The organism is Bacillus sp. 7_6_55CFAA_CT2 (genome assembly GCF_000238655.1).
GTDB lineage: Bacteria > Bacillota > Bacilli > Bacillales > Bacillaceae_G > Bacillus_A > Bacillus_A cereus.
Window position 1 is genome coordinate 172,155 of record NZ_JH414708.1, and the last position, 115,343, is coordinate 287,497.

A 115,343-nucleotide genomic window follows, 5' to 3' on the forward strand; every position below is an offset into this window, starting at 1 on the left:
AAGTAATTGCGGAAGCAGAAGAGTCAGAAGAAGTGGAAGTAATTGCAGAAGCGGAAGAGTCAGAAGAAGCTGAAGTAATTGCGGAAGCAGAAGAGTCAGAAGAAGCTGAAGTAATTGCGGAAGCAGAAGAGTCAGAAGAAGCTGAAGTAATTGCGGAAACAGAAGAGTCAGAAGAAGCTGAAGTAATTGCGGAAGCAGAAGAGTCAGAAGAAGTGGAAGTAATTGCAGAAACGGAAGAGTCAGAAGAAGTGGAAGTAATTGCAGAAACGGAAGAGTCAGAAGAAGTGGAAGTAATTGCAGAAACGGAAGAGTCAGAAGAAGTGGAAGTAATTGCAGAAACGGAAGAGTCAGAAGAAGTGGGAGTAATTGCGGAAGCAGAAGAGTCAGAAGAAGTAGAAGTGATTGCAGAAATAAACGCGCCTGTAGTAGAGACATTTGTAGCACTTGAGGACATTCAGCAAGAAGCTGAAGCAATTGAACAAAAGAGTGAATTCATACATGTTGCTGAGGCTGATGAACAAACGAAGAAAGATGTTCAAAGCTTTGCGGATGTTTTAATTGCAGAAAAACAACGAGTTGTAGAAGAAGCGCCAGTCGCAGAAGAGCAACGAGTTGTAGAAGAAGCGCCAGTCGCAGAAGAGCAACGAGTTGTAGAAGAAGCACCGGTCGTAGAAGAGCAATCAGTTGTAGAAGAAGCGCCAGTCGTAGAAGAACAACCAGTTGCCGAGGAAACACCAGTCGCAGAAGAGCAACGAGTTGTAGAAGAAGCACCGGTCGTAGAAGAGCAACGAGTTGTAGAAGAAGCGCCAGTCGCAGAAGAGCAACGAGTCGTAGAAGAGCAATCAGTTGTAGAAGAACAACCAGTTGCCGAGGAAACACCAGTCGCAGAAGAACAAACGCTTGTACAAAAAGAAGAACCAAAACGTGAGAAAAAGCGTCATGTACCATTTAATGTTGTTATGTTGAAACAAGATAGAACACGATTAATGGAAAGACATGCAGCTAGAGCAAATGCAATGCAGCCTTCTGCTAATGTACGAGTAGAGAATAAGCCAGTGCAACAAGAGGTAGCAGAACCACAAGTGGAAGAGCACCCAGTGCAGCAAGTAGTAGCAGAACCACAAGTGGAAGAGCACCCAGTGCAGCAAGAGGTAGCAGAACCACAAGTGGAAGAGCACCCAGTGCAGCAAGTAGTAGCAGAACCACAAGTGGAAGAGCACCTAGTGCAGCAAGTAGTAGCAGAACCACAAGTGGAAGAACGCCCAGTGCAGCAAGTAGTAGCAGAACCACAAGTGGAAGAGCACCCAGTGCAGCAAGTAGTAGCAGAGCCACAAGTGGAAGAACAACCAATACAGCAAGTAGTGGTAGAGCAAGTACAAAAGCCAATTTCAAGTACGGAAGTACAAGAGAAAGCATATGTTGTAAATCAAAGAGAGAACGATATGCGAAATGTATTGCACACACCACCGACATACACTGTTCCGCCATTAGCGCTGTTGTCGATTCCACAGCAATCAGCGTTAGATAATACAGAATGGTTAGAGGAGCAGAAAGAATTATTAGATACAACGTTTAATAATTTTCACGTTGGAGCACATGTTATTAATGTATCGCAAGGTCCGGCAGTCACTCGTTTTGAGGTGCAGCCAGACCCAGGTGTGAAAGTAAATAAAATTACAAATTTAAGTGATGATATTAAGTTAAGCTTAGCTGCGAAAGATATTCGTATTGAAGCACCGATTCCAGGGAAGAGTGCGATTGGAATCGAAGTTCCAAATAAAGAAAGTAAGCCAGTATTTCTTCGTGAAATTTTAAGAAGTCCTGTATTCACAAAGAGTGAATCACCGCTTACTGTTGCGCTGGGGCTTGATATTTCAGGGGATCCAATTGTAACGGATATTCGAAAAATGCCGCACGGACTTATTGCGGGTGCAACGGGTTCAGGTAAAAGTGTGTGTATTAACGCGATTTTAACGAGTATTTTATATAAAGCGAAACCACATGAAGTGAAGTTAATGTTAATCGATCCGAAGATGGTTGAGCTTGCACCATACAATTCTGTTCCACATCTTGTAGCACCTGTTATTACGGATGTAAAAGCAGCAACAGCTGCATTAAAATGGGCAGTTGAGGAAATGGAACGCCGTTATGAATTGTTTGCGCACGCAGGTGCTCGTGATTTAACTCGTTATAATACGATTGTAAGTGAGCGAGAAATTCCGGGAGAAACATTACCTTATATCGTTATTGTCATTGACGAGTTAGCCGACTTAATGATGGTAGCACCTGGTGATGTTGAGGAAGCGATTTGTCGTATTGCGCAAAAAGCACGTGCTTGTGGTATTCATTTATTAGTAGCGACGCAGCGTCCATCTGTAGATGTTATTACAGGTTTAATTAAGTCAAACATTCCAACGCGTATTGCGTTTACTGTATCATCTCAAGTTGATTCGCGTACGATTATCGATATTGGTGGCGCGGAGAAATTACTTGGCCGTGGTGATATGTTATTCTTAGGGAACGGTACATCTAAGCCTGTTCGTGTACAAGGTGTATATGTATCGGATGATGAGATTGAAAAGACAGTTGATCATGTGAAAAAGCAAATGAAGCCGAATTACTTATTTAAGCAAGAGGATTTATTAGCGAAAACAGAACAAGCTGAGTCGGAAGACGAATTGTTCTTCGAAGCATGTCAATTTGTTGTAGAACAAGGGGGAGCGTCCACATCTTCTGTACAGCGAAAATTCCGCATCGGTTATAATCGCGCAGCACGTCTCATTGAAGAGATGCAATCGCAAGGAATTATTTCTGAAGCAAGAGGAACGAAGCCAAGAGATGTCCTTATTTCTGAGGATGAATTCGCTGCTATGCAGGAAACAAATGTATAGTAAACGGTTATGCTGTATACTAAGAGAAAATGTTGGATAGTAAAGTAGGGAGTAAAGCGACATGAAAGAAATTGAATTAAAATTAAAAGGTGAAATAAATAGACTAACAAATAAAACATTTAAATTTGACGAACGCGTTGGAGAAGGTTGGTTCTCTGCCGTTTACTTTTTAAAGACTAGAGAAATCATCGAAGAATTTCGCCCGAAAAGTGTTGTAACGATGCAATTTTTCCAAAAGGAAAATGCAGTTCTTTGCGGAACAGATGAAGTGATTGCGTTGCTACAAACATTCGCTAAAAATCCTGAGGAACTTGAGATTAACTCTTTAAAAGATGGCGATAAAATTAGTCCATTTGAAACAGTGTTAACAATTCATGGTCCTTATGAAAATTTCGGATTTTTAGAAGGTGTCATTGATGGGATTTTAGCTCGTCGTACATCGGTTGCGACAAACGTATATAACGTTGTCCAAGCTGCGCGTAGCGTAGATAAAGAAAAACCAGTTATTTTCATGGGAGATCGTGACGATCATTATACACAACAAGCTGGTGACGGTTATGCAGCATACATCGGAGGTATGAGCGCACAAGCGACGCATGCGATGAATGAATGGTGGGGCAAAAGTGGTATGGGGACGATGCCTCACGCATTAATTCAAATGTTTAATGGTGATGTTGTAGAAGCGGCAAAAGCGTATCATAAGAAATTCCCAGAAGATGAATTAGTTGTATTAATTGATTACAACAATGATGTCATTACAGATGCACTTCGCGTAGCGCGTGAATTTGGATCAACATTAAAAGGTGTACGTGTAGATACGTCCCGCACGATGATTGATCAATACTTCATTCGCCACCCAGAAGTACTTGGAACATTCGATCCACGTGGTGTAAACCCATCGCTTGTATTCGCACTTCGTAAAGCACTTGATGAAGAAGGATTCCAGCATGTAGACATCGTTGTAACTGGTGGATTTGATGAGAAGCGTATTCGTGAATTTGAAGCTCAAAACGTACCTGTTGACATATACGGGGTAGGAAGTAGCTTATTAAAAATGAATATTGGCTTTACTGGTGATAATGTAGAATTAAATGGGAAACCAGAAGCAAAAGCTGGTCGTAAATATCGTCCAAACCCACGTTTAGAGCGTGTTCAATTAGAAAAAAGAGAAGAGATGTAAAAGAGAGAAAAACTGATAGGTGATTGACCCTATCAGTTTTTCTGTTATCATAGTATAGCGGCTTCTTTTTTGCTATAATGGACTTGTTATAGATATATAAAGAAGTACGTACGAGTTTATCCTGATAAGTGAAGGGAAGAATAACTTCACTACATCAAAAATGTATGATGATTACCAAAATAAGAAAAGATTCATATACTGTCTTATAGATAGGCCGTTGTATTAGTTCGAAATGTTGGAGGTTCTTTAAGATGACAGTTTACCATTTTGTAGGAATTAAAGGAACAGGAATGAGTTCATTAGCGCAAATTCTTCATGATATGAAGCATACTGTTCAAGGGTCTGATTATGAAAAGCGTTTCTTTACACAAACAGCGTTGGAAAAGCGTAGTATCTCGATCCTTCCTTTTGATAAGAATAATGTAGAAGAAGGACAAGTGATTATTGCAGGAAATGCATTTCCTGATACGCATGAAGAAATCGTAGCAGCAAAAGAATTAAACATCCCAGTCCATCGTTACCATCATTTCTTAGGTGACCTGATGAGCCAATACACAAGTGTTGCTGTAACTGGTGCACACGGAAAAACATCAACAACAGGTTTGTTAGCCCATGTAATGCAAGGTGCACATCCAACATCTTACCTTATTGGAGATGGAACAGGGCATGGGGTAGAAAATAGTAAGTATTTTGTATTTGAAGCTTGTGAGTATCGTCGTCATTTCTTGTCTTATAATCCAGACTATGCAATTATGACGAATATTGATTTTGATCATCCAGATTATTTTGCAGACATCAATGATGTATTCAGTGCATTCCAAGAGATGGCATTACAAGTGAAAAAAGGCATTATTGCATGTGGAGATGATGAAGAACTTCAAAAAATTCAAGCGAAAGTACCTGTTATTTTCTATGGATTTGGAGAAGATAATGATTTCCAAGCACGCAACATCCAAAAGAGAACAGATGGCACTATTTTTGATGTATTCGTTCGTAATACGTACTATGACACGTTCAAAATTACAGGATACGGCAATCACAGCGTATTAAATGCGTTAGCAGTAATCGCGCTTTGCCATTATGAAAATGTTGATGTAGAAGCAGTAAAACATCAATTAACAACTTTTGAAGGCGTAAAACGTCGCTTTAATGAAAAGCCGATGGGAGAGCAAGTAATCATCGATGACTATGCACACCATCCGACAGAAATTAATGCAACGATTGAAGCAGCTCGTCAAAAACATCCAGAGCGTGAAATTGTCGCTGTATTCCAGCCACATACATTCTCACGTACAGAAAAGTTCTTAGATGAGTTTGCTGAAAGCTTAAGCAAAGCTGACCAAGTATACTTATGTGATATTTTCGGATCAGCACGCGAAAACAAAGGTGAATTAACAATCGAAGATCTGCAAAAGCGTATTGACGGTGCAGAACTAATTACAGATACAACAACGGATGTATTAAAGAAACATAAAAACGGCGTTCTAATTTTCATGGGCGCAGGAGACATCCAAAAATTTGAAGCAGCTTACGTAAAAGAAGTTCAAGTTGCAGAGAAGTAATAGAAAAGACGCATAGCTTAGCTATGCGTCTTTTTTATGTTGTCGTGGTTATGCATTAATGTTGAAACGTCTATATATATGGAGTTGTGTTCGATATATTTCAAAAATCGTTGATATATTGGTACGCGTTTTGAAATATAAGTGTTAGAATAATAAGAAAACTAAAAAGGGGACTGAAAAATATGTTCACACTCCGAGTAGATGACGAAATCGAACTACAATTACTAGAAAAACATCATAAAGAGGAACTATATCAATTATTAGATCAAAACCGTAATCATTTACGAAAATGGCTCCCTTGGGTAGATGGGACCAAATCTGCTGATGCGTATGATGAGATTTGTCCGATGTGGTTAAAGAAGTTTGCAGAGGGAGACGGTTTTGAAAGTGGTATCCGTTACAAAGGAAAGCTCGTTGGGATGGTAGGCATTCATCCAGTGAGCTGGGGGAAGAAAGCGACGAGTCTTGGGTATTATCTTGCAGAAGATGCTGGCGGGAAAGGTATTATGACGCGTAGTGTGAAGGCTGTACTTCACTATGCATTTGAGAATTTAAAATTAAATAAAATGGAAATTAGATGTGGTGTTGAAAATGTGAAAAGCCGCGCTATTCCAGAACGTTTAGGATTTAAGTTAGATGGCATTTTAAGAGATGATGAATGGCTATATGATCATTTTCACGATATCGCTGTATATAGTTTACTAGCTTCAGAGTGGAAGGAGATTCGATGAACGAGAAGATACGCATTATTCCGTATGAAAGTACGTTTCAAGAGGAAGTAGTAGATCTTATCGTTCATATTCAGCAAAAAGAGTATAATGTTTCAATTACGAAAGAAGAGCAACCTGATTTACTTGAAATAGAAACATTCTATCAAAAGGATTACGGAAACTTTTGGATAGCAATTTATGATGGTAAAGTAGTTGGAACAGTAGCTTTATTAGATATTGAGAATCATCAAGTAGCGTTAAGAAAAATGTTCGTGAAGAAAGAGTTTCGCGGAAAAGAATGGGGCGCATCACATATGTTGCTTCAAACAGCAATTTCATGGGCTGAGGATAAAAAATTGAAAGATATTTACTTAGGAACAACAGTAAAATTTTTAGCGGCACATCGTTTTTATGAAAAGAATGGTTTTGAAAGTGTGAGTATAGACGAGTTGCCGAAAAACTTTCCGGTGCTACAGGTAGATAAGAAATTTTATAGGTACATTGTGTAAAAGGTCATTTAGAAATGGCCTTTTTCTATGAAGTAAAATGGAAATAGTGGTATAATTTGGGTCAGGGGGTGTAGGTATGAACTTTCCAATTCAAAGAAGTAAGTCAGTAGTCATTTTCGTTTGTCTTACGTTAGCGTTTATGTTTATATATCCAATTGTCATGCTTTTCACCAATAAAGCGCATTGGATGTCAGCGTTGATTGGGATGGGTTTATGCTTCATTGTAAATGTACCACTCGTTTGGGAAGTATTTATTAAAAAACATAAAGTAGAAAATGGCGTATTAAAGTACGGTATTTTAAATGATGATATTGTATTAAAAGATGTGAGAATTATACGTCAGGTCGGAAAGTCTCTTGAAATTACGACGAATGCATATAAAGTACATATGGTTGCGATGCCGCAAAATATGGATGAATTCTTGGGGCTTATAGAGAAAGAAAATCCACATGTGAAAATAGAAATGGTAGGAAAGAAATAAAAACGCTCGGCGAAAATTCCGAGCGTTTTTATTATTATTTTAAGTTCTCTGGGTTTAAAGCTTCTAGTTCAGGTACAACGAAGCGTCCGTCTTTACGGATTAGTACGTCGTCGAAGTAAATTTCGCCGCCGCCGTATTCAGGGCGTTGGATGCATACTAAATCCCAGTGGATGTTCGAGTTGTTGCCGTTCCATGCATCGTCGTAAGCTTGTCCAGGAGTGAAGTGGAAGCTGCCATCGATTTTTTCATCGAATAGGATGTCTCCCATTGGATGTAAGATGTATGGGTTTACGCCAATTGCGAACTCACCAACGTAGCGTGCGCCTTCGTCTGTATCGAAGATTTTGTTAATGCGCTCTGTATCGTTTGCAGTTGCTTCAACGATTTGACCGTTCTCAAACTTAAGTTGTACATTTTCAAATGTATAACCGTTGTAAGGAGATGGTGTGTTGTAAGAAACTGTACCGTTAACAGAATCACGAACTGGTGCAGAGTATACTTCACCGTCTGGAATGTTTAAATGGCCTGAGCATTTAATTGCTGGAATGTCTTTAATAGAGAATGTTAAGTCAGTTCCAGGACCAGTTAAACGAACTTTATCTGTTTTATTCATTAATGTAACAAGGCTATCCATCGCCTTATCCATTTTACCGTAGTCTAAGTTACATACTTCAAAGTAGAAGTCTTCGAAAGCTTCTGTACTCATTTTAGCAAGCTGTGCCATAGAAGCATTTGGGTAGCGAAGAACAACCCAGCGTGTTTTTGGAACGCGAATGTCTCTATGAACTTTTTTACCAACTGTTTGGCCATGAACTTTCATACGCTCACTTGGAACGTCAGCTTGTTCATTAATATTATCGCCAGAGCGAAGGCCGATATAAGCGTCCATGTCTTTCATTACGCTTGCTTCATATGCAGCGATTTGTTCGAAATGTTCTTCAGTAGCACCCATTAATAAAGAGCGATCTACTTGATGATCTTTTAAAGAGACGAATGGGAAACCACCAGCTGCATATGCTTCTTTTACAAGTGCAGTTACAAGTTCTTTTTGTAAGCCAAAGTTTTCAATTAATACATTTTCACCTTTTTGTAAGCGGATAGAGTAGTTAATTAAATTGTATGCTAACTTTTCAATACGTGGATCTTTCATATGTAAAGCCTCCCTACTAATTATGTATCCTCTCCTATTGTAACCTACTTAGTGGAATTTGTTGAATGATTTATGTTACAGTTAACGAATAAGTATGAAAATTCTAATGATGAGATAGGGATTAGAATGAAACGGAAAATGATTGTATAATAGGGGAAAGTATGAAAAAGATAAAGGAAGTGATGAAATGCAAGTTCTTTTATATGTAAGTGCGGCTATTATCGCGGTTGCTTTCGCAGTATTAGTAGTGTATGTATGCAGAACGTTGTTATCGGTTCAGAAGACGTTGGAAAACGTTGCAAGTACGTTAGAAGGTTTAGAAAAGCAAATGCAAGGAATTAGCGTAGAGACAGAGCAATTATTACATAAAACGAATGCGTTAGCTGATGATATTCAACAGAAGTCACAGTCATTAAATAAAGTGGTAGCGGGTGTAGATGGGATTGGAACGACAATCCAATCTTTAAATACGAAGCTTCGTAATGTATCGGACTCTGTAACGGACGAAATTGAAAATAACGCTGATAAAGTAGCGCAAGTTGTACAGTGGAGCAGTGCGGCGATTGAAGTATACAATCATTACCGTGCGTCGAGACAAGAGAAGAAGGTTGAAAAAGAAGAGCGTAAATTAGAAAGAATTGAGAAAAAAGCTGAAAAGAAAGAGAAACGCTCTAGATTTCGTATGAGAGGTGAATCGTGATGAATATGACAAAACTTGAAACAATTGAAGAGCTTGAAGTCTTAGTAGAAAAGAACGAGCCGTATGTTCTTTTTAAACATAGTACGACATGCCCAATTAGTCACGGTGCATACACAGAATTTCAAGCGTATTGCAGCGAAGAAAGAGAAGTGCCAGCGTATTACTTATACGTACAAGATGCGAGAGATGTGTCAAATCGTGTTGCAGAACAATACAGTATTAGACATGAATCACCGCAAGTGTTATACATAAAAGATGGGATGGTAGTATGGAATACATCTCATTGGAATATTAAAAAAGATGCTTTAGAAGAGAATATAAAGTAAAAAGAAGCAAGCTAAAGGTGCTTGCTTCTTTTTTTTGTTTTTGTTGAAATATATTTAGTGGTACACTATTAATAGTTCAAACTAAATAACTAGATTGTTGAAAGTAGGTTTTAAGTAATGAAGAAAATGGCATTATCCTTCGCAGTCGTAAGTTTATTACTGGGAGCTTGTAGTAACAATAGTAATACGATTAGTAAGAAGGATGAAGTTATACAAAAAGATACAAAAGAAAAAAGTATGATTCCGAGAACTGCTGTTTCTAAAGATTATTATAGAACTGTTATTCCTTTAAAAGAACAAAAGGTTATTAATACAGCTAATATAAAAACAAATTCTAAATTAGATTTAGCAGAGTATGAAAATGGTTTAATAAATATTGCAACGCAGCAATTTGATACAGAGAGTCACGTACTGCAATTAAACCAGTATATTCCAGAGAAACTAATTGATGAACTAGTTGCGAAAGTAGAAGCGCCAGTTTTGACGAATATTATAGAACAAGACTATTTCGGAAAACAGAATTCAAATGAATTAAGTTTATCTGGTGTTATGATTGGCTTAGCTATGTCTTCAAGTGTATCGAATGAAGAGGCTATGTCTAAAGGGACTGAAGTTGCTAAACAACTTATTGAAGCTATTAACAAAAATGATAAGTATAACAAATCTCCAATTACGTTTGCTATCTTTAAGCAAGAAAGTACAAGTTCTTTAAAAAATGGTACGTATATTGCTAGTGCTACTGTTCAAAAGAATGATACGAACCTTGGAAATTGGAGTACAATTGATGAAAAGTCGTATTCATATCCTTCTGATGAATTTACACAAGCGCATGGAGAAGATAATACAAAAATAAATAACTTTGCTAAGGAAATAAAAGGTTTTTCTAATGGAGATTTTATTCCAGTCAACGCTAAAGTTTCTTATAAGAAAGATCAAATGGATACATTAAATATGAATATTGTTATTAAATATAACGGTAAAACAGAATTAATGGCTCTTACCCAATTGGCTGCGCAAGGCATGTTAGACAAATTGCCTAAAGATGCGAAAGTACAATTACAGATTAAGTCCGAGAGTAAAATTGAGGCCGTTATTATAAAAGAGAAAAACAGTGATAAACCGTTTGTTTCCTTCTTGTAAAAAAAGACAGTATGTAAACTGTCTTTTTTTATTTTAAATGAAAATATACAATGTTTTTTGATAGTAATTCATTGCTGTATATCGTGTGACAATCGTATATGTATCAGCTATAATAAGTTATCTTAAAAAAGTAACATATAGGAATTTGAAAGAGGTGGCTTTCTTATGGCATCACAACAATTAGTTCGTTTACGTTCTGAAATTGATCAACTTAATTTACAAATATTAGAGTTACTAAACGAAAGAGGTCGTCTCGTACAAGAAGTTGGTAATTTAAAAGAAGTACAAGGTGTGAAACGTTTTGATCCTGTACGTGAAAGAAATATGCTGGATTTAATTGCAGAGAATAATAATGGTCCATTTGAAACTTCGACTTTACAACATATTTTCAAACAAATTTTTCAAGCTGGTTTAGAATTACAAGAAGATGATCATCGTAAAGCATTACTTGTTTCTCGTAAGAAAAAAACAGAAGATACGATTGTTGAAATTAATGGTGAAAAAATTGGTGACGGAAATCAGCATTTTATTATGGGACCGTGTGCAGTGGAAAGTTATGAACAAGTACGTCAAGTTGCTGAAGCAATGAAAGAGCAAGGTCTGAAATTAATGCGTGGTGGTGCGTTCAAACCACGTACTTCACCGTATGATTTTCAAGGTCTTGGATTAGAGGGATTACAAATTTTGCGCCAGGTAGCAGATGAATATGATTTGGCTGTTATTAGTGAAATTTTAAATCCGAATGATATTGAGATGTCATTAGATTACGTTGATGTTATTCAAATTGGTGCTCGCAATATGCAAAACTTTGATTTGCTAAGGGCAGCTGGTGCTGTAAATAAACCAGTATTATTAAAATGTGGTCTATCAGCAACGATTGAAGAATTCATTAATGCGGCGGAATATATTATGGCAAAGGGAAATGGGAACATTATTTTATGTGAACGAGGTATTCGCACGTATGAAAGAGCGACGCGTAATACGCTTGATATTTCCGCTGTGCCGATTTTAAAGAAAGAAACACATTTACCTGTCGTTGTCGATGTAACGCATTCTACAGGGCGACGTGACCTTCTCTTACCAACTGCAAAAGCAGCGATGGCAATTGGTGCAGATGCAATTATGGCTGAAGTACATCCAGATCCAGCTGTAGCTTTATCAGATGCGGCGCAGCAAATGAATATACCGCAGTTCAATGATTTTATGAATGAATTAAAATCATTTGGAAGTAAATTATAAAAACTTTTAATGAGCTGTTCCAAAAAGGGATTTTGGAACAGCTTTCTCTTATTGTATAGCGACTGTCATTGTCGATTTTTGTTGGTAAGTTGATATATTTAAAAAATCGCTGATATAATTAGAGTTGCGGTCGATATATTTGGAAAATCGCTGATATATTTCGAGTTACAGTCGATATATTCGAAAAATCGCCGATATAAATTTCATTTACTATCGTACTGCTTAAAATAAGATTTCTACTTAGGAAACATCTATTTTTTTTACAAAAAATGCCCTTTTTTCATAAAAAATACGAAAATACGAGAAAAGAAGCGAATTTTTTCGAAACTTTTGCGGGAAAATATTGTATGAGCCTGCGTTTTTATCGTATCATTAGTAAAAGGAAGAACTCGGGACGATTGGTGGCATCTGCAAATAGAGTTGATGTCTTTTTTTCATTCAAGTAACCGATACATAAAAATAGATAACAAAAATAGAAGGAGTGTGCGATGAGATGAACGTAACAATCTATGATGTAGCGCGCGAAGCAAACGTTTCAATGGCTACCGTATCTCGTGTTGTGAACGGTAACCCAAATGTAAAGCCTACAACAAGAAAGAAAGTATTAGAAGCAATTGATCGTTTAGGATACCGCCCGAATGCGGTAGCACGTGGACTAGCAAGTAAGAAGACAACTACAGTAGGTGTTATTATTCCTGATATCTCAAATACGTTTTATGCAGAACTTGCACGTGGAATTGAAGATATCGCAACAATGTACAAATATAACATCATTTTAAGTAACTCTGATCAAAACAAAGAGAAAGAGTTCCATTTATTAAATACGATGCTTGGAAAACAAGTGGACGGAATTGTTTTCATGGGTGAAGATATTACAGACATTCACATTGAAGAATTTAAAAAATCTCCAGTACCAATTGTATTAGCAGCGTCATTTGATGAGCAAAATGAAACGCCATCAGTAAATATTGATTATACACAAGCAGCTTATGATGCAATGAAGCACTTTATCGAGCAAGGACATAAACGTATCGGTTTCGTCTCTGGTCCTTTCATTGATAAAGCGGGAAGTGCGAAGAAGTTACAAGGTTATAAAAAAGCTTTAGAAGAAGCTGGTATTTCATATGATGAAAATCTTGTAATCGATGGAGATTACACATATGACTCAGGTATCGAAGCATTCGAAAAGCTTTGGAGCAATGATGAAAAGCCAACAGCAATCTTCGTATCTTCTGATGAAATGGCACTAGGTGTAATCCATGCAGCACAAGACGCTGGATTAAACGTACCAACTGACGTAGAAGTACTTGGTTTCGATAATACACGTCTTGCATTAATGGTTCGTCCGCAGCTTTCAACAGTTGTTCAACCGATGTATGATATCGGCGCAGTAGCAATGCGTTTATTAACAAAGTATATGAACAAAGAAAAAGTGGAAGATCACACTGTTATCTTACCTCACCGTATCCAATTTAGAGATTCAACGAAGTAAGTATAAAAAAGCTCACAGCATTTGCTGTGAGCTTTTATTCGTATTCAGGATAGTATTTTTGTACGACTGCATTTACCATTTCGTCTTTCTTAACGTGTAAAAATCTTGCGTACAGTTCTTTTCCCGTTTCAAATGGTGTATCGTCTAATTCAAACACATGCAACACTTTTCGGAACTTCCACGTTATTTGCTCACCGTACATATTATCGTACGTATCTTCAGATTGCATAGCAATTTTTTTACCAAGTTCGTGAGCATCCTCTAAACTGTTTGCTTTAACAAGAATAATGCTTTCTTCAAAAAGTGTATTGTGATTCTCTTCATAATGCCCATCAATTTTCGTAGAATTAGGCTCACTACAATGAACAGACTCAAACAATAATTTTACAGCGTACATATTATGCTGCATGTTTCACTTTATAAATAATACTTGCGACAAGCGAAGCAGGTATTGTAAATACGTTACTTTGATAATGGTAATGTACTTGGGATTCTTCATAAGACATATTGTCATATAGTTCGTTTTGTGAGACATTCATTTTTTTCTGTTTTTCTTTGAGCATTTTAATGTAGTTGTACTGTATTGGGACGAGAATGATGAAATAAGCTAATACGATTAGTGAAATCCAAATCATTATGAACACTCCCTTATAAAGAATATTTCTATATAACAATTATATCAATAAAAAGAAAAAATAACCATTTTTTATTGGAGCTAATTTTCTTCTAAAAATGCGAACAGTTCCTTTTGGTTTTTTAAATTGTGATCAATACATGTTCGAGCAACATATTTCAATCCTTGTAATAATGCATCTACGTGCAAAGTATCATAATGAATTATATTTCCCTCTACCATCGTTTCGTCTTTTTGCAAGTTAATTGATATTTTTAGTACAGTTATATTACTTTGTAAATTTACAACTTCGATGTAAAAAAACTGTTTGTCTAAGTCAATCGTAACATAATCGAATCGTTCGGATAGCTCTAATTTACATGTAGTAGTATAGTCCAAATAAAAGCCTCCTTATTGTATAAGTGTATGTTATAATGCCTTCGCTATAGATGGGGCTATTCCTTGTTATATGTCACATAAGTGCAAATTTAACTATTATAGGGCAATGTCATGTATAATAGAAAGAAAAGGCTTGTGAGGGGGGAAAAGAGATGATCGTTCTTTGGATAATTACGCTTTGTATGACTGCTATTTTTGCATATATGACGTTAAAACAAAATGGTTTAAAGCGATTTGTTCCAGGAAGTATTCTTGCAGGAATTGCCCTTATCACGTATGTAATTTCTATTTTTATTGAAAGTGTATCAGTAGATATGAGCACAAGTTTAATGTTTATTGGTATTACACTATTTGCAGGTAGCATTATGGTACTTATGGTTGCTGGTATTATTTTATTTATTCATATGAATTCGGAAACGTTATAGCATATAGAAAAGGCATGTCCAGAGGGACATGCCTTTTTATCCGTTCAATTATGCTCTATCTTTAGAAGAGTTTTGCTGTTTTAGTAAGTCGCGAATTTCGCCAAGAAGAACTTCTTCTTTTGTTGGTTCTGGAATTTCTTCCTCTTTTTCTTCTTCTTCTTTTTTAGATGTTAGTTTGTTGAAAACTTTAACAAACATAAAGATAGAAGCTGCGATAATTAAGAAGTCAAAAATTGTTTGGATGAAGTTACCATACATAACAGCAGATTTACCGTATCCAAAGTGTAAATCTGTAAAGTCAACGCCACCTAATACCATACCAAGTAATGGTGTGATGATATCTTTTACTAAAGAACTAACGATTTTACCGAATGCAGCACCGATTACAACCCCGACAGCTAAATCAACGACATTCCCTTTGAAAGCGAATTTTTTAAACTCGTTCCACATGTGTTAATCCCATCCTTTCCACGATTCATTATGAAATTTATAATTCCTATCAACATATTCTATAGAAATTTATGAGAGAAATAAAGAGGGAATGGGAATGAAAGTAAATTCTGAAAAATGTATCCGTTTTAATTTTTGTTTACATCATCTAGTAAAGATTGTAGCATTTGCTGCGTTTTTAATCCTTCTAATCCATCTACAACGGGCTTTGTATCGCCTTGTACACACTCAATAAAATGATGAACAGCATCTTCAAAACCACGTTGTTTTAACGTCGTATCCCATGATGGGGAACCACTTTGTGAAACTGAGTTTTCCTGTTCAATTTCAAATGTATTCATATTTTTTACGCGAATGATTTTCCCTGGCGTTACAAGTTCAATTTGTTCTAAATTTGTACCGGCATGGCGATGCATTGCAGTAGAAAGTAATAGTCCACTTGGAGTTGTATATGTATGATGTCCGTAAAGAAGTTCATTCTTTTCATTGATTTGCATCATATTGTGAACGGCGTTAAGGTCATCATTAGCTAACCAGCGAGCGGTATCTACAATGTGTAAATAATCATCTAACATAGTGAAGTCGTACGTATATGGCCCGACTTTATTTGTACGATGCTTTTCAATTCGAATCCATGAAATATCATGAGCCTGTTCTTTGGCAGCGACATACATAGGAACGAATCTGCGATTAAATCCGACCATTAATTTTCGGTTATACTTCTCGCTCAACTCGACTAGTTGCTCAGCTTGTTCCACTGTAGCTGCTAGCGGTTTATCAACATAAACGTCGATCCCTTTTTTTAGAAGTTCAGAAACGATTTCATAATGCGATGCAGTTGAACTATGAACGAAGATTGCATCGCATTCCGAAGCTAACATTTCAATAGAATGAAAGTCTTGAATTCGGTATTGCTGGCAAACTTGTTTTCTTTTCTCTGCGTTAGGTGTAAACGCCCCTACAAAATTCCAATCAGTTTCTTTTGTAAGTGTTGGAAGATAGGCCTTTTGCGCAATACTTCCAAGTCCAATCATCCCAATTTTAGGTTTGTTCATTTTTATTCCCACCCTATTAATAGTAATGTAACGGCTTAAATGTAGCATAGGGTGGGGGAGGAAGGCAAAAATTAGCTTTTTACTTACGGCCTTCTAACAAAATCTTCTCTATCTCCTCAAAGTGATGAGCGCGAGCATGCTCTAGCGGAGTAACACCATCATTGTCTGGAATATTTACATCTGCACCGTGCTCAATAAGAAGGCGAATGACTTGTTGCTGTGTTTCGTTTCCGTTACTTAGTACGATGGCTTCCATTAAAGCTGTCCATCCCAAGTTATTTACATGATTTACATCAATATTTGTTTGAGTGAGTAGTTCTTTTATAACGTCAATATAGCCATGTTCTGAGGCTGGGATAAGAGCTGTTCCGCCGTAACGATTTGTAATCGTAGGATCTGCACCAGCATCAATTGTTAGTTTTAAAATGTCTAAGTAACCTTCCGCACCGGCGTATAGAAAGGGATTATTTTTCATGTCATCTTGGATATTTACGTCAGCACCAGCTTTGATAAGTGCCTTTGCGGTTTTTACATCATTTTTGTATGTAGCAATCATAAGCGGAGTACGTCCTTGACTATCCGTCGCATTTATATTTGCGCCTTGTTTTAGTAAAGATATAACAGTATTCGTTTCATTTTTTTCAGTAGCTGCTAGTAGTGCAGTCTCCATGTTTATCATCTCCTTTTTTACTTCTTGTTCTTGCGAGCATCCTTGTAAAAAAATTACGCAACATATCATACTGAATGTTTTTTTGAACATGGAATTTCAACCTCCTAATTTCAACTGTAAAATAGGAACATTAAATTTTTATAAACTGACGCTAAAATTACTATAAAATCGCTTGAGTAATTGAACATATATTTTTATGCTTATAAATAATAAGGTTTGATAAAGTGAGGATTTAAGATATGTCTATTAAAACAAGGTTTTTATTTTCTTATATTGCTGTTATCCTCGTTTCCATTACGCTTATATTAGTCACGGGATTTTTAATCGTTTTTTCGATAACAGGTGACTTGGAAGCAGTGAAAAATTTCTATAAAAGTTCTTACATTCAAAAGCCGCTTACACCAGAAGAAGAGAATGCCTATCTTGAGTTGAAGTCAGCAGCCAAACAGCATCAATCTCAATTGTTAGATGAGTCGTTTGTCTCAGCAATAGAAAAAGAGGGTGTGAAAATAGTAGTAAGAAAAGGAGAAACACTTTCATATGCTTCAAACGTATTTGAAAGTGTATCTTTAAAAGAAGCCCTTCCGAAATTTGAATCAGCAAATATTAATAGTCGTGGTACAACGGAACTAGGCGATACATTTTATCGATATGTAAAGTTTGATTTTTATTTTCCTCAGGAAGAAGAGGGAAGTATATTTGTATTAAAAAAGCAAAGTTCATTTGTAGATCTTACACAAAAATTATTTCCAATCTTATTCGTATCGCTTTTACTACTAGCCATTTTACTCATTGGATTATTAAGTTACCTCGTTTCAAGAAGTGTAATAAAACCAATTTTTGTATTGAAAGGCGCAACGGAGAAAATTAAAGAAGGAAATTTAGATTTTCAAATACCAGTTACATCACACGATGAAATAGGGCAATTAAATCAAGGATTTGAGGAAATGAGGAAGAGATTAAAAGAATCGATAGAGATGCAAACGCAGTATGAAGAAAATCGAAAAGAGCTTATTTCAAACATCTCTCATGATTTAAAAACACCGATTACATCAATTATCGGATATGTAGAAGGAATAAAGGACGGAGTAGCAAATACGCCAGAAAAAATGGATAAGTATTTAACAACTATCCATACGAAGGCAAAACATATGGACACACTCATTGATGAACTATTTTTATTTTCGAAGCTCGATTTGAATCGAGTTCCATTCCAGTTTGAAACAGTTGAATTGAATACGTTTATGCAAGAATTAATAGAAGAGATGCAGATGGATTTAAGTGAAGAAGGTATAGAAGTGCGCCTACAGTTACATGCATCACCACTATATGTAACGGCTGATTGCGAAAAGATCAATAGAGTTATATCAAATTTAATTCATAATAGTGTGAAATACATGGATAAAGAAGAGAAGAAAATTACTGTAACAGTATCGAGTGATAATAATAAAGTTATTGTGAAAGTGATGGACAACGGATCAGGTATAGAATCTGATACATTGCCGTATATCTTTGAACGTTTTTATCGTGCAGAACAATCGCGGAATTCTAGCACAGGTGGAAGTGGACTTGGTTTAGCAATAGCGAAGCAAATTGTTGAAGAACATGGCGGGGAAATTTGGGCGGAAAGCGAGCTTGGTAAAGGCACAAGCATTTTCTTCTCATTGGAAAAAGTAGAGGAATGTGGTGAGTAAATTGAAAAGAATTTTATTAATAGAAGATGAAGTAAGTATTGCAGAATTACAGCGAGATTATTTAGAAATTAATGATTTCCAAGTTGATGTAGAGCATTCAGGAGAAATAGGTTTACAAACAGCCTTGCAAGAAGACTATGATTTAATTATTTTAGATATTATGCTTCCGAAAATGAACGGATTCGAAATTTGTAAACAAATACGTGCTGTAAAAGATATTCCGATTCTACTTGTTTCAGCAAAAAAAGAAGATATAGATAAAATTCGCGGACTCGGATTAGGAGCGGATGATTATATAACGAAACCGTTTAGCCCGAGTGAATTAGTCGCAAGAGTAAAAGCACATATTGCCCGTTATGAAAGATTATTAGGAAATGTAAGTAAGCAACGTGATACGTTATATATTCACGGAATTTCTATCGATCAACGAGCGAGAAAAGTTTTTATAAACAATGAAGAAGTTGCGTTTACAACGAAGGAATTTGATTTATTAACATTCTTTGTCACACATCCAAACCAAGTATTAAATAAAGAACAGTTATTTGAACGCATTTGGGGATTAGATTCCGCTGGTGATTTAGCCACTGTTGTCGTCCACATTAGAAAGCTACGTGAAAAAATTGAAAGAGATCCTGCTCACCCGCAATATATTGAAACAGTATGGGGAGCTGGTTATCGTTTTAACGTGTAATATACCTGCCGAGTAATTGGCAGGTTTTTTTGTATGTTATTCAAATGGAAAGGAAGGAATAGGTAATTTATGTTAAAATGTAAAGAGAAACAAAACAGAGGAGAGCATGAGGGGCGTGCTATATTTTGGGTAATTAAAAGCATTTCTAGCTCTAAGGTAAGTTTAAAAGATAGAGATAAAAAGTCGGTATTACTTGATGTGGGTTTAGTTGTTATTTCTTTTATTTTTTTAGTTGTTTTTAGTGTGAAATATTTCGTTTGAAAAAAGCTCATAGTCGTATAGAGGCTATGAGCTTTTTGTCAGTGTTTAGGTTTTCTTAATAATAATGGTACTAACGATTTATAAAATGTTTGAGTAGTAGAAGTAAACTGATCAGCTTCTTCTAAAAAAGGATAATGGTTGCTCTCCTCAAATGTCACAAAAGTAGAATCGCATATACCCTCATGTATCTCGATGGAATATTGAATAGGACACTGCACATCATATCTTCCGCATATAATAAGTGTCTTTGTTTGGATGAAAGGTAAATACTCTCTTAAATCAAATGAAGGATATTCATTGGCGAAAGCATTCATCCGGCTAATGGACATTGTTTTGTTGATTGGTTTACAAAAATAAGAGTTGTAGTTTTCTGGTTTAAACAATGATAATTTTGTTCTCTCAGTAGATAGTTCTTTTCGTTCTTCACTTGTAAGGTGAGGGCTTTTTAAGTTTTCGATGAGTTTTTGCATATAATGAAACTGTGGATGTGCTGGGTGATAAATGCAAAATGGTGTTTCGGTATAGTTACTTGCTGCAGCGCCTGCTACGACTAATGATTGTAAGGAATTTGGATATGTAATCGCATATAAAAGTCCAAGCATACCACCTGTTGAATGACCGGCGAAATGCCATGTTGGAAGTTGTAATGCTTCTCGTATGGCTTCTAAGTCGTGGATTGTTTCAATCATGCTTAATTCGTTTTCTAACTGGGCGGTTACAGAGCGACCAGTATCTCGTAAATTAATGAGAAATACACGATGCGTAGCAGTAAAAACATCCGCAAAGTAATCCCCAGTTTCATTAAATTGTGAATAGTGATGTGTAATACAAAGCGATTCGCCATTTCCTTTTGTAAAGAGTTCAAATGTACCGCGTTTCGTGTTGATTATTTGTTGTGTCCACATAATATCACGACCTTTTCTCATAAAAGTTGGGCCAGACTGTTATAAAATGAAAATATATCAGCGATTATTAGAATATATCGGCGCCACTCGGAATATATCAGCGATTATCAAAATATATCGGCGTAACTCGGAATATATCAGCGATTATTAAAATATATCGACTTACCGACAGAAAACGACAATAATAGCAAGCTTTAAATAAAAGGAGGCTATTCAAAAACGAGCCTCCTTTTCGTTTAGTATAAAGATTTTGTCATATTATTCCGAATAATTTCAAGGGATTTCGCTACAGTTAATGCGTTTTTTTCTTCAATTTCTGGTTTACGGGGGATAGGTTTATACATGTTGTCTGGATCTTCCCATGTGAGGGGAAGTTCTGTTTCTGCTTGTCCTTTCCAAGCTTCAATCCATTCTGGAGGGAGATAACCTGAGATGTTTTGGATGTTGTTCATTTCGAGCCAAATGAGCGCCCAAGCTCTTGGAACGACGCGCCAGTGATCATAGCCACCGCCACCGACAGCGATCCAGCGACCTTCGCAATATTCATTAGCAATTTCACGAGCGAGCTTCGGTATTTCGCGGTAAATATTCATTGTCGCACAAAGATGTGTAAGTGGGTCATAATAATGTGCGTCAGCACCATTTTGCGTTAAAATAATATCCGGTTTAAAGTACGCTGCAACTTCTTTTACAACAGTTCGATATGATTCTAAGAACGATTCATCTTCTGTAAAAGCATCGAGTGGAACATTAAAAGAATAACTATAACCATTACCTTGGCCACGTTCGTTTACAGCGCCAGTTCCAGGGAATAAATAACGACCAGTTTCATGCAGTGAAATGGTGCATACGTTAGGGTCATCATAAAACGACCACTGTACGCCATCACCGTGATGAGCATCTGTATCAATATATAAGACGCGTAAACCGTATTTCTTTTGAATATATTTCATTGCGATAGAACTGTCGTTATAAATACAAAAGCCAGATGCTTTGCCGCGAAAGCCGTGATGTAAGCCGCCGCCCAAATTAAGTGCGTGTTTTACTTTTCCGGAAAGAACAGCATCGACAGCTGTTAACGTACCGCCAACGAGCAATGCGCTTGCTTCGTGCATATTTGGGAACATCGGTGTATCTTCTGTTCCGAGTCCATATGTCATTGCAATTGATTTTTCTAACTTTCCTTCTCCAGCACGTTTTACCGCATTTATGTACTCCTCTGTATGAACGTAGGCGATCTCTTCATCTGTAGCCATCCGTGGTGAGATGATTTGAGAGGGAGAGATGAAACCGCCCTTTTGTAATAAATCATACGTAAGTGTGACGCGCAGTTGGTTAAAAGGATGATCAGGGCTAAATGAATAGCCCCGAAAGTCATCCGAATAAATAAACGCGCTACTCATGCCTGCATCCCCATGATGTTTGGCCATAATACGCGGTAACCTTCTGCTTCAAGTGCATCAATCACTTTTAGAGGATTCATCGTTTGAATGCGGAAAACGAGTACTTTATCATTCTCATCTTTTGCTGGATAGACGAGAACACTCACGATATTTATTTGTAAATCACTAAAAATAGCAACGACTTTTCCAAGAATACCAGGTTCGTTTTTTACTTGAATTTCAATTTGCGAACTTGGTTGATGTGCTCCTGTTAATTTTACTAACGTGTGTAATACTGTAGATTCAGAAATGATTCCAACTAACTTCCCGGCCTTTGTAACAGGAAGACAGCCAATTTTATTTTCAAAAAATAAAGTAGCAATTTCCTCAACAAAATCGAGAGGATGGCAAGTCATAACAGGATGTTTCATAATAAGTTCGAGCGGTTGCTGTAGCATATCGAGTGAAACTTGTTCATCTAGAATAGACGGACTTGCATCTCTTACATCCCGATCAGAAATAATGCCTACGACGTGATTATTTTGATCGACAATTGGAATGTGCCGAATGCCTTTCGTGCGTATCGTTCGGATTGCTGTTTCGATTGTATCGTTTGGATGTAATGTAACTACATTTTGATTCATAATTTCTTCTACAATCATTCCAGTTGCCCCCTTTATTAATACATAAAACGATTGTGAAAACGTAGACGATCAAAAGCTTGAATAGAATCCGTATCAACGCGTTTACCGATGCGGACCATTAAACAGTTGGCAGGATGTGAACAAATTTCAGGATCGTCTGTAGCCATCCATTGTAACCCGCCAGCATTCATCATCTTCTCCATTACTTTTCGGTATTCCCACACATTCAATCCTGTTTGTTTCAAATCCCAGTGCCAATAATATTCAGTCGTCAATATAATGTAATCTTCCATATAATCGTCCATCATAGAAACCTCTAGTAAGTTCTTTCCGACAGAACTCCCGCGGAAGGCTGGGACTACTTCAATTGCCCCAAGCTCAATTAAGTTTTCCATTTTTCCTTCTGACCATCGTTCAAGTGGATCAGGATACAAGTATGTAACATATCCAACAATTGTTTGGTCATGTCTAGCAATAATGAGACGAGCTTCTGGTAATTTAGAAATTTCGACAATTGCTTTATATTGTTGCTCGGCAGGACGAAACGCAATTAAGTCTGGATGAAACTCATACATTTCTAAGTTATGTGTAGAGACAGGACCTTCAATAATTAAAGTGCCTTTCGCTGTTTTTAAGTTTCTAGCATTATATATTTTTTTATGAATCAATGTATTGCTCACCACCTTGAGGGTTTGTGAATCTATTAATATCGTACTTTATAATATATGCGATGTGAATCGAAATTTGTCATTAAAAATTTGTCTAAAAATCAACAAATATACTGAAAATTTTAAATAATGTCATTATAATAGATAATAGAATACATAGGAGGGGGATGTAAAGTATGAAAGTAGAAACGCTTCCTGTCATTAAAGGAGAAAATAATTTGCCGAATTATGATGAGGCATACGCGAATTTTAACTGGGAAGAGGTTAATAAAAACTTTACTTGGAATGAAACAGGCCGAGTAAATATGGCGTATGAGGCAATTGATAAGCATGCGAAATCCGATCGAAAGAATAAAGTAGCTCTTTATTATCAAGATGGATCGCGAAAAGAGAAATATACATTTAAGGAAATGAAGGATTTTTCTAATAAAGCAGGAAACGTCCTTAAGAATTATGGCGATGTAGAAAAAGGCGATCGCGTTTTTATTTTTATGCCACGTTCTCCAGAGTTATATTTCGCACTTTTAGGTGCAGTGAAATTAGGAGCAATTGTTGGACCGCTATTTGAAGCATTTATGGAAGGCGCAGTTCGCGATCGCTTAGAAGATAGCGAAGCAAAGGTGTTAATTACAACGCCTGAATTGTTAGAGCGCGTACCATTAAATGATTTACCGGCTTTAAAAACAGTTTTCCTTGTTGGAGATAATGTAGAAGAAGGCGGTAAAACGGTAGCGTTCAATCCGTTATTTGAACAAGCTTCAAAAGAATTACATATTGAATGGTTAGGCCGTGAAGACGGTTTGATTCTACATTACACGTCTGGCTCTACTGGTAAGCCAAAAGGTGTGCTTCATGCGCAAAACGCAATGGTTCAGCACTATCAAACGGCGAAGTGGGTATTAGATTTAAAAGAAGACGATGTATATTGGTGTACTGCTGACCCGGGCTGGGTAACTGGAACAGCTTACGGTATTTTCGCACCGTGGTTAGTTGGAGCGTCAAATGTTATTTTAGGTGGACGCTTTAGTCCAGAAGCTTGGTATGAAGCACTGCAAGATTACGGTGTGACGGTTTGGTACAGCGCACCAACAGCATTCCGTATGTTAATGGGAGCTGGACAAGACGCAATTAAAAAATATGACTTATCACAAGTTCGTCACGTATTAAGCGTTGGTGAGCCGTTAAATCCAGAAGTAATTCGCTGGGGTATGAATGCATTTGGACTTCGTATTCATGATACGTGGTGGATGACAGAAACAGGTGGACAAGTAATTTGTAACTACCCTTGTATGGAAATCCGTCCAGGTTCAATGGGTAAACCAATTCCAGGTGTGAAAGCAGCGATTGTTGATAATGAAGGAAATGAAGTGCCTCCTTACACAATGGGTAACTTAGCAATTGCGAAAGGTTGGCCATCTATGATGCGCGGGATCTGGAATAACCAGCAAAAATATGAATCTTATTTCATGCCGGGAGATTGGTACGTATCAGGTGACTCTGCCTATATGGATGAAGATGGATACTTCTGGTTCCAAGGACGTATTGACGATGTAATTATGACGTCAGGTGAGCGCGTTGGTCCGTTTGAAGTAGAAAGTAAATTAATCGAGCATGCTGCTGTTGCAGAAGCTGGTGTAATTGGTATTCCTGATCCGGTGCGTGGCGAAATTATTAAAGCATTTATCGCACTTCGAGCAGGATACGAACCATCTGATGAATTAAAAGAAGAAATTCGTCAATTTGTAAAGAAAGGCCTAGCAGCTCATGCAGCGCCACGACAAATTGAATTTAGAGATAAATTACCGAAAACGAGAAGTGGTAAAATTATGCGACGCGTATTAAAAGCGTGGGAGCTGAATTTACCAACAGGTGACTTATCAACGATGGAAGATTAAGAGAGAAAGGTCTGAACGAAAAATGTTCAGGCCTTTCTTTTTTATGATATCATTAACTTGTATATATAAGTTAAAGGGGATAGTATGATGAAAACAGAAAAGGAAAAGATGATACTAGGAGAAATGTACATACCGGCTGATCCAGTTTTAGTACAAGAAAGAGAGCAAGCACGTATATTAACGAGAAAATTAAATGATACGCCAGAAGAGCAATTAAAAGAGCGTAGCGAAATCGTAAAAGAATTATTCGGAACGACAGGAGATAATATTCATCTTGAATCTTCTTTTAGGTGTGATTACGGCTATAACATTCATGTCGGTGAAAATTTTTACGCGAACTTTGACTGTACCATTTTAGACGTATGCCCGGTAACAATCGGAGTGAACTGTATGTTAGCTCCAGGTGTTCACATTTATACAGCAACGCACCCACTTGATCCGGTAGAGCGTATAAGCGGATCAGAATACGGAAAACCAGTTACAATTGGCGATAACGTATGGATTGGCGGAAGAGCAATTATTAATCCCGGTGTATCAATTGGAGACAATGCGGTGATTGCATCTGGTGCTGTCGTAACGAAAGATGTGCCTAATAATGTAGTAGTTGGCGGGAATCCTGCAAAGATTATAAAAAAACTAAAATAATATTTGAACGAAGTGCCTTCCTCGTCTGTATACATTTATGAAAGAATAGATGAGGGAGGCTTTTATATGTCTAATAAATTACTTCTTGCTTTTGCTTTACTTGGAATTATAGTCGTATTTTCTTGTGGTCTTTTCTTACCGATACCAATTGGATATAGAGTATCAATGCTTACAGCTGGAGTTATAATGAGTGTTGTGTTTTCAATCATTATTCCATTTGATAGAAAACATATAGTACGGAAAAATGGATATAAAATTGATTTTACAAAAACAAAAGTGTATTTTCGCTGGAATGTATTTGACACTATTTCTGTCTGCCTTGCGTTGTATGCATGCATATGTGTGCAAGCGTTAAATACTTTAGTTGCAATGGGATTTACGATTCAAAACCCATATGTGCAATTTTTTACAAATCAATCACAATTGTGGATTTTTATTGCGATTGCATATTTAATTTCCCGTATTTCATTAACGTTAAAAGGAATAAAGGAGATCAAAAATCATGGCGCAGATTGGGATTGAGGAGGAGCTCATGCTTGCGTATCAAAGTGGAGATAAACAAGCGGGAGAAAGACTATATGTTTTAATCAAACCAGCGCTATACACATTTTTATATCGATTTAACCGAGATGAACAATTAAGTATCGATCTTGTGCAAGATACGTTTTTGACGCTAGAGCGTAAGAAACATATGTATGAACTTGAAAAAGGTAAAATAAAAACGTATTTATTTCAAATTGGTTATCGTCTTATGATTAATAAATTAAATAGGAGAAAAAAGTGGCGTACGCTTTTGCCATTTTTAGTGCCGATTCCGGAAAAAGAATTTTCTCACGAAGATCGGCTCACAGTAAGAGAAGCAATTTTGAAAGTTCCAGAAGGGCAAAGAGCGGTCCTAATCCTTTCTTATTATCATGACATGCAGCAAAAAGAAATTGCAGAGATATTAAACATTCCGATTGGAACGGTGAAATCGAGACTTCATAACGGGATAAAGAAATTGAAACAATTGCTGGAGGTGGACGAAATTGAGCGAAAATCCCTTTAAGAGTGAATATAAGTTAAAGCAACATTTAGATAGTGATCATGTAGAAATACCAGACTTTCCAAAAACGGTAAGTCGATTCGATCGATTAATCGGGTTTCTTGGTTCCCCAACGAAAGATCCTGTGGAGGCGACCATTGGGAATGATTTATCGATTGTGTTTCATGTATCGTTATTAGTTGGGGTTCCAATTCTTTCTCTTATTACGATACTCTTTATGGTGTTGTAAAGGATTGACAAGAAGGGAAACCTGACCTCTATTTGACATGCCTATATAAATGATGGTATAAAGAAAAGTATATGAATAATTGAGCGTGGAAAGGGAGAAGTAGTGATCATTTCCCTGTTTTAGAGAGCTGATGGCCGGTGAAAATCAGCACATAGATGATCGCGAATTACGCCCCTAGAGCATCTTTTTTCGATTGAATTGTATTCAAAAGGGAAAAGACGGTGCTAAGCCGTTATGTAAATAAGGTGGTAGGCTTTTTTTTGCCTGCAACTAGGGTGGTAACGCGATAATCAAAATCGTCCCTTATTTGAAGGGGCGATTTTTTTATGTTTTCAACCTTCACGCCAGTAATGAACTTAAAGGAGAGTATGTAGGATATGGGTATTTTACAAGATCTTGAATTTCGCGGTCTAATTAATCAGCAAACAGATGCTGAGGGCCTTGAGCAATTATTAGAAAAAGAAAGCGTTAAATTATACTGTGGTTTCGACCCGACAGCGGATAGCTTACACATTGGTCATATGTTACCAGTATTAATGTTACGTCGTTTCCAATTAGCTGGTCACCAACCAATCGCACTTGTTGGTGGTGGTACTGGTATGATCGGTGACCCGAGTGGTAAAAAAGCAGAACGTACATTAAATACGAAAGATACAGTTGCTTACTACACAGAAAGCATTAAAAACCAACTTTCAAACTTCTTAGAGTTTGAAAACGTGGACAACCCAGCAACGATGGCTAACAACTACGACTGGCTTGGTAGCTTAGATGTAATTTCATTCTTACGCGATATCGGTAAAAACTTCGGTTTAAACTATATGTTAGCAAAAGATACGGTAGCATCTCGTTTAGAAACTGGTATTTCATTCACTGAGTTCAGTTACATGATTTTACAATCATACGACTTCTTAAACTTATACCAACAACATAATTGCCGTCTGCAAATCGGTGGTAGTGACCAATGGGGTAACATTACAGCTGGTCTTGAATTAATCCGTAAATCAGAAGAAGATGCGAAAGCATTCGGTTTAACAATTCCACTTGTTACTAAATCTGACGGTACGAAGTTTGGTAAAACAGAAGGCGGCGCAATTTGGTTAGACCCAGAGAAAACAACTCCTTACGAGTTCTACCAATTCTGGATTAACACAGATGACCGCGACGTTGTTAAATACTTAAAATACTTCACATTCTTATCTCATGAAGAAATTCTTGAGCTTGAGAAGCAAGTAGCTGAAGCGCCAGAAAAACGTGCAGCACAAAAAGCATTAGGTGCAGAAATGACAAAACTTGTTCATGGTGAAGAAGCATTAGAGCAAGCGATTAAAATTTCAGCTGCATTATTCAGCGGTTCTGTAGCAGAACTAACTGCAAGCGAAATCGAACAAGGATTCAAAGACGTACCATCTGTAGAACGTACTGCAGAAGATACAGTATTAATCGACTTACTTGTAGAAAGCAAAATCTCTCCATCAAAACGTCAAGCACGTGAAGATGTAACGAACGGCGCAATCTACGTAAATGGTGAGCGTACACAAGCATTAGACTACGTTGTAACAGAAAACGACCGCATCGAAGGTAAATTCACAGTCATTCGCCGCGGTAAGAAGAAATATTTCTTAATTCGTTACTAATCAGAAACGAATATAAAACAAATAGTACCCCGAATTGTAGGCTGAAAATTCTATGATTCGGGGTTTTTTATGTATAAATTTAGATTGCCTCACGAGATCTTGTAAATAGAATATGAAGAATTAATACGAGCATATAAAGTAAGCTAATAAGCATAACAATAAATGCTGTTGGATAAAATTTTGCCGCATATATAAAGAAATCGATTTGATAAATATCTTCGTAATTTGAAACGGTGCCTTTAAAGTAATTCGTAAACTTGGCACTATATTTCCATTCATCAGGATCATCTATTAAATTACTTCCCTGATACCAATTAATAAGTGCGGAAGTAATAAACAACATACATGCACTACCCAACTGAACCATTTGATTTATTGTCAAAACGAATCAACCTCCTATTTAATGGTTATTATAGCGTGCATTCATATTCCTGTAACCTTTTTGTTGTAATCTCCTTTTCGAGTTCATACGGAAATCACATGTAAGCGGTATGATAAATGTATAACAAATAGAAAGGAGTGGTAAAACGAAATGTCACTAGAAGCGTTGATTATTTTTTCTTTGCTAAACGCGGGTCAACTTGCAGAGAATTCGAAAGTTGATATACATAAAGAGCAGAAAGATGCTTATGTATATGTTCAAAAAGAGGAAAATAAATAACTTTAATATATATAAATAAAAGCTACTCGAAGTAACTGTTTTGGTGTCTTCGGTAGCTTTTTACATTATGAATAGATAGGAATTAATTCTCGCTTGAAATCTTCGTACATTTCAAAGGCGATTTTCATGATTTCTTTGAGTTCATTGTAACTGTGGAAGCATACTGCTGGCAATCTTTCAGAACCATTGGATAATACTTTTACAAACATATCCCATGAATTCCCAACTCTAACTTCACCATTATACCTTGCAGACCAAATGAACTCAACAAGCCCATATTTTAAGCTGATATTGAATCTGAAAGTATAGAAATCCTTGTTCTTTACTTCACCAACAATAAAAAAGTTTTCCTTTTTCATAAAACGAGCTTTATAGCCAAGAGACTCAAATACTTCAATTGCTTTTTCATTTTCATAGTTTTCAAATGTGTTTTCTCTATCTGGAAATTGTTTTGATAATGCTTTATATCTCTGAATAAAATCAATTTTCTCAAGTACCTCTTTAATTTCGGGTTCTAAATCATACGCCATCAATTATTCCTCCCTAAATCTAATATCAATATCATATTTTTCTTTTGCTAGCTTGATATATCCATCTATTTTTTTGAATTTTTTATTAGATGTTGGAATCTCTAAAATATATCTTCCTTCTAGTAACTTTCCCTCCCCTTACAAGAAAATAATACCAATTTAAGGAAGAAGTTGTAAATTGAATATTCTAATAATTCTACAGTTAAAGAGATACTAGTTCATTAAGTTTTTTTAATCTTATTCAGATGCTCGGGTGATGAAGAGGTTTTTAAGGTTGAATGTAAATAGAAAAAGGGAAGGTATAGAGAATGTACACATAAATATGTTGTAAAAATCATGTTAACAAAAAGAAAGTATAGCAAAGAAAAATGAGTTATGGGGTAGAATGTAGTGTTTTTAAGTGTTAGAAGAAGGTACACTGGCTAAATTCAGAAATGATAATTCTAATGTTTTATTAGCATTGAAAAGAAATACTAACATTAGAACAAATAGGACAGTATAAAATGAATTAGATAATGAAGAAAGCCGCTCGTTTTTTCGGGGCGGCTTATTCTTTACATGTTTTAGTTTTCTTCTTCTTTGTAATTCAATGCAATCTCTACTATTTCTTCCGGTGTTAAATCCCTAAAATCCCAAAAGATTATATCACTTGGAGCGGGATGAGGTACACCGCTATTATTAAATTGGTTTACGTATTCATTAAGTTCTTCTTCAGGTAATTTAGGATTACAAATCTTTGTTACAAGTTCAATAAGTTCTTCTTTTGTCATTTTGAGTGTCATACTAACCATCCTTTCATAATCATTAACCTTTTTTACCGAAATGATATGAACGATCTAAAACATTTTGATGCATTTTAGGAGAAACAATTATTAAGTTATCGAGATTGTACACATCTCCACCCTGGTGAATTGGTTGTTTATGGTGCAAAATATATTGATTGTGCTGACCATACTTCTCAGATAATGGAGCGAATGGAGCTTTACCCTCTTTCATAAGGTTTATATTTCTTTGGTTAAATTCTGTCGCATAGTCTGAATCAGCAACTGTTTTCCAAAACTCTTTTCTAAAATCATCAAAGGAGTTGAAATTTTTTCCAATTAGCTTATTTCGAATTTCTTGTGGAATAACACCAATTGAACCTTTATTATACATTAGTTTCTTTTGAGTCCCTAAACTTCGTTCAAGATTAAAACTTGAAGTTACTGTTCCTGGAGAATTTCTTTTTTGTGCACTTGAAATTGTAGTCTTTGCAAAATTATAGTAGGCTTGATTCAATTCGCTTTGAGGTATCTTGGTTATGATAGTTCCACCAGAGAAAGCATAAGAAACATCTTTCTTAAAAGATTGTAAAATCTCAGATGCGTGCCTCATTTCTTTTATTAGTGTTACTCCTTTTGTTAATGTACTTGCTCCACTTGATGCTTTTACTCCTTTTATAACAAGTCCTGCTCTACCTAATCCCTTGTCGGTGATTAGACCAATACCTATTTGGGTTAATGCATAAGTAATCCATTGCGTACGGCTCTCTGCATCTCCATTTATCATATCTCGTTTCACGGTACTTGAAAATGTATGCCACATATTTTTCGCCGTTTCATCCAAATGTAAAATCGCATATGTAACATTAATAAAAGTTTCTATATCCATATTCCTTATATTCATATTACTTAAAGTTTCCATGGACTTGATTGTATCTTCAACAGCTTTCCCTGTTCCGATTACAGTACCATTCCATATCTTTTTTACTGTTTCGAACATTTTAACTACACTGTCTACCTTATCGCCCCACGCTTTTTTAATTGCAGATGTTTCTTCTAGCCTACCGGACATTTCTCCATCTTTAATTAAATAATCAGCTTTTCGTTTTTTTCTTCTGTAATTGCTTGAATAGGACCCGTCCATTCCATATTCAACCCTTGTGTACTAAATGTACCACTGGCGGGACTAAAACCTTTTCCGCTTTGTACTTCCGCCAAACCTGTCGCAATGCTAGCGGCTAGTTGGAGTGCAGTATCATAATTATTACTAGAAGTATAATTAAATTCATATAGATGTTCTAATTTTTCTTGCAGTTTTTGCCTCATGACAGTAAAAAGATTTACCATAGCGTCCATACCTGGGATCGACATAGTTTGGTTGAGCGCTTCTGTACTTGCTATCATTCGATCGATTTCTCGAATTTGTTCTATTATCTCCTGTTCGATAACATCTGTAGAAGCTACCTGTGATTGAAAGTCTCTTGGAAAGGCATTATTTTGAAGGATTAATTCTTCGCATAAGTAAATGATTCCTTGTGCTAACGGACGAAAGGTTTGTAAGAAATATGCTTTTGCACTGCTATATGTTTGCCCTTGTAGAACAGTATCCAATGCAAAAGCGTCAATAGAATGAATAATTTGTTCCATACCTTGAATAGTAGCGTTACATAAAGAGTTCATACTTTCTGTTTGAGCTTGTACTTCACCGAGATACATATTTAAAGACATGAACTTTCCCTCCCCTTACAAGAAAATAATACCAATTTAAGGAAGGGGTTGTAAATTGAATATTCTAATAATTTGACAGTTAAAGAGATACTTGTTCATTAAGTTTTTTTAATCTTATTCAGATGCTCGGGTGATGAAGAGGTTTTTAAGTTGAATGTGAATAGAAAAAGGGAAGGTATAGATTATGTACAAATAAATACGTTGTAAAAATAATGTTAACAAAAGGAGAGTACAGCAAAGAAAAATGAGTTATGGGGTAGGTTTTTATTAATGTGGATAAAAATGGATGAAATTTTAGAGAGAGGGCTAAGTTTTATTTTGTTACATTGTTCCGTTTTTATACATATACAGGCTATATTTAATAAAAAAAGCCCAGGCCCCTTGATAAACAAGGTTCCTAAGGCTTTTAATACTACTCTTTGCAGAGTACCGAGATTAACGAGAGTAGAACTCTACGATTAATGCTTCGTTGATTTCAGCTGGTAACTCAGAACGCTCAGCGTGACGAGTGTAAGTAGCTTCTAATTTGTCAGCATCGAAAGTTAAGTATTCTGGTACGAAGTTGTTAACTTCGATCGCTTCTTTAACAACAACAAGGCTGTTAGATTTTTCGCGAACGCTGATAGTTTGACCAGGTTTTACACGGTAAGATGGGATATCTACGCGAGCGCCATCAACCATGATGTGACCGTGGTTTACTAATTGGCGAGCTGCACGACGAGTGCGAGCTAAGCCCATACGGTAAACTAAGTTGTCAAGACGAGCTTCAAGAAGGATCATGAAGTTTTCGCCGTGCTTACCAGGCATTTTACCTGCTTGGTCAAATGTGCGACGGAATTGACGCTCAGTCATGCCGTACATGTGACGAAGTTTTTGTTTCTCTTGTAATTGTAAACCGTATTCTGAAAGTTTCTTACGTTGGTTAGGACCGTGAGGACCTGGTGCGTAAGGGCGTTTTTCTAATTCTTTTCCTGTGCCGCTTAGAGAGATTCCAAGACGACGAGACAGTTTCCAAGCTGGACCTGTATAACGAGCCATAGTTGACTCCTCCTTTAAAAATGTTTTTATTTACGTAAAATAAAAACAGACGTAATCGATATTTACGGGCATTTTGTTTTCATGTACCTTCGCTCCAGCAGCAGGGAGTTACGAGATACACCTCCGTAGAGGAACAAAATACAAACGATAAACTCACATTACAAGGCTGCCTTTTTATTTTACACAAACGCTATTATATCTTTTACCCAGAGTTTCGTCAAGCGAGTACGTTTTTGTTTTATGCATAAAAATTTTGGAAATTAATATAAGAAGGAATTTAAAACAATATAGAAGAAGAGATAGAAACACAAATAAAACGCTTACATAAAATGAAGGAAAACGTTCATCAAATTTTTATGGATGAATATGCGGCAATAAAAACATAAGGGGGATGTTTTTATGAAAAAGAAGCATATGGAGACAGCGTTAATTCACCACGGTTATATACCTGAGGAACATAAAGGAAGTTTAACACCACCTTTATTTCAAACTTCTACATTTACATTTGAGACTGCGCAGCAAGGAGAGGCGAGTTTTGCGGGAGTGGATCCATCTTATATTTACTCACGGCTTGGAAATCCAACTGTGAAATTATTTGAAGAACGTATGGCGGTGTTAGAAGGAGGAGAAGAGGCGCTTGCCTTCGGATCTGGTATGGCAGCTATTTCAGCAACGTTAATCGGTTTTCTAAAAGCTGGAGATCATATTATTTGTTCAAATGGATTATATGGATGCACGTACGGTTTTTTAGAAGTGTTAGAAGAAAAATTTATGATTACGCATTCGTTTTGTGATATGGAGACAGAGGTTGATATTGAAAATAAAATTCGTCCAAATACAAAGCTTATTTTCGTTGAAACACCGATTAATCCGACAATGAAATTAATTGATTTAAAACAAGTGATTCAGGTTGCGAAGCGAAAAGGTTTACTTGTTATTGTTGATAATACATTTTGTTCACCTTATTTACAAAGACCGCTTGAGCTTGGCTGTGACGCTGTTGTGCATAGTGCGACAAAATATATTGGTGGTCACGGTGACGTTGTAGCGGGTGTAACAATTTGTAAAACGAAAGCATTAGCTGAAAAGATTCGCCCGATGCGAAAAGATATCGGCGGTATTATGGCGCCGTTTGATGCGTGGTTATTATTACGCGGGTTAAAGACGTTAGCAGTAAGAATGGACCGTCATTGTGATAATGCAGAAAAAATTGTATCGTTCTTAAGAAAACATGATGCGGTAGAAGATGTTTGGTATCCAGAAGGAGAGTTAGCATCTCGTCAAATGAAACACGGGGGCGGTGTTATTTCTTTTTCAGTAAAAGGCGGAAAAGAAGAGACACAAGCGTTTATTAATGATCTTCACTTTATTACAATTGCGGTGAGTTTAGGAGATACAGAAACATTAATTCAGCATCCAGCAACGATGACGCACGCTGCGATTCCAGCGGAACTAAGAAAAGAAATGGGCATTTTTGATAATTTAATACGCTTATCGGTCGGTTTAGAATCGTGGGAGGATATCGTTTCTGATTTAGAGCAGGCATTAAAGAAAATATCTACTGTTAATCAATAAAAAAGAGTGAGCTATCGGTTTTGTACAGGACGTACTAAATCGATAACTCGCTCTTTTCTTTTTACATATGTTTTAGGAGTGTTTCCACAAACTTTTCTAAATAGCGCTGATCTACTTCATCGAAACGATTCTTTTCAGGACTATCAATGTCAAGTACACCAATGACAGCTCCTTCTTTCACAATCGGTACAACGATTTCTGAATTAGAAGCACTATCGCAAGCGATGTGACCTGGGAATTGGTGAACGTCTGCTACAAGCTGCGTTGTTTTCGTTTCAGCTGCAACGCCGCAAACGCCTCGTCCAAATGGAATGCGCACGCAAGCAGGCATTCCTTGGAATGGTCCAAGAACAAGCTGAGTTCCTTCTGTTACGTAAAAGCCAACCCAATTAACGCGATCTAAAAATTGGTTTAATAATGCGGACGCATTTGATAAGTTTGCGACTACGTTTGATTCGCCAGTTAATAACGCATCCAGTTGTTTAATTACTGTCTCATATTGCTGCACGCGAGATCCTGCATAACTTTCTTTAGTAAACATGGAAACAGCTCCTTTTTTATCGAGATGTGTAAAATATTAGCAAAATACGATGTATTTCACATGACTTTGTCGATAGAAAATTAAAGGAATTTGTCTTAAAAGTCAAGAAATTTAAACTATAGCTGTTCAGTGAAGGGAAGTGAGCGCATGAAGCAGACGAAACAAAAAGTAATTGATGCGGCAATATCGTTGTTTAATACGAAAGGTTATGATGGAACGTCAGTGCGAGACATTGCAAAGCGAGCGGATGTGAATGTAGCGAATATTTCATATTATTTTGCTGGGAAGCAAGGTTTATTAGAACAGCTTATTACTGATTTTTTAGAAGGATATATTCATGTGATTGAAATGTCGTTTGAACAGAGAGAGTATTTGTCGGCTAAAGATGTAATGGTGCAAATGGTGCGCGGGATTTTACGATATCAATTTGAAAATAGAGAACTAACACGTTTCTTCTACCGAGAGCTTTCGCTTGATACGACATTAATTCGTGAAGTGATGACCGTTTATTTTTCTAAAGAAAGATATTATATAGAACAAATGATTAGACAAGGACAAATGAAACAAGAATTTCAGAAAGTATCATTTACAATGTTTATGACGCAATTAAAAGGTATGATAAGTATGCCGTTTTTATATCCACAATATATATCAGAAGTACTCCATTCTTTCCCGTCTGAGACATTTTTCATAGAAATGTATACGAAAGAGATTGAGCAATGGATGGAACAAGCATTATGTAAAGCGAATATGTACCATGAATGGCCAAGAGCTGTTCATATGTGAAGAATCCCCACCTAACGAACTGAGGTGGGGATTTTTATGTTTACTTTTCTTTGCCATAAATTGTTACATAATAGCGCGATAATTGTTAATGCAGCTCCAGCGATTTCAATTTTATCCACTGTATAACCTCGAAAGATAGAACCGATTAGTGCAAGGATAGGAACTAAATTCATAAATAATATGCCGTTAATAGATGAAATATAGCGATTTCCCATATTCCAGCAAAATACAGCGATAACGCCTGCGATAATCGACATATAAAAGAGCTCAAAACGAACGCTCACAACTGTACGCAGTGACGGTATAGTAACTATATTTGTGTACGTTAAGAAAGTAACAATAACGATGAGTGAAATGGAGCCAAATAAACAAGTTAATGTCGTGTACCTAAGTGGTGACCAAGATTGAAAACGAGCACCCCCGTTTGTATAAATGACCCAGCAAGTAACGCCGCATAGCATCAATATATTTGTCGATAAGTGGCTTGCAGCTCCAAATAATAATTCAATATTTCCTTTTGAAATGACAAGCATAACACCAAGTAATGCAACGAACATACAAAGGAATGTATAGTTTTGTGGGCGGCGATTTTTCGTTATCCATTGCAGTGATAAGGCAATCAGTGGCATAAGGGATTGAATCATAGCTGCATGGATTGCTCCGGAAGGTCCGGCAAGTTGTTGTCCGTAGAAAACGAGAAAACCATACCCCGCGAAACCGACTGTCCCGTAAAAGAATAGAGAAAGTGTTCTTTTTTCTAAGCGGAGTGAAGTCTTTCCTTCAGTAATTAATAGCAAAATAAGAAAAATAATAGCTGCTGATCCATAGCGAAGCGTTGTGAAGAAGAATGGATCGATAAATTGCAGAGCATTTGCCATTACAGGAAACATAAATCCCCAGGCAGTGACGGCGAGTAAGCATAGAAAGGATCCGAGTAGCATTTGTTTTTTGTTCAAGAGTATCTTTCCCCTTTACATTTCGTTATAGTAAGTTGATGAAATAAGTATAAAGAGTAATTGTTTATAGGAGGAAATATCGATTTCTTATAACGGTTATAACTTTTTGTTAGAGGTGTGTACAATGGATTTGGAGGCAGTACGATCGTTTATTGAAGTGAAGCATACGCGAAGTTTATCAAAGGCAAGTAAGATTTTACATATATCTCAACCAGCGCTTAGTAAACAAATTCAAAAGTTAGAAGCGGATTTAGAAGTTACTTTACTTAAACGTTCTGCGCAAGGAGTAGAGTTAACGGAGGCAGGAGAGTTATTTATAAAAAGAATGTTACCAATTTTGGAGCAAATAAATGAAGTGAAAACAGAAATGAGGGGGTATCAAGAGAACCGGAAGTTTTCAATGGGTATACTACCGAGTTTAGCGGAGTATTACATATCAGAATGTAAAGATATATTAGGTGATGAGTTCGAAGTGGAATGGCAAATCGGACATACGGAAGTATTAAGAGAGTTATTTAAAGCGCGGGAGATTGACGCGATGTTCATCGATTCAGTAGTAGAAGGTGCTACGTATATAAAAGAAGTGCAACAAGAGAAAATTGTTTGTGCCGTTTCAAATAATCATCCGTACAAAGAGAAGATAGTCATTCAAATAGAAGAGCTGCACAATGAAAAATTAATTGTATATCCAGAAATATGTGATGTAAGGAAAATGATTATGAACATGTTTCATGAAATAGGTGTAAAACCAACTATAGCTGTGGAAACATCTTACGCAGAACCGATGCTTGCAATGGTAAAAGCTGGCCTTGGTATCACGTTACTTCCAGAAAGGGCAGTAGAGCAGTCTGTAAGGCAAGGAAATGTACATGTAATTTCTGTTGAACCACCACTCATGCGGAAAATTTATTTCGTATCCCATACGAAAGATTGTTTGTTATTACAATCATTTGAGGATAGGTAGTGACGTAGGCGGAATATTGAGAAAGATTACAATCACATTGAAAGGAACATGAAATTTTTAAAAAAACTAGGTCAAAAACAAACCATTACATGGTATGATTAGTACATTGTTAGTTGTTAAATATAGGGGAATTCCCTTTTTATACATAATGCCTTCCATTTCATAAACGGAACGGACAAAAAAAGAGATATAACTAGGAGGCTTTTTTGCATGGATTCTATCCTGACGATCGTTATCATTGTAGTAAGCTCTATTCTAGTGCTGCTCATGATAGAGCTTGTGATAAGAAATCGTTCATATAAAGATATTGAAGCACTGGAGCAGTGGAAACAAGAGATAAAAGATAAACCTGTGGCAGATGAACTAAAACGGGTAAAAGATTTAAACATGACGGGTCAAACAGAAGAACTGTTTGGTAAATGGCGTGAAGAATGGGATGAAATTGTATCAACAACCCTTCCGAAAGCTGACAAAGATTTAGCGCAAGCGCGAAAATTCGCCTCGCAATTCTCCTTCCGAAAAGCAAAGCATGCGATGAACGAATCCATAAGTGGTTTAGATGACGCTGATAATCGTATTACGGACATTTTAAATGAATTACAGCAATTGTTAGAAAGCCATGAGAAAAATAGCTCGGAAATTGAAGGGTTACGTGATACATATCGTAGTATGAAAAAGAGTGTTCTTGCTCATAGACATATGTATGGAGCAGCAGAGCAGAAAATCGAAGAGATGCTAGACGCTGAATCTGAGAAATTTAAAACCTTTGAAGAAGCGACAAACAATGGTGACTATTTAAAAGCGAGAGAAATTGTTATTAGTTTGGAAGAAGGTTTAGCAGATTTAGAAATCATTATTCACCAAATTCCAGATTTATTGGTAGAGTGTCAAGCGACGTTACCAGTTCAGCTGGAAGATTTATTACACGGACACAATGATATGGTAAGACAAGGTTATGTATTAGATTATTTGGAAGTCCCTAAAGAAGTTCGTGATATGACGAAACAACTACAAACATGTTTAATGGATATACAGGAGCTTCATATAACAGAAGCGGCTGAAAAAGTAGAAAACTTAAAAACACGTTTAGATGGCTTCTACGATCAACTGGAACAAGAAGTACATGCGAGACATTATGTGGAGCAAAAAACACTTTCTGTTTATGATGATTTAGAAGAAATGCGCATCGAAACGATTGAAACGAAAACAGAAACACAACTTGTGAAACAAAGCTATCAGTTACAAGATAAAGACATTGAGTCTCAAAAAGTAATTGAAAAGCAAATGCACATTTTAACGAAACGTTTTGAAATGCTACAATTACGCGTTGCAGAACAAGATATTGCCTTCTCTATTATTCGCGAGGAACTAGAAGAGGTTTATGAGCAATGTGAAACGTTAAAAGTACTTCATGCAGAATATAAAGAAATGCTGCAAACGATGCGCAAAGAAGAATTTGAAGCACGTGAGAAGTTACAAGAAATGCGAAATACTATTTTCGAAACGAAACGCTTTATGCAAAAGTCGAATTTGCCAGGTCTTCCAGAGAGTATTATGGAAGATTTAAAAAGAGGGCAAATGGCAATGCAAGCTGTATATGAACAATTAGAAGTGAAGCCGTTAAATATGAACGCTGTAAATAGCAGTTTAGAAGAAGCATATACAACTGTGAACGGTGTGGCTGAAATGACAGAAGAGTTAATTGGACAAGCGTATTTAGTGGAAAAATTAATTCAGTACGGTAACCGTTACCGTAGTCATGATGAAAATCTGGCAGAAAGTTTAAATTATGCTGAGAAATTATTCCGTGAATACCAATACGATGCAGCTTTAGAACAAGCGGCTTCAGTATTAGAGCAACTTGAACCTGGCGTTGTTCAAAAAATAGCTGAATATGTAGACAATGAACAAACCCTTTCATAAAAGGGTTTGTTTTTTTATGTAATTTTGCAGGCGATGTTGCTATAATGAATAGCGGAATACAGCAAGGTTATTCGTTTCAAAATAAAGTGAAACTGTAATCGGTGGGAAGATTCATCCCCACTGATTACTAGCCTTCACCAATCGGGCATTTACGGGCAGTTAATCTCCCATCTAACTTCTTTGCTCTAACTGGATTTTGAGGTGAGAGTCTTATTGCCCGTTAACGCGGGATAAAGTGAAACTGTAATAGGAGGGCATCCTCGCCAATTATTAGCCTTCACCAATCGAGATAAAACGGAACCTTTGCGTAGTCTTAGCGTAATGACACGTATTTATGATATGATTATACGATGTGATAGCGCTGAAAGGGGAAGAACGATGATCTATTTTGATAATAGTGCGACGACTAAGCCATATCCAGAAGCTCTTCAATCGTACGTGACGGTTGCTGGGAAATATTTTGGTAATCCTTCTTCTATTCATTCGCTTGGAGGAGAGGCAGAGCGTCTATTAACACAATCAAGAACGATTGCAGCGCAGCTTCTTCGTGTTAAACCTTCTGAAATTATTTTTACATCAGGTGGAACGGAAGGGAATAACCTTGCGATTAAAGGGATAGCGATGAGGAATCGTTCGCGTGGTAAACATATCATTACAACAAATATTGAACACGCGTCTGTGTTTGAAGCATATAAGCAATTAGAAGAACTCGGGTTTGATGTAACATACTTACCGGTTAAAGAGCATGGTGTTGTATCGGTAGAAGATGTGAAACGAGCGCTTCGTGAAGATACGATTCTTGTGTCAATTATTCATGTGAACAACGAAACTGGAGCAATTCAGCCCGTTGCTGAAATTGGAACGTTATTATCGAATCATCCGAAAATAAGATTCCATGTAGATCATGTACAAGGGATAGGAAAAGTACCGCTTGATTTATATGCTTCTCATATTGATCTTTGCTCAATATCTGGACATAAATTCCACAGTGTAAAAGGAACAGGTCTTCTTTATGTACGCGATGGCGTAAGATTAGATCCGATTTTATCAGGTGGTCAACAAGAGCTTAAGTATCGCTCTGGTACAGAGAATTTACCTGGCATTGTAGCGATGGTGAAAGCACTTCGCATGACAATGGAACAAGTGAAAGAAAAGGTAGCTCATTTGCAAAGTTTACAAGCAGAGCTTGTTCGTTTCTTTAAAGAGATGGAAGATGTAACGATTAACACGTCGCTTGCATATGCAGCACCGCACATTTTAAATGTATCATTTGTTGGTTTAAAACCAGAAGTAGTCGTTCATGCTTTAGAAGAACACGGTGTATATGTGTCAACGAAATCTGCTTGTTCTTCAAAAGCAAATGAAGTGAGCAGAGTGTTAGTGTCAATGGGAGTGCCGCATGCAGCAGCTGCAAGCGCTATTCGTATTAGTTTGGCACCAGAAAACACAATGGAAGAAGTAAAACAATTTGAAGGTATTGTAAAAGAGACGATGCCAAAATTATATGAAGTGATGAGGTAAAGAAATTATGTTGAAATATGAATATATTTTAGTGCGTTACGGAGAAATGACGACAAAAGGTAAGAACCGTTCTAAGTTTGTAAGCACATTAAAAGATAACGTGAAGTTCAAACTGAAAAAATTCCCAAATATTAAAATCGATGCAACACACGATCGTATGTACATCCAGTTAAATGGTGAAGATCATGAAGCGGTATCTGAAAGATTGAAAGATGTATTTGGTATTCATAAGTTTAACTTAGCGATGAAAGTACCATCAGAATTAGAAGACATTAAAAAAGGTGCATTAGCAGCTTTCTTACAAGTAAAAGGCGATGTGAAAACATTTAAAATTACTGTACACCGTTCTTATAAGCATTTCCCAATGAGAACGATGGAATTATTACCTGAGATTGGCGGACACATTCTAGAAAATACAGAAGATATTACTGTAGATGTTCATAATCCAGATGTAAATGTACGTGTAGAAATTCGCAGTGGTTATAGCTACATTATGTGTGATGAGCGTATGGGAGCTGGCGGTTTACCAGTTGGCGTTGGCGGAAAAGTAATGGTACTTCTTTCTGGTGGTATTGATAGCCCAGTAGCAGCGTACTTAACGATGAAACGCGGCGTATCTGTGGAAGCAGTTCACTTCCATAGTCCACCTTTCACAAGTGAGCGTGCAAAACAAAAAGTAATCGATTTAGCGCAAGAGTTAACGAAGTATTGTAAACGAGTAACGCTTCACCTTGTTCCGTTTACAGAAGTGCAAAAAACGATTAATAAAGAAATCCCATCTAGCTATTCAATGACGGTTATGCGCCGTATGATGATGCGTATTACAGAGCGTATTGCTGAGGAGCGTAACGCACTTGCAATTACGACTGGTGAAAGTCTTGGGCAAGTAGCAAGCCAAACGTTAGATAGTATGCATACGATTAACGAAGTAACAAACTACCCAGTTATTCGTCCGCTTATTACGATGGATAAATTAGAGATTATTAAAATCGCTGAAGAAATCGGCACGTATAATATTTCAATTCGTCCATATGAAGATTGCTGTACTGTATTTACACCAGCAAGCCCAGCGACGAAGCCGAAACGTGAAAAAGCAAATCGTTTTGAAGCGAAATACGATTTCACAACATTAATCGATGAAGCTGTAGCGAACAAAGAAACAATGGTATTACAAACGATAGAAGTAGTGGCGGAAGAAGAAAAATTTGAAGAACTTTTCTAAACCATAAATTACCATATCTAAAACGTGTATGAAGTCATGTTATTTATCACACTCTATACTCACAAGGAGGTGATATAACATGTCACGTAGCACAAATAAATTAGCGGTTCCTGGTGCTGAATCAGCATTAGACCAAATGAAATACGAAATCGCTCAAGAGTTTGGTGTTCAACTTGGAGCTGATGCAACAGCTCGCGCTAACGGTTCTGTTGGTGGTGAAATCACTAAACGTCTAGTTTCACTAGCTGAGCAACAATTAGGCGGTTACCAAAAATAATCCCATATGATGGCTTAGAAAGAGCGGGTTCTCCCGCTCTTTCTTTTTTGTGTTGCCATTTGTCGGTAAGTTGATGTAATTTCATTTAGTAATTCGACAGAACTGAAAAATTTGTCAAAAGAAGAGGGTTCAAAATTAACAGAAAATTCTTTATTATATAAAGGAGGCATAAAGAAAAGGGAGGATATTTTATGAAGCGAGAAGAATTGTTGGCGCCACCGTCTTATAATTTAGTTTCTGAAATAGAGAAATATACGGGTGATAAAGGGAAATTAGCTTTAATTTGGCAAGATGATAAAGGGAATCGAAGGGAAGTTACATACGCTGAATTAATGCAAGGTGCGAATAAAATTGGAAACGCTTTTATAAAAAGTGGTTTGCAAAAAGGGGACAAGCTTCTCATTATGATGCCGCGTTTAATTGAAGCGTACATGACGTATATTGCTGCTATTAAAGCAGGATTTGTCGTAATTCCAAGCTCGGAAATGTTACGTAAAAAAGATATAGAATATCGAATTGGACATGGAGAAGTAAAAGCGATAGTAAGCTATGAGCCGTATATTAGGCAGTTTGATGATATAGAAGCGATGGAATCTCTTCGAAAATTTGTCCTGAGCGAGCAGTCAGTAGATGGATGGATTAATTTAAAAACAGCGTTAGAAACAGAGAGTGACAGGTTAGAAATGGCGAAGACAGATAAAGAAGATATGGTCTTTTTATCTTACACGTCAGGAACGACAGGAAATCCAAAAGGTGTCGTTCATACACATGCGTGGGCATACGCTCATTTACGTACGAGCGCTCCAAATTGGCTCGGAATTGAAGAGAATGATATTGTATGGGCAACAGCTAGTCCAGGCTGGCAAAAGTGGATTTGGAGCCCGTTTTTAGCAACGCTAGGATCAGGGGCAACAGGGTTTGTATATCACGGTAAGTTTGAACCGAAAACGTACCTGAACTTATTAGACGATAATAAGGTAAATGTACTTTGTTGTACACCGACTGAGTATAGATTAATGGCAAAGGTAGAAGATTTAAGCCAGTACAATTTAGAGGCATTACATAGCGCTGTATCAGCAGGTGAGCCGTTAAATAGAGAAGTCATTGGAACGTTCCAAAAGCACTTTCATATTACAGTGAGAGACGGCTATGGGCAAACGGAAAATACATTACTTGTTGGTGTAATGAAAGGGATGGATATTAGACCAGGTTCAATGGGGAAACCAACGCCAGGTAACCACGTCGATATCGTAAATGAGGAAGGTACTCCAGTTAAAGTAGGCGAAGTTGGTGATATTGCAGTTCACATTGAAACGCCGGCCCTCTTTAAACAATATTACAAAGACGATGAACGTACAGCGATGCAATTCCGCGGTGATTATTATATTACAGGTGATAAAGCGAAGAAAGATGAAGACGGCTACTTCTGGTTTGAAGGGCGCGGTGATGATATCATTATTAGCTCTGGTTATACAATCGGGCCGTTTGAAGTAGAAGATGCACTTGTAAAACATCCTTACGTAAGAGAATGTGCAGTTGTCGCAAGTCCTGATGAAATTCGTGGAAGTGTCGTGAAGGCATTTATCGTATTAAGAGAGAATATAGAAAAGAACGAAGAAACATTAATTCCAACACTCCAACAACACGTCAAAGAACTCACTGCACCATATAAATACCCTCGCAAAATTGAATTTGTAGATGAACTACCAAAAACGATTTCTGGAAAAATTCGCCGTATTGAACTTAGAAAACAAGAGATGGAGATTCCGTCAAAATAATTTTGAAAACAGTGAAGTAAATAGTTGAATGAAATGCAAAACAATGATAATATAAAAACGAACACAAGTTCGATTTTATAAACTTAAAAAAGAGGTGTCCGTATGATTTTAGGGATTAATCCGTACTTAGTTTTAGATGGTAGTGGGCAAGAAGCTGTACAGTTTTATAAAGAGGCTTTAGATGCAAAAGTAGAAGTCATGCAAACTTTTGGTGACATGCCTGAAAATCCAGAATACCCGATTCCAGCTGAAGCGAAAGAGCGTGTTTTACACGCTACTTTAAAAGTTGGTAATACGGATCTTATGATTTCTGATACATTCCCAGGTCAAGGACATGCAATCGGATCTCAAGTAACAATCGCAATTCAAATTAGTAATGCAGAAAAAGCAAAAGAAGTATTCGATAAGTTACAAGAAGGTGGAGAAGTTATCATGCCACTTCAAGAAACATTCTGGAGCCCAGCATACGGACAAGTAAAAGATAAATTTAATATTGAATGGCAAGTTACAACGTCTACTACTGAACAAAAGTAATTTTTAGAAAAGCACCATGTTTTGAAATGGTGCTTTTTTTTATACAATAAAAAATAAAGGAGATGGGATATATGGGAGAAATTTGGTATGACGGCACCATTTACACAATGAGAGAAGAAAATGAAAAAGTGGACGCTGTTTACGTTGAAAACGGCATAATTGTTGATGCTGGTAATAAGGGAGAATTAGAAAGCAGATATTCAAACGTAAAGTTACATGACCTAAAAGGAAAAACAATGATCCCAGGTCTCGTTGATAGCCATATGCATCTTATTGGGCATGGAGAGGGATTACTCCGTCTAGATTTATCAAATTGTACATCTTATAGCGAAGTACTGGCTCTTGTTCAGAAGCGAGTGGAAGAAGCTCCAAAGGGCTCTTGGATTATTGGAGAAGGATGGAATGAAAATAACTTTACAGATACGAAAGATGTTCACGCGCGTGATTTAGATGAAATTTCGAAAGACCATCCTATTTTATTAAAGAGAGTTTGTCGTCACGTTACATGGGTGAATTCATACATACTGCAAGAAGTGAATATAACAGAAGCGACAGAAGATCCAAAAGGCGGGAAAATTGGCAGGGATTCATCAAATAAGTTAACAGGACTTTTATATGAACAAGGGCAAGAATTAATTAAACATGTTCAGCCAGAAATTGATGAAGCTTATTTACAAAGAGCTCTGCAAACAGCGATTAAAGATTGCTGGAAATACGGACTCGTTGGCGGGCATACGGAAGATTTAAATTATTATGGTGGTTTTAGAAAAACATATAATGCGTTTTCTCACGTTATAAAAGAAATGCCATTTAAAGCCCATTTGCTCGTTCACCATGAAGTAGCACATGAACGAAAAGAATATGAAAATGAACATTATATTGAATTTGGGGCAATGAAAATTTTCTCTGACGGTTCTTTTGGCGGAAGAACAGCATTATTAAGTGAACCGTATGAAGATGCGAAGGAAACGAATGGGGTTGCGATTTTCTCACGTGAAGAACTTGCAGAATTAGTGAAGAAAGCACGAGATTTACATATGCCAGTTGCGATTCATACTATCGGTGACTTATCGCTTGAATATGTCATTGATGCACTCGAATTATATCCACCAGCAAAAGGGTTACGTGATCGCATTATTCATTGTCAGCTTGCTCGTGAGGAGTTAATTGAAAGAATGAAAAACTTGCAAGCCATTATAGATATACAGCCAGTCTTCCTTTCATCAGATTTTCCGTCAGTCATTGAAAAACTAGGAGAGCGCCGTCTTCGTTATGCGTACGCTTGGAAGACGTTACTGGAAGCAGGATTACACTGCAACGGTGGTTCAGATGCTCCTATTGAACAAGTGAATCCGTTTTTAGGCATATATAGCGCTGTTACACGTAGAAGTTTTATTGACGGTGTATGCTATATGCCTGAGGAAAGATTAACGGTATATGAGGCTGTTTCTTTATTTACAACAGGAAGTGCCTATGCAATTGGAAAAGAAGCGAAGCGAGGGCAAATTACAAAAGGATATGAAGCAGACTTTACAATATTAGACCGCAATATGTTTGAAATTGAGGCAGAAGAAATAAAAGAAGTAGAAGTAGAAATGACCGTAATAGATGGCCAAGTTGTCTATAGAAAAGATGCGTAAAAATATATGAGCGATTATCGGAATATATCGACTTACCGACAAAAACTGACAAGAATAACGGCCGGATAGTAAGAGATTATTGTCCGCGCCAATCGGGGTAAATAAATAACCGCAGAATTATGGAATTCCATAATTCTGCGGTTATTTTAATCCTATAAAAACGTTCTCTGTACTTTTTCCCAGAAAGAGTTGTTTTTTAATTTAACTGTTTTAATTTGTTTATCGCTTAAGCGTACAACAGCTTTTTCCACTTGTTTAATACTAAGCGCTTCGTTATCCATGCCGATAACAGGATAATCGTTACCGTCTGGTCTTAGTTTTAAAGTTAATGTACGTTCGTGATTTAAAATGAAAGGTGAACCGAGCGTACGGTAAGTGTTGTTGTTTAAAGATGCTAGTTCGCTTACTTGGAAACATGGGATAAGCGGGTCAACAACTGCACCATGCAATGATTTATTGTAAGCAGTACTTCCTGTTGGGGTAGAAACTACTAAACCGTCCCCTCTAAAAGTTTCGAAATATAAATCATCAACGTGAACATCTACAACGAATGTTTTAATAATGCTAGAACGTAATGAGAACTCATTTAAACAATGGAAAGATGTACTGCCATCTACATCTACCTGAATTGTTGGATATTTACGCACTTCAATTTCATTTTTTGTAATTTCTTGAAGGGCTGTATCAACGTGATCAATATGGAAATCGCAGTAGAAAGAAATTTCATCTTTCGTAGAAATCCCTGCGTATAAACAATCTTCTCTAAAACCAGTTTTACGAACGGCTTGTAAGAAGGTTGCATCATCTCCAACACTGACGATAGCGTTTGCATTTTTTGGATGATCTAATATGGTAAATCCATTCTCTTCTAAAATACGATAGATTGGTTTCATTTTTTCAACGAGCGTTGCTTTGTCATCACCATAAAAGAAAAATAAATTGCGACGATCTGCCATTATGTATCCCTCCACTGCAGTTAAATTTTCTGTTTTTCGTGCTACATATCATTAGAGTCCGTTCCCTGATGATATGTTCAAATAATATATTTCGATATAAATTGTCAAAATACCTTTTTATTTTTAGAAAAATTTTTATATTCAATCTTATAGAACCCTGTTTAATGATGAATAAAGTTGTCGATAATGGGTACGGAGTGAAAGGATGATACGTATGAAGTGGTTCGTAATTGGAATAATAATTCTTCTTCTTTTTATTTTGTTTATACTATTGTCGAAAATAAAGCTTAAGGTGACATTTTTATATTCAGAAATGGAAAAGCAATGTTTGCTTCAAGTGAAAATATGGATGATTCGATATACATTTGATGTGTTGGAAAGAATTGAAAAACAGCAGAAAAAGACAGGACAGAAAATCGAAAAAGCTGAAGAGGACGGCGGACTCGATAATAAAATTATGGCGCAACTTGACAGCATTGGTGAACTGATAAAAAAGCTTCAAGAAGTTCATACTATTGTTAAAGATTTTCTCAAACGAGTGAAAATCAATGGTTGGAAATGGCATACACAAATTGGAGCAGGCGACGCAGCTAGTACTGGAATTGTCACTGGATATGCATGGGGGACAAAAGGTATGGCTGCTGGAGTTGTCGGACAATATATGCATATTGTCGATGTACCAGAATTTGAAATTACTCCTGTTTTTCAAGGGAAAGGATTTGCGTCAAGATGTGAGTTAACAGCATCTTTTCGGATATTCCGCACTATAAAAACAGCGGTGAAATTGCTCATATTTATGAGGAAGCAAAGATCTGGTATGACAGAAAAATCTGTTCAAGCATAGGGGGGATATAGAATGGACCATCCAATTCAAGGTTTAATGACAACCGCAATGCAGCATTTAAAACAAATGACTGATGTAAATACCATTGTTGGTGACCCAATTAAAGCGGCAGATGGAAGTGTAATTCTTACTGTTTCGAAAGTAAGTTTTGGATTTGCTGCTGGTGGAAGTGAATTTGGTAAAGTAGAACATTCAGGCCGCCATCCATTTGGCGGGGGAAGTGGTGGAGGAGTTTCTATTAATCCTGTTGCCTTTCTTGTTATAAATGGAGATGGTGTGAAAGTATTGCACTTAGATAAACAAACACACGTCATCGATAAAATAATTGAATTAGCTCCACAAGCTGTTGATAAAGTGAAAGAAATGATGGATAAACGAAAAGAAGATGATCCTGAATTTCAAATTTAACGAATAAAGAAGCTAATCAATAGGTTAGCTTCTTTAATTTTTTTGTAAATAAAGCGATTTTATTTGCATTATCGATAGGGACAAACTATCATTTACATTGTACATATTTTGTTTAAATAAGGGAGGATTTTCAAGTGGCAAACGTAACTTTTAAAGGTAATCCAATGACTTTAGTTGGAACAGAAGTTAAAGTTGGCGATCAAGCGCCAAACTTCCAAGTATTAGCAAACGACTTATCTCCAGTAAGTTTAGAAACATACAAAGGCGAAGTGAAATTAATTAGTGTTGTACCTTCAATCGACACAGGTGTTTGTGATGCACAAACACGTCGTTTTAACCAAGATGCAGCAGGTATTGAAAACGCGAAAGTATTAACAATTAGCGCTGATTTACCATTCGCTCAAAAACGCTGGTGTGCAGCAAACGGTTTAGAAAATGTTGTAACACTTTCTGACCACCGTGACCTTTCATTCGGTGAAGCTTACGGCTTAGTAATGAAAGAGCTTCGTTTACTTGCTCGTGCAGTATTCGTAGTAGATAGCAACGACAAAGTAGTTTACGCAGAGTACGTAAGCGAAGGTACAAGCCATCCAAACTATGAAGCAGCATTAGAAGCAGCTAAATCTGCGAAGTAATGTGAAGGAAATGACCTCTTATAAAGAGGTCGTTTTTTCTCATATATTGCTCTGTAACGGCATCGATATATGAGAAAAAACGTTATATCATATATAACTTAAAAGGGAGCTCTTTACAGGAGGTCGCTTTTTCTTTTTGGAAAAAAACACTTTGTGGTATGATATAAGTTATGTGTAAAAGAGAGAAGGAGGAATGTACGTGAGTCAGACAGTAGAAACATTATTTTCTATTTTTGATTCTTCTGCGGTAGTTTTACGTAAAGAATTAGATGTAACATATTTAGAGGCGCTTGTAGAGACAGGTGATAACTTGTTTGAGGGAGCGATTTTACAAGAAGAATTATCCGAATCAGCAATTGAAAGGCTGAATCGTGAATATAGTACGTTTAATGAAGAAACATATAAAGGTGAAGAAATTCGTAAAGCATTTCAGTTAGCCATCTTAAAAGGAATGAAAGAAGGCGTACAAGCGAATCATGAAATGACACCTGATGCAGTTGGTATGTTTATGAGTTATTTATTCCATAAATTTATGCAAGGGCAAAATGAAATTACAGTTTTAGATCCTGCAATTGGAACAGGTAACTTAATGACTACAGTGTTTAATAGCGCCAAAGAAGGACTAACAATGAGTGGATTTGGTGTAGAAGTGGATGAAGTGCTAATTAAACTTGCTTTAGTAAATGCAAATTTACAAAAGCATGCAATCGAATTCTTCCATCAAGATGGACTAGCACCACTTTATATCGATCCAGTTGATGCAGTGGTTTCAGACTTGCCAGTTGGTTATTATCCAAACGAAATCGGTGCAAGTGAATATAAATTAAAAGCAGATGAAGGAATGTCATATGCCCATCACTTATTTATTGAACAAAGTGTGAAACATACGAAAGAGGGCGGGTACTTATTCTTCTTAGTACCAAACTTCATTTTTGAAAGTGACCAGGCACCAAAATTACATGCATTTATTAAAGAAACATGCTTTATTCAAGGGTTATTACAGCTTCCTGTTTCCATGTTTAAAAACGAGAAAAATGCAAAAAGTATATTTGTTCTCCAAAAGAAAGGCGCTAATGTAACAATGCCAAAACAGGCGTTATTAGTGGAGTTGCCTAAATTCTCTAACATGAAGGCGATGGAAGACATTATGGATCAATTAAATACTTGGTTTGCAACACATAAATAAAGCTAGGTATATGTAACAGCATTAGTGATTCATGTAGTACAGTTTTATATAATATGTCATATTTTTAAATATATACAAGATTTAACTGAATTTTTTTGAAATCTGTAATATATATTTTTTCTTGGTGTTACAATTTTTTCACTTGAAATATATGTCGGACGATGTTTAAATTAAAATCGTGAGTATAAAATTTGCTAATGATGAAACGTTTTCATATTTAGTGAATTTGATCAGATAAAATCGAGCGGTTTGTGGAAACATCCACACAACTACCAAGAGAAAAAGGGGCGAAAGACTAGATGTCAAAAATCATCGCGATTAACGCAGGAAGCTCTTCCTTAAAATTCCAATTATTTGAAATGCCAAGTGAAACAGTATTAACAAAAGGTTTAGTAGAACGTATCGGTTTAGAAGATAGTATCTTCACTATTACTGTAGATGGCGAAAAACAAAAAGAAATTACAAACATTCCAGATCACGCAGTAGCAGTTAATATGCTTCTAAAAAAATTAACTGAAAACGGAATCGTTAAATCTCTAGATGAGATTGGCGGTATCGGTCACCGTGTTGTTCACGGCGGCGAAAAATTTGCTGACTCTGTTTTAATTACTGATGAAGTATTAGCTGATATCGAAGAATTAAGCGATTTAGCACCACTTCATAACCCAGCAAACGTTGTTGGTATTAAAGCATTCCAAGAAGTATTACCAAACGTACCAGCAGTAGCAGTATTCGATACAGCATTCCACCAAACAATGCCGGAATCTGCATTCCTATACAGCCTACCATATGAGTACTATGAAAAATTCGGCATCCGTAAATACGGTTTCCACGGAACTTCTCATAAATATGTAACTGAGCGTGCGGCTGAATTATTAGGTCGTCCAATTGAAAGCTTAAGCTTACTTTCTTGTCACTTAGGTAACGGTGCAAGTATCGCAGCAGTAGAAGGCGGTAAATCTATCGATACTTCTATGGGCTTCACTCCACTTGCTGGTGTAACAATGGGTACACGTTCTGGTAACCTTGACCCTGCGTTAATTCCATACATCATGGAAAAAACAGGCCAAACAGTAGAAGAAGTAGTTAACGTATTAAACAAGAAGAGTGGTATGTTAGGTCTTACTGGTTACTCTAGTGACCTACGTGACATCATTGCGAAAGAAGAAGAAGGCGACCACCGTGCGAAAGTAGCACTTGATGTATTCGTAAGCCGTATCCACAAATACATCGGTTCTTACACTGCTCGTATGAAAGGTGTAGACGCAATCATCTTCACAGCTGGTGTAGGTGAAAACAGTGCGATTATTCGTGAGCGCGTATTAGAAGGCCTTGAGTACATGGGCGTATACTTTGATGCAAAACGTAATAACGTATTCGGTGAAGAAGCATTCATCAGCTTCCCACATTCTCCAGTAAAAATTATCGTAATTCCAACTGACGAAGAAGTTATGATTGCTCGTGATGTACTACGTCTTGGAGATATTGGTTAATATATGAAAAGAAAGACGAGATCCTATAGGATTTCGTCTTTTTTCTTTTGGATGTATTTTAAAACTCCATCCGGATATAATATTTTTTCTTTCTGAATGAATGCCGTAATAGGAATCCATTTCGCATACGCTACTGTTTCCTCATCTTGTATATTTAATGTTTTCATTTCATATAGTGACGTGTCTAATAAACGCAAAGAATATAGTTGAATGATTTCATGACCAATGTCTCCATCTAGATGAAAGACATTTTCTAAACAACCTAAATAATTGGTGATTTCCACTTCTGTATGAAGCTCTTCCCTAAATTCACGAATAACGGTATGTGCTGATTGTTCACCAAGTTCAATTGAACCACCAAGAGGTCGGTAAAATGTTTCATCGGCTGAATGATATTCTTGTACGAGAAGACGCCCGTGATGTATAGCAATGCCAAAAGTACATATACAATCACTCCTTATTTTTTTGTATAAGGAAGATTATAATGTGTTTTGTAGTAAAGGTGTCATGTATTTAAGAATGTGGTCTAATCGTAATTCCATCAAATAAGTTTTTCCAAAATGCTTCATTGTATTGGTATACATCCATAATAGGACATTTCATAACGCAAACACGTTGTAATCCCCAATCTTCTTGGGTGATAGTTGGTATATCGGCAGGAATTAGTAACAGGACAGAGAATGTATGTGTAACGATTTGAGATAAAATTTGTTCTAGGGAACATGCTTCTTCATATGTTCCTCCAGTTCGAGTAAATAATATGGATTCTGCCGTTTCAATTGTAGCTAGAAAACGATTAATACGATGTTCATAGTTTAACTTAATTTCTGTATAAGAAGGCCAAGAAGTTGGTGTGTTTACATCTGTTTTAAAGTCATGACAGGAGTCAATTTCATAAAGGTTGTCCCTTAATCTTAATTTTGCATCATCATCCCAAAATGAGATGAAGGATAAATTTTCGAAATTTAAAAAGCGGTCAAATCGATTTTGTAATAATACATTCACTTTTTCTAATGAGGGGCTTAGCATAAAATCAATAACGCCAAAAAATGGTGATAATTCTAATTGATATAATGCCCAAGCAGGCCAGCAGTTTTGTCCTAAGCTGAATACCGCATTATATTCTTTTTTTATATCGGATAGATTCATGTGATTTATCTCATCCTTTTTGTTAATATTTTATGCCATTCAAAAATGGTATGTGAATAAAGATAGACAAGCATATTTGCAAAGAATAAGCAGAAATATGTTACAATAGAAAAAAATCGAACGAGGTGGTTGTTACGATGCGATCGAAGCGAGAACAAGCCATTTTAGACAATATAAAAGAATGGGAAGCGCAATTAGTTGAGCAAGAAGCGACCGATTTTCAAAAAGTGTTTGATAAATGGTTACATACTACAGTTGCGAAATTACCTGAGAAAAAGCGAAAAGAATTCTTCACGAAAGCAGATGGATGGCTCTTTCATTTGCATGCATTTATTCAAAGTTCACAAGCACAGTTAGATGCACGTAATCGGATTTTAGGAACATCAAGATTATTTGATGAATCGATTGAACAGCTTGAAGATTTGAAAGCATTATCTATTGATCAATTAACATACATAGCAGAGCAGCAAACAGCACGTCATCGTCTATATTCATTTGTACAAGGCGGGGCAACAGGTGCTGGAGGTTTATTATTATTAACGGCGGATTTTCCGGTTATGATCGCGTTAAATGTGAAGGCAGTCCAACTTATTGCAACATCATTTGGACATGATGTGAACAAGCCGTATGAAATGATGCTTGCGTTAAAGGTGTTTCATGCGTCATTACTACCAGGAAGACTTCAGCAATATGCATGGTACAATTTATTGCAAGAGCTGGAGCAGGAAGATTCGTTCTTTTACGAAGGAGACGAAGCAGTGCTACAAACAGCTTCTACTGAGGTTGTGTTAAAACAAATTTTGAAGACATTTTCGATTTATGCTCTTCGTCGTAAATTATTCCAAGGTATACCGGTAATTGGAATGGCAATTGGATCTACAGTGAATTATCGTTTAACAAGAAACGTTACTGAATTTGCAAATAGATTTTATCAAGTGCGCCATATAGTCGAGAAAGAAAAAAGAGCATAAAAAAAGCGAGAGGCCGAAGCCTTTCGCTTTTTTAATTTGTTGCATGTTTTTTGGACATTGGAACAGATACTGGCTGTTTTTCTGCTGTTTTTTCTGTTTTTGGATAATAAATTAAATCCAATGTTTTTGCCTGTACGGCAATCGAAAGAATAGTAAAAGCAATTTCTGTCCAATTTAAATAATATAATGAAAGCGCAAGAACAATCGCGTCAAAGACGAAGAAAATTTGCCCAATTGTAAAACGAGTTCGTTTACTTAATACAATTGTTAAAATATCGTCTCCACCGGTTGCACCGCCAAATCGCAATATAAAACCGAGTCCAATACCAGCTAACGCACCGCCAACTACTGCAGCTATAAATAAGTTATTTGATAAATCTACCGTAAATGGAGAATAATTTTCCATAAAGGAATAAAATACTCCGAATGAAATTGAACCTAGGAATGAATAACCAACCATTTTTCTACCTAAAAATGAAGCGCACAGTAAAATAATTGGGATATCCATTAATACAGTTGAAATAGATGGTGAAATATCATAAAAGTTTTGAATGAATAGTGCAATTCCTACAAAGCCACCTTCTGTTAAGTGGTTTTGGAAGTGAATGTGATATAGCGCTGCTGCTAAAATAAATGAACCGATTAAAACCATAAAAATTTCTTTAATAATTTGCCGACTTTGGATGTTCCTCATCGTTATTCCTTCTTTCCGTAGTTAGTAGTCCTTTTTGTGTTGTAAACTAACTACGAGCTCACATGTAGCTTTCAGTTAGTTTACGAAAAAACTAACTACGCTATATGTCGCTGAAGAAATAACGAATAATCCTCTCGTCCATCAATTCTCCCTACCTTCGTTTTAGTTTAAGTCTTAAAACGACTAAACAAAACGTGGAGTAGGATTCGTCATTTAGCAATCCTGCTCTTCTTTGTTTTGTTTAGTTAGTAACAATTAAGTCCTAAACAAAACGCTATGTGTAAGAAGAGTCTTTTTTTTGCCAAATTATCCTTCGGGCAATCATAATTTCCCCACTCTCGTATTTTTTTCGCTAGACTAAAGTATCTGAGCTGAAAAATACGCTACGTGTATGATTCGTCAATACGATGCCACATGCTCCTTCGAGCGATCATGATATCAAAATCCCTTCCTTCAAGATTTATACTATTATATCATACTTTTAAAAAATGTATGCGGATGGAAACCGACAATAAACGGAGGGAATCTACAAAAAATGTTATGTTTAAATATTTTTGTAGAAAAGCCTAAGTTATTTCGGAGGATTGGACAGTTTGTAACGGTTTGTCCAATAAGTAAGAAAAAAAGGGTTTTATTCCGTTGTATTCTTTTCATCACTTTTATCTTTAAAAAACGCATCCCAACTAATCACACTTAAAAAAGTTAAAGCGATAATAACGAAAGCACGCATAAGCTGTAGACCTCCTTTTGTACATAGTATATGAATCATTAGATTCGGAATGTGTCATTTTTTTACAAGTCTTAACTATTATGAGAGTATATTAATATAGATAGATGAAGGGGAGAGTGAAGGTATGCTAAAAGGAATGTTCAAAAGAAAAGAATTAATATGTATTTCATGTCAGAAAAAAATTCAATATGAAGAAGAGCTTGTTGCTTTTGTAAAGTTGCCGAAAGAAAGAAGTATATTAGTTGGCCCTTTTGATGTGTGTTTGGCAAAAACAGCACAAGAGATATATTGTAAATCATGTTATGACAAAAAAGCATGACCCAAAGTAATTGAGGGGCATGCTTTTTTCATTGGTGTGCTTTCCCCTCAGATACATTTTGAGTGAGTCGATACCAAAGCCAAAGGTCATTAATGATGGAAGCAAGATCGGCAATTTCTGAATTTAGTTTACAAGAAACTTCGAAGTCTTCTTCGTTATTTAAATAATGTTGTTTTGTATTAATATAGTGCTCAAGTTCTTTTATACGATCAGGAATTTTCCCGCGAACTTGTTCCCATTTTAGTAAAATAGCATGTTGCATTTTTTCGGGGATTTCTTCCCAGTCTTCTTGTAAATGCGGAATTTCAATTCCTAGATGTTCATCGTATAAGAAATACTTTTCCATAAGTTCACCCCCGTTTTCCTGCTTATATTGTACAGAAAAACAGAAAGAAGTTCGACGAAATTGTTTGAAAAAATTTGAAAATGACTCTTGATACATTTTGTGAAAGGTGGTAAAGTGTGAATTATTATAAAAGAAAATGAATATTTATTCTTTAGGGGGATGCAAAATGAAGAAGAAAAAAGTTGTATTAGCATATTCCGGAGGTCTTGATACTTCTGTTGCAATTAAATGGTTACAAGAGAAAAATTATGATATTATCGCGCTTTGTTTAGATTTAGGGGAAGGTAAAGACTTAGCATTTGTAAAAGAAAAGGCACTTTCAGTAGGTGCAATTAAATCATATATGATTGACGTTCAAGAAGAATTCGCGAATGAATATGCATTGATGGCGATGCAAGCACACACATTATACGAAGGAAAATACCCTCTTGTCTCTGCATTATCTCGTCCGCTTATTGCAAAGAAATTAGTAGAAATCGCAGAACAAGAAGGCGCAACTGCAGTTGCACACGGATGTACAGGAAAAGGAAATGACCAAGTTCGTTTTGAAGTTTCTATCCAAGCATTAAATCCTTACTTAGAAGTGATTGCGCCTGTACGTGAATGGAAATGGTCACGTGAAGAAGAAATTGCATATGCAAAAGAAAACGATGTACCAATTCCGATTAATTTAGATAGCCCGTTTTCAATCGATCAGAACTTATGGGGACGCAGCAACGAATGTGGAATTTTAGAAGATCCATGGGCAGCGCCGCCAGAAGATGCATATGAGATGACATTGGCGTTAGAAGATACACCGAATAAACCAGAGTTTGTAGAAATCGGATTTGAAGCAGGCGTACCGACTACTTTAAATGGCACTGCATATTCACTTGCAGAATTAATTAAAACGTTAAATGCGCTCGCTGGAAAACACGGCGTTGGACGTATTGATCACGTAGAAAATCGTCTTGTCGGTATTAAATCTCGTGAAGTATACGAATGCCCAGCAGCAATGACGTTAATCACTGCGCATAAAGAGTTGGAAGATTTAACACACGTAAAAGAAGTAGCACATTTTAAACCAGTGATTGAACAGAAAATAACAGAACTTATTTATAACGGTTTATGGTTCTCACCTTTAAAACAAGCGCTTCATGCATTTTTACAAGAAACGCAAAAGAATGTAACAGGTACAGTGCGTGTGAAATTATTTAAAGGTCATGCGATTGTAGAAGGACGTAAATCTGAGTACTCTTTATACGATGAAAAATTAGCAACATATACTGCCCAGGACGAATTTAATCATGATGCAGCAGTTGGATTCATTTCATTATTTGGTTTACCGACGAAAGTATACAGCCAAGTGAATCAAAAGAAGGTGGAAGCGTGAGCAAACTTTGGGGCGGACGTTTTACAGAAGAAGCGGAAGCATGGGTTGAAGAGTTTGGAGCATCCATCTCCTTCGATCAACAATTAGTAAATCAAGATATAAACGGGAGTATTGCACACGTCACGATGCTAGCAAAGCAGAGCATCGTGACGAAAGAAGAAGCAGAGAAAATAAAGGTAGGTCTTCAATATTTATTGAAAGAAGCAAAAGAGAATAAGCTACAATTTTCAGTAGAAGCAGAAGATATTCATTTAAATATCGAAAAGATGTTAATTGAACAAATTGGCGAAGTAGGAGGGAAACTTCATACAGGCCGAAGCCGTAACGATCAAGTAGCGACAGATATGCATTTGTATTTAAAAGAAAAGGTAGAACATATTATAAAAGCTACAAAGCAATTGCAAACTGTTCTTGTTCATCAAGCAGAAAATAATATTGAAACGATTATGCCTGGCTATACGCATTTGCAACGTGCCCAGCCGATTTCATTTGCTCATCATATTCTCGCTTACTTTTGGATGTTAGAGCGTGATGTAAATCGTTATGAAGATTCGTTAAAGCGTATTAATATCTCTCCATTAGGAGCAGGAGCGCTAGCTGGGACGACATTCCCGATTGACCGAGAATATAGTGCGGAGCTTCTTGGATTTAATGGAATATATGAAAATAGTTTAGATGCAGTAAGTGATCGTGATTTCATACTGGAGTTTTTAAGTAACTCATCTATGCTTATGATGCACTTATCGCGCTTTTGTGAAGAACTTATTTTATGGAGTAGCCAAGAGTTTCAATTTATTGAAATGAGCGATCAATACGCAACTGGAAGCAGCATTATGCCGCAAAAGAAAAACCCGGATATGGCGGAACTAATCCGTGGTAAAACAGGCAGAGTATACGGTAATTTATTCAGTTTACTTACAGTAATGAAAGGATTACCACTCGCTTACAATAAAGACTTGCAAGAAGATAAAGAAGGAATGTTTGATACAGTAAAAACAGTAGAAGGATGCCTTCATATTATGGTGGGCATGCTTGAAACGATGACTGTAAACAAAGAAAAAATGGGGCAAGCTGTGACGCAAGATTTCTCCAACGCAACAGAAATTGCCGACTATTTAGCGAACAAAGGACTACCATTCCGTCAAGCTCATGAAATTGTTGGGAAGTTAGTGCTACATTGCACACAAAAAGGAATTTATTTATTAGATGTCCCGCTTGAAACATATCAAGAAATGAGCTCTTTATTTGAAGAAGATTTGTATGAAGTTCTTTCACCATATGCGGCTGTAAAGCGTCGTAATAGTGCGGGTGGAACAGGATTTGAACAAATCAAAAACGCTTTGGAGAAGGCGAAGGGGTTAGTTGGAGAGTTTGTTGGAAGTTGATTGATTTTATAGGGAAGAAGGTACGCTAATCTTGATGGAGAGAAGCTTACCTTCTTTTTTTATAGCCACAAATTAATCATACTTATGTCGATCTTCCGTAATTCGAATATACTCAATATCCATCAAATCTCTAAGTAATGCACCGTTACTTAGTTCAACGCCATGTTTCTCTTTAAAATGAGTACGAATCGTATCTAGCATTTCGAGTTCTTTCCCATTCACATCTAAAATAATACGTTCAGAATCATCCATGTTGCATCCTCCTTTTTTACACATATATATTTTGTCCGTCTATTTCTAAAAAATGTATGTTAACGTAATGTTAGGAAATAAGAAAGGGATGAAAAATGAGACGTATTTATTTTATAGGGTTAATTTTGTACACGCTAATTGTATTACATGTTGCATTCCCAAATATCTTTTCATTTGAGGATTTAGAAACAGTACACGTTGCGATATTTATTTTTGCTCTATTTGTAGTAGATTGCTTTATTTCTATATGGATTTCGAAAAGAAAAGATATACAAGGTGAAAAAGAAATGGAACGGAAAAAGAGAAAACATTCATTTTGGATGATGACATACTGTTTGTCTTTAGTGCTTACTGCTGCTTTTTTTAGTGAACATATTCCATTAGAAAGATTAAATATTGGATTTGGTGCGTTCGTATTCGCATACTATTTTTTTATGCACTTTCTTCCTTATATGAAAGAAAAGCGAGGAGAAGAGGAAAATCCGCTTGTAGAAGAAGCGAGAGAGCAAGAGCATAAGAGAATAGAAGAAGATATAAAGAAACTCGGAGAACAAAAGTGGTATTTAAAATCAAAAATCATATATGTTCTTTGCTTTATTACGCCGCCAATTGGCTATTTGTACGTTTTCTTACTTCGTAAAAAAATGACAGCAGATGCAAGGCAAACGTACTTAACGATCGCGACAATTATGATGGCATTATGGTCTTTGAAGTTTCTTCCGCCTTATGTGTTGGCAATTACCGTTGTTGTCGTAGCATGTCTTGTGTTTATAGTGAAGTTTATAAAATGAAAAACACCAAGCCTATGTGGACTTGGTGTTTTATCTATAAATTAAAGCTCACCTTGTTCCTCATCACCACGAACAACAAGGACATCGCATTTCGCATAGCGAATAATATGTTCAGAGACGCTACCAATTAGGAAACGCTCAACAGCATTTAAACCAGTCGCACCACACATAATTAAATCTACTTTATGGTTTGGAGCGATTTCTTTTGAAATTTTTGATTTAGGATTACCGAATTCTAATACAGTTTCAATTTTTTCAAGACCAGCTTCAAGCGCAGTTTTTTTGTAGTCTTCTAATAAGTCTTCTGCAAATAGATTTGCACGTTCCGCAATTGCACGGCTATAAGCTTCTACTGCTGAGTATGCTTTTACATCAACGATATGAGCAATTGTTAATGTTGCATTGTTGCGCTTTGCGACTTGAATTGCTTTTTTAAAGGCTTTTTCTGCTTCTTTAGAACCATCCACCGCGATTAAAATATTTGTATATGTATTATTCATAGTAAATTCCTCCCAATCTGTTTTATAACTGTTTACAACTTAATTATAAAACAAATTTTGGTAACGTGCTTGCCAGAAACGTTACAGAATTTTGAAAACTCTGTTTCAATTCATTTTAGTTGTAATTGGAGCGAGAACTTGTTACATATGAAGTATAGCAATTTAAAAGGGGGCAGTTTTGTGAGACATGCGCTCATTACAGCCGGTACGAAAGGTTTAGGAAAGCAAGTAACAGAAAAATTATTGGCTAAAGGCTATTCAGTAACAGTAACGTACCATAGCGATATCACGGCTATGGAAACGATGAAAGAAACATATAAAGATGTGGAAGAGCGTCTACAATTCGTGCAAGCGGATGTCACGAAAAAGGAAGATTTACATAAAATAGTAGAAAAAGCGATGAGCCGTTTTGGCAAAATTGACTTTTTAATTAATAATGCTGGTCCATATGTATTTGAACGAAAAAAGTTAGTTGATTATGAAGAAGATGAATGGAATGAAATGATTCAGGGAAATTTAACAGCGGTATTTCATTTATTAAAACTTGTCGTTCCGGTCATGAGAAAACAGAACTTTGGCCGTATTATTAATTACGGATTTCAAGGGGCGGATAGTGCACCGGGATGGATTTATCGTTCAGCTTTTGCCGCAGCGAAAGTAGGACTTGTTTCATTAACGAAAACAGTTGCTTATGAAGAAGCGGAGTATGGTATTACTGCGAACATGGTATGTCCTGGTGATATTATAGGCGAGATGAAAGAGGCAACTATTCAAGAAGCACGTCAGCTGAAAGAGCATAACACACCGATTGGTAGATCTGGAACAGGTGAAGATATTGCAAGAACCATTTCGTTTTTATGTGAGGACGATTCCGATATGATTACCGGTACAATTATTGAAGTGACTGGTGCAGTGGATGTTATTCATAGACATCGATAGAATAAAATAAGATGAAGTTTCGAATAATTGGACAGTTTATCCATTGTGCTGAGAGGTGCGGATAATACTGTCCTTTAATATAAAATTAAATCTATCGGAAAACTTGTGTTATTTTTTTGTCAAATATTGAGATATTATGTTAAAATATAAGAGCGTAGAAAGCGCTTTAAAAAAATGATTCAGGGGTCATTTCATAACTCAAGGGGGAACTAATCATGCGTATCGGTATTCCAACAGAAATTAAAAACAATGAAAACCGTGTGGCAATGACGCCAGCGGGAGCAGTACATTTAGTACAAAATGGTCATGAAGTTTTTGTTCAAAAAGGAGCAGGTTTAGGATCTGGCTTTACGGATGAAGAATACGTACAAGCTGGTGCGAAACTTGTAGAAACTGCTGAAGAAGCATGGAATCAAGATATGGTTATGAAGGTAAAAGAGCCAGTAGCAAGTGAATACGGCTATTTCCGTGAAGGTTTAATTTTATTCACATACTTACACTTAGCTCCAGAACCAGAATTAACGAAAGCATTAATCGATAACAAAGTTGCATCAATCGCATACGAAACAGTACAATTAGACAATCGTTCTTTACCATTACTTGCACCTATGAGTGAAGTAGCTGGTCGTATGTCTGCACAAATTGGTGCACAATTCCTTGAGAAAAACAAAGGTGGTAAAGGTATTTTACTTGCGGGCGTTCCAGGGGTAAAACGCGGAAAAGTAACAATCATCGGCGGTGGTCAAGCTGGTACAAACGCAGCTAAGATTGCAGTGGGTTTAGGTGCAGATGTAACAATCATTGACTTAAGTGCAGAACGTCTTCGTCAATTAGATGATATTTTCGGTAACCAAGTAAAAACATTAATGTCTAATCCATACAACATTGCAGAAGCTGTTAAAGAATCTGACCTTGTTATTGGTGCAGTATTAATTCCAGGTGCAAAAGCGCCAAAACTTGTAACTGAAGAAATGATTCAATCAATGGAACCAGGTTCTGTCGTTGTAGATATCGCGATTGACCAAGGTGGTATTTTCGAAACAACTGATCGTATTACAACTCATGATAATCCAACTTACGAAAAACATGGCGTTGTTCATTATGCAGTTGCTAATATGCCAGGTGCAGTTCCACGTACGTCAACTCTTGCATTAACAAACGTAACAGTACCATATGCAGTACAAATTGCGAACAAAGGTTACAAAGATGCTTGCTTAGGCAACACTGCATTACTAAAAGGTATTAACACATTAGATGGCTATGTAACATTCGAAGCAGTTGCAGAAGCTCACGGCTTACAATACGCTGATGCGAAAGAGCTTCTTGAAAAAGCTCCTGCTTTATCATAATAGAAATACATTCGAGACCTTCCTTTATGAGGAGGGTCTTTTTTTATGGAGAAATAACATGTGAATAATTGTTATTTATTGGTGTAAATCATTTTTTATTATGATAATTTAGAATTATATAATAAAAAGAGGGGATTCAATGGGGAGTAAAAAGAGGAAGAAAAAGCAAGCAAAGAGACAAAAGTACATAAAGAAAAAACAGGAGCAGAACATACCTTTTTCACAAAAAGTAGTCATTACGATAGAGAAAACATTTCGGTATATTTGTATGTTCTTGTATGTGATTTTTTGCTTGTATTTATGTGGGATATTTAAAAGTTTGGGGATAACCCCCAATGTTATTGAAAGTATTTTTGGCGTTATGCTTGTTATGGTAGAAGGAATCTTATTCTTTATATTATTTGATAAAGTATGGCCTAGTCATGAAAGTAAAAAAGATAGAAAAAGAAGCAAAAAATCTTCATCCAATTCAAGCTCATCAAGTGGATTCGGTGATTACAGTAGCAACGATTGTAGCAGCTCAAGTGATGGTGGAGGAGATTGCGGAGGTGGTGGAGACTAAGTTAGTTTTTCAGAAGAACGACTAATGAAAGGGTGAGACGGAATATGGAGACTGTGAACTTAATAGAATTAACAAAGGACATTCAAGATCAACATAAAAACTTCGTCGTTTCAAATGTAAATAGTCATTGCTTACGAATCGCTGTATTTACTGGCGAATATGATTGGCATTATCATTCTAATTCGGATGAATTATTCATTGTGCTAGAGGGAGAATTGCTTATCGATTTTGAAGATGGAGAAACAGCAGTTTTAAAGCCGAATGATTCTATTTTAATTCCAGCGTGTACGATTCATAGAACGAGAGCATTAAAGAGAACAGTAAATCTTTGTTTCGAAAATATAGAAGCTGATACGATTAAAGTGGAGCAGTTATGAAAAAATTATCTGTAGCCGAGTATAGAAAAATCATTCCGATTTTGGAAAGTAATACAAGAACGACGACATTTGCTTATGCGGTATGTGACCAAATGATAGATGGTGAGATTTTTGCCAACGAGAAGTTAACAGCAGGATTAATTCGTACAGTTAACGGTATCTATTATTTATTTGGTCATACGGATGATCAAAATTATAATGAAGATTTATTGATGTATTTAAAAATGGCTATTGAAAAAACAGAGAAGAGATTTACACTATTCGCTTCAAGTGAAGAGTGGGAAATGATAATTGAAGGGCGTTTTAGTAATGTACTTCGGAATATGCCACGAATGAAATTCCAAAGAGAAATCTTTGAAGAGCGAACACAAGATGCAAATAAAAATACATATGAAGTGAAGCGTATTGATAAAAGTGATATAGAACGAAGCAGTGAATTTACAGAGAAGTATTATAAAGAATATTGGGGATCAAAAGAACTATTTTTGAACGGTGGTTTCGGATTTTGTATAGAACAAGGTGGGATGATTATAGCTGAATGCGTCTCAATATTTAGAGGGAATAGTTTTGCTGAAATCGATATTGCTACGCATAAAGCATATCAAGGGAAAGGATTAGCTCAAGCTGTTGCGACACGGTTCGTTGAGCATTGCATGCAAAATGATATTACACCGTGCTGGGATTGTTATGTAGACAATATTCCTTCGCAAAAACTAGCTAGTAAATTAAGTTTTCATAATCCGATAGAATATAGATTGTTTGTACGTAAGAAAACGGGGGAATAAAAATGAATGTGGAATTAACGAGATTCAAAGTGAAACAAGGTAAAAGTCATCGTGTAGATGAATGGATGCAGCTTCTTAATGACAATATGAAAGAAGTGCTTTTGACATTAAACGACGAAAAGATGTACGTTGAGACAATTTTCCGGGAAATAAGAGATGGAGAAGAATACTTATATTGGTATTCTGCGCAAGGAGAAGGCGGGGCTCTTGTCGAAAATTCTCATCATGAAATTGATAAAAAGCACTTGGAATTTTGGCATGAATGTATTGATGAAGAAGCACCATCTGTTGATATGAAAACGGAAGTTGTTATGATTCAAGATGTTGTGAGGGAAGCGATGGAATAATAGAGTAATATTTTGTGAACAAAAAACAGTCTTATTTTTTTGCTGAAATATATATTATTGGAGATGCTATAGGATGAGAATTAGTAATAAATATATCACTCTCGATGAAATAGAGATAATAAGAGAATCCTTAAATAAATTGCATGAATATCATAATAATAAATCAAAATATTTTTCTGGCGATTACCCAAGAATGACATTTGAGGAACGTATTGAAAATTATAAAAAGAACTCAAAGTATGGAGAATATAGAATTGAATTATTGATTGAGTCAGAAACAGATAATATATTAGGATTTTGTATAGCGTATAGTAAAAGCGTAAGCGGAAAGATTGAAGTTTTATTTGTTGATGAAAAATACCGAAGAAACGGATTTGGTTTGAAATTAATGAATAGTGCAGTGGAATGGTTTAAAGTGAAAAAGATAGATGAAATTGAATTAACAGTAGTGTATGGAAATGAAGCTGTATCATTTTATGAAAAGCTGGGATTTTATCCTCGTTCAATTATTATGGCAACTAAGTCATAACGATAGTATGGGGAGAGATGAGTGGGAGTTTTTGTTTCAAAAAATGATTCATATTTTACTAAATTATATGTGAAGAGCACATCAAAATAAATGTGCTTTTTATTATAGAAAAATTTATAAAAGCTGTATTTGGATATCTTTAAGTGAAAATAAAGAGGGATATCGAGAATATTTTAGGATAAACTATAAAGTGAAACTTTAATCAGTGGTGAGGGCATCCCTCACTGATTATCAGCCCTCACCAATCGGGCTTTTACGAGCAGTCCGCCCCCCACCTAACTTCTTTGCTTCCGCTGAATTTTGATGTGGGGTCTTACTGCCTGTTAATGCGGGATAAAGAAATAAAAAACACCAAACCAAAAGACTTACCAATATACGGTGTAGTCGTAACAGGAAAACAGAGGATTTACAAAGTTTACAAGGAACACCGTATATTAAGGCTGCTGTAAGAGGTGTAACAGTTGAGAAATATTGATTACGAGTAATTAATGTGAATAATCAGAAAACTTATGTTATAATATGGGAAAAGGAGGTTTATATGAGGCAAATACATGGAGCAATTTATATTTACATAACAATGTTTTTCGTGGCGATATCCTATGGATTGGGGCACGTGTATTCGCATCCTATACTAACTTTTTTAAGCGGAGCATGTATGGCGTTTGCGCTTCTTGTCCACCTTTTCTCAGTTTGGATCGTGAAATTTCAATTAAATATTAGTGAAATAGAAGAAGGCACTTTTTGAGTGGCCTTCTTTTTTTAATAATATTTAAAGGAAGAAATAGACAATAAATAAGTGCTTTTGAATGGAGGGGGGCATTATGAAGAGAGCATTATTCTTTTTCATTAGTATTTTCTTTTTAGGAAGCTGTTCCATTTCGTATGTTACTTTTTCTAGCGAGAGCAAAAGTTGGACTGGACAATATAAAGGGCATATTAAGGATGACAGTGAAGATGGAATGTTTGCGTTTCAATATAAGGGCGGGGATGGAAAGACAGAATTTAAAAACTTAGAGATTGTTATTAATGGAGCCTTTAGTACAATGACACAAACGTCAGAAGTTCATAGAGGAGCAAAGGTTGAAATGAAGTCTTCTTGTGTAAGTTGCGCGCCTATCTCTAAAGATGAACCAATAGAGATTGTGATGAAATGGGATGATAAGTATGAGGAGAAGATGGTGCTAAATTTGAAATAGCCTAGAGAAAGGAGTTAAAAATGAATAGGCATATGAAAATTGTTATGTTTTTAAGTGTATTTCTAGTCGTATTATCAGCGTGTGATACAAAACAAGTAGAGCAAGTAACGGTAAAAGAAGTACCTAAAGAAGGGTATATCATATTAAGAAATGACACGGTGTTTTTTGCCGATGATAAAACGTTTGAAACAAAAGTAGAGTTGCAACATTATATAGAACAACAAATGAATAAAGAGCATCCATCACATATAGTCTTGAGCTTTAAGGACAAAGACGCATATAAACAGTTAAAAACAGGGGATAAAATAAAAGTATGGTCTTCTCAAACACTTGAAAGCTATCCAGCAAAAATGATTGTAGAGAAATTTGAAATAGTAGAGAAATAAAAAAGGCAGCAATCAAGCTGCCTTTTTTTATTATTTTACAAATTGTAATTCTTTCGGGAATTTCGTTAAAATTTCTGATCCGTCTTTTGTGATGTAAATATCATCTTCAATACGAACGCCACCTACGTTTGGTACGTAAATACCTGGCTCGATTGTGAAGACCATACCTTCTTTTAATGGAGACTCGTTGCCAGCTTTTACATCTGGATATTCGTGTACGCTAATTCCAAGTCCGTGACCAAGGCGGTGTGGGAAGAAGTCACCGTAACCTGCATCTGCGATAACAGAACGAGCAGCGTTGTCGATTGCGCCAAGTGTAACACCCGGTTTACATGCTTCAACTGCTTGTAGTTGTCCAGCAAGTACAGTGTTGTAAATGCGAGTTTGCTCTTCAGAAATCTCACCGAATGCTACTGTACGTGTAATATCAGAGCAATAACCATCAATGATTACGCCTAAATCAAATAGTACGAAATCGCCGCGTTTCATTTTGTTTGCGCCAGGAATACCGTGTGGAAGAGCAGAGTTCGCACCTGCTAATACCATCGTATCAAATGACATTTTATGTATGCCTTTTGTTTTTAATTCGTGTTCAATAATTGCTAATACTTCTAGCTCGCTGCGGTTTTCTTTAATTGCATTTACACCAACTTCAACAGCATAGTCCGCCATTTTAGCTGCTTCGCGTAAAATAGAAAGTTCTTTTTCATCTTTAATTAAACGAAGTTCGCGAACTTTCTCCTCAGCTGATTTGAAAGCTGCATTTGGGAATAATTTCGTTAATTCTTCGTAGCGCTCTACGTTTAAATGTTCTTTTTCAATTGCAACTGCATTTGCATTGATGCCGCGGTCTTTAATTGCTTTTGCAATCATATCCCATGGTCTGTCAGTATCAGTAAATCCGATAATTTCATGTGCCCAGCCAGCGTTACGTGCTTGGCCTTCTTCCATTTTAGGGCAAATTAAAATAGGTTCTTTTTCTTGGAATACAAACATACCAAGAAGTCTTTCGTGTGGTTCACAGTGGAAGTTTGTCATGTAGAAGACGTTCGGTGTAGAAGTTAAGAACGCAGCTTCTACGTTTTTTTCTTTTAGCCATTGCATTAAATTTTCTAATCTAGCATTCATCGATTGGCACCCCCGAGATATTTAATTACAAATATAACTTTAACTCGGAAGAAAGCGTTATGACAAGTAAATAGATGTTAGAAAAGACAGGGGATTGAAAAATCATGTAGAATAAAAAGTGAGAATGTGAATAGGGGAGGAATGTAATAATGAAAGTATCTTATCATGGACATTCAGTTGTGAAAATTGAGGCGAATGGAAAAGTTATTTTAATTGACCCGTTTTTAACAGGTAATCCGAAAACAGATTTAAAAGCTGAAGATGTAAAAGTGGATGCAATCCTTTTATCGCATGGACACGGTGATCATGTTGGAGATACAGTAGAACTTGCGAAGAAAAATAATGCAGTTGTTGTAGCGCCATTTGAACTAGCAACATTTTTAAGTTGGCAAGGTGTAAATACACACCCGATGCATATTGGTGGTTCACATGAATTTGACTTCGGAAAAGTGAAGTTTACACAAGCATTCCACGGCTCTAGTTATATTGATGAAGCAAATAAGACGATTACATATACAGGTATGCCAGCAGGTATTTTATTTACAGCAGAAGAGAAAACTGTATACCACGCAGGAGATACTGCACTATTCTCTGATATGAAGTTAATTGGGGAATTAAATAAAGTTGATCTAGCATTTTTACCAATTGGTGATAATTTCACAATGGGACCAGAAGATGCTGTACTAGCGGCAAAATGGATTAATGCGAAAACTGTTGTACCGATGCATTACAATACGTTCCCAGTTATTGAACAAGATCCATATCAATTTGTAGAAAAGCTACAAAATTGTACAGGGAAAGTATTAGAAGCTGGAGAAAGTATTACACTATAGAAAAGAAACCCTTCATTTGAAAAAGAAAAGTGAAGGGTTTTTTATGTGTGTAGGACAGCTTTTAATGCTTGTATTTGTTTTGGTGATTCTTTTCTTTTGGTACGTGGTTGTTCAGGTGTTTCATTCAATTCCATTGCAACTTTTTTCCCATCTACGAAAGCTAAAAATACAGCACCTACAACCTCTAAAAATTTTTTCATCATGTGTTCGCTCCTTTGTTTTATTTCTTGTCTTAATTGTATAAGTAATCAAGTGTACGAACTATCGAATGAGATGACAATAGCATTACATTGTTGTAATAGAATGAATGGTGGAATGCAAGAGACATTTTGTTATAAAAAAAATAGTACAGGTATGCAAAGAGAGAGTGTAACAGTTTTGAAAATATAGTATACTAAAAGTACAACACATGAAGAATTTAGGGAAAAGAAAGTATGGTGAAACCATTTGGCTACCAAGCATAACCAAATTTTAGAACATATTAATAGCCTGCCAGTAGGCCATAAAATTTCTGTAAGACAAATCGCGAAAGATTTGAGTGTAAGTGAAGGGACAGCTTACCGTGCAATTAAAGATGCAGAAAATAAAGGATATGTTAGTACAATTGAACGTGTCGGAACAATTCGAATTGAACAGAAGAAGAAAGAGAATATCGAAAAACTGACATATGCAGAAGTCGTTAACATTGTCGATGGTCAAGTACTTGGGGGCAGAGAAGGACTACATAAAACATTAAATAAATTCGTAATCGGAGCTATGAAATTAGAAGCGATGATGCGCTATACAGAAGCTGGAAATTTACTCATTATTGGTAACCGTACGAATGCACATCAATTAGCATTAGAAACTGGAGCCGCTGTATTAATTACGGGCGGATTTGATACGGAAGATCATGTGAAGAAATTAGCAGACGAATTAAAGCTGCCGATTATTTCAAGTAGCTACGATACATTTACGGTCGCAACGTTAATTAATCGTGCGATTTACGATCAGCTTATTAAGAAAGAAATTGTACTCGTTGAAGATATTTTAACGCCAATTGAAGAAACGTTATATTTAAAGCCGAGTGATACAGTACAGCAATGGCATGCATATAACGAAGAGACGATGCACGGAAGATATCCAATTGTCGATGAAAGTAACAAAGTGCTAGGAATCGTAACTTCAAAAGATATGATCGGAGTAGCGAAAGAAACACCAATTGATAAAGTAATGACAAAGCACCCAATTACAGTGAACGGTAAAATGTCTGTCGCAGCTGCGGCACGTATGATGGTGTGGGAAGGAATTGAATTACTTCCTGTCGTTGAGGAAGGAAACAAACTGCAAGGTATTATTAGCCGTCAAGATGTACTTCAGGCACTGCAAATGATTCAACGTCAGCCACAAGTTGGAGAAACCATTGATGATATTGTAACGAATCAATTTATGACACCAAAAGAAGCGAAGAATGAGCATCTATATCAATTTTCGGTGACGCCGCAAATGACGAACTCAATCGGGACGTTATCGTACGGTGTATTTGCAACAATTGTGACAGAAGCGACAAATCGCGTCATTCGTGCGCAAAAGAAAAGCGATTTAATTGTTGAAAACTTAACGATTTATTTCGTAAAGCCGGTTCAAATTGATAATGTTGTATCTGTTCATCCGAAAGTATTAGAAATTGGACGTAAATTTGGTAAGGTCGATGTAGAGGTGCATCATGAAGGTAATGTTGTTGGAAAAGCATTACTTATGGTTCAGTTAATCGATAAATAAAAAGATGGAACAAATCGTTTTGATTTGTTCCATCTTTTTTGTTGTTTTAAATTTGAAAGGCATGATTTTAGATGGGAGTTTTAGTGAAATATGTATGGGATGGAGTGGAAAAGTGACGTGAGAAAAGACAGAATAATAATTCAATTCAGTTGTATATTGTGTTATGATTATATTGTAAGAAAATGGAATTATGAAAGGTGGTATGCATTATGTCGTCAGCCGTACTTTTTTTGGTTAGTATCGCATTATTTTACTTTCTTGTAATGATACCTATTCAATATTTATATTTACAAGGTTTACATGAAAAAAAGGAAAAGACAGGATTATCTCAGCGAGAGCTATATGAAAAAATGTCTTTTGAAGAAGAACAATTACATTTTCATGTACAAGGTAACCCATTTAATATACCATCTGCGTTTGTTGCATATATGATTTTGAAAGTTAAGCAACATAAAAAAGCATCACAATATTGATGCTTTTTTATGTTGCTTCATAGACTTCGGCTTCTTTAACTGCTAATGGCAAGAAATGTTTGTATTGGCGAAACCCGTTAAATACACTTGCACTACCAAATAGAACGAATAAAACACCAACGATAATACGAGCGGTTGAAAGTTCTAAAAAGAATTGGTTTATCCCGAAAAATAAAACGAATGAACCGAGTGCCATTGCGGATTTTCCTGAGAGCCAACCTTTCTCCATTGGGCGGTTTGTACGAAAGTATTTTGTTTTGTAAAAGAGGTACAACATAAATGAGACGATAATACAGAAGACTAATACTGGCATAGTGAACACTCCTATCGCTTTATGAAAAATAATAGAAAAGAAAAAGAAATATCTAAACTTTCTAACTTTTATTATAAAGCAATTGTTCGCATGTATGAAATACTTTCCGTTATAATGGAGGATAAAGTGAAGAAGTTGATTAAAAAGGAGATTATACATATGCATGAGCAAATTTTAGGAGCAATTAAAGAGTTTGATACAATTATTATTCATCGCCACGTGCGTCCGGATCCAGATGCGTTAGGTTCACAGGGTGGTCTTGGTACAATTCTACAAGAATCGTTTCCAGAGAAAAATATTTATACGATTGGGTACAATGAACCGTCACTAGCATACTTACGAGTAATGGATGATATTGAAGATAGTGTATACGAAAATGCGCTTGTTATTGTTTGTGATACTGCGAATCAAGAACGTGTTGACGATCAACGCTATACAAAAGGGAAGATGTTAATTAAAATTGATCATCATCCAAATGAAGATCCATATGGAGATATTACGTGGGTAGATACGACAGCGAGTTCTACAAGTGAAATGATTTATGAGTTTTATAACTATGGAAAAGATAAAGGATTAAAAATAACAAAAGAAGCAGCTCGCCTTATTTTAGCAGGAATTGTTGGAGATACAGGTCGTTTCTTATTCCCAAATACGACAGCAAAAACACTTCGTTACGTAAGTGAGCTTGTTGATATGGGTGTGAAATTCACAGATTTATACAATGAAATGTATAAGACAAAAGAAAAAATTGCTCGTTTAAACGGTTATATTTTACAAAACTTTACGATGGTAGAAGAAGGAGCAGCTTACATTAAATTAACGAAAGAAGTATTAGAAGAGTTTGATGTACTTCCTTCTGAAGCATCTGGTGTTGTTGGAGCGCTTGGCAATATTGATGGATTAAAGGCGTGGGTTCTATTTTTAGAGGAAGACGACGTAATTCGTGTTCGTCTTCGTTCAAAAGGACCAGTTATAAACAAATTAGCAATGCAATATAACGGCGGGGGGCATCCGATGGCTTCTGGTGCGAAGGCATTTTCTTGGGAAGAAGCGGATCGTCTTTTTGCTGATTTACGTGAGATTTGTAAATAAGAGACTATATGTTAGAACGAAAAGAAGGAGCGGCGCTAAAGCCCTCCTTCTTTATTTTTCTTTCTCTATAGTAATGCTAATTTCAAGCACTGTATCAAAAGATATTGTATCGACTTTAAAACGGTATAGCCGATCGTAATGTTTGTACGTTTTATTTTCGATTACCTTTTTAAGTAGGTCTTTATTTTTTGCGATACTTTGAATGTTTTTCGTTAAAAGATGTTGGAGATCATTATGGATAGATGTAGTCATATTTTCGAGTGTGAGATTGTCTAAATCGTATTTTTCTCGATTGATAAGTTTTATTTTAATCTCTTGAATGGTTAAGAGCCGTTTATTTTCAGTGTTCAATTTTTCTTGATCTTCGAGAAGGACGTGGAGCTTTGCTTCTTGTTTTTCTATAATTTCTCTTTGTTCTGCTATTTTACTAGCTTGTTCTTCTTGAAAAACACCGTATATGTACAAAAAAATAAACCAGCTCAACACGCCTCCAACAGCAGCCCCAGCTAATACTAAGTACCATCTTTTTGCTGTATTAGCACTTGGTACTCTCATACATGTTCCTGCGTTAGCCATTTAATAATAATGAGACCTGTTTGCATACCACCAGTTGCGAAAAAAATAAGGAGAATTTGTTTTACGATATCTTTCATATCTCCGCCAAAGAAACTTCTTTCAAAGCTATAAAAGGTATCGAATGTTCCGCCGATTGCTGCAACGAGTGCCCAAATTCTTAAATTTTGGGCGAATTGATTAATGTAAGTTAGAGCTGGTTTTCCAATAAGAAACGCACCAAATCCACCAATTAATGAACCGCCAAGTATAACCCCAAAGGCAATAAAATAACTAATAATAAGCAGAGAGAAAAAAGTATGTTCTCTTACATCCATCGTCATTCCCCTTTCTTCTTCATATATATGGACAAAGTATAAGAAGTATGTTTTGATTTCCGCTTTCCTCATCACCTATAATAAAAGTAGTCAAATAGGTAAAGAGAGGGTACAACAGTGAAGTTTGTGCATTTACAATGTCAAACCGTTTTTAGTTTATTAAAAAGTGCTTGTAAAATTGATGAGCTTGTAGTCAGGGCGAAAGAACTTGGTTTTTCATCGCTGGCTATTACGGATGAAAATGTTATGTATGGTGTTATTCCGTTTTATAAAGCATGTAAGAAACATGGTATACAGCCTGTTATTGGATTAACCGCTTCTATTTTTAGTGAAGAAGAAGAAAGGTCTTATCCGCTTGTATTACTTGCTGAGAATGAAATAGGCTACCAAAATTTATTAAAGATTTCTAGCAGTATTATGACAAAGTCCAAAGAAGGTATTCCTAAGAAGTGGCTTGCGCATTATGCGAAAGGATTAATTGCTATTTCACCAGGTAAAGATGGCGAAATTGAGCAATTATTACTAGAAGACAATGAGAGTCAGGCTGAAGAAGTAGCTCGCACGTATCAAAATATGTTCGGCCATTTTTATATGAGTTTGCAGCATCATGCGATTCAAGATGAGTTGCTTTTACAAGAGAAACTACCTGAATTTATTAGTAGGGTTAATATTCCAGTCGTTGCAACAAATGATGTGCGCTATATCAATCAAAGTGACGCGCTTGTTCACGAATGTTTACTATCTGTTGAAAGTGGAACGAAAATGACTGATCCAGATAGGCCGAGGCTGAAAACAGATCAGTATTATTTAAAGTCATCGGATGAAATGGAAGCACTATTTTCCCATGCGCCGGAAGCAATCCAAAATACAATAAAAATTGCAGAGCGTTGCCAAGTAGAAATACCGTTCCATGTAAATCAACTTCCGAAGTTTCCTGTTCCGTCTAATGAAACGAGTGATATATACTTGCGTCGTGTTTGTGAAGAAGGTTTGCGGAAACGATATGGTGAACCGAAAGAAGTGCATATAAAGCGTTTGAATCATGAATTAAATGTTATTTCTCGTATGGGATTTAGTGATTATTTCCTCATCGTATGGGATTTTATGAAGTATGCACATGAAAATCATATTCTAACAGGACCAGGTCGTGGATCGGCAGCTGGTTCACTCGTTTCATACGTATTAGAAATTACAGATATTGATCCAATTGAATACGATCTATTATTTGAAAGGTTTTTAAATCCTGAACGTGTGACGCTTCCCGATATTGATATTGATTTTCCAGACGTAAGACGTGATGAGATGATTCGCTATGTGAAAGATAAATACGGTCAGCTCCGTGTTGCGCAAATTGTAACGTTTGGTACGCTTGCAGCAAAAGCGGCAATTAGAGACATTGCCCGCGTAATGGGGCTTCCGCCGCGAGATATTGATATATTTTCAAAACTTATCCCATCAAAGCTTGGTATAACGTTAAAAGATGCATATGAAGAATCACAATCACTTCGTGAGTTTATACAAGGGAATCTTCTGCATGAGCGTGTGTTTGAAATCGCAAAACGTGTAGAAGGTTTACCACGTCATACGTCTATTCATGCGGCTGGTGTTATTATGAGTCAAGAACCGCTAACAGGCAGTGTAGCAATTCAAGAAGGACATAACGATGTTTATGTTACGCAATATCCAGCCGATGCGCTAGAAGAACTTGGGTTGCTTAAGATGGACTTTTTAGGATTACGTAATTTAACGTTACTTGAAAATATTATAAAATTTATCGCGAACAAAACAGGGAAAGAAATCGATATAAGAAGCTTACCTCTTCAAGATGAAAAGACGTTCCAATTATTAGGGAGAGGGGATACAACAGGTGTATTCCAGCTTGAGTCAGGTGGTATGCGAAATGTACTTCGCGGGTTAAAACCGAATGAGTTTGAAGATATCGTAGCTGTTAACTCGTTATACAGACCAGGACCGATGGAACAGATACCGACTTTTATTGAATCGAAACATGGAAAAAGAAAAATCGAATATTTACATCCGGATTTAAAGCCAATTTTAGAAAGAACATACGGCGTCATTGTATACCAAGAACAAATTATGCAAATTGCATCGAAGTTAGCTGGGTTTTCGCTTGGAGAAGCAGATTTACTGCGCCGTGCGGTGAGTAAAAAAAATCGTGATATTTTAGATCAGGAACGTAAGCATTTCGTCCAAGGATGTTTGCAAAATGGTTATGATGAGACGTCTGCTGAAAAAATTTATGATTTAATTGTAAGATTTGCGAATTACGGTTTTAACCGAAGTCACGCTGTAGCTTACAGTATGATCGGATATCAGCTTGCCTATTTGAAAGCAAACTATACGCTGGAATTTATGACGGCATTATTATCAAGTGCAATTGGAAATGAAGATAAGATTGTACAGTATATACGAGAAACGAAGCGGAAAGGTTTTCACGTTTTGCCGCCGTCTCTTCAGAGAAGTGGTTATAACTTCCAAATAGAAGGGAATGCGATACGTTACAGTTTACTTTCGATCCGAAATATTGGAATGGCTACAGTGACGGCATTATTAGAAGAACGAGAGAAAAAAATGTTCGAAGATTTATTTGAATTTTGTCTCCGTATGCCGTCAAAGTTCGTAACGGAGCGTAATTTAGAAGCTTTCGTCTGGTCGGGATGTTTTGATGATTTTGGTGTTTCGAGAACGAATTTATGGAAAAGTATTAAAGGGGCGTTAGAGTACGCGAATCTCGCACGTGATTTAGGAGATGCTGTTCCAAAATCAAAATATGTACAAGGAGAAGAGCTATCTTTTATTGAACAACTAAATAAAGAGAAGGAAGTACTTGGCTTTTATTTATCAAGTTATCCGACAGCGCAATATGTGAAGTTAGCAAAAGAATTAGAAATTCCATCTCTCGCTCAGGCGATGCGACACAAGAAAAAAGTACAAAGAGCTATTGTGTATATAACAAGTGTTAGAGTGATTCGTACGAAAAAGTTTCAAAAGATGGCATTTATTACATTCTGTGATCAAAATGATGAAATGGAAGCGGTCCTCTTCCCGGAAATGTATATACATTTCTCGGATAAGTTGCAAGAAGGAGCAATTGTTTTAGTTGACGGTACGATTGAGCTAAGAAATCATAAGCTGCAATGGATTGTAAATGGACTATATCCGCTAGAGGAAATGGATGTTTATGAAGAAAAGAAAGACGCATCTGTTTACGTGAAATTGCCATCTCAGTATGAGAAAAAGCTTTTAAATCGGGTTACGAAAATATTGTTCGACTATTCAGGTTTTGCGAAAGTACTAATTTATTATGAAAAGGAACATAAAATGGTACAATTATCTCGGAGTTTATCGATTCATCCAAGTGAAGAATGTTTAGGAGCACTTCGTGAAATTGTCGGGGAAGAAAATGTAGTTGTGAAAATATAATGGACAATTTCCCTACACTTCGATTATTATAGTAGTAGTGTTCGTGGTCAGACCACTTGGAGAAATTGATATCAGCAAGAATAATTTGAGGAGAGTGGATAGTTTGTCAACACTTCGTGAAGAAGCACTTCACATGCATAAAGTGCATCAAGGAAAATTAGAAACTGTATCAAAAGTAAAAGTAGAAAATGCAAAAGATTTAAGTCTTGCATATTCTCCAGGGGTTGCAGAACCTTGTAAAGAAATTTATGACGATAAAAGTAAGGTATATGAATATACGATGAAGGGAAATATGGTAGCAGTTGTGACAGATGGAACAGCTGTACTTGGTCTTGGTAACATTGGACCTGAAGCATCTCTTCCAGTAATGGAAGGTAAAGCTGTATTATTTAAGAGCTTTGCTGGTGTAGATGCATTCCCAATTGCCTTAAATACAAACGATGTAGATAAAATTGTTGAAACTGTAAAATTAATGGAGCCAACTTTTGGCGGCGTTAACTTAGAAGATATCGCAGCACCAAACTGCTTCATTATTGAAGAGCGTTTGAAAAAAGAAACAAATATTCCTATCTTCCATGATGATCAACACGGAACAGCTATCGTAACAGTAGCAGGTCTTGTAAATGCACTGAAATTAGTTGGAAAGAAAATGTCTGACATTAAAGTTGTCGCAAATGGCGCAGGTGCAGCAGGTATTGCAATTATTAAACTTTTATATCGCTATGGTGTACGCGACATTATTATGTGTGACCGTAAAGGCGCAATCTATGATGGTCGTCCTACAGGTATGAATCCGGTGAAGGATGAAGTTGCAAAATATACAAATAAGAATCGTATAGAAGGTTCTTTAGCTGATGTTGTACAAGGTGCGGACGTATTCATTGGTGTATCTGCAGAAGGTGCATTAACAGAAGAGATGGTTCGTACAATGAATGACGATGCGATTATTTTTGCAATGGCGAATCCAGTTCCAGAAATTATGCCAGAATTGGCAAAAGCAGCGGGCGCAGCTGTTGTTGGAACAGGTCGTTCTGACTTCCCGAACCAAGTAAATAATGTATTGGCGTTCCCTGGTATTTTCCGCGGTGCACTTGACGTACATGCGACACAAATTAACGAAGAAATGAAGATGGCAGCTGTACAGGCTATTGCTGAGCTTGTAGCAGAAGATGAGTTAAATGCAGACTATATCATTCCGGCACCATTTGACGCGCGTGTAGCGCCTCAAGTAGCGGCTTACGTTGCAAAAGCAGCAATGGAGACAGGAGTAGCTCGCCGTCAAGTAGATCCAAATGAGATCGCTGAAAAAACAAAACAATTAGCGCTGATTGGTAAAGAATAAGCGAGGAATTTCCATTGACATCATCAAATACAAAAGTATATCTCGAAATTGTAAAAAAAATCCGTTCCATTATGGAAGAGGATGGATTGGTGGCGGGGGATCGTTTGCCGTCTGAGCGTGAGTTAAGTTCACGCTTAAACGTAGGACGTTCCTCTGTAAGAGAAGCATTGCGTGCTTTAGAACTGGTAGGATTGATTGAAACGAGACGTGGTGAAGGGACGTTTATTCGAAACTTTTATGATAACGGTCTTGTACAATTAATTGCTCCGTTCTTATTGCAAGATGAGAAAACAATTCGTGATTTATTACAAACGAAACGATTACTTGAGAAAGATATGATTCGAATTGTATGTAATTTACCGAAAGAAACGTTTTCTAAAGTACTAAGTAGATTACACCAAGTACTTGAAGGAAATGAAAGCTCAGTCCCAACGCTTCATCAAACGTTCTTTAAAACACTTATTGAACAAGTCGATAATTATTTACTATATCGCATTTGGATGATCGTAAATGATTACGTAGCAACTCTTTCTTGTAAAGTTTCAAGAGATTCTATCGATATGTATAGAAAGCTTTACGCTACTTTGGAAGAAAAACAAGAAAATGATGCACTAAAAATTTACGATGAATTAGTAGAGAATATACAGTTTCACTCGTAATGTATAAAATTTGTCGAAATGACCATGACACGTTATGACAAACATTCTACCGCGTAGCGGTTAAAGTTAAACGTAAAGAGTGAGGTTATTAGACAGATTGAGAAGATAAGGCTAACATCAAACTTTGGTGTTAGCCCCATTTTCTTCTTACGCTAACCTTAGCTCTCAACGAAGGGGGTCAAATTGTGCTAAGAGATTTATTCGTGAAAAAGAAAAAGTACGCTGCAATACCTTCAGAACAAGTACGAAAAGATGTGCCAGATGGCGTTATGACAAAATGTCCGGAATGTAAAAAAATCATGTATACGAAAGAACTTCTAAAAAATTTAAAAGTATGTGTGAATTGTGGATATCATCATCCTATGAATGCATGGGAACGTCTTAATAGTATATTGGACGAAGGGTCATTCCGTGAGTATGACAAAGAAATGGTTTCATTAAATCCACTCGAGTTTCCAGGTTATGAAGAGAAACTAGAGAGCGATCGTAAGAAGACTGAATTGAACGAAGCGGTTGTAACTGGTGAAGGAACAATTGATGACATGCTTGTTGTTGTTGCAGTAATGGATTCTCGTTTTCGAATGGGGAGCATGGGCTCTGTAGTAGGAGAAAAAATCGCCCGTGCGGTTGAAAAGGCGTACGACTTACAAGTTCCATTTATTATCTTTACTGCTTCGGGTGGTGCCCGTATGCAAGAAGGGATATTAAGTTTAATGCAAATGGCAAAAACAAGCGTAGCTTTGAAAAAGCATAGTAATGCAGGAGGATTATTTATTTCTGTTATGACTCACCCAACGACGGGCGGGGTTTCAGCGAGTTTCGCTTCACTTGGTGATTATAATCTTGCAGAACCAGGTGCACTTATCGGATTTGCTGGTAGACGTGTAATTGAACAAACGGTGCGTGAGAAACTACCGGAAGATTTCCAAACGGCAGAATTCTTACTAGATCATGGTCAATTAGATGCGGTGGTGCATCGTGATGATATGAGAGAATCGCTTCGCAAGATTTTAGAAGTTCATCAAGGAGGGGAAATGGCTGTATGGCAGAGCTAGAATTTGAAAAACCAGTTGTTGAGCTAAGAAATAAGATTCGTGAACTGAAAGACTATACGAAAAACAGCCAGATGGACTTCAGTGAGGAGATTCGTATTTTGGAAGAAAAGCTAGAAAATTTAGAGGAAGATATATACGGTAATCTAAAAGTATGGGACCGTGTTCAAATTGCTCGTCATGCAGAACGACCGACAACGCTCGATTATATTGAGCACTTATTTACTGATTTTTTCGAATGTCATGGAGATCGTCTATTTGGCGATGATGCAGCGATTGTCGGCGGCATTGCGAAATATAAAGGGATGCCTGTAACTGTAATTGGGCATCAGCGCGGAAAAGATACGAAAGAAAATATTCGCCGTAACTTTGGAATGCCTCATCCAGAAGGATATCGAAAAGCACTGCGTCTCATGAAACAAGCGGAAAAGTTTAATCGTCCTATTATTTGTTTCATCGATACGAAGGGAGCTTATCCTGGTAAAGCAGCTGAAGAACGTGGACAAAGTGAAGCTATTGCCCGCAACTTATTTGAGATGGCAGGTTTAACGGTACCAGTCATTTGTATCGTTATCGGTGAAGGCGGTAGTGGTGGTGCGCTAGGCCTTGGAGTAGGAGATTACATTCATATGCTAGAAAATTCCACTTATTCTGTTATTACACCAGAGGGTGCAGCGGCAATTCTTTGGAAAGATGCAGGAAAAGCAAAGGAAGCTGCAGAGGCAATGAAAATTACAGCAGCAGATTTGAAAGAATTAGGTGTAATTGACGAAATTATTCCAGAAGCAAGAGGCGGAGCTCACCGTAATATTTTAAAACAGTCAGAAAATATAGACTTAATGATTCGAAAAACTTTTGAACAATTAAACGGAATTTCGAAAGATGAATTAATCGAAAAACGTTATGAAAAATATATGAAAATTGGGCAAGTTTCGTTTTCAAACGCTTCCATTTGGATAAAATAAGAAAAGCGTGCGTTCCACTTCGCGAATGCACGTTTTTATTATGAAAAGACACATCTTCTCCATTGTATTTTTATATTTTTTCGTGTTATTTTATTATAAGGCAAATAATCTTTATGAGGTGAGTACAAATGAAACGTATTGGTGTATTAACAAGTGGTGGAGATTCACCTGGTATGAATGCTGCCATTCGTGCAGTTGTTCGTAAAGCGATTTTCCATGATATTGAAGTATATGGTATTTACCATGGATACGCTGGATTAATTTCTGGTCACATTGAAAAATTAGAACTTGGTTCTGTTGGCGATATTATCCACCGCGGTGGTACGAAATTATATACAGCAAGATGTCCTGAGTTTAAAGATCCAGAAGTACGACTAAAAGGTATCGAGCAATTAAAAAAACACGGTATCGAAGGACTTGTTGTTATTGGTGGAGATGGTTCTTACCAAGGCGCTAAAAAATTAACTGAACAAGGATTCCCATGTGTTGGTGTACCAGGTACAATCGACAATGATATCCCTGGAACAGACTTCACAATTGGTTTCGATACAGCTTTAAACACTGTTATTGATGCAATTGATAAAATTCGTGACACAGCTACATCTCATGAACGTACATATGTTATCGAAGTAATGGGACGTCACGCTGGTGATATCGCATTATGGGCTGGTTTAGCTGATGGTGCGGAAACAATCTTAATTCCAGAAGAAGAGTATGACATGGATGATGTTATCGCTCGTCTGAAGCGTGGTAGTGAACGTGGTAAAAAACACAGTATTATCGTTGTAGCTGAAGGTGTTGGAAGTGCAATTGACATCGGTAAGCACATTGAAGAAGCAACAAACTTTGATACTCGTGTAACTGTATTAGGTCACGTACAACGTGGTGGATCACCAAGTGCACAAGACCGTGTATTAGCAAGTCGTCTTGGCGCAAGAGCAGTTGAATTGTTAATTGCTGGTAAAGGTGGACGTTGTGTAGGTATTCAAGATAACAAACTTGTTGATCATGATATTATCGAAGCGTTAGCTCAAAAGCATACAATCGATAAAGATATGTATCAATTATCTAAAGAATTATCCATCTAATCGGCGTAATGTCAGATATTTGGGAACGGTTTCATAATTTTCGGAGGTGCAATATGCGTAAAACTAAAATTGTATGTACTATAGGTCCTGCTAGTGAAAGTATTGAAAAATTAGAGCAATTAATCGAAGCAGGTATGAACGTTGCTCGTTTAAACTTCTCTCATGGTAGCCATGAAGAGCACGGAGCTCGTATTAAAAACATTCGTGAAGCTTCAAAGAAAACTGGTAAAACAGTTGGTATCTTACTTGATACAAAAGGTCCAGAAATCCGTACTCACGACTTCGTAGACGGACAAGCTGAGCTTGTAACAGGTGCAGAAGTAGTTCTTTCTACTGAGCAAGTATTAGGTACTGCAGAGAAGTTCTCTGTATCTTATGCTGGTCTTTATGACGATGTAGACCCAGGTTCTCGTATTCTAATCGATGACGGTCTTATCGAACTAGAAGTAATCGAAAAAGCTGACGGAAACATCCGTACAAAAGTTCTTAACAGCGGAACTGTAAAAAATAAAAAAGGTGTTAACGTACCAAACGTAAGCATTAAGCTTCCTGGTATCACTGAAAAAGACGTAAAAGATATCATCTTTGGTATCGAGCAAAAAGTTGATTTCATTGCAGCTTCATTCGTACGTAAAGCGTCTGACGTATTAGAAATCCGTGAATTATTAGAAGAGCATAACGCTCAATACATCCAAATCGTACCAAAAATCGAAAACCAAGAAGGTATCGACAACATCGATTCAATCTTAGAAGTTTCTGACGGTTTAATGGTAGCTCGTGGTGACATGGGTGTAGAAATTCCACCAGAAGAAGTACCGTTAGTACAAAAACGTCTAATTAAAAAATGTAACGTGTTAGGTAAACCAGTTATTACTGCAACACAAATGTTAGATTCTATGCAACGTAACCCACGTCCAACTCGTGCGGAAGCAAGTGACGTAGCTAACGCAATCTTCGATGGTACAGATGCAATCATGCTTTCAGGTGAAACAGCTGCTGGACAATACCCAGTAGAAGCGGTAACAATGATGGCTAACATTGCGGTACGTGTTGAAAAATCATTACAATATGAAGATATGTTCAAAAAACGTATTAAAGAGTTCACTCCAACAATTACAGATGCAATTAGCCAATCTGTTGCGCATACAGCACTTGCTCTTGATGTAGCTGCAATCGTAGCTCCAACAGAAAGTGGATATACTGCGAAAATGATCTCTAAATACCGTCCAAAATCTCCAATCGTAGCTGTAACATCTGACGAGCAAGTAGGACGTCGTCTTGCACTTGTTTGGGGTGTACAAGCATTTATGGCTGAGAAGCGCGCAGCTTCAACTGACGAAATGTTAGATACAGCAATTCAAACAGGTATGGATGCAGGTCTAATCGGACTTGGAGATACTGTAGTGATTACTGCGGGTGTTCCAGTTGCTGAAACTGGTACAACAAACTTAATGAAAATCCACGTTGTTGGTGAAGAAATTGCTAAAGGACAAGGAATCGGTCGTAAAGCTGCAAAAGGTAAAGTAGTTGTAGCAAAAACAGCTGCTGAAGCTGTAGCGAACGTAAACGAAGGTGATATCCTTGTTACAACAAGCACTGATAAAGATATGATTCCTGCAATCGAAAAAGCTGCGGCTTTAGTTGTAGAAGAAGGTGGCTTAACAAGCCATGCAGCTGTTGTAGGCGTATCAATCGGTATTCCTGTTATCGTTGGTGTAAACGGCGTAACAGCAACTTTAAAAAATGGCCAAGAAGTAACAGTTGATGCAGCACGCGGAATTGTTTATAATGGACATGCGGAAGTGCTATAAGTAATACGGAGAGAAGGATCGGAGTCCTTCTCTTTTTTTTACACAAAAACGAGATAGAATTAGCTTAAAGCGCCTAGAATTGCTTTTAAAAGCTGTTTGTTATGGGTTTTAATATGAAAGGATATCTATATTTCATATGATGTATATAGGCGTTGTGAGGGTGTTAAAAGTGAGATGTGAGAGAGGTGTAGAACTATGAAGTGGTTGCTATTCTTGTTTATTTTAATACCAGCGATTGAGATTACGGTCTTAATTGGATCGAGTCATGTAATAGGTTTATGGTCTACGTTCGCTATGATTGTATTTACAGGTGTTGTAGGTGTGTATTTGGCGAAAAGACAAGGGTTTAAAGTGCTTGGAGAGATTCAATCTAAGTTGAATAGAGGGGAAATGCCAGGTGAGGCGGTACTAGATGGTATTTTTGTATTTGTAGGAGGTATTCTCTTGGTGCTTCCTGGGTATGTGACAGATGTGCTAGGGTTTATCTGCGTGATCCCTATTACGAGAGCTTTATTGAAGCCGCTTGTTATGAAGTGGATGGAATGGAAATTTAGAAAGAACTCTACTATTATTATTCAGAAATAGCACTTAGATTGTAGAAATCTAAGTGCTATTTTTTGTCTTGTAAGAGGAGAGGAACTTTCTGATTGAAGCTTTGTTTTACCACGCTATTTGTGGGGGGGATTTCTATCTTGAAATTGGGCTGCTCGTAAGTGTCTGATGTGGGGCGAATGATGAGCGGGGATGAACAAAACGTCTGCTCATTATATTTGCTATATAATTTTCATTTGAACTCTTGTTGTGCTTCGATTAAACTTGTGATTTTTTAGTGCTATTAATTTAGATGAATAAGATGGAGGGAAACGCTGCTAAATTAAAGTTTTGCTTTCTTATATAAAGGAACGATTGGTGTAAAAAATTCATATAAAAGGCGGAGATTGTTAGTTGAAGTCTTGTTTTATGCTATTTTTGTATATTTATTCATTTACATAAAAAGTAATAAATGTAAATGATAATTATGAAATAAATAGAATAAATATGTAAAAACACCACGAAATATGCGTTTTTCATGCGAAAAAACAAGAGAATTATCTTTTTTGAGTGCAATTCTCTTGTTTTATGTAATGAGTATGAAAAATAAGTACAAGGAATAATCAGTGGGAAATTCCCACTGATTACATGTAAGTTTTTTGTTGTGTATGAATTAGAAACTATTATTTTGAAGGTGAACCTTTAATATATTTCCACAAGTCATGGAAGACATTAGCTTTGTGTAATGTATTAAGTAGTACTAAGGTGACTGGGCCGATGATTAATCCTAAAAAGCCAAAAAGTTTGAAGCCGACAAATAGAGCGACGAGTGTTGCTAATGGATCGAGACCGATGTTAGATGAAAGTACTTTCGGCTCCATAATTTGTCTTTGGACAATCACGACGATGTATAAAATGAGAAGACCAATGGCGAATGCGGTATCGCCAGTGAAAAATACGTATATAACCCATGGAACGAAGACTGCGCCTGTTCCTAAGTATGGTAGTAAATCTACAACTCCTGTAATAATCGCAATAGTAATGGCGTATGGTACGCGTAATATTAAAAGTCCGATTAGTACAATGACGGTTGTCATAGATACGAGTGTAAGTTGCGCTTTCACAAAACCAAACAAAGCTTTTCTTAAGTCGACAAAAATAGTTTTTCCATAGCCATGTACACGATTCGGTAGCAATTTTCTTGCTTTCTGAGCAAGACGGTGCCAATCGTAACTAATGAAGAAAGTGGCTAATAAAATGAATACAAGGACAGTTAAAGTTGTTGGCAGTGCACTAATGAAATTCGTTAACCCGCTTATAATGGCGGTTAAAAGTTCTTTCATTTGTGTTGTTGCTTCTGTTCCTAAGTTTTGAATGTTTTGTGTAATTGTATAGCGCTGTGGTTCTCCAAGATGATTAAATTTAGAGATTAAATCATCGTAGAGAGGCATAATATGATTAAGTGCAAATTGCTGAGCGAATGTAACGATATCTGGAAACTTTACTGTAACAAGTTGTAGTAAGTATGTTGTGGCAGATATTGCTTCAGTCACAAGATATGTAACAAGTCCAACGATAGCTCCAAATACGAGAATTAAGCTAACGAGTACTGCTAGTGCGCGAGGAAATTGTAGTTTTTGATTAAGGAAATTGACGACAGGATTAATCAAATAAGCAAATGCAAAAGCGATAATAAAAGGATAGATAAGCCCTGACATGTATAGTAATACATAGAATCCAGCTACCGTTGCTACAATGACAAATATGAGTCGCAATATCATATATAGTAAGTTTCGGTTCAAAGATGTATACCTCCCATTCCAATTTGGATTATCCTAATTCGTTCAACTTATAACGAGTGTGCCCCACTGATTAAAGTTTCACTTTACCCCGCTATTTGCGGGCAAGTAAATCTCCTACCCGAAGTGCGGCTGGATCAAAGGAGTTAGCTAGAGATAAACTGCCCGTAAAAGCCCGATTGGTGAAGGCTAATAATCAGTGGAAAATGCCCCACTGATTAAAGTTTCACTTTATGTTATAGTGGAATGATGGATTTTTCCTGCTTTTTCAGTATGTGAGTGACTGTGAAAGCTTGGTGTTGATGCTTCTACTATATGGTAAAAACTTCATTTTCTCTTCTTTTTATTTTACCTGTTTCTTATTAGAAAAGAAAGAAGAGACGACTGTTTTCAAAAATGTATACATGCTTTAATTTTTTTGGTGAAAGTCTCAGTTTGTCATTTTAAAATACATAAAAAATGAAGTGATTCATGTTGAATAGGCATCGATATAGCATGTATAACGATAGGTTTAAAGGTATTTTTGTTTGGAAATGAGTTCATTATTTTCAGAAAGGAAGTGCAAACATGATTAGTCAGTCAACGTTATTTTTATTCATACTACTTATTATAGGACTTATTGCTAAAAACCAATCGCTTACTGTAGCTATTGGTGTGTTATTTTTATTGAAGTTTACGTTTTTAGGAGATAAGGTCTTTCCTTATTTACAAACGAAAGGAATTAACCTAGGTGTAACGGTCATTACAATAGCGGTGCTCGTACCGATTGCGACAGGAGAAATAGGTTTTAAACAACTTGGAGAAGCGGCGAAATCTTATTATGCGTGGATTGCTTTAGCTTCAGGTGTAGCGGTCGCTTTGTTAGCGAAAGGCGGCGTACAATTGTTGACGACGGATCCTCACATTACAACTGCGCTTGTTTTTGGGACAATTATAGCGGTTGCGCTATTTAATGGGGTTGCTGTTGGTCCGTTAATTGGGGCTGGAATTGCCTATGCGGTTATGAGTATTATACAAATGTTTAAATAAGGAATTTTATAGTAATATAAAATTTTTGAATTCTTTCTGTTCACAAAAGTCAGATAATTGTTTATAATAGGATTAGAAACTTTGAAAAGTTACATAACAGCAGAGATTTTACACCAGATAAAATAAAAACAACATAAAACAATTTTATAATGATATTGTTTTATGTTGTTTTTATCATAAAACTCTTCGGAATGTATTTTCCTCACTAACTTGTTGTTTTGAGCGTGAGGATTCGGGGAGACATTCACGCTCATGCTTTCCATGTAAACAATGGACAATAAGAGGGGAACATCGCAACAAATTTGCATGATCGTGCATTTTGCTTGCCTAAAGAGTGAACGGGCGTTCATAATTCAAAAGGGGAGCAAATAGATATAAGGAGCAAGGTTGGGAGAATTTTCAGGAAAAGGAGAGAATGTCATGACTGTTATTCGAGGTTTAGAAGGGGTAGTAGCAACAACATCATCTGTGAGCTCTATTATTGATGATACATTAACTTATGTTGGGTATAATATTGATGATTTAGCTGAGAATGCTACGTTTGAAGAAGTAGTGTACTTATTATGGCACCGCAAGCTTCCTAATGAAAAAGAACTAGCGGAATTTAATGAAATTGTATCAGAATACTATAAAGTTCCAGGTGAGATTTTAACATATTTGAAACAAGTAGATTTAAAAATTGCACATCCGATGTCTGTTTTACGAACTGCAATTTCCATGCTATCATTATACGATGAGAGCGCTGAAATTATGGATGAAAAGTCCAATTATTTGAAAGCGGTTAAATTACAGGCGCAAGTCGGAACTTTAGTTGCTGCTTACGCGAGAATCCGTAAAGGTTTAGATATTGTTGAGCCAAGAAAGGATTTATCATTAGCTGCAAACTTCTTGTACATGTTAAATGATCGCGAGCCAAATGAAGTTGAAATTGAAGCTTTTGATAAGGCGCTTGTACTTCATGCAGATCATGAGTTAAACGCTTCTACATTTACTGCACGTGTTTGCGTAGCTACACTTTCAGATGTATATTCTGGTATTACAGCAGCAATCGGTGCATTAAAAGGTCCTCTTCACGGTGGGGCAAATGAAAATGTAATGAAGATGTTAACTGAGATTGGTGAAGAAGAAAATGTAGAGTCATATATTCATAATGCTCTTCAAAATAAAGTGAAAATCATGGGCTTTGGCCACCGTGTGTATGAGCAGGGTGATCCACGTGCAAAACACTTACGTGAAATGTCTAAGAGATTATGCGTGCTTTTAGGAGAAGAGAAATGGTATAATATGTCTATCAAAATTGAAGACATTGTAACAAAAGAAAAAGGTCTTCCACCAAATGTTGATTTCTATTCAGCTTCTGTATACCATTGTTTAGGAATTGACCATGACTTATTTACACCTATTTTTGCAATTAGCCGTATGTCAGGCTGGTTAGCTCATATTCTAGAACAATATGAAAACAACCGTTTAATTCGTCCGCGTGCTGATTATAATGGACCAACGCATCAAGTGTATGTTCCAATTGCACAACGATAAGCGAATAACACTATTTTGATAGTGAAAATACGCTTTCAAAAGTCTGATTTTTTCGGAAAGATGTAATGATTAGAATATTTTAATTTGACTAACGGTTTGAACTGAGGGGTTATTCCCTCAGTTTCATACATATGAAATTTCAAACATGGGGGTTATCACATTGACGACAGGTGAAAAAATTACTGTAACTAATGGTGTTATGAATGTACCAAACAATCCGATTATTCCATTTATCGAGGGAGATGGAATTGGTCCTGATATTTGGGCAGCTGCATCTCGCGTACTAGAAGCAGCAGTTGAAAAAGCTTATGATGGTGAGAAGAAAATCGTTTGGAAAGAAGTGCTTGCAGGGGAAAAAGCATTCAACCAAACAGGCGAGTGGTTACCAGAAGAAACTTTAAACTTAATTCGTGAATATTTAATCGCGATTAAAGGTCCACTTACAACTCCAGTTGGCGGTGGTATTCGTTCTCTAAACGTAGCACTTCGTCAAGAATTAGATTTATATGTATGTCTACGTCCAGTTCGTTATTTTGAAGGTGTTCCTTCACCTGTAAAACGTCCGGAAGATACTGATATGGTTATTTTCCGTGAAAATACAGAAGACATTTATGCTGGAATTGAATATGCACAAGGATCTCCAGAAGCAGAAAAAGTTCTTGCTTTCTTAAAAGAAGCAATGGGTGTTAATAAAATCCGCTTCCCAGAAACATCTGGTATTGGTATTAAGCCGATTTCAGAAGAAGGGACAAAGCGTCTTGTTCGTGCTGCAATTCAATATGCAATTAACGAAAAACGCTCTTCTGTTACATTAGTTCATAAAGGAAACATTATGAAATTTACAGAAGGTGCTTTCAAAAACTGGGGTTACGAAGTAGCGGAACAAGAATTCGGCGACAAAGTATTTACTTGGGCTGAATACGATCGTATTGTTGAAAAAGATGGTAAAGATGCAGCGAATAAAGCGATGGCAGACGCTGAAGTGGCTGGAAAAATCATCGTAAAAGATTCTATTGCAGACATCTTCTTACAACAAATTTTAACTCGTCCACGTGAGTTCGATGTTGTTGCAACAATGAACTTAAATGGTGACTATATCTCTGATGCACTTGCTGCACAAGTAGGTGGAATTGGTATTGCACCTGGTGCAAACATTAACTATGTGACTGGACATGCTATCTTTGAAGCTACACACGGTACAGCTCCAAAATATGCAGGTTTAGATAAAGTAAACCCATCTTCTGTTCTTCTTTCAGGTGTATTATTATTAGAACACTTAGGATGGAACGAAGCTGCGAAATTAGTAACTGCTTCTGTTGAGAAAACAATTGCTTCAAAAGTAGTAACTTATGATTTCGCACGCTTAATGGAAGGTGCAACAGAAGTGAAATGTTCTGAGTTCGCTAATGAACTTATTAAAAACATGGATGTAGCGATAATCAAAAACGCATAATTAAAGCGGGGGGTAAATTATGACAATCAAACGCAAGAAGGTTTCAGTCATCGGTGCAGGATTTACAGGAGCAACAACGGCATTCTTATTAGCACAAAAAGAACTTGCAGATGTTGTATTAGTGGACATTCCACAACTGGAAAATCCAACAAAAGGGAAAGCGTTAGATATGTTAGAAGCGAGCCCAGTACAAGGTTTTGATGCTAACATTATTGGAACATCTGATTACGCAGATACTGCTGATTCTGACGTTGTCGTTATTACAGCAGGTATTGCACGTAAGCCTGGTATGAGCCGTGATGACTTAGTAGCAACAAACTCTAAAATTATGAAAAGTATTACGCGCGACATTGCAAAACATTCACCAAATGCAATTATTGTTGTGTTAACAAATCCAGTTGATGCAATGACATATTCTGTATTTAAAGAAGCAGGATTCCCGAAAGAGCGTGTTATCGGTCAATCGGGTGTATTAGATACAGCTCGTTTCCGTACATTCATCGCACAAGAATTAAATCTTTCTGTAAAAGATATTACAGGATTTGTTCTTGGTGGACACGGTGACGACATGGTACCTCTTGTGCGTTATTCTTATGCAGGCGGTATTCCGTTAGAAACGTTAATTCCGAAAGAGCGTTTAGAAGCAATCGTAGAACGTACACGTAAAGGTGGCGGTGAGATTGTAGGCTTATTAGGAAACGGTAGTGCATATTACGCACCAGCAGCTTCTTTAGTTGAAATGACAGAAGCAATCTTAAAAGATCAACGCCGTGTATTACCGGCTATTGCGTACCTTGAAGGTGAGTATGGTTATAGTGACCTTTACTTAGGGGTACCAGTAATTCTAGGTGGTAACGGAATTGAAAAAATTATTGAATTAGAACTTCTTGCAGATGAAAAAGAAGCGTTAGATCGCTCTGTAGAATCTGTACGTAACGTAATGAAAGTTCTTGTTTAATAATTGAATAGTAGTGAAAAAGATTCGGGATTCCGAATCTTTTTCTACTATTTACCGAATTGTTTTTTTGAAATAATATGAAAACGCTATCATTTGTAATATCCTATAATGAAACTGTAGATTTATACTATACATTGCCCTCATCATAGTAAATTTCGGATAAGGTATCGCTTTTAGTAGGATAATAAGGTGAAAAAATCGGAGGGGGTTGTAACATGTTAAAGAAAAAAGTTCAAATTGGTCGTAAAATGGATGAAATTACAGTAGGAGAGAAATTATCTATCACTGAAAAAATTGAGGATAAAGATTTGTTATTGTACTTAGGGTTAACGAATGATGCCAATCCATTATATATTCAGCATGATTACGCATCCCAAACTCCGTATGAAAAGCCGATTGTACCAAGCATTATGCTAACGGGAATGATTACAACGGCGGTTACGAAATATTTACCGGGTCCAGGAAGTCATATTACGAGAAAGGACCTTACATTCGTGAAACATGTTCACCATTATGAAACGTTACAAATCCACTTTGAAGTTGTGGCTGTTTCTGAGGAGGAACATACAATTGATATGCTTGTATCTGCTCATGATGAAAAAGGAGAAACTGTTGTAAAGGGTTCATTAACAGTAACGCCACCTTATAAATCTGTTTCCATTATGGAAAAAGCATTAGATAACTTTTAAAAGATGAAAATAAAAATAGCGCTAGCATACCTTTAATAAGGATGCTAGCGCTATTTTTAGTTGAAAAACCCTTCTTTGAACCCTTCAGCAAATTCTGAGCAACCCGTTTTAATCGTATCCCAGCTAGGAGCGTTAAAAGCAAGGATACATGTGATTGCTAAAGATAGAATGGATAGTATTAGTCGCATAATAGACCTCCAAATATTATTAATTTATATATTAAGATTAATAATATTATTATCGGTAATTGAAGTCAATTAAAGGAGTGGTTTTTTAGGTGAGGTGGAAAAGAGAAGAGTGATCTTTGAAACGGTAAGAGAAGCTGAAGTGTGGGCAGACGGGTTTGTGAGTGAAATGTACGGGAGAGTATTTGATGGATATGAAACACCAGATTATAAAATAGCGTATGCTTTATCTTTTCTCTTAGCGCAAAATCGAGAACTCAATATTCATACGGAAGTAGAATTTAATAACGATATGGAAGTATATAAAGTATGGATAACAAAACATAATTGAGGCGAACGTAATTGTTTTTAGGAATAACAATAGCACAATCCGAATCCATGAATAGACAATTATATTGAGAGGGACCTTGTTTTCTAGTATGATGAGAATAACGGGGAAAATACTAGGATGAAGAAGGTTTCAAGTCTATAACTTGGAGGAAAAGAATGAACAATCGTATTTTAGTAGTTGATGATGAGGAATTTATCTTAACTTTAATCGAATTTAATTTACAACAAGCTGGGTTTGAAGTTATAACAGCGATGGATGGAGAAATGGCGCTTCAAAAAGCGACAACAGAACGCCCAGATTTAATTATATTAGATTTAATGCTTCCGAAAATGGATGGTATGGAAGTGTGTAAAGAATTACGATTGCAGCGCGTTATGACGCCGATTTTAATGTTAACGGCAAAAGATGATGAGTTTGATAAGGTGCTAGGCCTTGAACTTGGGGCAGATGATTATATGACAAAGCCATTTAGTCCAAGAGAAGTTGTTGCTCGTGTGAAGGCAATTTTGCGCCGCACGAAATTACAACAAGAAGAACAAGTTGCAGAAGCGCCAGACGAAGATAGCATCACAATTGCAGAACTTAAAATTTTACCGGAGTTTTATGAGGCTTATTTCCAAGGAAGAAAGCTTGAATTAACACCAAAAGAATTTGAACTACTTGTGTATCTTGCGAAAAATAAAAGTCGCGTGTTGACACGTGATCAATTATTAAGTGCTGTATGGAATTATGATTTTGCTGGTGATACACGAATTGTTGATGTTCATATTAGTCATTTGCGCGATAAAATTGAACAAAATACGAAAAAACCGACGTACATTAAAACGATACGTGGTTTAGGATATAAATTAGAGGAGCCAAAAGGGAATGAATAAATTTCGTTCCAGGCTTCTTTTTACATTTGTTTCTCTTATTGTATTTATTTTAGTTGGACTAGGTTTATTACTAGAAACTGTGTTTGAAAACTACTATATAGATCATGCTAAAGAGAGAATGGTAAAAGAGACGGAGTATGTTGCGACGTTAGCAGAAGAGCAAGGTTTTAATAATGTCTTAAAAAATCCATACGTATTTGAAAAGTTAGAAGAAAAAATACCAGCTTCTATCGTATTTTTGGATGAAAAAAAGAAAGTTCAATATAGAAAAGGACAAGAATTGGCATTTAGTCCAGAGACGATTAAAGAACTTTCTTCGGAAGTGGTAAAACAACGAAGTAAAGTAATTACGAAAGAAACGGATCGAAAGAATGAATTTTATCATGCGGTGTTCGTTCAAGATGTAGAAGGAAAACAAGGATACATTTTGGTGAAAAGTATAATTGATCCTTTAAGAGACGTACATCAAAAAACGTGGGGATTATTAATTATCGGATTTGTCATTGCTTGTCTCGTAGTTGTATTTTTAGGTATGAAAATTACAGGGCAATATATTAGGCCAATTGAATCGGTTACGAAAGTTGCAATTGAATTGGCAAAGGGTAATTATAAAGCACGTGCATACGAAAGTCATTCGGATGAAACAGGAATGCTGAGTAAAGCGATTAATATTTTAGCACGAAATTTACAAGAGATGACACTTGAACAAGAAATGCAACAAGATCGTCTGCACACGTTAATTGAAAATATGGGAAGTGGAATGATTTTAATTGATAGCCGAGGATATATAAACCTTGTAAACCGCTCTTATAAGGAAACTTTCCACGTAACAGATGAAGAATATTTAGATCGCTTATATTATGAATCGTTTCATCATACAGAAATTATTGAGCTTGTAGAAGAAATCTTTATGACAGAAGTGAAAGTGCGTAAACAAATGTTATTGCCACTTGGAATTGAACGGAAGCATTTCGAAGTATATGGAGCGCCGATTATCGGGACAAACCATGAATGGAAAGGGATTGTTCTCGTATTCCATGACATAACAGAGTTAAAGAAATTAGAACAAATGAGAAAAGACTTTTTAGCGAATGTTTCTCATGAATTAAAGACACCGATTACTTCTATTAAAGGTTTTTCAGAAACACTCTTAGACGGAGCGATGGATAATAAAAAATTCTGCGAACATTTCTTGCACATTATTTTAAAAGAAAGTGAGCGCATGCAAGGATTAATTGAAGATTTATTAGATTTGTCGAAGATCGAACAACAAGGATTTAAATTAAATATGGGAACCGTTGACATGAAGGGGCTGCTTGAAGATATTCATATGGTGCTTGATAATAAAGCAGGAGAAAAAGAAATCTCTTTACAAGTGAATGTATTAAAACGTGCCTCTGTTATTGGAGATCCAAGTCGTTTGAAACAAATCTTTATTAATTTAATTAATAACGCAATCGTATATACACCGGCTGGAGGCGTTGTTTCAGTAGAGTTAGCGGAAGATAAATATAATGCTTATATAAAAGTATCGGATACTGGAATTGGTATTAGTAAAGAGGAAATTCCGCGTATTTTTGAACGTTTCTACCGGGTGGATAAAGCAAGAAGTAGAAATACTGGTGGTACCGGCCTTGGATTGTCGATCGTAAAGCATTTAGTTGAGGCGCATCAAGGTACGATTACAGTAGATAGTGAAGTTGGAGAAGGGACAACGTTTACAGTTGTTTTACCGAAATCAGCAACTGAAAAATAGGATGAAGGATGTTTACAATATATTAACAATGGCTTAATTAAATATTAATAAAGCTCTGTTAATATAATACATGAAAACCCCTTCATCCAAGGAGTAATTTTGGACGAGAATAGTTAAGCTGTTCTCGTCACTTCCCTTTATGCCAATATAAGTCTGTTTTATATATGAAAGAAAATAGCCGTTATTTTTCTTCTCTCTATTAGTCATGTTAATATAGAGAGAGGAAAGGAACGGTTTTTTTCTGTGAAAAAAATCATTTCAAATTTGTATGGGGAGGTTTTAATTTTGGAAAAAAAGGTCGTATTAGTAGATGGTAATAATATCGCGTACCGTGCTTTCTTTGCACTACCGCTTTTAAATAACGACAAAGGTATACATACGAACGCAATTTACGGTTTTACAATGATGTTAATGAGAATATTAGAGGAAGAAAAGCCAACTCATATGTTAGTGGCGTTTGATGCAGGCAAAACAACGTTCCGTCATAAAACGTATAGTGAGTATAAAGGAGGGCGTCAAAAGACTCCACCTGAATTATCAGAGCAATTCCCATTTATTCGTGAGATGCTGGATGCGTTCAATGTACCGCGTTATGAATTAGAAAATTATGAAGCGGATGACATCATGGGAACGTTAGCGAAAGAAGCGAGTGAGCAAGGGGCAAGTGTAAAAGTTATTTCAGGAGATAAAGATTTACTTCAACTTGTTTCTGATAACACGCTTGTATGTATTCCGCGAAAAGGGATTACAGAAGTGGATGAATATACGAAAGAAGCTTTATTTGAAAAATACAGCTTATCACCAAAGCAAATTATCGATATGAAAGGTTTAATGGGAGACCAGTCAGATAATATACCGGGTGTACCAGGAGTTGGTGAAAAAACGGCAATTAAATTGTTAACACAGTTTGGAACGGTTGAAGCGGTGTATGAAAATATAGATCAAGTAAGTGGGAAGAAATTAAAAGAAAAACTGGAAGAAAATAAAGAACAAGCTCTTATGAGTAAGGATCTTGCAACTATTATTACAGATGCGCCGATTACAGTTCATGTGGATGATATGGCGTATAAAGGATATGAAGCAAGTGATGTCATTCCAATGTTCGAGAGTTTAGGATTTACATCTCTTTTAAATAAATTAGGCGTTACGCCAGAAGAAACTGCTCCAGCTGAATTAGATGATATTACATTTGATATTGTGGAAGAAGTTACAGAAGAAATGCTTCAGCAAGATAGTGCGCTTATCGTTGAAGTACAAGAAGATAACTATCATAAAGCAGACATTCAAGGTTTCGGTATTCAAAATGAAAATGGATGTTACTTTATTCAGACAGACATTGCTCTTAAGTCAGATGCTTTTAAAGAGTGGCTTGCAGATGGAGAAATGAGAAAGCATACATTTGATGCGAAGCGTGCAATCGTTGCACTGAAATGGAATGGGATAGATATGCAAGGGATTGACTTTGATCTATTAATCGCTGCTTATTTACTTGATCCAGCTGATACGGATAAAGACTTCCGTACTGTAGCGAAAATGAAAGAAACGCATGCTGTGAAATCTGATGAAGAAGTTTACGGAAAAGGTGCGAAGCGTGCTGTTCCAAAGTTAGAGGTAGTAGCGGAGCATGTGGCTCGTAAAGTTCATGTATTATATGATGTAAAGCAAACATTCGTTGAAGAGTTAAAGAAGAATGAGCAATATGAACTGTTTACAGAGTTAGAATTGCCGCTTGCACGTGTATTAGCTGATATGGAAGTAAAGGGTGTAAAAGTTGATACAGAGCGTCTTCGTAATATGGGAGAAGAACTTGCGGGTAGATTAAAGGAAATGGAACAGGAAATTTATAAGCTTGCGGGAACAGAATTTAATATTAATTCACCGAAGCAGCTTGGTGTTATTCTGTTTGAGAACTTAAACTTGCCGGTTATTAAAAAGACGAAAACAGGTTATTCTACGTCAGCTGATGTACTAGATAAGCTTATGAATCACCATGAAATTATTCCAAATATTTTACATTATCGTCAATTAGGGAAACTAAATTCAACTTACATTGAAGGTTTACTGAAAGTTGTACATGAAGATTCATCTAAAATTCATACTCGCTTTAATCAAGTGTTAACGCAAACAGGTCGATTAAGTTCAACGGATCCGAACTTGCAAAATATCCCGATTCGATTAGAAGAAGGAAGAAAGATTCGTCAGGCATTTGTTCCGTCAGAAGAAGGATGGATTATGTATGCGGCTGATTATTCACAAATCGAACTGCGTGTATTAGCTCATATTGCAAATGATAAAGGGCTAGTTGAAGCATTCCAACATGATATGGATATTCATACGAAAACAGCTATGGATGTATTTGGCGTTGAAAAAGATGAAGTAACTTCAAATATGAGACGACAAGCGAAAGCTGTTAACTTCGGAATTGTATATGGTATTAGTGATTATGGTCTTTCACAAAACTTAGGAATTACAAGAAAAGCAGCAGCGGAATTTATTGAAAAGTATTTAGAAAGTTTCCCTGGTGTACAAGAATACATGGAGGACATCGTAAAAGATGCGAAACAAAAAGGATATGTGGCTACATTATTAAATCGTCGCCGTTATATTCCAGAAATTACGAGTCGTAATTTCAATTTACGTAGCTTCGCTGAGCGTACAGCGATGAATACACCAATTCAAGGTACTGCCGCAGATATTATTAAAAAAGCGATGATTATTATGGCGGATCGTTTAGAAGAAGAAGGATTACAAGCACGTCTTCTTCTGCAAGTACACGATGAATTGATATTTGAAGCGCCAAAAGAAGAAATTGAAAAATTAGAGAAGCTTGTACCTGAAGTAATGGAGCATGCAATTGAACTCGCAGTTCCGCTGAAAGTTGATTATTCTTACGGTCCAACTTGGTACGACGCAAAATAAGGAAGTGATGAAATGCCTGAATTACCAGAGGTTGAAAATGTCAGACGGACACTTGAAAATCTTGTAACAGGAAAAACGATTGAAGATGTTATTGTTACTTATCCAAAAATAGTGAAACGACCAGATGATGCAGAAATTTTTAAAGAAATGCTAAAAGGCGAGAAGATTGAAAATATAAAGCGAAGAGGTAAGTTTTTGCTTCTATATGTAACAAATTATGTTATTGTTTCACATTTGCGTATGGAAGGTAAGTTTTTACTACATCAAGAGGATGAGCCGATTGATAAACATACGCACGTCCGTTTTTTATTTACAGATGGAACGGAATTACATTATAAAGATGTGAGAAAATTTGGTACGATGCATCTCTTTAAGAAAGGTGAAGAAATGAACCAAATGCCTCTTGCTGACTTAGGTCCGGAGCCATTTGATGCGGAATTGACAACGCAGTATTTACAAGAAAGATTGCAAAAGACGAATCGTAAAATAAAAGTTGTGCTATTGGACCAGCGTCTTTTAGTAGGGCTTGGAAATATATATGTAGATGAAGTTTTATTCCGTTCTCAAATTCATCCTGAACGAGAAGCGTCGTCTTTAACAGTGGAAGAAATTGAGCGAATTTATGAGGCTACCGTTACAACGCTAAGCGAAGCGGTGAAGCGTGGCGGAAGTACAATTCGAACGTATATCAACTCACAAGGGCAAATTGGTTCGTTCCAAGAACTCCTAAATGTATACGGAAAAAAGGGAGAACCGTGTGTAACTTGCGGTACGATATTAGAAAAAACAGTTGTTGGCGGACGAGGAACGCATTACTGCCCAATTTGTCAGCCTAGAATATAGAAAAGAGATAACATCGGATAGGCATTTGTCATATACATACAGCAGAGCTATGTATAAGGGAGGAGCTTACCGATGTACCTTTATTTATCTCTTATTTTATTAGCTTTTACATTAAGCTTGGATAGCTGTAGTGTAGGGCTAACATATGGTTTAAGAAGCGTAAGAATTCCACTAAGATCAATTATAATTATCGGAATGTGTTCAGCGGCTGTTATGCTTGTTTCAATGGGAATTGGACATATGATCGCGAAAGTATTTTCACCTGTTATCGCAACGCGTATCGGTGGGCTTGTTCTTATTGGAATAGGGATTTGGGTATTATATCAATTTTTTCGAAGTGAGAAAAAAGAAGAACCGAAGCAAGAGGAGAAGGTCTGGAAATTAGAGATTGCCTCGCTAGGGCTAGTGATTCAAATTTTAAGGAAACCGACTGTAGCAGATTTTGATAAATCAGGCACCATTTCTGCAGGAGAAGCATTGCTTCTTGGTATCGCTCTTTCTGTAGACTCATTTGGTGCCGGAATTGGTGCATCTTTATTAGGGTATGCACCCGCTATGATGGCGATATTAGTTGCAATTATGAGTTCTTTGTTTTTATTTATTGGAATGAAACTTGGAACGGTTTTATCGAATATGAAGTGGTTACAAAAATTTACATTCCTGCCTGGAGTATTACTCATTATTATTGGAATTTGGAAAATGTAAGTATGGGCGTGGAACATTAGTTTCGCGCCTTTTATTATGAGGAGGATTATGATGACAGTAGTAATTGGATTAACAGGAGGCATTGCAAGCGGAAAAAGTACAGTATCTCAAATGTTTCGTGAACTGATTATACCAGTAATTGATGCAGATATTATTGCACGAGAAGTTGTAGAGCGAGGAAAACCAGCATATAACAAAATAGTAGAAGTATTTGGAACGGAAGTGTTACAAGAAGATGGAGAACTAGATCGTCCAAAACTAGGAAGTGTCGTTTTCTATAATGAAGAAAAACGATTGCAGTTAAATAAAATTGTTCATCCTGCAGTACGTGAGGAAATGAATAGGCAAAAGGAAATGTACATAAAAGAAGGTATGCAAGCAGTTGTGTTAGATATTCCTCTCTTATTTGAAAGCAAATTAACAAGTCTCGTTGACCGCATTTTAGTTGTAGCGGTTAAGCCGCATACGCAATTAGAACGTTTAATGAAACGAAATAACTTTTCAGAAGAAGAAGCAACAGCTCGTATTCAATCTCAAATGCCGTTAGAAGAAAAAGTGAAAAATGCAGATGAAGTGATAAATAATGATGGCACAATTATGGGAACGAAAACACAATTGCAGGTAATTTTAAGGAAGTGGAACATTATTGACTAAAAAATTGTGAAATTAATGAAAATGCTTAGTGACATATCTCCTTTTTGTGTTATACTATTATTGGGATTGGAGATAAATAGTATAACGCATTCAAGGGGGATAACATATTATGACTCGTGTGGCAATTAATGGATTTGGACGTATTGGGAGAATGGTATTTCGTCAAGCAATAAAAGAAAGCGCATTCGAAATTGTAGCAATCAATGCAAGCTATCCATCTGAAACGTTAGCACACTTAATTAAATATGATACAGTTCATGGCAAGTTTGACGGAACAGTAGAAGCATTTGAAGATCACTTATTAGTTGATGGAAAAATGATTCGCCTTTTAAACAACCGCGATCCAAAGGAATTGCCTTGGACAGATTTAGGTGTTGAAGTTGTAATTGAAGCAACTGGTAAATTTAATTCAAAAGAAAAAGCAATTCTTCACGTTGAAGCTGGAGCGAAAAAAGTTATTTTAACAGCGCCTGGTAAAAATGAAGATGTAACAATTGTAGTTGGTGTGAACGAAGACCAATTAGATATTACAAAACATACTGTTATTTCAAATGCATCTTGTACAACAAACTGTTTAGCGCCTGTTGTGAAGGTGTTAGATGAGCAGTTTGGAATTGAAAACGGTTTAATGACGACAGTTCACGCTTATACAAATGACCAAAAAAATATTGATAACCCACATAAAGATTTAAGAAGAGCACGTGCTTGCGGACAATCAATCATTCCGACAACGACAGGTGCTGCGAAAGCGCTAGCAAAAGTTCTTCCACATTTAAACGGAAAACTTCATGGTATGGCACTTCGTGTACCAACACCAAACGTGTCTCTTGTTGACTTAGTAGTAGATGTAAAACGTGATGTGTCAGTTGAAGCTATTAACGATGCATTCAAAACTGTTGCAAACGGTGCGCTTAAAGGTATTGTAGAATTCAGCGAAGAGCCTTTAGTATCTATCGACTTTAATACAAATACACACTCAGCTATTATCGATGGTTTATCTACAATGGTAATGGGTGATCGTAAAGTGAAAGTACTTGCTTGGTATGATAACGAGTGGGGCTACTCTCGTCGTGTTGTAGATCTTGTAACGTTAGTTGTTGAAGAATTAGCGAAACAAGAAAATGTACAACATATTTAAGTGAATAAGGGGAGGGCAAGTGAATATTTGCCCTCTTTTTTTATTTTTTCTAAAAAGGTAAAAATTATAGGAGTATATTTTCGAAAGTGGACATACCACGAAACGTTGTGATTACTGTATTTGTGAATCATTTATTTTTTTTAGGGAAAAGTAAAGAGGAAAATATGACAGAAAATCGAAAAAACTGTTGTTGCAAAATGAAAATAAACAAAGTATACTAACACTCGTAAACTTAAGAGCTGAGGTACGTAGTCACTACTTAAAGGGTTAGGACCTCTCTGGACTAACTTTCCCCCGTGGTAGTGGAGCAAGCCAAATTGCAAATTAGTTTTCAATTCGAACAGTTAGAATAAATTTACAAGGGGGAACTGTAGAATGGATACTATGGATACGATGGGTCGTCACGTGATTGCTGAACTTTGGGATTGCGATTTCGACAAACTGAATGACATGCCGTATATTGAACAATTATTTGTGGATGCAGCACTAAAAGCTGGTGCTGAAGTGCGTGAGGTTGCTTTCCATAAATTTGCACCACAAGGTGTAAGTGGAGTAGTAATTATCTCGGAATCACATTTAACAATTCATAGCTTTCCGGAGCACGGTTACGCAAGTATTGATGTTTATACTTGTGGGGATCGTATTGATCCAAATGTTGCTGCAGAATATATTGCAGAAGGTTTAAACGCGAAAACGCGTGAGAGCATCGAGCTTCCTCGAGGCACTGGTAGCTTCGAAATTAAGCAGAGAGAAACAAAAGCTCTTTAAAAAAGAACATAATTGATTTAAAATGTAAAGAGGTGTATAATGCACCTCTTTTTTAGTTTATAAAAAAGGAAAAATATAACGTACTCGTTAGTTGAATAAATTGGATTCTTGCAAATGAGGTAGTGCTCTATATACCATCTTATTTTTAAGGATGAGATGATAAAGTGATGCGCTGAAACTTAAAGTGGTAAGAGAGTTAGAATGAGTTATATAATATTGTATATATATTTTAGGTGAAGTGAGTAGAGAAAAATAAAGAGTATAGTGTAAAGGAGTGAATGTATTGCGTTGTCCATCCTGTTCTCATAATGGTACAAGAGTGTTAGATTCGCGTCCGGTAGACGAGGGGCGCTCTATTCGAAGAAGGAGAGAGTGTGAAAGCTGCTTAAGTCGCTTTACGACCTTTGAAAGGGTAGAAGAGTCACCTCTTATCGTTGTAAAAAAAGAAGGCACACGAGAAGAGTTTAATAAAGAAAAGATTCTACGTGGTTTAATTAAAGCGTGTGAAAAAAGACCAGTATCTTTAAGACAATTAGAAGAAGTAACACAAAGCGTGGAACGTGAACTGCGTAATTTAGGTATATCAGAAGTGAAAAGTGATATGATTGGTGAAATTGTCATGGAAGAACTTCGCGATATTGATGATGTTGCTTACGTACGTTTTGCTTCTGTATATCGTCAATTTAAAGATTTAAATGTATTTATTGAAGAATTAAAAGATATACTGCAAAAAGAAAGAGAGTAGAAGTTGTATTTTATTCTCTTTACATACCGTAAGTAATAGGATAAGAGAGCTAGAAGCGCAAGCTAATAGCTCTTTTTCACTAAGAATTTATATAATAAAGATAGAACGTATGAAGTAGAGGATAGATTGGATGAGAGAAAGGAAAAGCAAGAATGGAAAAACAGTCATGGATGGAGCTATTGCCGATTGATCGTTATAAAGTAAGTGCGAAAGGGCTACTGCACAATTACGACCGAAAAGTGTTAACGATGTTGTATCAGCCGTTAATAGGTAGTAGAGCTTTTAGCTTATACATGACACTATGGGGAGAGCTAGAGCAAGATCGTGTATTTGGAAAAGAGAATACGCATCATTCCCTTATGGTGACTATGCAAATGCAACTTCCTGAAATATATGAGGAACGAGTAAAGTTAGAGGCAATTGGGTTATTGAAGGTATATATTAAGAAAGAAAAAGATATTCGAATGTTCATATATGAGTTGCAACCACCTTTATCTCCGAAGCAGTTTTTTGATGATATTGTTTTAAGTATCTTTTTATACAATCGATTGAGCCGGACAAAATATAATCAAGTAAAGCAATATTTCTTAGAAGAAGAATTTGATTTTATTTCTTATGAAAATGTTACGCGTTCTTTCAATGATGTGTTTGGTTCGTTTAATCCAGGACAGCTGGAGCATGCGCAAGAAGACCTTCGTATTCCAAAAACGACAACTATGCCAAGTAACGAGAAGGGAGACGCTCCGAAAGTTTGGAATGATTTCTTTGATTTCTCTTTATTTGTAGATGGATTGTCCGCTCTTGTTCCTAAAAAGGCGATTACAGATCAAGTGAGAGACTGCGTTATAACACTTGCTTACGTGTATGGTGTAGATGTGTTATCGATGCAAAATATCGTTCTTGGTGCAGTGACAGAGATGCAAACAATTGATACGGAAAGGCTTAGAAAAGGAGCGCGCGATTGGTATCAATTTGAAAATGGTCAAGCATTACCGGTATTAAGTGAAAGAGTACAGCCTCATGCTGCACGTACGATGAAAGAGAAAGAGCCTTCATCGCAAGAGGAGATGTTAATAAAGCAGCTAGAGGAAATCTCGCCAAAACAACTATTGAAAGAGATTTCTGGTGGTGCAGAGGCAACGAAAGCGGACTTGCAGATCGTTGAAGATGTTATGATTAATCAAAAATTGACACCAGGAGTTGTGAATGTACTTATTTATTACGTTATGCTACGCTCAGATATGAAACTTGCGAAAACGTATGTCGAGAAGATTGCTGGGCATTGGGCACGTAAAAAGGTCGGTACAGTAGCGGACGCGATGGCGTTAGCGAAAGAAGAGAACCGTCAATATCAAGAGTGGGCTGAGACGAAGAAAAAAGGCCGTACGGCGAAGAAAACGGTGCGGAAAGAAATGGTGCCAGATTGGCTTAAGGAAGAAGAGCCGAAAGAACAAGAGAAAGAAACAGAGAAGAAAGATATAAATGTAGAAAAAGATGCAAGTACGCTAGAAGATGAAAGAAAACGACTAGAAGAAGTGTTAAAAAAATATAAGCGTGATTAATAGAAGAGAATGAACGCTCTTTGAGGTGAGAAAATGGAGCATATTCAAAATTCATTTGCAAAATTAATGGAAAATGAAAACTTTAAAAATAGATATGAAGTACTAAAGGCAGAAGTAATGGCGCATCCGCGTGTGAAAGAATTTATAGACGAACATAAGGGTGAAGTAACGACTTCTATGATTGAGCGCAGTCTTGTGAAGTTATATGAATATATTGGACAAAGTGTAGGTTGCGTGGATTGTCCGGATTTAGGTTCATGTAAAAATATGCTACAAGGTTATGAGCCAAAGCTTGTTATTCAAGGGAAGATGATTGATATTCAATACGATCGCTGCGTTAGAAAAGTAGCGCATGACGAGAGAAAGAAATATGAAAAACTCGTTCAAAGTGTATATATGCCAACGGATATTTTGCAGGCAACTATGGAAAACTTAGACCCTTCTGATTTAAATGCACGTATCGATGCAATTGGTGCAGCGAATGAATTTTTAAGTACATATGAACCAGGTAAAAAAGCACAAGGTTTATATTTGTACGGTAAATTTGGTGTAGGAAAAACGTACCTTTTAGGAGCAATAGCGAACGAGCTTGCTCGAAAGAAAATAAGTTCGATGCTCGTATACTTCCCGGAATTTTTACGTGAAATTAAAAGTTCAATTCAAGATAATTCGATTGGTGAAAAGATTGATGCGGTTAAACGCGTACAAGTTTTAATGTTAGACGATATCGGGGCAGAAGCGATGTCAAGCTTTGTGCGTGACGATGTGCTTGGTGCAATCTTGCAATTCCGTATGTTAGAAAACTTACCGACGTTCTTTACGTCTAATTTTGATTTTAAACAACTGGAACACCATTTAACGTATACGCAGCGTGGTGAGGCTGAAGAAATGAAGGCAGCACGTATTATGGAGCGAATTAAATATTTAGCGAAACCAATTCCAATTGGTGGGAAAAACCGTCGTCATAAGTAAAAGAGCAAGCTGAGAAGCTTGCTCTTTTGTATTATAGTGATATTTTCTTTTCAAATATGAGGTCGAAATATTCAGGTTGTCCAGAACTGCCAATCGTAGGGGCAACAATCTGTACGAACCTCCAGCCATCTCTAGCATGTTCTTGAATAATTTCTTGGTAGTCTTCAGCTGGTTTTGAGCGAGTGAACCCCCAATGTAATTCGACTTTTACGAATTTATATTCAAACATTCAGATACCCCCTTTTATTGATAAGTAAAGTATACAATAAAAATTCATAGTAGCTTGTATCATTTTTTTCTCCCTCCCTTAATATATATAAAATTAGCAAGCCATATTGAGTGGATTTTCTAACGATAGGAAATGTGATTCTACTAAGAGTGAAATTCACGCGGGACGGACTCTTATAGGATTTGTAACGTATAGATACAGTCCTTTAGAGCGGGGATAAAAGGGGGGACAAAAGTGATTGAAATTTGCTTCGAAGAAAAAAATGATGCTATGCACGTATATAGACAATTGCTGAAAAGAGCGGAAGTGTTATATAAGGAAACGAGTGTGTATTTACAGGAACAAAAAGTGGTGATTCACATACCAGTACGTGAATCGAATTATATTGAAAAAATCTTATTGCCAGTAATGGTGTATTTCATTGTGAATGTGAAACAAAATGAGTGGATTTATACGATTTTAAAAGAAAAGTTTTTTTATGAAGAACAAGAAGAGTGTCATCAAATATTGCACATGGCACATGAGATTTTAAAGGGAAGAAGAAAAGGTGTAGCTCAGGATTTAACGCGTAACGCATTTGAGTCATATATTAAGTCTTCTTTAAATAATTGGCTTTGTGATCCGCTCTCATTCTCGTTTTCATCATATATCCGTTTTCGTCTTCGTACATATAGGGAAATGGTGGCTAAACTTGCGGAAGTGGCAATTGATGAATATAAGATGGAGCAAGAATACCAAATGTTCATTGAGACGCTTCGGCAACAAGTAAGTAGCCGTAAATCACGTTTGTCTTGCGTGCATCTTATTTTTGATGAAAGCTTTATCTTTTATGATGATAAAGGTAGACGTTTAAAACAGGAGAAGTTGGTCCAATATATAGATGAGGAATTATTAAAGCAAAATGATGTATATATTGATACGAAAGTAATTGCGCCGCTTCTTTCTATTTCGCCTAAAAAGATTTATTTATATACGAAAGAACAAGACCATAATATGATTATTACTTTGCGAAATGTGTTCCAAGAACGGGTCCAATTACATGGATTACATGATTTTGAGCGCAATGTGAAAAATTTAAAAAATAAAGGTAACGCCCTTGATTTTCTAAGTTTTTGAGCATATAATTACCTACATAAATGAAATATATTGAAATGTCATGATGAGGACATGAGTAGTTTTCTACGATTTTCAGAGAGGGAAGCCTTAGGGTGTGAGCTTCCTAGTACGGGATTATTACTTACCACCTCTAAACTTTAGCAGTGAACGGTTTTTCTAGTAATTGCTAACGGACAACACCGTTATGTTGAACTTGAGCAATTAACAATTATGTTAATTGGAACAAGGGTGGAACCACGAATTCAACACTCGTCCCTTTTTACGGGATGAGTGTTTTTTATTTTGAGAAAAAGAGGAGTGACCAGTGATGGCAGATGTAGTTAAAATTACTTTCCCTGATGGAGCTGTGAAGGAGTTTCCAAAAGGCGTAACAACTGAAGAAATCGCAGCTTCTATTAGCCCAGGCTTAAAGAAAAAAGCTGTAGCTGGAAAATTAAACGATGAGATGATCGATCTTGTTACACCAATCGAAGAAGATGGTGCAGTTTCTATCATTACATTAGATTCTGAAGATGGCCTATATATTTTACGCCATTCAACAGCCCACCTTTTAGCACAAGCGTTAAAACGTTTATATAAAGATGTTAAGGTTGAGCTTGGCATTGGTCCAGTAATTGAAAATGGCTTCTACTACGATATTGATATGGAAGAAGCAATTACAGTTGAAGACTTCAAGAAAATCGAAAAAGAAATGCAAAAAATCGTGAACGAGAACTTAGAAATCGTTCGTCATGAAGTACCACGTGCAGAAGCAATTCGTCGCTTTGAAGAAATCGGCGATGAGTTAAAATTAGATTTAATTAACGATCTTCCAGAAGATGCAGTTATTTCAATCTATGAGCAAGGCGAATTTTTCGACCTTTGTCGTGGTGTTCACCTTCCATCTACAGGGAAAATTAAAGTGTTTAAATTATTAAGCGTTGCAGGTGCTTACTGGCGCGGCGATAGCAATAATAAAATGCTACAACGTATTTACGGTACTGCATTCGTTAAGAAAGCAGAATTAGATGAGCACTTACGTATGCTTGAAGAAGCGAAAGAGCGCGATCACCGTAAATTAGGTAAAGAATTAAAACTATTTACTAATAGCCAAAAAGTAGGACAAGGTTTACCACTTTGGTTACCAAAAGGTGCAACAATCCGCCGCATTATCGAGCGTTACATCGTTGATAAAGAAGCAAGCTTAGGCTATGATCACGTATATACTCCAGTACTAGGGAGCAGAGAGCTTTATGAAACTTCTGGTCACTGGAACCACTACCGTGATGGCATGTTCCCATCAATGGAAATGGATAACGAAGAATTAGTTCTTCGTCCAATGAACTGTCCTCATCATATGATGGTTTATAAAAATGATATTCACAGCTACCGTGAATTACCAATCCGTATTGCAGAACTTGGAACAATGCACCGTTATGAAATGTCAGGTGCGTTATCTGGATTACAACGTGTACGCGGAATGACTTTAAACGATGCGCACATTTTCGTTCGTCCAGATCAAATTAAAGAAGAGTTAAAACGTGTTGTAAACTTAACTCTAGAAGTGTACAAAGATTTCGGTTTAGAGAACTACTCATTCCGTCTATCTTACCGCGACCCAGCAGATACTAAAAAGTATTATGCGGATGATGAGATGTGGGAAAAAGCACAAGGTATGTTAAAAGAAGCTATGGATGAAATGGGTCTTGATTACTATGAAGCTGAAGGTGAAGCGGCATTCTACGGTCCAAAACTTGATGTTCAAGTTCGTACTGCTCTTGGAAAAGACGAAACACTTTCAACTGTACAATTAGACTTCTTACTTCCAGAACGCTTTGAATTATCATACGTTGGTGAAGACGGTAAACAACATCGTCCAGTTGTAATTCACCGTGGTGTTGTATCAACTATGGAACGTTTTGTAGCCTTCTTAATTGAAGAATACAAAGGTGCATTCCCAACATGGTTAGCTCCAGTTCAAGTACAAGTAATTCCAGTTTCTCCGCAAGTACATTTAGACTATGCGAAAAAAGTACAAGACGAATTGCGTCGTGCTGGTATCCGTGTTGAATTAGACACTCGTGAAGAGAAGATAGGTTACAAAATCCGTGAAGCACAAATGCAAAAAATTCCGTACATGCTTGTAGTAGGTGACAATGAAGTAACTGAAAACGGCGTAAACGTACGTAAATATGGTGAACAAAAATCAGAAACAATCGCATTAGATGCTTTTGTTGACATGATTAAAGTAGAAGGAAAACGATAAGAAAAAGCCGCGGTATACCGCGGCTTTTTTATGTAATATACTCGAGAGAAATTAGAAAAAATAACCATGTGACACTTATCATAAAAAAGTATTGCAAGTATGTTAGTTGTTTGTTACAATATTTCTTGTTGTTAGTAAAACACATCGCGTCTTCTTGACAGACGTCATGTCCTATGATAAACTCATCAAGGATAATAGAATATTGTTTTGTGGAACAAGTAGAAGCACCCGCTTCTCACCTGATGGACGCATTCGCAGTTAACAGGTAAATGTATTTCTTACTTAAGATTTTACAAGTGTGGGTGTCGTATGCCCGCACTTTTTTTGTTCGGGTTCTATGACTACAAAATATGTTCTGAGAAAACCTTGGAGGTGGCTTACTATTAGCAAGGATATGATGATTAACGAGCAAATTCGTGCACGTGAAGTACGTTTAGTTGGCGCAAATGGCGATCAACTTGGAATCAAGTCTCGTAATGACGCTTTAGACTTAGCTGCAAATCTTAATCTTGATTTAGTATTAGTTGCTCCAAATGCGAAACCGCCAGTATGCCGCATTATGGACTACGGTAAATTCCGCTTTGAGCAACAGAAGAAAGAAAAAGAGCAGCGCAAAAATCAAAAAGTAATTAGCATGAAAGAAGTTCGTTTAAGTCCAACAATTGATGAACACGACTTTAACACAAAACTTCGTAATGCTATCAAGTTTTTAGAGAAAGGCGACAAGGTTAAAGCGTCAATTCGCTTTAAAGGACGTGCCATTACTCATAAAGAAATCGGTCAACGTGTTTTAGATCGCTTCTCAGAAGCTTGTGCTGAAGTTAGTACAGTTGAATCTAAGCCTAAAATGGAAGGACGCAGTATGTTCTTAGTTTTAGCACCGAAAAACGATAAGTAATAGATAGAGGAGGAAATACCTATGCCTAAACAAAAAACTCATCGCGGCGCTGCAAAGCGTTTCAAAAAGACTGGATCAGGTAAACTGAAACGTTCTCACGCTTACACAAGCCATTTATTCGCTAACAAATCTACAAAAGCTAAACGTAAACTACGTAAAGCTGGTGTAGTAAGCGCTGGTGACTTCAAACGCATTCGTCAAATGCTTGACAACTTAAAATAAGTTCGGCTGATATATAGAACAATTAGGAGGTAATATTATGCCAAGAGTAAAAGGTGGTACAGTTACTCGTCAACGTCGTAAAAAAGTAATTAAATTAGCAAAAGGTTACTACGGTTCAAAAAATACATTATTCAAGGTTGCTAACCAACAGGTTATGAAATCTCTAATGTATGCATTCCGTGACCGCCGTCAAAAGAAACGTGACTTCCGTAAATTATGGATTACACGTATCAACGCAGCAGCTCGTATGAATGGTCTTTCTTACAGCCGCTTAATGCACGGTCTTAAAAATGCTGGCATCGAAGTTAACCGCAAGATGCTTGCTGACTTAGCTGTTCATGACGAAAAAGCTTTCGCTGAATTAGCAACAGTTGCAAAAAACAACATTAACTAATTAATTAGTTGAAACCTTAGAAGAATTTTCTTCTAAGGTTTTTTTATTTGTATTCAAATAGAAGTTAGAAGTGAAAGAAATTCTAAAGATTAACGACTATGTCGTTATCAATATGACAAAATCAATATAAAAGTTATAGCAGTATAGAAGAATATACATATGAAGTCAGGAGAATACTCCTGGCTTTTTTCAATTCTGCTCGTTTGGAAAGAAGAGTATCTTTCCTAGCCGAAACGACACTGCTATAATGGAAAGATGATATGGAACTTTCATCAGATGAACAATTTAAGAGCGATGACTGAAACGTATTTGTAAATTAAGGACAAGCTATTTTATAAAGAGTTAGATAGCTGACTTATTCATAAGAACTGAAACATAATAATGAACTTTGAGATGAAACAACATTGTTGCGTAAAATGCGATGTTGGAGGAGGACAATAGAATGGACTTACTACAACTATTTAAATTACAAAAAGAATTAGATGACCGTATTGCAAAAGAACATGACTTACAACCGAAAAAATTGTTAAAAGAAAAAATGTTAGCTCTTCTTGTAGAAATTGGAGAACTTGCAAATGAAACACGTTGTTTTAAATATTGGAGCAACAAACCAGCATCGGAACGTGAAGTAATATTAGAAGAATACGTAGATGGTTTGCATTTTATTTTATCAATCGGAATTGATTTAGGTATTGATAAAAACTTCCTATTCTATAAATGTGCACAAACGAATAAAACACAAGTGGAAATTTTCTTAGACACATATGCGAAAGTAATTCGTTTTACAGATCAACCATCTATTACAAACTATATTGAATTATTTACGAGCTATCTTCGACTTGGACAAGCACTTGAATTTGAGCAAGAAGAGATTGAAAAAGCATATTTAGATAAAAATGAAGTAAATCATCAGCGTCAAACACAAGGATACTAATTTAATTTTTGAATATTTCAATTTAATTATTGTATAATGAATTGACTGAAGAAAAAGGAGGGTGTTGGCAATGACAAAATTAGACGCGACATTGACAATGCTAAAAGAATTAACGGACGCACGTGGTATTGCTGGTAACGAACGTGAACCACGTGAAGTAATGAAGAAATATATCGAGCCGTTTGCGGACGAACTTTCTACTGATAATTTAGGGAGTTTAGTTGCAAAAAAAGTAGGGGAAGAAAACGGCCCAAAAATTATGGTTGCAGGTCATTTGGATGAAGTTGGATTTATGATTACACAAATCGATGACAAAGGTTTCCTTCGCTTCCAAACGGTTGGTGGCTGGTGGTCACAAGTTATGCTTGCGCAACGCGTGACGATTGTAACGCGTAAAGGAGATGTAACAGGTGTAATTGGTTCAAAACCACCGCACATTTTACCTCCAGAAGCTCGTAAAAAGCCAGTTGAAATTAAAGACATGTTCATCGATATCGGTGCTTCTAGCCAAGAAGAAGCAATGGAGTGGGGCGTACGACCAGGAGATCAAGTTGTACCTTACTTTGAATTCCAAGTGATGAAGAATGAAAAAATGTTACTTGCAAAAGCATGGGATAACCGAATTGGTTGTGCAATTGCAATTGACGTATTAAAACAATTAAAAGGTGAAAAGCATCCAAACGTGGTATACGGCGTTGGAACTGTACAAGAAGAAGTTGGTCTTCGTGGGGCAAAAACATCTGCGAATTATATTAAACCAGATATCGCGTTCGCAGTAGATGTTGGTATCGCTGGAGATACACCGGGTGTAACGTCAAAAGAAGCGCAAAGTAAAATGGGCGATGGACCACAAATCATTTTATATGATGCTTCTGTTATTGGACATACAGGTTTACGTGATTTCGTAGTTGATGTTGCTGATGAATTACAAATCCCGTATCAATATGATTCAGTAGCGGGCGGAGGAACGGATGCGGGTGCGATTCACATTGCTGTAAATGGTATTCCTTCTATGGCAATTACAATTGCAACGCGCTATATCCATTCTCATGCGGCAATGTTACACCGTGATGATTATGAAAATGCAGTGAAGTTAATTGTAGAAGTTATTAAACGTCTTGATAAAGAGGCTGTACATAACATTACATTTAATTAATAGAAAAAGCGAAGGAGATTCTCCTTCGCTTTTTTTATGTTTTAAAAAGGCCGTTCTAATCCTGCTGCAGTATGAGCGCCTAAAATAATTAAACGAGTTAATTGCATCGCCATAAAATGCGGAGTATATATCATTCCTCTTTTTAACCATGACATAATCATTCCGATGTGAGCCCCTGTAACATAACTAATCAAAATATCACGAGGAACCATAAGATCTTCATCATCTGGTTGTGAAATAGACAAGCTTAATGTTAAATGCACTTGTATTGTTTTCATCATTTTATAAGAGTAGTTTCCGGCAGCTTTATCCCCAAGCATAACGTTATAAAAGTTTACATTTTCTGCGATATGTTCGAATAAAGCCAAAAATGTAGGGTGAGGTGAATCAAATGTAAGTTGAAAATCTTCTTTATTTCTATTTTTCGGTTTAATTACTTCTGCTAGCTTCTCTAACATTTCTTCAATACTTTTGTCTAATAGGTCATATTTATCATGGTAATGGCTATAAAATGTAGCGCGATTTACAGGAGCGCGTTCTGCGATATGTTGCACAGTTACATTTTCAAAGCCTTTTTCGCCTACTAAAGCGACAAAAGCATCCTGAATGAGTTGTCTCGTTCGCTTTACACGTGGATCATTTGTATTTTTAATAGACATTTTTCTTCTCCTCGTTTAATTTTCTATACTTAAACAACATATTGGTATTATATTGTTGTTTAAGCGACATTTCATACGTAAATTGTCGGTTGTAGATTCAAAATAATTATTTATAATTATAAACGATAGTCCTTCAGAAATCAGCACCGCTCGCAGGTAGATAAATTTCGATTTACGCTGCAGATGGTGTGATTTTTTTGTTAAAAGGTTAATATAATTAACAATTAAACAATCTAAACAATAAGGACATAAATAGTTTAGAAAAAAATTATATGCGATATAAGGAGAGGAATGCAATGAATCAGTTTCGAAGAATGGTAATTATCAACATTATCACATTAATTGTACTAGTTGGCGGCGGTATTGGCGGTTATTACTATTACAACCAAACGGAAAATTACTTAAAAACAGACAATGCAAAGATTGATGGGAAGGTAATTCCGGTTGCTTCACCAGTAGCAGGTAAACTAACTGACTGGAAAGCTGAAGTAGGAAAAAATTATAATGAGAACGATAAACTAGGTACTGTTACTGTAGCGGCAGCTAATGGAGAACAAACAGTAGATGTAACAATTCCACAAAATGCAACGGTTGTACAATCAAACGCAACAACAAATGCTTTCGTTGGAGCTGGTAGCCCGATTGCTTACGCATTCGATATGAACAATTTATGGGTAACAGCAAACATTGAAGAAACAGATGTTGATGATGTTCAAAAAGGTCAAGATGTAGATGTGTATGTAGATGCATACCCAGATACAACGTTAACAGGAAAAGTAGAACAAGTTGGCTTAACAACAGCGAATACATTCTCTATGTTGCCATCAAGCAACGCAACAGCGAACTATACGAAAGTAACACAAGTAGTACCAGTTAAAATTTCTTTAGATCATAGCAAATCAGTAAATATTGTTCCTGGCATGAATGTGACAGTTCGTATTCATAAGTAAGGGGGAGATGAGATGTCCTCAATTGTAATTGCAGGATATGCACTATTTTGTATAATCGTCTTCTTCCTTGTAAATCGTCTTTTACGAAAGAAAAAAACGAAAATGGGAGAAGAACAAGTCCCAGCCGTAAGTAAAATAGAAATAAGTAAAGTTGAAACAGAAGAGAAAGAAATTGAACGAAAGCAAGAAGCGGAAATTTCTAATGTAGTTGAGTTAGAAACAGGAAAGCAAGAAGAAGTAAAACAAGAAAAAGAAGTGCCGAAAAAACAAATGTCTACGCCTGTAGAGAATGTGAACGTAAAAGCAGTTGTAGCTGTATTAATTCTCGGCATGTTCGTTTCTATTTTAAACCAAACAATTATTAACGTTGCATTACCTCCGTTAATGAATGAATTTAACGTATCAACTTCAACAGCACAATGGTTAATTACAGGCTTCATGCTTGTAAATGGTATTTTAGTACCGATTAGTGCCTTTTTAGTTTCACGATTTACGTATCGTAAATTATTCGTAGCAGCAATGTTATTCTTTACGGTAGGATCTATCATTTGTGCTACTTCAGGAAACTTTACAATGATGATGACGGGCCGTGTAATTCAAGCGGTTGGTGCGGGTATTTT

At 36.5% G+C, this 115,343-nt stretch carries 122 protein-coding genes, 3 pseudogenes and 3 other annotated features (1 of these 128 only partly in view); of the genes and pseudogenes, 91 read left to right on the top strand and 34 right to left on the bottom strand.

The annotated features are described in order from the left end of the window. The 6 genes from HMPREF1014_RS31955 to HMPREF1014_RS01025 all read left to right on the top strand — a co-directional run. Positions 1–2,891: DNA translocase FtsK (locus HMPREF1014_RS31955; RefSeq protein ID WP_000321837.1), on the top strand; the 2,891-nt coding region annotated here is incomplete at its 5' end. A gap of 61 nt (positions 2,892–2,952) precedes the next feature. After that, on the top strand, positions 2,953–4,071 hold the full coding sequence (locus tag HMPREF1014_RS01005; RefSeq protein WP_000658370.1) for a nicotinate phosphoribosyltransferase: 1,119 nt from the start codon (positions 2,953–2,955) through the stop codon (positions 4,069–4,071). Between the two features lie 251 nt (positions 4,072–4,322). After that, positions 4,323–5,633, top strand: coding sequence for a UDP-N-acetylmuramate--L-alanine ligase (gene murC, locus HMPREF1014_RS01010; protein WP_000219468.1), 1,311 nt, complete (start codon positions 4,323–4,325; stop codon positions 5,631–5,633). A 182-nt stretch (positions 5,634–5,815) separates the two neighbouring features. Continuing rightward, entirely contained in the window at positions 5,816–6,364 is a 549-nt protein-coding gene (locus HMPREF1014_RS01015; RefSeq protein WP_000494679.1) for a GNAT family N-acetyltransferase, read from the top strand. Further along, positions 6,361–6,852 (top strand): GNAT family N-acetyltransferase, encoded by a 492-nt coding sequence (locus HMPREF1014_RS01020; protein ID WP_001003149.1) that lies wholly within the window; start codon positions 6,361–6,363, stop codon positions 6,850–6,852. Before HMPREF1014_RS01015 ends, HMPREF1014_RS01020 begins: the two co-directional genes overlap by 4 nt. A gap of 76 nt (positions 6,853–6,928) precedes the next feature. Further along, complete coding sequence (locus HMPREF1014_RS01025; RefSeq protein ID WP_001010629.1) at positions 6,929–7,333, top strand: PH domain-containing protein; 405 nt, start codon at positions 6,929–6,931, stop codon at positions 7,331–7,333. Between the two features lie 34 nt (positions 7,334–7,367). On the opposite strand, the gene HMPREF1014_RS01030 is transcribed toward HMPREF1014_RS01025, so the two are convergent. After that, positions 7,368–8,483: an aminopeptidase gene (locus HMPREF1014_RS01030; protein ID WP_000654745.1), complete on the bottom strand. Its 1,116-nt coding sequence runs from the start codon at positions 8,481–8,483 to the stop codon at positions 7,368–7,370. A 187-nt stretch (positions 8,484–8,670) separates the two neighbouring features. Here HMPREF1014_RS01030 and HMPREF1014_RS01035 point away from each other — a divergent pair, with 187 nt between their 5' ends. The 5 genes from HMPREF1014_RS01035 to ccpA all read left to right on the top strand — a co-directional run bounded on the left by HMPREF1014_RS01035 (position 8,671) and on the right by ccpA (position 13,380). Then, entirely contained in the window at positions 8,671–9,183 is a 513-nt protein-coding gene (locus HMPREF1014_RS01035; RefSeq protein WP_001197720.1) for a DUF948 domain-containing protein, read from the top strand. Further along, the gene (ytxJ, locus tag HMPREF1014_RS01040; RefSeq protein ID WP_001057469.1) at positions 9,183–9,509 is read left to right on the top strand and encodes a bacillithiol system redox-active protein YtxJ; all 327 of its coding nucleotides are present in this window, start codon (positions 9,183–9,185) and stop codon (positions 9,507–9,509) included. The genes HMPREF1014_RS01035 and ytxJ overlap by 1 nt, the downstream gene beginning before the upstream one ends. A 117-nt stretch (positions 9,510–9,626) precedes the next feature. Continuing rightward, positions 9,627–10,649, top strand: a complete 1,023-nt coding sequence (locus HMPREF1014_RS01045) for a CamS family sex pheromone protein (RefSeq protein ID WP_000738025.1) — start codon at positions 9,627–9,629, stop codon at positions 10,647–10,649. 165 nt (positions 10,650–10,814) lie between these two features. Beyond that, positions 10,815–11,888, top strand: a complete 1,074-nt coding sequence (locus HMPREF1014_RS01050) for a bifunctional 3-deoxy-7-phosphoheptulonate synthase/chorismate mutase (protein ID WP_000168216.1) — start codon at positions 10,815–10,817, stop codon at positions 11,886–11,888. A 493-nt stretch (positions 11,889–12,381) separates the two neighbouring features. Further along, positions 12,382–13,380: a catabolite control protein A gene (gene ccpA / locus HMPREF1014_RS01060; protein ID WP_001103297.1), complete on the top strand. Its 999-nt coding sequence runs from the start codon at positions 12,382–12,384 to the stop codon at positions 13,378–13,380. A 34-nt stretch (positions 13,381–13,414) separates the two neighbouring features. On the opposite strand, the gene HMPREF1014_RS01065 is transcribed toward ccpA, so the two are convergent. The 3 genes from HMPREF1014_RS01065 to dhp61 form a co-directional block, all read right to left on the bottom strand. Continuing rightward, on the bottom strand, positions 13,415–13,777 hold the full coding sequence (locus tag HMPREF1014_RS01065) for a DUF4288 domain-containing protein (RefSeq protein WP_009326379.1): 363 nt from the start codon (positions 13,775–13,777) through the stop codon (positions 13,415–13,417). Between the two features lies 1 nt (position 13,778). Continuing rightward, positions 13,779–14,015, bottom strand: coding sequence for a DUF3949 domain-containing protein (locus tag HMPREF1014_RS01070; RefSeq protein WP_000637899.1), 237 nt, complete (start codon positions 14,013–14,015; stop codon positions 13,779–13,781). 80 nt (positions 14,016–14,095) lie between these two features. Continuing rightward, positions 14,096–14,392, bottom strand: a complete 297-nt coding sequence (dhp61, locus tag HMPREF1014_RS01075; RefSeq protein WP_000386754.1) for a protein Dhp61 — start codon at positions 14,390–14,392, stop codon at positions 14,096–14,098. A 152-nt stretch (positions 14,393–14,544) separates the two neighbouring features. Between dhp61 and HMPREF1014_RS01080 the strand changes: the two genes are divergently transcribed. Further along, positions 14,545–14,817 (top strand): DUF3917 domain-containing protein, encoded by a 273-nt coding sequence (locus tag HMPREF1014_RS01080; protein WP_000636589.1) that lies wholly within the window; start codon positions 14,545–14,547, stop codon positions 14,815–14,817. 48 nt (positions 14,818–14,865) lie between these two features. Here HMPREF1014_RS01080 and mscL read toward each other — a convergent pair whose 3' ends face one another. The 3 genes from mscL to HMPREF1014_RS01095 form a co-directional block, all read right to left on the bottom strand. Then, positions 14,866–15,267, bottom strand: coding sequence for a large conductance mechanosensitive channel protein MscL (gene mscL / locus HMPREF1014_RS01085; RefSeq protein ID WP_000267010.1), 402 nt, complete (start codon positions 15,265–15,267; stop codon positions 14,866–14,868). Positions 15,268–15,395: 128 nt separating this feature from the next. After that, the gene (locus tag HMPREF1014_RS01090; RefSeq protein WP_001039691.1) at positions 15,396–16,322 is read right to left on the bottom strand and encodes a Gfo/Idh/MocA family protein; all 927 of its coding nucleotides are present in this window, start codon (positions 16,320–16,322) and stop codon (positions 15,396–15,398) included. A gap of 79 nt (positions 16,323–16,401) precedes the next feature. Then, complete coding sequence (locus HMPREF1014_RS01095; protein ID WP_000475112.1) at positions 16,402–17,082, bottom strand: ankyrin repeat domain-containing protein; 681 nt, start codon at positions 17,080–17,082, stop codon at positions 16,402–16,404. Between the two features lie 149 nt (positions 17,083–17,231). Here HMPREF1014_RS01095 and HMPREF1014_RS01100 point away from each other — a divergent pair, with 149 nt between their 5' ends. The 3 genes from HMPREF1014_RS01100 (at position 17,232) to HMPREF1014_RS01110 (ending at position 19,638) form a co-directional block, all read left to right on the top strand. Then, complete coding sequence (locus HMPREF1014_RS01100; protein WP_000023892.1) at positions 17,232–18,686, top strand: sensor histidine kinase; 1,455 nt, start codon at positions 17,232–17,234, stop codon at positions 18,684–18,686. Between the two features lies 1 nt (position 18,687). Then, positions 18,688–19,377, top strand: coding sequence for a response regulator transcription factor (locus HMPREF1014_RS01105; RefSeq protein WP_001986686.1), 690 nt, complete (start codon positions 18,688–18,690; stop codon positions 19,375–19,377). Positions 19,378–19,446: 69 nt separating this feature from the next. Beyond that, positions 19,447–19,638, top strand: coding sequence for a hypothetical protein (locus tag HMPREF1014_RS01110; protein WP_000910074.1), 192 nt, complete (start codon positions 19,447–19,449; stop codon positions 19,636–19,638). Positions 19,639–19,676: 38 nt separating this feature from the next. On the opposite strand, the gene HMPREF1014_RS01115 is transcribed toward HMPREF1014_RS01110, so the two are convergent. The 4 genes from HMPREF1014_RS01115 to acuA all read right to left on the bottom strand — a co-directional run bounded on the left by HMPREF1014_RS01115 (position 19,677) and on the right by acuA (position 23,237). Then, complete coding sequence (locus HMPREF1014_RS01115) at positions 19,677–20,564, bottom strand: alpha/beta fold hydrolase (protein ID WP_100070346.1); 888 nt, start codon at positions 20,562–20,564, stop codon at positions 19,677–19,679. A gap of 215 nt (positions 20,565–20,779) precedes the next feature. Then, the gene (gene acuC / locus HMPREF1014_RS01120) at positions 20,780–21,946 is read right to left on the bottom strand and encodes an acetoin utilization protein AcuC (RefSeq protein WP_000092824.1); all 1,167 of its coding nucleotides are present in this window, start codon (positions 21,944–21,946) and stop codon (positions 20,780–20,782) included. Next, entirely contained in the window at positions 21,943–22,587 is a 645-nt protein-coding gene (locus HMPREF1014_RS01125; protein ID WP_000634583.1) for an acetoin utilization AcuB family protein, read from the bottom strand. The genes acuC and HMPREF1014_RS01125 overlap by 4 nt, the downstream gene beginning before the upstream one ends. A gap of 17 nt (positions 22,588–22,604) precedes the next feature. Continuing rightward, the gene (gene acuA / locus HMPREF1014_RS01130; protein WP_000581388.1) at positions 22,605–23,237 is read right to left on the bottom strand and encodes an acetoin utilization protein acetyltransferase AcuA; all 633 of its coding nucleotides are present in this window, start codon (positions 23,235–23,237) and stop codon (positions 22,605–22,607) included. A 176-nt stretch (positions 23,238–23,413) separates the two neighbouring features. On the opposite strand from acuA, the gene acsA reads away from it, so the two are divergent. The 6 genes from acsA to tyrS all read left to right on the top strand — a co-directional run bounded on the left by acsA (position 23,414) and on the right by tyrS (position 28,685). Beyond that, positions 23,414–25,132: an acetate--CoA ligase gene (gene acsA / locus HMPREF1014_RS01135; RefSeq protein WP_000862049.1), complete on the top strand. Its 1,719-nt coding sequence runs from the start codon at positions 23,414–23,416 to the stop codon at positions 25,130–25,132. An 84-nt stretch (positions 25,133–25,216) separates the two neighbouring features. Continuing rightward, positions 25,217–25,777 carry a maltose acetyltransferase domain-containing protein gene (locus HMPREF1014_RS01140; protein WP_002024890.1) on the top strand — a complete coding sequence of 187 codons (561 nt, stop codon included), beginning with the start codon at positions 25,217–25,219 and terminating at the stop codon, positions 25,775–25,777. 66 nt (positions 25,778–25,843) lie between these two features. Continuing rightward, on the top strand, positions 25,844–26,299 hold the full coding sequence (locus HMPREF1014_RS01145; RefSeq protein WP_000066434.1) for a hypothetical protein: 456 nt from the start codon (positions 25,844–25,846) through the stop codon (positions 26,297–26,299). Continuing rightward, complete coding sequence (locus HMPREF1014_RS01150; RefSeq protein WP_000057204.1) at positions 26,280–26,825, top strand: RNA polymerase sigma factor; 546 nt, start codon at positions 26,280–26,282, stop codon at positions 26,823–26,825. Before HMPREF1014_RS01145 ends, HMPREF1014_RS01150 begins: the two co-directional genes overlap by 20 nt. Next, positions 26,806–27,051 (top strand): hypothetical protein, encoded by a 246-nt coding sequence (locus HMPREF1014_RS01155; RefSeq protein ID WP_001293787.1) that lies wholly within the window; start codon positions 26,806–26,808, stop codon positions 27,049–27,051. Before HMPREF1014_RS01150 ends, HMPREF1014_RS01155 begins: the two co-directional genes overlap by 20 nt. 77 nt (positions 27,052–27,128) lie before the next feature. Further along, positions 27,129–27,358: a binding site (T-box leader), on the top strand. A gap of 70 nt (positions 27,359–27,428) precedes the next feature. Beyond that, entirely contained in the window at positions 27,429–28,685 is a 1,257-nt protein-coding gene (gene tyrS, locus HMPREF1014_RS01160) for a tyrosine--tRNA ligase (protein WP_000512087.1), read from the top strand. Between the two features lie 79 nt (positions 28,686–28,764). On the opposite strand, the gene HMPREF1014_RS01165 is transcribed toward tyrS, so the two are convergent. Then, entirely contained in the window at positions 28,765–29,067 is a 303-nt protein-coding gene (locus tag HMPREF1014_RS01165) for a YjdJ family protein (protein WP_000154632.1), read from the bottom strand. 150 nt (positions 29,068–29,217) lie between these two features. On the opposite strand from HMPREF1014_RS01165, the gene HMPREF1014_RS01170 reads away from it, so the two are divergent. Then, positions 29,218–29,346 (top strand): hypothetical protein, encoded by a 129-nt coding sequence (locus tag HMPREF1014_RS01170; RefSeq protein WP_000050940.1) that lies wholly within the window; start codon positions 29,218–29,220, stop codon positions 29,344–29,346. A 65-nt stretch (positions 29,347–29,411) separates the two neighbouring features. Here HMPREF1014_RS01170 and HMPREF1014_RS01175 read toward each other — a convergent pair whose 3' ends face one another. The 4 genes and pseudogenes from HMPREF1014_RS01175 to rpsD form a co-directional block, all read right to left on the bottom strand. Continuing rightward, the gene (locus HMPREF1014_RS01175; RefSeq protein WP_000312817.1) at positions 29,412–29,876 is read right to left on the bottom strand and encodes a hypothetical protein; all 465 of its coding nucleotides are present in this window, start codon (positions 29,874–29,876) and stop codon (positions 29,412–29,414) included. A 563-nt stretch (positions 29,877–30,439) separates the two neighbouring features. After that, positions 30,440–30,658 (bottom strand): bacteriocin immunity protein, encoded by a 219-nt coding sequence (locus HMPREF1014_RS01180; protein ID WP_000172895.1) that lies wholly within the window; start codon positions 30,656–30,658, stop codon positions 30,440–30,442. 22 nt (positions 30,659–30,680) lie between these two features. Beyond that, a pseudogene (locus HMPREF1014_RS01185) lies at positions 30,681–32,365 on the bottom strand (pyocin-S2/colicin E7-DNase domain-containing protein). 435 nt (positions 32,366–32,800) lie between these two features. Next, complete coding sequence (gene rpsD, locus HMPREF1014_RS01190; RefSeq protein WP_000135317.1) at positions 32,801–33,403, bottom strand: 30S ribosomal protein S4; 603 nt, start codon at positions 33,401–33,403, stop codon at positions 32,801–32,803. 399 nt (positions 33,404–33,802) lie between these two features. On the opposite strand from rpsD, the gene megL reads away from it, so the two are divergent. Continuing rightward, positions 33,803–34,978, top strand: coding sequence for a methionine gamma-lyase (gene megL, locus HMPREF1014_RS01195; protein WP_000726558.1), 1,176 nt, complete (start codon positions 33,803–33,805; stop codon positions 34,976–34,978). Positions 34,979–35,039: 61 nt separating this feature from the next. Here megL and HMPREF1014_RS01200 read toward each other — a convergent pair whose 3' ends face one another. Next, positions 35,040–35,519 carry a GAF domain-containing protein gene (locus HMPREF1014_RS01200; protein WP_000494342.1) on the bottom strand — a complete coding sequence of 160 codons (480 nt, stop codon included), beginning with the start codon at positions 35,517–35,519 and terminating at the stop codon, positions 35,040–35,042. A gap of 147 nt (positions 35,520–35,666) precedes the next feature. Here HMPREF1014_RS01200 and refZ point away from each other — a divergent pair, with 147 nt between their 5' ends. Beyond that, positions 35,667–36,305 (top strand): forespore capture DNA-binding protein RefZ, encoded by a 639-nt coding sequence (gene refZ, locus HMPREF1014_RS01205; protein WP_000814923.1) that lies wholly within the window; start codon positions 35,667–35,669, stop codon positions 36,303–36,305. An 11-nt stretch (positions 36,306–36,316) separates the two neighbouring features. On the opposite strand, the gene HMPREF1014_RS01210 is transcribed toward refZ, so the two are convergent. Next, positions 36,317–37,261 (bottom strand): DMT family transporter, encoded by a 945-nt coding sequence (locus tag HMPREF1014_RS01210; protein WP_001986680.1) that lies wholly within the window; start codon positions 37,259–37,261, stop codon positions 36,317–36,319. 124 nt (positions 37,262–37,385) lie between these two features. Between HMPREF1014_RS01210 and HMPREF1014_RS01215 the strand changes: the two genes are divergently transcribed. From HMPREF1014_RS01215 to HMPREF1014_RS01250, 8 genes are all read left to right on the top strand, one after another. Beyond that, positions 37,386–38,225: a LysR family transcriptional regulator gene (locus HMPREF1014_RS01215; protein ID WP_000362537.1), complete on the top strand. Its 840-nt coding sequence runs from the start codon at positions 37,386–37,388 to the stop codon at positions 38,223–38,225. Between the two features lie 210 nt (positions 38,226–38,435). After that, positions 38,436–40,148: a septation ring formation regulator EzrA gene (gene ezrA, locus HMPREF1014_RS01220; RefSeq protein WP_000377305.1), complete on the top strand. Its 1,713-nt coding sequence runs from the start codon at positions 38,436–38,438 to the stop codon at positions 40,146–40,148. 378 nt (positions 40,149–40,526) lie between these two features. Next, the gene (locus tag HMPREF1014_RS01225; protein ID WP_000638988.1) at positions 40,527–41,669 is read left to right on the top strand and encodes a cysteine desulfurase family protein; all 1,143 of its coding nucleotides are present in this window, start codon (positions 40,527–40,529) and stop codon (positions 41,667–41,669) included. Positions 41,670–41,676: 7 nt separating this feature from the next. Then, entirely contained in the window at positions 41,677–42,891 is a 1,215-nt protein-coding gene (gene thiI / locus HMPREF1014_RS01230; RefSeq protein ID WP_000922343.1) for a tRNA uracil 4-sulfurtransferase ThiI, read from the top strand. A gap of 79 nt (positions 42,892–42,970) precedes the next feature. Beyond that, a complete protein-coding gene (locus HMPREF1014_RS01235) occupies positions 42,971–43,168 on the top strand; it encodes an alpha/beta-type small acid-soluble spore protein (protein ID WP_000091640.1) in 198 nt (65 codons plus the stop codon). 191 nt (positions 43,169–43,359) lie between these two features. After that, positions 43,360–44,946 (top strand): acyl-CoA synthetase MbcS, encoded by a 1,587-nt coding sequence (gene mbcS, locus HMPREF1014_RS01240; protein WP_000817770.1) that lies wholly within the window; start codon positions 43,360–43,362, stop codon positions 44,944–44,946. A 102-nt stretch (positions 44,947–45,048) separates the two neighbouring features. After that, positions 45,049–45,480, top strand: coding sequence for a VOC family protein (locus tag HMPREF1014_RS01245; RefSeq protein WP_000600350.1), 432 nt, complete (start codon positions 45,049–45,051; stop codon positions 45,478–45,480). 71 nt (positions 45,481–45,551) lie between these two features. Then, positions 45,552–47,120: an amidohydrolase gene (locus tag HMPREF1014_RS01250; RefSeq protein ID WP_000503953.1), complete on the top strand. Its 1,569-nt coding sequence runs from the start codon at positions 45,552–45,554 to the stop codon at positions 47,118–47,120. 152 nt (positions 47,121–47,272) lie between these two features. Here the strand turns inward: HMPREF1014_RS01250 and HMPREF1014_RS01255 are convergent, their stop codons facing one another. Beyond that, positions 47,273–48,076 carry an NAD kinase gene (locus tag HMPREF1014_RS01255; RefSeq protein ID WP_000785177.1) on the bottom strand — a complete coding sequence of 268 codons (804 nt, stop codon included), beginning with the start codon at positions 48,074–48,076 and terminating at the stop codon, positions 47,273–47,275. A gap of 205 nt (positions 48,077–48,281) precedes the next feature. On the opposite strand from HMPREF1014_RS01255, the gene HMPREF1014_RS01260 reads away from it, so the two are divergent. From HMPREF1014_RS01260 to ackA, 5 genes are all read left to right on the top strand, one after another. Continuing rightward, positions 48,282–48,920, top strand: a complete 639-nt coding sequence (locus HMPREF1014_RS01260) for a DUF2953 domain-containing protein (RefSeq protein WP_002098024.1) — start codon at positions 48,282–48,284, stop codon at positions 48,918–48,920. A gap of 12 nt (positions 48,921–48,932) precedes the next feature. Beyond that, positions 48,933–49,328 (top strand): GerW family sporulation protein, encoded by a 396-nt coding sequence (gene ytfJ / locus HMPREF1014_RS01265; protein WP_000350003.1) that lies wholly within the window; start codon positions 48,933–48,935, stop codon positions 49,326–49,328. 134 nt (positions 49,329–49,462) lie between these two features. Further along, entirely contained in the window at positions 49,463–49,963 is a 501-nt protein-coding gene (gene tpx / locus HMPREF1014_RS01270) for a thiol peroxidase (protein ID WP_000024525.1), read from the top strand. Between the two features lie 199 nt (positions 49,964–50,162). Further along, entirely contained in the window at positions 50,163–51,149 is a 987-nt protein-coding gene (locus HMPREF1014_RS01275; protein WP_000084367.1) for a class I SAM-dependent methyltransferase, read from the top strand. Between the two features lie 299 nt (positions 51,150–51,448). Beyond that, positions 51,449–52,642, top strand: coding sequence for an acetate kinase (gene ackA / locus HMPREF1014_RS01280; protein WP_000034575.1), 1,194 nt, complete (start codon positions 51,449–51,451; stop codon positions 52,640–52,642). 23 nt (positions 52,643–52,665) lie between these two features. Here ackA and HMPREF1014_RS01285 read toward each other — a convergent pair whose 3' ends face one another. Beyond that, on the bottom strand, positions 52,666–53,088 hold the full coding sequence (locus tag HMPREF1014_RS01285) for an NUDIX hydrolase (RefSeq protein WP_085959026.1): 423 nt from the start codon (positions 53,086–53,088) through the stop codon (positions 52,666–52,668). 67 nt (positions 53,089–53,155) lie between these two features. Beyond that, positions 53,156–53,791, bottom strand: a complete 636-nt coding sequence (locus tag HMPREF1014_RS01290; RefSeq protein ID WP_001053735.1) for a DUF1796 family putative cysteine peptidase — start codon at positions 53,789–53,791, stop codon at positions 53,156–53,158. 137 nt (positions 53,792–53,928) lie between these two features. Here HMPREF1014_RS01290 and HMPREF1014_RS01295 point away from each other — a divergent pair, with 137 nt between their 5' ends. After that, a complete protein-coding gene (locus HMPREF1014_RS01295) occupies positions 53,929–54,762 on the top strand; it encodes an EcsC family protein (RefSeq protein ID WP_001256853.1) in 834 nt (277 codons plus the stop codon). Positions 54,763–54,793: 31 nt separating this feature from the next. Here HMPREF1014_RS01295 and HMPREF1014_RS01300 read toward each other — a convergent pair whose 3' ends face one another. Continuing rightward, positions 54,794–55,456: a YitT family protein gene (locus tag HMPREF1014_RS01300; RefSeq protein WP_001244515.1), complete on the bottom strand. Its 663-nt coding sequence runs from the start codon at positions 55,454–55,456 to the stop codon at positions 54,794–54,796. An 854-nt stretch (positions 55,457–56,310) separates the two neighbouring features. Between HMPREF1014_RS01300 and HMPREF1014_RS01305 the strand changes: the two genes are divergently transcribed. Then, the gene (locus tag HMPREF1014_RS01305; protein ID WP_000911985.1) at positions 56,311–56,505 is read left to right on the top strand and encodes a hypothetical protein; all 195 of its coding nucleotides are present in this window, start codon (positions 56,311–56,313) and stop codon (positions 56,503–56,505) included. Between the two features lie 28 nt (positions 56,506–56,533). Here HMPREF1014_RS01305 and HMPREF1014_RS01310 read toward each other — a convergent pair whose 3' ends face one another. After that, positions 56,534–56,851 carry a hypothetical protein gene (locus tag HMPREF1014_RS01310; RefSeq protein WP_000417218.1) on the bottom strand — a complete coding sequence of 106 codons (318 nt, stop codon included), beginning with the start codon at positions 56,849–56,851 and terminating at the stop codon, positions 56,534–56,536. A 166-nt stretch (positions 56,852–57,017) separates the two neighbouring features. Here HMPREF1014_RS01310 and HMPREF1014_RS01315 point away from each other — a divergent pair, with 166 nt between their 5' ends. Both HMPREF1014_RS01315 and argH read left to right on the top strand, forming a co-directional pair. After that, positions 57,018–58,223, top strand: coding sequence for an argininosuccinate synthase (locus tag HMPREF1014_RS01315; protein ID WP_000727588.1), 1,206 nt, complete (start codon positions 57,018–57,020; stop codon positions 58,221–58,223). Then, the gene (gene argH, locus HMPREF1014_RS01320) at positions 58,220–59,608 is read left to right on the top strand and encodes an argininosuccinate lyase (protein WP_000041291.1); all 1,389 of its coding nucleotides are present in this window, start codon (positions 58,220–58,222) and stop codon (positions 59,606–59,608) included. Before HMPREF1014_RS01315 ends, argH begins: the two co-directional genes overlap by 4 nt. A gap of 72 nt (positions 59,609–59,680) precedes the next feature. On the opposite strand, the gene HMPREF1014_RS01325 is transcribed toward argH, so the two are convergent. Next, positions 59,681–59,860 (bottom strand): hypothetical protein, encoded by a 180-nt coding sequence (locus HMPREF1014_RS01325; protein ID WP_000342765.1) that lies wholly within the window; start codon positions 59,858–59,860, stop codon positions 59,681–59,683. A gap of 95 nt (positions 59,861–59,955) precedes the next feature. Here HMPREF1014_RS01325 and HMPREF1014_RS01330 point away from each other — a divergent pair, with 95 nt between their 5' ends. Further along, entirely contained in the window at positions 59,956–60,651 is a 696-nt protein-coding gene (locus tag HMPREF1014_RS01330) for a hypothetical protein (RefSeq protein ID WP_001252886.1), read from the top strand. A 41-nt stretch (positions 60,652–60,692) separates the two neighbouring features. On the opposite strand, the gene HMPREF1014_RS01335 is transcribed toward HMPREF1014_RS01330, so the two are convergent. Further along, the gene (locus HMPREF1014_RS01335; RefSeq protein ID WP_001066673.1) at positions 60,693–61,151 is read right to left on the bottom strand and encodes a universal stress protein; all 459 of its coding nucleotides are present in this window, start codon (positions 61,149–61,151) and stop codon (positions 60,693–60,695) included. Positions 61,152–61,298: 147 nt separating this feature from the next. Between HMPREF1014_RS01335 and HMPREF1014_RS01340 the strand changes: the two genes are divergently transcribed. The 11 genes and pseudogenes from HMPREF1014_RS01340 to HMPREF1014_RS01385 all read left to right on the top strand — a co-directional run bounded on the left by HMPREF1014_RS01340 (position 61,299) and on the right by HMPREF1014_RS01385 (position 67,621). Next, complete coding sequence (locus HMPREF1014_RS01340; protein ID WP_002005829.1) at positions 61,299–62,090, top strand: SDR family oxidoreductase; 792 nt, start codon at positions 61,299–61,301, stop codon at positions 62,088–62,090. Positions 62,091–62,305: 215 nt separating this feature from the next. Beyond that, on the top strand, positions 62,306–63,439 hold the full coding sequence (ald, locus tag HMPREF1014_RS01345; RefSeq protein WP_001219402.1) for an alanine dehydrogenase: 1,134 nt from the start codon (positions 62,306–62,308) through the stop codon (positions 63,437–63,439). A gap of 139 nt (positions 63,440–63,578) precedes the next feature. Beyond that, positions 63,579–64,001 (top strand): hypothetical protein, encoded by a 423-nt coding sequence (locus HMPREF1014_RS01350; protein ID WP_000534933.1) that lies wholly within the window; start codon positions 63,579–63,581, stop codon positions 63,999–64,001. Between the two features lie 44 nt (positions 64,002–64,045). Further along, positions 64,046–64,378, top strand: coding sequence for a cupin domain-containing protein (locus HMPREF1014_RS01355; protein WP_000450941.1), 333 nt, complete (start codon positions 64,046–64,048; stop codon positions 64,376–64,378). Further along, complete coding sequence (locus HMPREF1014_RS01360; RefSeq protein ID WP_000736724.1) at positions 64,375–65,163, top strand: GNAT family N-acetyltransferase; 789 nt, start codon at positions 64,375–64,377, stop codon at positions 65,161–65,163. The genes HMPREF1014_RS01355 and HMPREF1014_RS01360 overlap by 4 nt, the downstream gene beginning before the upstream one ends. Before the next feature lie 2 nt (positions 65,164–65,165). Then, the gene (locus tag HMPREF1014_RS01365) at positions 65,166–65,510 is read left to right on the top strand and encodes a DUF6176 family protein (RefSeq protein ID WP_001100227.1); all 345 of its coding nucleotides are present in this window, start codon (positions 65,166–65,168) and stop codon (positions 65,508–65,510) included. 73 nt (positions 65,511–65,583) lie between these two features. Next, entirely contained in the window at positions 65,584–66,039 is a 456-nt protein-coding gene (locus HMPREF1014_RS01370) for a GNAT family N-acetyltransferase (RefSeq protein WP_001222923.1), read from the top strand. A gap of 335 nt (positions 66,040–66,374) precedes the next feature. Beyond that, positions 66,375–66,514, top strand: a pseudogene (locus HMPREF1014_RS31450) (anti sigma factor C-terminal domain-containing protein); the annotation flags it as partial. Between the two features lie 63 nt (positions 66,515–66,577). Continuing rightward, entirely contained in the window at positions 66,578–66,784 is a 207-nt protein-coding gene (locus tag HMPREF1014_RS01375) for a hypothetical protein (protein ID WP_001248905.1), read from the top strand. A 76-nt stretch (positions 66,785–66,860) separates the two neighbouring features. Then, positions 66,861–67,235: a hypothetical protein gene (locus HMPREF1014_RS01380; protein ID WP_000816707.1), complete on the top strand. Its 375-nt coding sequence runs from the start codon at positions 66,861–66,863 to the stop codon at positions 67,233–67,235. A 20-nt stretch (positions 67,236–67,255) separates the two neighbouring features. Continuing rightward, entirely contained in the window at positions 67,256–67,621 is a 366-nt protein-coding gene (locus HMPREF1014_RS01385; RefSeq protein ID WP_001079379.1) for a DUF3221 domain-containing protein, read from the top strand. A 30-nt stretch (positions 67,622–67,651) separates the two neighbouring features. On the opposite strand, the gene pepQ is transcribed toward HMPREF1014_RS01385, so the two are convergent. Further along, positions 67,652–68,749, bottom strand: coding sequence for a Xaa-Pro dipeptidase (gene pepQ / locus HMPREF1014_RS01390; protein WP_000994032.1), 1,098 nt, complete (start codon positions 68,747–68,749; stop codon positions 67,652–67,654). 149 nt (positions 68,750–68,898) lie between these two features. Here pepQ and HMPREF1014_RS01395 point away from each other — a divergent pair, with 149 nt between their 5' ends. Further along, on the top strand, positions 68,899–69,582 hold the full coding sequence (locus HMPREF1014_RS01395) for a metal-dependent hydrolase (protein WP_000868922.1): 684 nt from the start codon (positions 68,899–68,901) through the stop codon (positions 69,580–69,582). A 41-nt stretch (positions 69,583–69,623) separates the two neighbouring features. Here HMPREF1014_RS01395 and HMPREF1014_RS31455 read toward each other — a convergent pair whose 3' ends face one another. Then, complete coding sequence (locus tag HMPREF1014_RS31455; protein ID WP_170925758.1) at positions 69,624–69,782, bottom strand: hypothetical protein; 159 nt, start codon at positions 69,780–69,782, stop codon at positions 69,624–69,626. 247 nt (positions 69,783–70,029) lie between these two features. Here HMPREF1014_RS31455 and HMPREF1014_RS01405 point away from each other — a divergent pair, with 247 nt between their 5' ends. Then, the gene (locus HMPREF1014_RS01405; protein ID WP_000201580.1) at positions 70,030–71,343 is read left to right on the top strand and encodes a CBS domain-containing protein; all 1,314 of its coding nucleotides are present in this window, start codon (positions 70,030–70,032) and stop codon (positions 71,341–71,343) included. Between the two features lie 209 nt (positions 71,344–71,552). Continuing rightward, the gene (locus tag HMPREF1014_RS01410) at positions 71,553–71,816 is read left to right on the top strand and encodes a DUF3949 domain-containing protein (RefSeq protein ID WP_000093050.1); all 264 of its coding nucleotides are present in this window, start codon (positions 71,553–71,555) and stop codon (positions 71,814–71,816) included. A 7-nt stretch (positions 71,817–71,823) separates the two neighbouring features. Here HMPREF1014_RS01410 and HMPREF1014_RS01415 read toward each other — a convergent pair whose 3' ends face one another. Further along, positions 71,824–72,129: a YtpI family protein gene (locus tag HMPREF1014_RS01415; protein ID WP_001144776.1), complete on the bottom strand. Its 306-nt coding sequence runs from the start codon at positions 72,127–72,129 to the stop codon at positions 71,824–71,826. A gap of 159 nt (positions 72,130–72,288) precedes the next feature. Here HMPREF1014_RS01415 and HMPREF1014_RS01420 point away from each other — a divergent pair, with 159 nt between their 5' ends. Continuing rightward, positions 72,289–73,221, top strand: a complete 933-nt coding sequence (locus tag HMPREF1014_RS01420) for a DHH family phosphoesterase (protein WP_009326382.1) — start codon at positions 72,289–72,291, stop codon at positions 73,219–73,221. 51 nt (positions 73,222–73,272) lie between these two features. Here HMPREF1014_RS01420 and ytrI read toward each other — a convergent pair whose 3' ends face one another. After that, on the bottom strand, positions 73,273–73,776 hold the full coding sequence (ytrI, locus tag HMPREF1014_RS01425) for a sporulation membrane protein YtrI (RefSeq protein WP_001265736.1): 504 nt from the start codon (positions 73,774–73,776) through the stop codon (positions 73,273–73,275). Continuing rightward, the gene (locus HMPREF1014_RS01430) at positions 73,773–74,186 is read right to left on the bottom strand and encodes a YtrH family sporulation protein (RefSeq protein WP_002005839.1); all 414 of its coding nucleotides are present in this window, start codon (positions 74,184–74,186) and stop codon (positions 73,773–73,775) included. The genes ytrI and HMPREF1014_RS01430 overlap by 4 nt, the downstream gene beginning before the upstream one ends. Before the next feature lie 42 nt (positions 74,187–74,228). Between HMPREF1014_RS01430 and dnaE the strand changes: the two genes are divergently transcribed. The 8 genes from dnaE to HMPREF1014_RS01470 all read left to right on the top strand — a co-directional run bounded on the left by dnaE (position 74,229) and on the right by HMPREF1014_RS01470 (position 85,057). After that, positions 74,229–77,555: a DNA polymerase III subunit alpha gene (dnaE, locus tag HMPREF1014_RS01435; protein ID WP_000673732.1), complete on the top strand. Its 3,327-nt coding sequence runs from the start codon at positions 74,229–74,231 to the stop codon at positions 77,553–77,555. 133 nt (positions 77,556–77,688) lie between these two features. Continuing rightward, a complete protein-coding gene (gene ystJ / locus HMPREF1014_RS01440; protein ID WP_161508111.1) occupies positions 77,689–78,897 on the top strand; it encodes an NADP-dependent malic enzyme in 1,209 nt (402 codons plus the stop codon). A gap of 14 nt (positions 78,898–78,911) precedes the next feature. After that, on the top strand, positions 78,912–79,556 hold the full coding sequence (locus HMPREF1014_RS01445; protein ID WP_000204448.1) for a FadR/GntR family transcriptional regulator: 645 nt from the start codon (positions 78,912–78,914) through the stop codon (positions 79,554–79,556). Between the two features lie 185 nt (positions 79,557–79,741). After that, positions 79,742–80,611, top strand: a complete 870-nt coding sequence (gene accD / locus HMPREF1014_RS01450; protein WP_000942859.1) for an acetyl-CoA carboxylase, carboxyltransferase subunit beta — start codon at positions 79,742–79,744, stop codon at positions 80,609–80,611. Continuing rightward, a complete protein-coding gene (gene accA, locus HMPREF1014_RS01455; protein WP_000818804.1) occupies positions 80,599–81,573 on the top strand; it encodes an acetyl-CoA carboxylase carboxyl transferase subunit alpha in 975 nt (324 codons plus the stop codon). Before accD ends, accA begins: the two co-directional genes overlap by 13 nt. Before the next feature lie 128 nt (positions 81,574–81,701). After that, positions 81,702–82,661, top strand: a complete 960-nt coding sequence (pfkA, locus tag HMPREF1014_RS01460; RefSeq protein WP_000821157.1) for a 6-phosphofructokinase — start codon at positions 81,702–81,704, stop codon at positions 82,659–82,661. Positions 82,662–82,714: 53 nt separating this feature from the next. Further along, positions 82,715–84,472 carry a pyruvate kinase gene (pyk, locus tag HMPREF1014_RS01465; protein ID WP_001232673.1) on the top strand — a complete coding sequence of 586 codons (1,758 nt, stop codon included), beginning with the start codon at positions 82,715–82,717 and terminating at the stop codon, positions 84,470–84,472. A gap of 195 nt (positions 84,473–84,667) precedes the next feature. Then, positions 84,668–85,057, top strand: coding sequence for an FxsA family protein (locus HMPREF1014_RS01470; RefSeq protein WP_000871631.1), 390 nt, complete (start codon positions 84,668–84,670; stop codon positions 85,055–85,057). Between the two features lie 629 nt (positions 85,058–85,686). On the opposite strand, the gene ytvI is transcribed toward HMPREF1014_RS01470, so the two are convergent. Continuing rightward, a complete protein-coding gene (gene ytvI / locus HMPREF1014_RS01475) occupies positions 85,687–86,805 on the bottom strand; it encodes a sporulation integral membrane protein YtvI (protein ID WP_001081388.1) in 1,119 nt (372 codons plus the stop codon). 564 nt (positions 86,806–87,369) lie between these two features. Between ytvI and HMPREF1014_RS01480 the strand changes: the two genes are divergently transcribed. From HMPREF1014_RS01480 to HMPREF1014_RS01505, 5 genes are all read left to right on the top strand, one after another. Continuing rightward, a complete protein-coding gene (locus tag HMPREF1014_RS01480) occupies positions 87,370–87,831 on the top strand; it encodes a DUF441 domain-containing protein (protein WP_000625507.1) in 462 nt (153 codons plus the stop codon). Positions 87,832–88,218: 387 nt separating this feature from the next. Then, positions 88,219–89,367 (top strand): citrate synthase, encoded by a 1,149-nt coding sequence (gene citZ / locus HMPREF1014_RS01490; RefSeq protein ID WP_000503652.1) that lies wholly within the window; start codon positions 88,219–88,221, stop codon positions 89,365–89,367. 160 nt (positions 89,368–89,527) lie between these two features. Continuing rightward, positions 89,528–90,820, top strand: a complete 1,293-nt coding sequence (icd, locus tag HMPREF1014_RS01495) for an NADP-dependent isocitrate dehydrogenase (protein WP_000206898.1) — start codon at positions 89,528–89,530, stop codon at positions 90,818–90,820. A 19-nt stretch (positions 90,821–90,839) separates the two neighbouring features. Further along, on the top strand, positions 90,840–91,778 hold the full coding sequence (mdh, locus tag HMPREF1014_RS01500; protein WP_000153232.1) for a malate dehydrogenase: 939 nt from the start codon (positions 90,840–90,842) through the stop codon (positions 91,776–91,778). Between the two features lie 215 nt (positions 91,779–91,993). After that, positions 91,994–92,467, top strand: coding sequence for a MaoC family dehydratase (locus HMPREF1014_RS01505; RefSeq protein WP_000914181.1), 474 nt, complete (start codon positions 91,994–91,996; stop codon positions 92,465–92,467). A gap of 56 nt (positions 92,468–92,523) precedes the next feature. Here HMPREF1014_RS01505 and HMPREF1014_RS31965 read toward each other — a convergent pair whose 3' ends face one another. Beyond that, complete coding sequence (locus HMPREF1014_RS31965) at positions 92,524–92,655, bottom strand: hypothetical protein (protein WP_001237020.1); 132 nt, start codon at positions 92,653–92,655, stop codon at positions 92,524–92,526. Between the two features lie 89 nt (positions 92,656–92,744). On the opposite strand from HMPREF1014_RS31965, the pseudogene HMPREF1014_RS01510 reads away from it, so the two are divergent. The 12 genes and pseudogenes from HMPREF1014_RS01510 to dnaI all read left to right on the top strand — a co-directional run bounded on the left by HMPREF1014_RS01510 (position 92,745) and on the right by dnaI (position 105,920). Next, positions 92,745–92,983, top strand: a pseudogene (locus HMPREF1014_RS01510) (hypothetical protein). Positions 92,984–93,138: 155 nt separating this feature from the next. Next, the gene (phoP, locus tag HMPREF1014_RS01515; RefSeq protein WP_001065220.1) at positions 93,139–93,858 is read left to right on the top strand and encodes a two-component system response regulator PhoP; all 720 of its coding nucleotides are present in this window, start codon (positions 93,139–93,141) and stop codon (positions 93,856–93,858) included. Next, positions 93,851–95,614 carry a sensory box histidine kinase PhoR gene (gene phoR, locus HMPREF1014_RS01520; protein ID WP_001032109.1) on the top strand — a complete coding sequence of 588 codons (1,764 nt, stop codon included), beginning with the start codon at positions 93,851–93,853 and terminating at the stop codon, positions 95,612–95,614. The genes phoP and phoR overlap by 8 nt, the downstream gene beginning before the upstream one ends. 285 nt (positions 95,615–95,899) lie before the next feature. Beyond that, positions 95,900–98,533, top strand: a complete 2,634-nt coding sequence (gene polA, locus HMPREF1014_RS01525; protein WP_000412803.1) for a DNA polymerase I — start codon at positions 95,900–95,902, stop codon at positions 98,531–98,533. Positions 98,534–98,545: 12 nt separating this feature from the next. Continuing rightward, on the top strand, positions 98,546–99,376 hold the full coding sequence (gene mutM / locus HMPREF1014_RS01530; protein ID WP_001114477.1) for a DNA-formamidopyrimidine glycosylase: 831 nt from the start codon (positions 98,546–98,548) through the stop codon (positions 99,374–99,376). A 72-nt stretch (positions 99,377–99,448) separates the two neighbouring features. Then, the gene (ytaF, locus tag HMPREF1014_RS01535) at positions 99,449–100,081 is read left to right on the top strand and encodes a sporulation membrane protein YtaF (RefSeq protein WP_000281743.1); all 633 of its coding nucleotides are present in this window, start codon (positions 99,449–99,451) and stop codon (positions 100,079–100,081) included. Positions 100,082–100,132: 51 nt separating this feature from the next. Beyond that, positions 100,133–100,735 carry a dephospho-CoA kinase gene (coaE, locus tag HMPREF1014_RS01540; protein ID WP_000219293.1) on the top strand — a complete coding sequence of 201 codons (603 nt, stop codon included), beginning with the start codon at positions 100,133–100,135 and terminating at the stop codon, positions 100,733–100,735. A 109-nt stretch (positions 100,736–100,844) separates the two neighbouring features. Continuing rightward, complete coding sequence (locus HMPREF1014_RS01545; RefSeq protein WP_000198968.1) at positions 100,845–101,873, top strand: glyceraldehyde-3-phosphate dehydrogenase; 1,029 nt, start codon at positions 100,845–100,847, stop codon at positions 101,871–101,873. Positions 101,874–102,257: 384 nt separating this feature from the next. Then, the gene (speD, locus tag HMPREF1014_RS01550) at positions 102,258–102,641 is read left to right on the top strand and encodes an adenosylmethionine decarboxylase (RefSeq protein WP_098413228.1); all 384 of its coding nucleotides are present in this window, start codon (positions 102,258–102,260) and stop codon (positions 102,639–102,641) included. Between the two features lie 283 nt (positions 102,642–102,924). Beyond that, on the top strand, positions 102,925–103,386 hold the full coding sequence (gene nrdR, locus HMPREF1014_RS01555; RefSeq protein WP_001203687.1) for a transcriptional regulator NrdR: 462 nt from the start codon (positions 102,925–102,927) through the stop codon (positions 103,384–103,386). A gap of 152 nt (positions 103,387–103,538) precedes the next feature. Then, entirely contained in the window at positions 103,539–104,948 is a 1,410-nt protein-coding gene (locus HMPREF1014_RS01560) for a replication initiation and membrane attachment family protein (protein ID WP_000415034.1), read from the top strand. Positions 104,949–104,981: 33 nt separating this feature from the next. Then, positions 104,982–105,920: a primosomal protein DnaI gene (gene dnaI, locus HMPREF1014_RS01565; protein WP_000400104.1), complete on the top strand. Its 939-nt coding sequence runs from the start codon at positions 104,982–104,984 to the stop codon at positions 105,918–105,920. Between the two features lie 31 nt (positions 105,921–105,951). Here the strand turns inward: dnaI and HMPREF1014_RS01570 are convergent, their stop codons facing one another. Next, the gene (locus tag HMPREF1014_RS01570) at positions 105,952–106,149 is read right to left on the bottom strand and encodes a DUF4177 domain-containing protein (protein ID WP_000464457.1); all 198 of its coding nucleotides are present in this window, start codon (positions 106,147–106,149) and stop codon (positions 105,952–105,954) included. 234 nt (positions 106,150–106,383) lie between these two features. Here HMPREF1014_RS01570 and ytxC point away from each other — a divergent pair, with 234 nt between their 5' ends. From ytxC to HMPREF1014_RS01605, 7 genes are all read left to right on the top strand, one after another. Next, positions 106,384–107,265: a putative sporulation protein YtxC gene (gene ytxC / locus HMPREF1014_RS01575; RefSeq protein ID WP_000569629.1), complete on the top strand. Its 882-nt coding sequence runs from the start codon at positions 106,384–106,386 to the stop codon at positions 107,263–107,265. Between the two features lie 31 nt (positions 107,266–107,296). Continuing rightward, positions 107,297–107,525 (top strand) — a binding site (T-box leader). 47 nt (positions 107,526–107,572) lie between these two features. Then, a complete protein-coding gene (thrS, locus tag HMPREF1014_RS01580; protein ID WP_000786083.1) occupies positions 107,573–109,510 on the top strand; it encodes a threonine--tRNA ligase in 1,938 nt (645 codons plus the stop codon). Between the two features lie 210 nt (positions 109,511–109,720). After that, positions 109,721–109,841, top strand: a sequence feature (ribosomal protein L20 leader region). A 63-nt stretch (positions 109,842–109,904) separates the two neighbouring features. After that, on the top strand, positions 109,905–110,408 hold the full coding sequence (gene infC, locus HMPREF1014_RS01585; RefSeq protein WP_000973215.1) for a translation initiation factor IF-3: 504 nt from the start codon (positions 109,905–109,907) through the stop codon (positions 110,406–110,408). Positions 110,409–110,429: 21 nt separating this feature from the next. Beyond that, positions 110,430–110,630, top strand: a complete 201-nt coding sequence (rpmI, locus tag HMPREF1014_RS01590) for a 50S ribosomal protein L35 (protein WP_001125945.1) — start codon at positions 110,430–110,432, stop codon at positions 110,628–110,630. A 37-nt stretch (positions 110,631–110,667) separates the two neighbouring features. Continuing rightward, on the top strand, positions 110,668–111,024 hold the full coding sequence (rplT, locus tag HMPREF1014_RS01595; protein ID WP_001138362.1) for a 50S ribosomal protein L20: 357 nt from the start codon (positions 110,668–110,670) through the stop codon (positions 111,022–111,024). Positions 111,025–111,466: 442 nt separating this feature from the next. Next, complete coding sequence (locus tag HMPREF1014_RS01600) at positions 111,467–111,958, top strand: dUTP diphosphatase (protein WP_000365050.1); 492 nt, start codon at positions 111,467–111,469, stop codon at positions 111,956–111,958. 70 nt (positions 111,959–112,028) lie between these two features. Then, positions 112,029–113,114: a M42 family metallopeptidase gene (locus HMPREF1014_RS01605; protein ID WP_000163557.1), complete on the top strand. Its 1,086-nt coding sequence runs from the start codon at positions 112,029–112,031 to the stop codon at positions 113,112–113,114. A gap of 41 nt (positions 113,115–113,155) precedes the next feature. On the opposite strand, the gene HMPREF1014_RS01610 is transcribed toward HMPREF1014_RS01605, so the two are convergent. Beyond that, on the bottom strand, positions 113,156–113,773 hold the full coding sequence (locus HMPREF1014_RS01610) for a TetR/AcrR family transcriptional regulator (protein ID WP_000023661.1): 618 nt from the start codon (positions 113,771–113,773) through the stop codon (positions 113,156–113,158). Positions 113,774–114,069: 296 nt separating this feature from the next. Between HMPREF1014_RS01610 and HMPREF1014_RS01615 the strand changes: the two genes are divergently transcribed. After that, entirely contained in the window at positions 114,070–114,723 is a 654-nt protein-coding gene (locus tag HMPREF1014_RS01615) for an HlyD family secretion protein (protein ID WP_001071419.1), read from the top strand. A gap of 12 nt (positions 114,724–114,735) precedes the next feature. Next, positions 114,736–115,343, top strand: the 5' end (the start) of a protein-coding gene (locus HMPREF1014_RS01620; protein WP_000095269.1) for a DHA2 family efflux MFS transporter permease subunit. Its footprint extends 1,192 nt past the window's final position; only the first 608 of its 1,800 coding nucleotides appear in the window; it begins with the start codon at positions 114,736–114,738; the stop codon falls past the right edge of the window.

Bases quoted from the DNA above. Each gene is read 5' to 3' on its own strand.
- HMPREF1014_RS01610 (WP_000023661.1), bottom strand. From the start codon at position 113,773: ATGTCTATTAAAAATACAAATGATCCACGTGTAAAGCGAACGAGACAA.
- tyrS (WP_000512087.1), top strand. From the start codon at position 27,429: ATGGGTATTTTACAAGATCTTGAATTTCGCGGTCTAATTAATCAGCAA.
- mdh (WP_000153232.1), top strand. From the start codon at position 90,840: ATGACAATCAAACGCAAGAAGGTTTCAGTCATCGGTGCAGGATTTACA.
- HMPREF1014_RS01070 (WP_000637899.1), bottom strand. From the start codon at position 14,015: ATGATTTGGATTTCACTAATCGTATTAGCTTATTTCATCATTCTCGTC.
- coaE (WP_000219293.1), top strand. From the start codon at position 100,133: ATGACAGTAGTAATTGGATTAACAGGAGGCATTGCAAGCGGAAAAAGT.
- rpmI (WP_001125945.1), top strand. From the start codon at position 110,430: ATGCCTAAACAAAAAACTCATCGCGGCGCTGCAAAGCGTTTCAAAAAG.
- HMPREF1014_RS01150 (WP_000057204.1), top strand. From the start codon at position 26,280: ATGGCGCAGATTGGGATTGAGGAGGAGCTCATGCTTGCGTATCAAAGT.
- HMPREF1014_RS31455 (WP_170925758.1), bottom strand. From the start codon at position 69,782: ATGAAAAAATTTTTAGAGGTTGTAGGTGCTGTATTTTTAGCTTTCGTA.
- HMPREF1014_RS01290 (WP_001053735.1), bottom strand. From the start codon at position 53,791: ATGAATCTATCCGATATAAAAAAAGAATATAATGCGGTATTCAGCTTA.
- HMPREF1014_RS01030 (WP_000654745.1), bottom strand. From the start codon at position 8,483: ATGAAAGATCCACGTATTGAAAAGTTAGCATACAATTTAATTAACTAC.
- HMPREF1014_RS01025 (WP_001010629.1), top strand. From the start codon at position 6,929: ATGAACTTTCCAATTCAAAGAAGTAAGTCAGTAGTCATTTTCGTTTGT.
- HMPREF1014_RS01095 (WP_000475112.1), bottom strand. From the start codon at position 17,082: ATGTTCAAAAAAACATTCAGTATGATATGTTGCGTAATTTTTTTACAA.
- HMPREF1014_RS01215 (WP_000362537.1), top strand. From the start codon at position 37,386: ATGGATTTGGAGGCAGTACGATCGTTTATTGAAGTGAAGCATACGCGA.
- HMPREF1014_RS01370 (WP_001222923.1), top strand. From the start codon at position 65,584: ATGAGAATTAGTAATAAATATATCACTCTCGATGAAATAGAGATAATA.
- thiI (WP_000922343.1), top strand. From the start codon at position 41,677: ATGTTGAAATATGAATATATTTTAGTGCGTTACGGAGAAATGACGACA.
- mbcS (WP_000817770.1), top strand. From the start codon at position 43,360: ATGAAGCGAGAAGAATTGTTGGCGCCACCGTCTTATAATTTAGTTTCT.
- HMPREF1014_RS01065 (WP_009326379.1), bottom strand. From the start codon at position 13,777: ATGTACGCTGTAAAATTATTGTTTGAGTCTGTTCATTGTAGTGAGCCT.
- HMPREF1014_RS01255 (WP_000785177.1), bottom strand. From the start codon at position 48,076: ATGGCAGATCGTCGCAATTTATTTTTCTTTTATGGTGATGACAAAGCA.
- HMPREF1014_RS01545 (WP_000198968.1), top strand. From the start codon at position 100,845: ATGACTCGTGTGGCAATTAATGGATTTGGACGTATTGGGAGAATGGTA.
- HMPREF1014_RS01395 (WP_000868922.1), top strand. From the start codon at position 68,899: ATGAAAGTATCTTATCATGGACATTCAGTTGTGAAAATTGAGGCGAAT.
- HMPREF1014_RS01340 (WP_002005829.1), top strand. From the start codon at position 61,299: ATGAAGTATAGCAATTTAAAAGGGGGCAGTTTTGTGAGACATGCGCTC.
- phoR (WP_001032109.1), top strand. From the start codon at position 93,851: ATGAATAAATTTCGTTCCAGGCTTCTTTTTACATTTGTTTCTCTTATT.
- ald (WP_001219402.1), top strand. From the start codon at position 62,306: ATGCGTATCGGTATTCCAACAGAAATTAAAAACAATGAAAACCGTGTG.
- dnaI (WP_000400104.1), top strand. From the start codon at position 104,982: ATGGAGCATATTCAAAATTCATTTGCAAAATTAATGGAAAATGAAAAC.
- HMPREF1014_RS01380 (WP_000816707.1), top strand. From the start codon at position 66,861: ATGAAGAGAGCATTATTCTTTTTCATTAGTATTTTCTTTTTAGGAAGC.
- HMPREF1014_RS01140 (WP_002024890.1), top strand. From the start codon at position 25,217: ATGATGAAAACAGAAAAGGAAAAGATGATACTAGGAGAAATGTACATA.
- pfkA (WP_000821157.1), top strand. From the start codon at position 81,702: ATGAAACGTATTGGTGTATTAACAAGTGGTGGAGATTCACCTGGTATG.
- phoP (WP_001065220.1), top strand. From the start codon at position 93,139: ATGAACAATCGTATTTTAGTAGTTGATGATGAGGAATTTATCTTAACT.
- HMPREF1014_RS01480 (WP_000625507.1), top strand. From the start codon at position 87,370: ATGATTAGTCAGTCAACGTTATTTTTATTCATACTACTTATTATAGGA.
- HMPREF1014_RS01045 (WP_000738025.1), top strand. From the start codon at position 9,627: ATGAAGAAAATGGCATTATCCTTCGCAGTCGTAAGTTTATTACTGGGA.
- refZ (WP_000814923.1), top strand. From the start codon at position 35,667: ATGAAGCAGACGAAACAAAAAGTAATTGATGCGGCAATATCGTTGTTT.
- rpsD (WP_000135317.1), bottom strand. From the start codon at position 33,403: ATGGCTCGTTATACAGGTCCAGCTTGGAAACTGTCTCGTCGTCTTGGA.
- HMPREF1014_RS01125 (WP_000634583.1), bottom strand. From the start codon at position 22,587: ATGATTGTAGAAGAAATTATGAATCAAAATGTAGTTACATTACATCCA.
- HMPREF1014_RS01350 (WP_000534933.1), top strand. From the start codon at position 63,579: ATGGGGAGTAAAAAGAGGAAGAAAAAGCAAGCAAAGAGACAAAAGTAC.
- HMPREF1014_RS01375 (WP_001248905.1), top strand. From the start codon at position 66,578: ATGAGGCAAATACATGGAGCAATTTATATTTACATAACAATGTTTTTC.
- megL (WP_000726558.1), top strand. From the start codon at position 33,803: ATGAAAAAGAAGCATATGGAGACAGCGTTAATTCACCACGGTTATATA.
- mutM (WP_001114477.1), top strand. From the start codon at position 98,546: ATGCCTGAATTACCAGAGGTTGAAAATGTCAGACGGACACTTGAAAAT.
- rplT (WP_001138362.1), top strand. From the start codon at position 110,668: ATGCCAAGAGTAAAAGGTGGTACAGTTACTCGTCAACGTCGTAAAAAA.
- HMPREF1014_RS01420 (WP_009326382.1), top strand. From the start codon at position 72,289: ATGCATGAGCAAATTTTAGGAGCAATTAAAGAGTTTGATACAATTATT.
- ackA (WP_000034575.1), top strand. From the start codon at position 51,449: ATGTCAAAAATCATCGCGATTAACGCAGGAAGCTCTTCCTTAAAATTC.
- HMPREF1014_RS01005 (WP_000658370.1), top strand. From the start codon at position 2,953: ATGAAAGAAATTGAATTAAAATTAAAAGGTGAAATAAATAGACTAACA.
- ytfJ (WP_000350003.1), top strand. From the start codon at position 48,933: ATGGACCATCCAATTCAAGGTTTAATGACAACCGCAATGCAGCATTTA.
- mscL (WP_000267010.1), bottom strand. From the start codon at position 15,267: ATGTGGAACGAGTTTAAAAAATTCGCTTTCAAAGGGAATGTCGTTGAT.
- ystJ (WP_161508111.1), top strand. From the start codon at position 77,689: ATGCATAAAGTGCATCAAGGAAAATTAGAAACTGTATCAAAAGTAAAA.
- HMPREF1014_RS01110 (WP_000910074.1), top strand. From the start codon at position 19,447: ATGTTAAAATGTAAAGAGAAACAAAACAGAGGAGAGCATGAGGGGCGT.
- HMPREF1014_RS01330 (WP_001252886.1), top strand. From the start codon at position 59,956: ATGAGACGTATTTATTTTATAGGGTTAATTTTGTACACGCTAATTGTA.
- HMPREF1014_RS01410 (WP_000093050.1), top strand. From the start codon at position 71,553: ATGTCGTCAGCCGTACTTTTTTTGGTTAGTATCGCATTATTTTACTTT.
- HMPREF1014_RS01600 (WP_000365050.1), top strand. From the start codon at position 111,467: ATGGACTTACTACAACTATTTAAATTACAAAAAGAATTAGATGACCGT.
- HMPREF1014_RS01325 (WP_000342765.1), bottom strand. From the start codon at position 59,860: ATGGATGATTCTGAACGTATTATTTTAGATGTGAATGGGAAAGAACTC.
- HMPREF1014_RS01470 (WP_000871631.1), top strand. From the start codon at position 84,668: ATGAAGTGGTTGCTATTCTTGTTTATTTTAATACCAGCGATTGAGATT.
- HMPREF1014_RS01100 (WP_000023892.1), top strand. From the start codon at position 17,232: ATGTCTATTAAAACAAGGTTTTTATTTTCTTATATTGCTGTTATCCTC.
- speD (WP_098413228.1), top strand. From the start codon at position 102,258: ATGGATACGATGGGTCGTCACGTGATTGCTGAACTTTGGGATTGCGAT.
- ytaF (WP_000281743.1), top strand. From the start codon at position 99,449: ATGTACCTTTATTTATCTCTTATTTTATTAGCTTTTACATTAAGCTTG.
- HMPREF1014_RS01360 (WP_000736724.1), top strand. From the start codon at position 64,375: ATGAAAAAATTATCTGTAGCCGAGTATAGAAAAATCATTCCGATTTTG.
- thrS (WP_000786083.1), top strand. From the start codon at position 107,573: ATGGCAGATGTAGTTAAAATTACTTTCCCTGATGGAGCTGTGAAGGAG.
- HMPREF1014_RS01605 (WP_000163557.1), top strand. From the start codon at position 112,029: ATGACAAAATTAGACGCGACATTGACAATGCTAAAAGAATTAACGGAC.
- HMPREF1014_RS01090 (WP_001039691.1), bottom strand. From the start codon at position 16,322: ATGAACAAACCTAAAATTGGGATGATTGGACTTGGAAGTATTGCGCAA.
- HMPREF1014_RS01080 (WP_000636589.1), top strand. From the start codon at position 14,545: ATGATCGTTCTTTGGATAATTACGCTTTGTATGACTGCTATTTTTGCA.
- HMPREF1014_RS01050 (WP_000168216.1), top strand. From the start codon at position 10,815: ATGGCATCACAACAATTAGTTCGTTTACGTTCTGAAATTGATCAACTT.
- HMPREF1014_RS01245 (WP_000600350.1), top strand. From the start codon at position 45,049: ATGATTTTAGGGATTAATCCGTACTTAGTTTTAGATGGTAGTGGGCAA.
- ccpA (WP_001103297.1), top strand. From the start codon at position 12,382: ATGAACGTAACAATCTATGATGTAGCGCGCGAAGCAAACGTTTCAATG.
- HMPREF1014_RS01615 (WP_001071419.1), top strand. From the start codon at position 114,070: ATGAATCAGTTTCGAAGAATGGTAATTATCAACATTATCACATTAATT.
- HMPREF1014_RS01300 (WP_001244515.1), bottom strand. From the start codon at position 55,456: ATGAGGAACATCCAAAGTCGGCAAATTATTAAAGAAATTTTTATGGTT.
- pyk (WP_001232673.1), top strand. From the start codon at position 82,715: ATGCGTAAAACTAAAATTGTATGTACTATAGGTCCTGCTAGTGAAAGT.
- HMPREF1014_RS01385 (WP_001079379.1), top strand. From the start codon at position 67,256: ATGAATAGGCATATGAAAATTGTTATGTTTTTAAGTGTATTTCTAGTC.
- HMPREF1014_RS01295 (WP_001256853.1), top strand. From the start codon at position 53,929: ATGCGATCGAAGCGAGAACAAGCCATTTTAGACAATATAAAAGAATGG.
- HMPREF1014_RS01035 (WP_001197720.1), top strand. From the start codon at position 8,671: ATGCAAGTTCTTTTATATGTAAGTGCGGCTATTATCGCGGTTGCTTTC.
- HMPREF1014_RS01170 (WP_000050940.1), top strand. From the start codon at position 29,218: ATGTCACTAGAAGCGTTGATTATTTTTTCTTTGCTAAACGCGGGTCAA.
- HMPREF1014_RS01235 (WP_000091640.1), top strand. From the start codon at position 42,971: ATGTCACGTAGCACAAATAAATTAGCGGTTCCTGGTGCTGAATCAGCA.
- HMPREF1014_RS01505 (WP_000914181.1), top strand. From the start codon at position 91,994: ATGTTAAAGAAAAAAGTTCAAATTGGTCGTAAAATGGATGAAATTACA.
- HMPREF1014_RS01145 (WP_000066434.1), top strand. From the start codon at position 25,844: ATGTCTAATAAATTACTTCTTGCTTTTGCTTTACTTGGAATTATAGTC.
- HMPREF1014_RS31965 (WP_001237020.1), bottom strand. From the start codon at position 92,655: ATGCGACTAATACTATCCATTCTATCTTTAGCAATCACATGTATCCTT.
- murC (WP_000219468.1), top strand. From the start codon at position 4,323: ATGACAGTTTACCATTTTGTAGGAATTAAAGGAACAGGAATGAGTTCA.
- accA (WP_000818804.1), top strand. From the start codon at position 80,599: ATGGCAGAGCTAGAATTTGAAAAACCAGTTGTTGAGCTAAGAAATAAG.
- HMPREF1014_RS01250 (WP_000503953.1), top strand. From the start codon at position 45,552: ATGGGAGAAATTTGGTATGACGGCACCATTTACACAATGAGAGAAGAA.
- ytxJ (WP_001057469.1), top strand. From the start codon at position 9,183: ATGAATATGACAAAACTTGAAACAATTGAAGAGCTTGAAGTCTTAGTA.
- HMPREF1014_RS01570 (WP_000464457.1), bottom strand. From the start codon at position 106,149: ATGTTTGAATATAAATTCGTAAAAGTCGAATTACATTGGGGGTTCACT.
- HMPREF1014_RS01225 (WP_000638988.1), top strand. From the start codon at position 40,527: ATGATCTATTTTGATAATAGTGCGACGACTAAGCCATATCCAGAAGCT.
- HMPREF1014_RS01305 (WP_000911985.1), top strand. From the start codon at position 56,311: ATGCTAAAAGGAATGTTCAAAAGAAAAGAATTAATATGTATTTCATGT.
- pepQ (WP_000994032.1), bottom strand. From the start codon at position 68,749: ATGAATGCTAGATTAGAAAATTTAATGCAATGGCTAAAAGAAAAAAAC.
- HMPREF1014_RS01335 (WP_001066673.1), bottom strand. From the start codon at position 61,151: ATGAATAATACATATACAAATATTTTAATCGCGGTGGATGGTTCTAAA.
- HMPREF1014_RS01115 (WP_100070346.1), bottom strand. From the start codon at position 20,564: ATGAGAAAAGGTCGTGATATTATGTGGACACAACAAATAATCAACACG.
- HMPREF1014_RS01175 (WP_000312817.1), bottom strand. From the start codon at position 29,876: ATGGCGTATGATTTAGAACCCGAAATTAAAGAGGTACTTGAGAAAATT.
- infC (WP_000973215.1), top strand. From the start codon at position 109,905: ATGATGATTAACGAGCAAATTCGTGCACGTGAAGTACGTTTAGTTGGC.
- HMPREF1014_RS01355 (WP_000450941.1), top strand. From the start codon at position 64,046: ATGGAGACTGTGAACTTAATAGAATTAACAAAGGACATTCAAGATCAA.
- HMPREF1014_RS01015 (WP_000494679.1), top strand. From the start codon at position 5,816: ATGTTCACACTCCGAGTAGATGACGAAATCGAACTACAATTACTAGAA.
- HMPREF1014_RS01180 (WP_000172895.1), bottom strand. From the start codon at position 30,658: ATGACACTCAAAATGACAAAAGAAGAACTTATTGAACTTGTAACAAAG.
- HMPREF1014_RS01260 (WP_002098024.1), top strand. From the start codon at position 48,282: ATGATACGTATGAAGTGGTTCGTAATTGGAATAATAATTCTTCTTCTT.
- HMPREF1014_RS01560 (WP_000415034.1), top strand. From the start codon at position 103,539: ATGGAAAAACAGTCATGGATGGAGCTATTGCCGATTGATCGTTATAAA.
- ezrA (WP_000377305.1), top strand. From the start codon at position 38,436: ATGGATTCTATCCTGACGATCGTTATCATTGTAGTAAGCTCTATTCTA.
- ytrI (WP_001265736.1), bottom strand. From the start codon at position 73,776: ATGAGAGTACCAAGTGCTAATACAGCAAAAAGATGGTACTTAGTATTA.
- HMPREF1014_RS01415 (WP_001144776.1), bottom strand. From the start codon at position 72,129: ATGCCAGTATTAGTCTTCTGTATTATCGTCTCATTTATGTTGTACCTC.
- HMPREF1014_RS01365 (WP_001100227.1), top strand. From the start codon at position 65,166: ATGAATGTGGAATTAACGAGATTCAAAGTGAAACAAGGTAAAAGTCAT.
- acuC (WP_000092824.1), bottom strand. From the start codon at position 21,946: ATGAGTAGCGCGTTTATTTATTCGGATGACTTTCGGGGCTATTCATTT.
- HMPREF1014_RS01200 (WP_000494342.1), bottom strand. From the start codon at position 35,519: ATGTTTACTAAAGAAAGTTATGCAGGATCTCGCGTGCAGCAATATGAG.
- acsA (WP_000862049.1), top strand. From the start codon at position 23,414: ATGAAAGTAGAAACGCTTCCTGTCATTAAAGGAGAAAATAATTTGCCG.
- HMPREF1014_RS01310 (WP_000417218.1), bottom strand. From the start codon at position 56,851: ATGGAAAAGTATTTCTTATACGATGAACATCTAGGAATTGAAATTCCG.
- HMPREF1014_RS01315 (WP_000727588.1), top strand. From the start codon at position 57,018: ATGAAGAAGAAAAAAGTTGTATTAGCATATTCCGGAGGTCTTGATACT.
- HMPREF1014_RS01020 (WP_001003149.1), top strand. From the start codon at position 6,361: ATGAACGAGAAGATACGCATTATTCCGTATGAAAGTACGTTTCAAGAG.